Origin of the sequence: Streptomyces cucumeris (genome assembly GCF_024295805.1) — a bacterium.
GTDB classification, from domain to species: Bacteria; Actinomycetota; Actinomycetes; order Streptomycetales; family Streptomycetaceae; genus Streptomyces; species Streptomyces cucumeris.
The window spans coordinates 12,849-128,191 of record NZ_JANCLX010000006.1 but is presented as its reverse complement, the minus strand read 5'-3'; the positions used below and the strand labels follow the sequence as shown (position 1 = coordinate 128,191).

Genomic DNA, 115,343 nt, shown 5'->3' with positions numbered 1-115,343 from the left:
AAGGCGAACCGCGCCGCCGCCTCGTCCGCGCCGCCCTCGACCCCGACCAGCACCCGGCCGTGGCCCTCGGGCCCGTACGCAGCGGGTACGTCGCCGCGGACCACCAGCAGCGGGCGGTCGGTGTGGGCGGCCAGCCGGAGGCCGACCGAGCCCAGCAGCAGACCGGTGAAGCCGCCCAGGCCGCGCGTACCGATGACGATGAGCGAGGCGCCGCGTCCGATGCGCAGCAGCTCCGGCACCGCGTCCTGCGCGGTGAGCGTGGGCACGATGCGCAGGCCGGGGTCCTTCTCGGAGGCCCGTGCCACCGCCAGCCGCAGCACCGTGCGGGCCACCTCGACGGGCGGCCGCTGGGGTTCGCTGTCCCGGTCGAAGGCGAGCGGATCGGTACGGGCCCACGGCCAGGCGTGCACGATCTCCAGCGTGGCACCGCGCCGCTGGGCCTCGGCCACGGCCCGGTCCAGCGCGCTCCAGGCGCTGTCGGAGCCGTCGAGGCCCACCACGACCCGTCCGTCCTGGGCCCGCCTGCCGCGTTCCGTCATGACGCGGCACCCCCCTGGCTGCGGGAGCCCTGGCCGCGGGAGTCGTCCACGCGGTAGGTGAGCCGGTCGACCACCGCCACCACCCCGTCCACCTGTCCGGCCATCCGCACCGCGATGGGGATCTCGCTGTGCCGGTCGAGCCGTCCCTCCAGCCGCACCACCCCGTCGGTCACGGTGACCGTGACGGTGTGCGGCAGCAGCCACAGCGAGCGCACCAGCACCTCGTCGATCACCTCGGCGCGGATCTCGTCGTCCGGGCGGAGGAAGACCCGCAGCAGGTCACGGCGGGTGACGATACCGATCAGCCGGTCCTCCTCGTCCACGACGGGCAGCCGTTCCACCCGGTGGCGGGCCATGGAGCGCGCGGCGTCCACGATGGTGTCCTGGGGGCGTACGGTGACCGCGGGCCGTGACATGAGCTGCCGGGCGGTGCGGCCGTCGGCGGACTGCCGCGGCACCCGGTCGGTCCGTCCGCCGCCGGGGTGGCCGTTCCCCTGCCGGGCCGTCAGTTCACCCAGATCGGTACCGGTGATCACACCGACCACCTTGTCGTCCTCGTCCACCACCGGCAGACCGTTGATGCGGTGCCGTGCCAGCAGTTGGCTGACCTCCTCGTACGAGGCCCCGTGGCCGACCCGGACGACATCGTCGGTCATCACGTTGCCGATCTTGCGGTGCTTCATCCCTGCCTCATCCCTGCCTGCCCGGATCCTGTCTCCAGCCTCCGCCGTCGCCCCGTGCCGCTTCTTGGGCTGCCCGGGGTGCGCTCGGGGCCGACCGGCCCGCCCCGGGGATGTGGGCCGAACGACCCCCGGCGGGGCCGAATCGCCCCTCGCGCCCGGGGCCGGACGGCGGGAGGGTGGGGACGACGGCGAAGGCCACCACTGCGAAGGGCGGTGGACACGGTGGCGCTCCCCCTGGTCGTGGGTGTCGACGGCTCACAGTCCAGCCTCAACGCCGTGGACTGGGCGGCGGACGCGGCGGCCCGGCACCGGGTGCCGCTGCGGCTGGTGCACGGTTCCCTGTGGGAGCGCTACGAGGGGATGAAGCCCGCCACCGACCCCGAGCGGCCCTGGGACCGGGTGTTGGCCGAGCAGATCACCGATGCCGCGGCCGACCGGGCGCGGCGGCGCGGCCCCGAGGTGAAGGTCTTCACCGAAGTGGTGCCGGAGGACCCGGTGTCCCTGCTGCTGCGCGCGGGTCAGGAGGCGTTCGGCGTGGTCACCGGGGCGCGCGGACGAGGTGAACTGTCCGCGCTGCTCCTGGGGTCGGTGGCCCTGATGGTGGCCGCCCGCGCCCCCTGCCCGGTCACCGTCGTACGGGGCGGGACCCCCAACCGCCGTGGCTCGTTCGGCCGGATCGTGCTCGGGGTGGACGAACCCGCCGGTGAGCCGGCCCCCGCCCTGCGGTACGCCTTCCTGGAGGCCGAGGCGGGCGGCCGCGAACTGGCCGCCGTACGCGCCTGGCGCTGCCCGGCCGGTGAGGTCACGGACGACCTGATGATCTACGGGGATCCGGTGCGCGCCCACTGGGCCCGTGCCGAGCGCGCGCTCGACGACGCCCTGCGGATCCCGGAGCGGGACCACCCCAAGGTGGTGGTCCGCCGCGAGACCGTCGAGGGCCCGGCCCGCAAGGCACTGCTGCACGCGGCGGCCACCGCCGACCTGCTGGTCGTCGGCGCCCACCGGCGCCACGGCCACCTCGCGGGGCTCCAGCTCGGCCGGGTGGCCCATACGGCGCTGCACCACGCCCCGTGTCCGGTGGCGATCGTCCCCGAGCGGATATGACGCCTCGTACGCGTGGGACGCCCCGTACCCACGGGGGACGCCCCGTACGCGGGGAAGAGAACGGAACGGACACTGCACGAGCCGGACATCCCACGAGGGAGAGAGGTCCATGCCCGACGACGCACCGACCACGGCGACGAGCGGACTCGCCGACGACGAACTCCGCGCCCTGGACGCCCACTGGCGGGCCGCGAACTACCTGGCGGCCGGTCAGATCTACCTGCTGGCGAATCCGCTGCTGACCGAGCCGCTGCGCCCCGAGCACATCAAACCCCGGCTGCTGGGGCACTGGGGGACCTCTCCCGGGCTCAACCTCGTCCACACCCATCTCAACCGGGTCATCAAGGCCCGTGACCTGGACGCCATCTGTGTCTGGGGCCCCGGCCACGGCGGCCCGGCGGTGCTCGCGGGGTCCTGGCTGGACGGCAGCTACGCGGAGGTCTACCCCGACGTCGGCCGGGACGCGGCGGGGATGGCCCGGCTGTTCCGCCAGTTCTCCTTCCCCGGCGGGGTGCCCAGCCATGTCGCCCCCGAGACCCCCGGCTCCATCCACGAGGGCGGTGAGCTCGGCTACTCGCTCGCCCACGCCTACGGCGCGGCCCTGGACAACCCCGGCCTCCTCGTCGCCTGCGTCATCGGGGACGGCGAGGCGGAGACCGGACCGCTGGCCGCCTCCTGGCACGCCAACAAGTTCCTCGACCCGGTCCACGACGGCGCCGTGCTGCCCGTCCTCCACCTCAACGGCTACAAGATCGCCAACCCCACACTGCTCGCCCGCCTCCCCGCGCCCGAACTCGAGGAGCTGCTGCGCGGATACGGCCATGAGCCGATCCAGGTGTCCGGCGACGACCCCGAACAGGTCCACCGGGACCTGGCCCGGGCGATGGACGAGGCGCTCGACCGGATCGCCCTGCTCCAGCGCACCGCCCGCGAGGAAGGCGTCGCCGAACGCCCGCGCTGGCCGGTGATCGTCCTGCGCACCCCCAAGGGCTGGACCGGTCCCGACCGGGTCGACGGCCTCCCGGTCGCGGACACCTGGCGTTCCCACCAGGTCCCGCTGCCGGGCGTCCGGGAGAACCCGGAGCATCTGCGGCAGCTCGAGCGGTGGCTGCGGTCCTACCGGCCGGAGGAGCTCTTCGACGAGGACGGACGGCCCCGCCCGGAGGTACTGGCGTGTGTACCCCAGGGGCCGCGGCGGCTGGGTGCCAATCCGCACGCCAACGGCGGCCTGCTGGTGCGCGATCTGCCGGTGCCCGCCCTGGAGCGGTACGCGGTGCCCGTCGAGAAGCCGGGGGTGACCCTGCACGAGCCCACCCGGGTGCTCGGCGATCTGCTGGAGCGGATCATGGAGGACACCGCCCACAGCCGTGACTTCCGTGTCGTGGGCCCCGACGAGACCGCCTCCAACCGGCTCCAGGCCCTGTTCCGGGCCACCGGCAAGGCGTGGCAGGAGCGGACCCTGACCACCGATGAGCACCTGGACCGGCACGGCCGGGTGATGGAGATCCTCTCCGAACATATGTGCCAGGGCTGGCTGGAGGGCTATCTGCTCACCGGACGGCACGGACTGTTCTCCTGCTACGAGGCGTTCGTGCACATCGTGGACTCCATGGTCAACCAGCACATCAAGTGGCTGAAGGTGTCCCGGGCGCTGCCATGGCGCCGCCCGGTGGCCTCCCTCAACTACCTGCTGACCTCCCACGTCTGGCGGCAGGACCACAATGGTTTCTCCCACCAGGACCCCGGTTTCGTGGACCACGTGCTCAACAAGAGCCCCGAGGTGGTGCGGGTCTATCTGCCGCCGGACGCCAACACCCTGCTCTGCGTGGCCGACCACGTGCTGCGCAGCCGTGACTACGTCAATGTGGTGGTCGCGGGCAAACAGCCGTGCTTCGACTGGCTCGACCTCGAACAGGCCCGCGCCCACTGCGCCCGCGGCGCCGGGAGCTGGGACTGGGCGGGCACCGAGAACGGCATGGGGGAACCCGATGTGGTGCTGGCGGCCGCCGGCGACGTCCCCACCCAGGAGGTCCTGGCGGCCGCCGCGATCCTCCGCCGCCATCTGCCCGATGTGGCGGTACGGGTGGTCAACGTCGTCGACATGACCCGGCTGCTGCCGCAGAAGGAACATCCGCACGGGATGCCGGACGCCGAGTTCGACGCCCTGTTCACCCGTGACCGGCCGGTCATCTTCGCCTACCACGGCTATCCGTGGCTGGTGCACCGGCTGGCCTACCGCCGGACCGTCCACCCGCAGCTCCACGTCCGCGGCTATCTGGAGTCGGGCACCACCACCACACCCTTCGACATGGTGGTCCGCAACGACCTGGACCGCTACCGGCTGGTGATGGACGTCATCGACCGCACCCCGGGCCTGGCGGTGCGTGCCGCCGCCGTACGCCAGCGGATGCAGGACGCGCGCAGCCGCCACCACGCCTGGATCCGCGAACACGGCACCGATATGCCCGAAGTGGCGGAGTGGTCCTGGAGCGGCTGAACCACCGTGCGGGGGCGCCGGGCGCCGTACCGGCCCCGGCGTCCCGTGACCCGTACGGCGCAGCAGGACAGGCCGATCCGCCCGCGGCGCGCACACCATGGGCGCATGACGGAGGAGAAGCGGCAAGGCGGGCGCTCGGGACTGATCGGTGAACTCTCCGCGGAGTTCGCCGGGACGATGGTGCTCATCCTCTTCGGATGCGGTGTCGTCGCCCAGGTGGTGGCCGCCGGTGCGCTGACCAAACCGCCGGGCGCGCTCGGTGACCACGACTCCATCGCCTGGGCCTGGGGGCTCGGTGTGACCCTGGGCGTGTATGTCGCCGCACGGCTCAGCGGCGCGCACATCAACCCGGCGGTCACCCTGTCCCTGGCGGCCTTCAAGGGCTTCCCGTGGAGCAAGGTGCTGCCCTACACCCTGGCCCAGACGCTCGGCGCGTTCGTCGCCGCCCTGCTGGTGCGCTGGAACTACACCGAAGTGCTGGCGGCCGCCGACCCCAAGCACACCTTCAAGACCCAGTTCGTGTTCTCCACCCTCCCGGGCAACGGCGGGCTGCCGGTGAGCGAATGGGGCGCGCTGCGCGACCAGATCATCGGCACCGCCATCCTGGTGCTGCTCATCTTCGCCGTCACCGATCTGCTGAACTCGCCGCCGGGGGCCAATCTGGGCCCGTTCATCATCGGCCTCATCGTGGTGGCGATCGGCATGGCCTGGGGTGCGGACGCGGGGTACGCCATCAACCCCGCCCGTGACTTCGGCCCCCGGCTGGCCAGCTTCCTCACCGGCTACGACACCGCGTGGCGAGATCAGTACGGGAACCTCTACTTCTGGGTGCCCATCGTCGGACCGCTGATCGGCGGACTGGTCGGCGCGGCCCTGTACAAGCTCCTGATCAGCCGCTTCCTCCCGGTCGCCGGACAGCAGGAAGTGGGCCGCACCCCCGCCCCCGAGAGCTGATCCGGGCCGGACCCATCCAGGAGAGGCGGCGGAAGGATGCCGGAATTCGTCGGAGCGGTGGACCAGGGGACCACCAGCACCCGCTTCATGATCTTCGATCATGACGGCGGCGAAGTGGCGAAGTACCAGCTGGAGCACCGGCAGATCCTGCCGCGCTCGGGATGGGTCGAACACGACCCGGTGGAGATCTGGGAGCGCACCAACTCCGTGATGCAGAACGCCATCCGCACCGGTGGGCTCTCACCCGCCGACCTGGCCGCCATCGGCATCACCAACCAGCGCGAGACCACCGTGATCTGGGATCCGCGCAACGGCCAGCCGTACCACAACGCGATCGTCTGGCAGGACACCCGCACCGACACCATCGCCGCCGCCCTCGAACGGGACGGCCACGGCGAGGTCATCCGCCGCAAGGCCGGACTGCCGCCCGCCACCTACTTCTCCGGCGGCAAGATCAAGTGGATCCTGGACAACGTCGAGGGTGTCCGCGAGGCAGCCGAACGCGGCCACGCGCTCTTCGGCAACACCGACGCCTGGGTGCTGTGGAACCTCACCGGCGGGCCCGGCGGCGGTATCCACGCCACCGACGTCACCAACGCCAGCCGCACCATGCTGATGAACCTGGAGACGCTGGACTGGGACGACGAACTGCTGGAGATCTTCGGCATTCCGCGGGCCATGCTGCCGACGATCAACCCCTCGTCCCACGCCGAGGCGTTCGGCCAGGCCCGCACCAGCCGTCCGCTGCGCACCGCGACCCCGATCACCGGTGTCCTCGGTGACCAGCAGGCGGCCACCGTCGGCCAGGTGTGCTTCAACCCCGGCGAGGCCAAGAACACCTACGGCACCGGCAACTTCCTGGTCCTCAACACCGGTGCGGAACTGGTCCGTTCGACCAGCGGACTGCTCACCACGGTGGCGTACCAGTTCGACGGCAGCCCCGCCGTCTACGCCCTGGAGGGCTCCATCGCGGTGACCGGCTCGGCCGTGCAGTGGCTGCGCGACCAGATGAAGATCATCGAGGATGCCCCGGCCAGTGAGCGGCTGGCGCGGACCGTCGAGGACCACGGCGGGGTCTACTTCGTCCCCGCGTTCTCCGGTCTTTTCGCACCGTACTGGCGCTCCGACGCCCGTGGCGCGATCGTCGGCCTCACCCGCTACAACACCAATGGCCACCTCGCCCGCGCCACCCTGGAGGCGATCTGCTACCAGAGCCGGGACGTGGTGGAGGCCATGGAGAAGGACGCCGGGATCCACCTCGGTGTGCTCCGGGTGGACGGCGGTGTCACCGAGAACGACCTGTGTATGCAGATCCAGGCCGATGTGCTGGGCGTACCGGTCAGCCGCCCGGTGGTGGCCGAGACCACCGCGCTCGGCGCCGCCTACGCCGCCGGTCTCGCCACCGGCTTCTGGCGGGACACCGATGAGCTGCGCTCCCACTGGAGCGAGTCCCGGCGCTGGGAGCCGGAGTGGAGCGCCGAGCGCCGCGAGGAGGGCTACGCGGGCTGGAAGAAGGCCGTGCAGCGCACCCTGGACTGGGTGCAGGTCTCCTAGCCCGGAGCGGCCCCACCCCTTGCCTGATCACCTCCGCCCGGGAATACCCGAATGGGGCAAATGAGACATACTCGAAAGTGAGGCCCGGGTTACGGGCTCTCCGAGTGTGGCCGTGGTGTGGCGGCGGTGAGGAGGACCGATCATGAAGAGCGAGGCGGCACTGGCCTTCGCCAGTGGTTACCTCTTCGGGCGCCGCCGCAGGATGCGGTGGGCGATGGCGCTCGCCGGTATGGCGGCGGGCAAACGCCTCGCGTCGGGCCGCGTTCCGGTGAACACCGACGCCCTGCCCACCGCCGAGATCGGCAAGGTGGGCCGCGATGTCCGCGGCACCTTGGTGTCCGCGGGGCGTTCGGCCGTGGTGTCGGCCGCCAGTAACCGCATGGAAGCCCTGAGTGACCGCATGGAGCGGCGGGCGGGCACCCTGCGCAACGGCCGGGACACCTCCGGGACATCGGAGGAGTCCGAGGAGCGGGAGCCCTCCGGCAAGCGGCAGACGAAGGGCAAGGAGAGCAGGGGCGAGGAGGGCAAAGGCCAGGCGGGCAAGGGCAAGCGGAGCAAGGGCGCGGCGCGCGAGCGCAAGGACACGTCCGGTTCGCGGCCCGGCGGACGCGGCCGGAACGGGAGCGGACAGCGGAAATCCGCCGACCGCCCGGCGAAGGCCCGCAAACAGAGCGAGTCGAGCGGGTCCGGACGACGGAGCCAGGGGTGAGGGGACATGGCGCAGAAGGCGGATGAACGAGGTTCGGGAGGAGCGCTCGGCGCCCTCGCCAAGGAACTGCCCACCGACCGGCTGAAGCAGGAGGCGCGCAACCTTGCCGGCGCCCTGGGGCAGAAGGCCCTCTCCTCGGTGACGCAGCTCGGCAAGAAGGGTCTCGGCAAGGGTGGGGACGGTCTGGACGTCCCGATGAAGCCGCTGGTGAAGGCGGGTCTTGAGACCGTCAAGGACAAGGCCGTGGACAAGGCCGAGGAAGTGATCCCGGGCCTGGGCGGCGGCAAGGACGGCGACCGTGACAAGAAGCTCAAGGTCACCAATATCGTGGAGCAGATCGACATCGGCGCGCCCCTGTCGCTCACCTATGACCTGTGGACCCAGTTCGAGGACTTCCCCAGCTATATGAAGAAGGTCGAGGACGTCTCGCAGGAGTCCGAGACCGAACTGGACTGGAAGGCCCAGGTCTTCTGGTCGCACCGCAAATGGCATTCCGAGATCGTCGAGCAGGTGCCGGACAAGCGCATCATCTGGACCTCACGGGCCGAGAAGGGCCATGTGAACGGCGCGGTCACCTTCCATGAGATCGCCCCCGAGCTCACCCGGATCCTCGTGGTCCTCCAGTACTACCCGCAGGGCTTCTTCGAACGCACCGGAAACATCTGGCGGGCCCAGGGCCGTCGGGTGCGCCTGGAGCTGAAGCACTTCCGCCGCCACCTGATGGCCGAAGTGCTGCTCAACCCCGACGACATCGAGGGCTGGCGCGGTGAGATCCGCGAGGGCGAGGTCGTCGACGAGGAAGAGGAAGAAGACGAGGACGAGTACGACGAGGACGAGGAATACGAGGACGACGACGAGTACGACGAGGATGACGCATACGAGGACGAAGAGGAAGAGGAGGAGGAAGAGGAGGAGGCGCCACGGCGGCGCTCACGCCGCCGCTGACCGTCCTCGCCCTCGTGTCACCGGCCAGGGGGGAAGAGGAACTTCTCGAACGGCAATGGGCCGATGGTCTCCGGATCGGCCGTGACGTCGAACAGCGCGGAGTACCCGGTGGCGAGGTAGAGTCCGCGCGCCTCGGGCTGACGCGGCCCCGTCGTCAAGTAGAGGCGGTGATAGCCGCGTTCGGCGGCGGCCCGTTCCAGCTCGGTCAGCACCCTGCGGGCGAGACCGCGCCTGCGGTGCGCGGAATGGGTCCAGATCCGCTTGAGTTCGGCGGTCCGCGCGTCGTAGCGGCGGAACGCGCCCCCGGCCACCGGCTCACCGTCCTCCAGCAGCAGGAGCAGCACTCCGTGCGGCGGTGTGAACTCCTCGGCCGGATAGCGGCTCAGCTCGCCGTGCGCGTCCTTGCCGTACCGGCGGGAGTACTCGTCCCCCAGTTCCCGCAGCAGCGGTTCCACCAGCGGATCGTCCGCGGTGACATGGGCCACCGACAGCCGCGCCCCAGGGGCGGCGACGGATGCGGACATGAACTCCACAGCCATGGAAGGGCCTTTCGCGAGGGAGACCTGCGCGACGGATCACGCGCGACAGGACGAACGGGACACGGGGAAGTGCGCCCGGCACGGGAAGGCACATGGCCGGGCGGTGCCGTCAGACGCGGGGGAAGGGGCGGCGGAGCCGCGATGGGGGACCGGCCACCGGCACGGTCCGCTGCCGGATCAGAACGGACACAACGCCGACCACACCCGACCGAAGTCGATGTGGTCGCGGGTGACCAGGGGCAGCGCACTCCTCACGCACATCATTGAGCACCGCGCGGACACCGTCCGTCAACCGCGGTCCATATGGTGGTCAGATATCGCCCAAGTGCGCCCAAGAGGTGCGGAGTTGACGCTTGAGGATCTTGCCGCTGGGGTTCTTCGGCAGGGACTCGACGAGCGCCACGTACTTGGGCACCTTGTACCCCGCGAGCCGGGAGCGGCAATGGTCCAGGATGTCCTGGACATCCAGCGTCTCACCCGGCCGGGGCACCACCACCGCCGTCACCGCTTCGATCCAGTACGGATGCGGCACCCCGAACACTGCGGCCTCGGTGACCGCCGGATGGGCGTGGATGACCTCCTCCACCTCGCGCCCGGACACGTTCTCACCGCCGCTGTTCACCATGTCCTTCTTGCGGTCGACGACGGTCAGATACCCCTCGTCGTCCAGCACCCCCAGATCGCCGCTGTGGAACCAGCCCCCGCGGAACGCCTCCGCGGTGCGCTCGGGGTCGCGCCAGTAGCCGAGCATGGTGTGCGGGCCCCGGTGCACGATCTCGCCGATGGTGCCCGGCGGCACCGGGCGGTCGTCCTCGTCCACCACCAGTGTCTCGACGTTGAGCGCGGCCCGCCCCGCGGACCCGGCCTTGCGCTCCTGGTCGGCCGGGCCCAGCACGGTGGCGATCGGGGACATCTCGGTCTGCCCGTAGAGGTTGTACAGCGCCAGTCCGGGCAGCCGGTGGCGCAGTTCGGCGAGGACGGCCACCGGCATCGACGCCGCGCCGTAGTACCCCTTGCGCAGCGACGACAGATCGCGGGTGCCGAACTCCGGATGGCGCAGCAGCGCGATCCACACCGTCGGCGGCGCGAACAGCTTGGTCACCCGTTCCGCCTCGATGGCGGCCAGCAGGGTGGCCGGATCCGGGCCGGGCAGCACCAGGCAGGTGGCGCCCAGATAGATGTCCGGTGTGAGACAGGCGTGCAGCTGGGCGCAGTGGTACAGCGGCATCGCGTGGATCTCGACGTCATCGACGGACATGTCACCGACCACGATCGCCGTCAGGTACTGGGAGATCAGATTGCGGCTGGTCATGATGGCGCCCTTGGGCCGGGACTCGGTTCCCGAGGTGTACATCAGCTGCACCGGATCGTCGTCGGAGAGGACCGGGTCGGGGATCCGGTGCCCGGCCTCCTCGCCCAGCTCGGCCAGGTCCTCCCAGTCCCCGCGCCCCCCGCCGATCGCCGCGCGCACCACCAGCCGCGGCGGCGCCGCCTCCGCCAGCGCGACATCGGCGGCGTCGAGCAGATCGGCACCCGCGACGATGCCCACGGACCCCGAGTGGTCCAGGACGTAGGCGACTTCGGGCGGGGTCAGCATGAAGTTCACCGGGACCGACACCGCGCCCAGCCGGGCCAGTGCGAAGTAGGCGACCACGAAGCCGTGGGAGTTGCGCGCGTACAGCACCACCCGGTCGCCAGGGGTCACCCCGCGCGCGGCCAGCGCGCCCGCGGTCCGGTCCACCACCGCGTCCAGTTCGGCGAACGTCTGTCGCAGCGGGCCGTCGACCACGGCGGTCTTGTGCGGCAGCCGCAGCGCGGTGCGGGACAGCAGATCGGCGATGCCGTGGCGGCGGGCGCGCACGATGTCCACGGGCAGGGAGGATGCGGTCACCGGTGTCTCCCGGGGTGGGGGGCGGACGGACGGATCGCCACGCTGGCACGGCCCGGGACGGGCTTCAAGAGTGACGGCGCCACAGGACCGCCGTGGCGGGACGTTTGCTTCGCCCGCCGACCGGCGTGACGGGGTGTTGCGTCCCCCGCGCCGACCGGCCCGCCACCGCCCATGCCGCCCCCCCGGCGACTAGGGCCGGACGGCCCTGGATCAAGGGCCGCGCAGCCCTGCCGCCGGGACCCGCTCCACGCCACGCTGGTGCTCCACACAAAGTGGGGGGAAGACGGACGGGCGGCCGCACCGAAGGAGTCATCTCACCGACTCCAACCATCTTCGGGCGCGGCCGCCCGTCCGTCCTGTGCCATCACGCTCATCACGCACCACATGCAAGGGGGAGACGTATGTCCCGAACCGCCGCCCGCACCGGTGTCCTGCTCGCCGTCGGCTGCGCCGCCGCACTGCTGTACCCCGCGGCACCCGCCGGAGCCGCCGGCTCGGTCCACCTGTCCAAGATCTATTACGACTCTCCCGGCAGCGACAACCGCAGCAACTCCAGCCTCAACGCGGAGTACGTCCAGATCAAGAACTCCACCTCGCGCGCGGTCAGCCTCACGGGCTGGGTGCTGGCCGACGCCAGTAACCACCGGTACACCTTCCCGGGCTACACCCTCGGCGCGGGCAAGACGGTGACCGTGCGCACCGGCACCGGCTCGGACACCTCCGCCACCAAGTACCAGGACCGCCGGGCCTACGTCTGGAACAACACCAGCGACAAGGCCACGCTGCGCAAGAGCAGCGGATCCGCCGTCGACACCTGCTCGTACAACAGCAGCCGCGCGGACTACAAGATCTGCTGACGACGGGGCCGCCGGCCACCCCGGTGGCCCGGCCGACCGGTGAACCTCGACACCCCCGGGGAGAATGGGGGTGTCGAGGAGCGAGAGCCGGTGAGCGGCCGTGTCGGACTGGGTGTGGGAGTACGAGGGCTACGCGCCCGCGGAGGAGCGGCTGCGGGAGTCGCTGTGCGCCCTGGGCAACGGCTACCTCGCCACCCGGGGGGCGGCCTCCGAGACCGGGGCCGATGAGACGCACTACCCGGGCACCTATGCCGCGGGCTGCTACAACCGGCTGGTCTCGGAGGTGTCCGGACGCCAGGTCGAGAACGAGGACCTGGTCAACCTGCCGAACTGGCTCCCGCTGCGCTACCGGCTCACCGGGCCCGACCCCGCGGACCCCGCGGACCCCGGCCCCTGGCTCACGCCCGACGGCGCGGAGCTGACCGAGTACCGGCAGGTCCTCGATCTGCGGCACGGCACGCTCACCCGGCGGCTGCGGTTCACCGACCGCCACCGCCGGGTGCTCGTCGTGGAGCAGTGGCGGCTGGTCCATATGCGTGACCCCCATCTCGCGGCGCAGCGGACCACCTTCACCGCCGTGGGCTGGTCGGGCACGCTCGAGATCGAGTCCGCCCTCGACGGTGCTGTGGCGAACCGGGGAGTGGCCCGCTACCGCGATCTGTCCGGACACCATCTGACCGAGCTGCGCACCGGGGCCGCCGCGCCCGACACGGTGTGGCTGAGCTGCCGCACCTCCACCTCCGACGTACGGGTGGCGATGGCCGCGCGCACCCGGATGACCGAGGGCGCGTCCACCACCGCGGGAGCGCGTCTCACCGCGACCGGGGCCGTCCGCGCGCTCACCGTGCCGATCACCGACGGGGCGCCCGTCACGGTGGAGAAGACCGTGGCGGTGCACACCTCCCGGGACGCGGCCATCGCCGATCCGCTGTGCGCCGCCGTCGACCGGGTGGAACGCGCCCCGGACTTCGCCGGACTGCTGGCGTCCCACCACACCGCCTGGGAACACCTCTGGCGCGAGGGCGCGTTGGAGGTGCCCGGCGAGGCGGGCCGCATCCTGCGGCTGCACCTGTTCCACGTCCTGCAGACGCTCTCCCCGCACACCGCCGAGCGGGACGTGGGCGTACCGGCGCGGGGACTCCACGGTGAGGCGTACCGCGGTCATGTGTTCTGGGACGAGCTGTTCGTCCTGCCGTATCTGAACCTGCACTTCCCCGAGGTGTCCCGGGCGCTGCTGCACTACCGCCACCGCCGGCTGCCCCAGGCGTGCCGCGCCGCGGCGGACGCCGGGCGGGCCGGGGCGATGTACCCGTGGCAGAGCGGCAGCGACGGCCGCGAGGAGACCCAGACCCTCCATCTGAACCCGCGTTCGGGCCGCTGGCTGCCCGACCACTCGCGGTTGCAGCACCATGTGGGCTCGGCCGTGGCGTACAACGTGTGGCAGTACTGCCAGGCCACCGGGGACACCGAGTTCCTGCACGCCAAGGGCGCGGAGATGCTGGTGCAGATCGCCCGGTTCTGGGCGGACGCCGCCGTGCTCGACCCGGCCCTGGGGCGCTACCGCATCCGCGGGGTGGTGGGCCCCGACGAGTACCACGACGGCTACCCCGGCGCCGAGCAGCCGGGCCTCGACGACAACGCCTACACCAATGTGATGGCCGCCTGGGTGCTCACCCGCGCCCTGGAGCTGGCCCGCGCCCTGCCCGAACCGCGGCGCCGGGAGCTGTTCGAGCGCATCGGCCTGGACCGCGCCGAACCGGAGCGCTGGGAGGATGTCTCCCGGCGGCTGCGGATCCCCTTCCACCAGGGTGTCATCAGCCAGTTCGACGGCTACCAGGACCTGGCGGAGCTGGACTGGGAGGGCTATCGCGCGCGCTACGGCGACATCCGGCGGCTGGACCGGATCCTGGAGTCCGAGGGCGATACGGTCAACCGCTACCAGGCGTCCAAGCAGGCCGACGCGCTGATGCTCGGCTACCTCTTCTCGCCCGCCGAACTGTCCGAGCTCTTCCTGCGGCTCGGCTACGGCCTGGACGACGACACCTGGCACGCCACCGTGGCGTACTACCTGCACCGCACCAGCCATGGCTCGACGCTCAGCGGACTGGTGCACGGCTGGGTGCTGGCACGGGCCCGGCGGGCCGAGGCATGGGGGTACTGCCAGGAGGCGCTGACCGGCGATGTCGCGGACATCCAGGGCGGCACCACCGGGGAGGGCATCCATCTCGGTGCCATGGGCGGCACGCTCGATCTGGTGCAGCGTGGCCTGACCGGTCTGGAGACCCGTGAGGACGCCCTGTGGCTGGACCCGGTGCCGCTGCCGGAGCTCTCGGAGTACGCGGTGTCCGTGCGCTACCGCGGCCACTGGGGGATCGTGCTGAGGCTGCGCTCCGGACGGCTGTGGATCAGGGTGCCGGACTCGGAGGAGTCGCCCATCGAGGTTCGGATGGCCGACCGCACCCTGACCCTCGCGCCGGGGGAGTCCGTTTGGCTGCCGCTGCCATCCGACTGACGGCAGCGGCGAACGGCTTCCGCTACCCGGCCAGTGTGTCCAGGATCTGCTGTCCGTACTTCTCCAGCTTGCTCTCGCCCACCCCGCTGACCGTGGCGAGGGCCTCCAGCGACGCGGGGTGCTCGGTGGCGATCTGCCGCAGCGTGGCGTCGTGGAAGATCACATACGCCGGGACGCCCTGCTCCTTCGCCGAGGCGGCGCGCCAGGCGCGCAGCCGCTCGAAGACCGGCACGGCCTCGGCGGGCAGTTCGGCGGCCGCCTCCGCGCCCTTGGGCCGGGACCCCTTCGCGGGCTTCGCCGCGCGGGCGGCCTTCTCCGGCTCCCGCCGCAGCCTGACCTCGCGCTGCCGGTTCAGCACCTCGGCACTGGCCTCGGTGAGCACCAGGGTGCCGTAGTCGCCCTCGACGCCGAGCAGCCCCTGGGAGAGCAACTGCCGCACCACACCGCGCCATTCGGCCTCGCGCAGCTCGGTGCCGATGCCGAACACCGACAGCGCGTCATGGTCGAACTGGATGACCTTCGCCGTCTTCTTGCCGAGCAGGATGTCGATGATCTGGCCTGCGCCGAACTTCTGATTGCGCTCCCGCTTCAGCCGGACCACCGTGGACAGCAGCTTCTGCGCGGGGACGGTGCCGTCCCAGGACTCCGGCGGGGTCAGACAGGAGTCGCAGTTGCCGCACGGACCGCTCTGCTGGCCGAAGTAGGCCAGCAGCCGGACCCGGCGGCACTCGACCGTCTCGCACAGTGCAAGCATGGCGTCCAGATGGGCGCCCAGCCGCCGCCGGTGGGCGTCGTCCCCCTCCGAGGTGTCGATCATCTTGCGCTGCTGGATCACGTCCTGGAGCCCGTACGCCAGCCACGCGGTGGACGGCAGCCCGTCCCGCCCGGCCCGGCCCGTCTCCTGGTAGTAGCCCTCGACGGACTTGGGCAGGTCCAGATGGGCCACGAACCGCACATCCGGTTTGTCGATGCCCATGCCGAAGGCGATGGTGGCGACCACCACCAGACCGTCCTCGCGCAGGAAGCGCCCCTGGTGTTCGGCGCGGACGCGCGCGTCCAGCCCCGCGTGGTACGGCACCGCCTCGATCCCGTTCGCCACCAGGAAGTCGGCGGTCTTCTCCACCGAGGCGCGGGACAGGCAGTAGACGATGCCCGCATCGCCCGCGTGCTCGGTGCGCAGCAGCTCCAGCAGCTGCCGCTTGGGGTCGTTCTTGGGGGCGATCCGGTACTGGATGTTCGGGCGGTCGAAGCTGGCCACGTAGTGGTGGGCGTCCTGGAGCTTCAGCCGCGAGGCGATCTCGGAGTGGGTGGCCTCGGTGGCGGTCGCCGTGAGCGCGATCCGGGGCACGGTGGGCCAGCGCTCGTGCAGCTCGGACAGGGCCAGGTAGTCGGGGCGGAAGTCGTGTCCCCACTGCGCCACGCAGTGGGCCTCGTCGATGGCGAACAGGGACACCGTGCCCCGGTCCAGCAGCCGCAGTGTGGACTCCACGCGCAGCCGCTCCGGCGCCAGGTACAGCAGGTCCAGCTCGCCCGCGAGGAACTCGGCCTCGACCAGCCGCCGCTCGTCGAGGTCCTGGGTGGAGTTGAGGAACCCGGCCCGCACCCCGAGGTTGCGCAGCGCGTCCACCTGGTCCTGCATCAGCGCGATGAGCGGGGAGACGACCACGCCCACGCCCTTCCGGACCAGCGCGGGGATCTGGTAGCAGAGCGACTTTCCGCCGCCGGTCGGCATCAGGACCAGCGCGTCGCCACCGGCCACCACATGTTCGATGATCTCCTGCTGACCTCCCCGGAACGCGTCGTAGCCGAAGACGCGGTGCAGTACCCGCTCCGCCTCGCTGCCGTCGGGACCGTTGCCGGGTTCGGGACCGTTTTCCGGGAGAGCCATCCGGCGATTCTAGGGGTCCGGGCGGGGGTCCGTGTCACCCGAGCGGCCCCGCCCGCGGGCCGGGCCCGGCGGGCGGGGTGAACCTCGGCCGGCGCGCCTCTAGCGGCGGGTGAACCGGGCGGTGACCGAGACGGTGGCCGCGCCGGTCATCATGGCGCCGGGGTTCGCCGTCATCCCGAAGTCCGTACGGTCGACCACGACGTCCGCGGTGAGGGTGACGGCGTCCGCGGACATCTCGTCGATCCGCGCGATGAAGGTGACCGGCTGACTGCGGCCGACGACGGTCAGCTCGCCGTTGATCCGTGCCTCATCCTCGCGCCGTGCCTCGCCGGTGCCCTCGGGCGCCGCGTCCACCACGGTGAAGACCATCCGCGGATGCGTGGCCACGTCGAAGAAGTCCGGACCGCGCAGATGGGTGTCGCGCTTGCGGTTGCCGGTGTCCAGCGAGGCGGCGTCGATGGTCAGGGTGCCGTGGCCGGAGCCGTCGGGCCGTACCTCGCCCTCTCCCTCCACCCGGGTGAAGGTGCCCTTGACGTTGACCAGCCCCCACATGGTCCGGTGCCGGATCCGGACCGATGACCGGTCGGCGTCCAGCTCCCAGTGGCCCGCGGCGGGGGAGCCGGAGGAGACGGCAGCGGCGGGGGAGACGGGGTTGGTGTCGGCGGTGTCCGCCATGGCGCTCACGTCCTTCGCAGACGGCATATGTCCCTGCAGGCTAAGCAGCGCGCCCGGGCCTGTCGCGGCGGCGTTCCCCCGCCCGGCGGCACCGGCGGGCCGGTGAGCCCATGGTGTGGGCGGGGCAGCTCGCCCGGCACCCCGGGGCCGAACGGGTGGGCGCCCGGCCGCCGGGCGAGGGGCCGGGCTTCCGGTTGGACCGTCGCCGCGGTGGGCATGGTGGCCGGAGAACATGGCGGCTCGTCATGTTCACACCGAATACACCAAAAGGTTCCTTTCCCCCACAAGGAGGCCGATCGTGACATCCAGCAGGCTTGTGCGCGCCTTGCCAGCCGCCGTGGTGGCGGTACTCGCCCTGGCGGGCGGACAGGCCGTGGCCGCCCCCGCCGCCCCTGCCGCCACCGCGTCCGCCGCCGCCCGGGTGGTGACCTACGACGCGTCCGGGGCCGCCGAGTTCAAGGACGCGGTCGCCAAGGGCGCGGCCGTGTGGAACGAGCACGTGACCGGCGTCCAGCTCAAGCCCGCCACCTCGGGGCAGCGGGCGGACGTCCGCGTCGTCGCCGACGACGGCTGGCCCCGCGCCCAGGTCAGCGGACTGGGCAGCGGCACGGTCTACTTCGGCCGCGAAGCGGTGAACGAGGGCTACAACACGGTGCGGATCGCCTCCCACGAGCTCGGCCACATCCTGGGACTGCCGGACAAGAAGCCGGGCCCGTGCTCCAGCCTGATGTCCGGCGCCTCGGCCGGGACGTCCTGCACCAACCCGAACCCGGACGCGTCCGAGAAGTCCGAGGTCGAGGACAACTTCGGTGGCGCGGGGGCCACTTCGGCCAAGGCCCGGACCACCACGGTGTACGCGGACTGACCCCGCGCGCCGGAACCACCTGAACGAGCGACCCGACGGGGCGAGCCGCACCCCGGCCCGCCCCGTCACCGGGCCGCCGTTGTCGGACCCTCCCTCTACGCTTCGGCACACCATCAACACGGGTCACCACGTGACCCGTTGGAAGGAGTGCCCACCCATGCGCGTTCTGCCGAAGACCGATGAGGACTACCCGCCCATGCTGCTCGTCCGCACCCACTACGGGGACGATGCCGCCTGGCAGCGGCTGCGAACCGCCCTCGACCAGCCCTGGGTCTTCGACGCGCGCGATCAGGAGGAGGGCTCGGTCAAGGAGAAGATCCTCTGTGTGGACGCCCCGGAGTGGGCGGACGCCACCCCCGCCGACGTCCTCGCCGCCCTCACCGCTTCCGAGGACGGCGAGGAACCGGAGGAGTGCGGCTGGGACGTGGTCTTCCTCGCCGACCGCGTCGGCATGGAGGGGGCCGAAGCGTCGCTGCTCGCGGTGAGCACCGACCCGGAGGAGACCGAGCCGTGCCGTATACCGGCCGTGGAGACTCCGCACGAGATGCACTGCAACCTGGCTCTCGGCAACATGGACTTCTCCGACTTCGCCGAATTCTGACCCCACGGGCGCCACGCACGGGAATGGGCGGGCTCTGGAGGACACCGGCGGCGATGGCGGAGCGCGAACGGGGTACGGTGTTTCATGCCTGCCACGTTCAGTTCCGCAAGAACCCGCGCCGCGCTCCGCGCGTCGGCGCGTATCTCCGTCGAGTTGCTCCTGGTCCTCGGGATGACCGCAGTGGTCCTGTGGCTCCTCGGGCAGATGTGGTCGATCGTCTGGCCGCTCGTACTCGGCTTGCTCCTCACCACGCTGACCTGGCCCCTGACCCGGTTCCTGCGCCGGCGCGGGTGGCGGCCCGCCCTGGCCGCGTCCGTGGTGACCGTGTTGTTCCTCCTGGTGGTCACCGGCATCGTGGCGCTGATCGCGGTCCCCGTGGCCTCCCAGTCCGGGGAGCTGGCCGACGGCGTGACCAAAGGTATTCACCAGGTGCGCGAGTGGGCCGCCGGGCCGCCGCTGAACATCGGGGAGGACCAGATCGCGGAGGCGTCCGACAGCGCCGCCGCCCGTCTGCAGAGCAGCGCCGGATCCATGGTCACCACGGTCATCACGGGCGTGAACACCGTGGTCGACGGTGTGGTCACCGCGGTCCTGGCCCTCTTCCTGATGTTCTTCTTCCTCAAGGACGGCCCGCGCTTCCTGCCGTGGCTGGCTCGTCAGCTTCCCGGCCGGCTCGCCACCGACATCCCCGTGGTGGCCGCGCGCAGTTGGGACACGCTCGGCGCGTTCGTACGTTCCCAGGCCCTGGTGGGCCTGCTGGACGCCGTCTTCATCGGCCTCGGCCTGTGGATCCTGGGGGTGCCGCTGGTGCTTCCGCTGGCGGTGCTGACCTTCGTCTCCGCGTTCGTGCCGATCGTGGGTGCGCTGTTCGCGGGTCTGGTCGCGGTGCTGATCACACTGGTGTCCAACGGGGTGACGGACGCGCTGATCGCGCTCGCGATCATCATCGTGGTGCAGCAGCTCGAGGGCAATGTGTTCCAGCCCATGATCCAGAGCCGCGGGCTGGGCCTGCATGCGGCCGTGATCCTGCTGGCGGTGACGCTGGGCGGCAGTCTGGCCGGTGTCGTGGGCAGTCTGCTCGCGGTACCGGTCGCCGCGCTGATCGCGGTGTTCTGGAACTATCTGCGCGAACAGCTCAGCGATCCGGCGCAGGAGCCGGACACCGATGAGCAGGAGACCGGCGTGGGCATGGCCACTCCGTCATGAGCACGCGCACCGGTGGGGAGGGCATCATGCCCTCCCCACCGGTGCGCGTCGGGTACGTCGCCGGAACGTTAGGGGACCACCACGATCTTGCGGCCCTGACCGGACGCGAACCGCTCCAGGGCCGCGGGGTACTCCTCCAGCGGCAGCCGGTGGCTGATGAAGACCTTCGGGTCCAGGACGCCCGAGGCGAACAGTCCGGCGGCCCGCTCGTAGCTGTGCAGCACGGCCATCGAACCGGTGATGGTGATCTCCTGGTTGTAGATCTTGTACGGCTCGATGGTGGCCCGGGTCGCGTAGTCGGAGACACCGAACTGGAGAAACGTTCCGGCCTTGGCGACGCGGGTCAGTCCGTCCTGAATGGCGGCCTGGTTGCCGGTCGCGTCGATGACCACGTCCCAGCCGCGCGGCTGCTCCAGCTTGTCCGGTGAGGCGGCGGACCGGGAGCAGCCCAGGGTGCTCGCGGTGGCCAGCCGCTCGGCGTTGATGTCCACCATGTCCACACTGGTGGCGCCGGTCCGCTTGGCCAGCTCCAGCATCATCAGGCCCATCGTGCCCGAGCCGTAGATCAGCACCTCCGCGCCCAGATTGCCGTGCAGCACGTCATAGCCGCGCACCGCGCAGGACAGCGGTTCGATCAGGGCCGCGTCGGCCGTCTCCACATGCTCCGGCAGCTTGACGCAGTTGGCCACCGGCGCGACGGCGAACTCGGCGGCGCCGCCGGGGACACTGACCCCGATGGCGTTCCAGTTGTCGCACAGGTTGCCCCGGCCGATCCGGCAGTAGCGGCACTCGTGACAGTGCAGCGACGGATCCACCGCGACCCGGTCGCCCACCGACAGCTCGGTGACATCGCTGCCGACGCCCACCAGCCGTCCGGCGAACTCATGCCCGGGGACGATCGGCAGCGTGGGGGCGAACTCGCCCTGGAGGATGTGCAGATCCGTGCCGCACAGCCCGCACGCCGACACCTCGACCACCACCTCGCGGCGGCCGGGTGTGGGGTCCGGAACGGTCTCGACGGTGACCTTCCCGGGAGCTTCGATGACGGCGGCCCTCATTTGACGGCTCCTAGAGACAGGCCCTGGACCAGCTTGTCCTGGGCGGCGAAACCGGCGGCGAGCACCGGCAGGGAAATGACGACCGAGGCGGCGCACACCTGGGCGAGGAACAGCCCCTGGCTGGTGACGAAACCGGTCAGGAACGCCGGAGCGGTCTGGGCGACCACACCGGTGAGCACCTGCGCGAAGAGCATCTCGTTCCAGCTGAAGATGAAGCAGATCAGGGAGGTGGCCGCGATCCCCGGACCGGCGATCGGGGCGATCACCCGGACCAGGACGGTGGGCAGCCGCGCCCCGTCCATCTGCGCCGCCTCGATCACGGACACCGGGATGTCGGCGAGGAAGGACTGCATCATCCAGACCGCGATCGGCAGGTTCATCGAGGTGTAGAGGATGACGAGCAGCCAGATGTTGTCCAGGAAGTGGGTGTCCTTGGCGAACAGGAACACCGGGAGCAGACCGGCGACGACCGGCAGCATCTTCGTGGACAGGAAGAAGAACATCACATCCGTCCACTTGCGCACCCGCCGGATGGACAGCGCGTACGCGGCCGGAAGGGCCAGGACCAGCACGAAGAGCGTGGAGAACACGCTCGCGCCGAGTGAGTTGAGCAGCGGCGGCCACGGGCTGGCGCCGCCGTCCGCCCCGAAGAACTCGCGGTAGCCGTCCAGGGTCAGCGGCGCGGCCACCGAGGGCGGATTGGTGGCGGCGTCCGACTCCGCGTGGAAGGAGGTCAGCACCATCCACAGCACGGGGAGGACGAACACGATGCCGATGAACCAGGCCAGCAGTCCGAGCGCGGCGCCGCGGCGCCTGGCCCGGCGGGCGTACGGGGGAACGGCGGTGGTGGCCGCCGGGGCGGTCGACGCGGTCATGCGCGGGACACCTCCTCACGGAACAGGGACGACACCACGCGCAGCGCGAAGGTGGCGATGACGATCGTGCCGATCACCACCAGCACACCGGCCGCGGATGCCAGTCCGTACTCATGGGCGTTGTAGAAGGTCTCGTAGATGGTGTACGGGAGGTTGGCGGTGTCCAGACCGCCACGGGTCAGGGTGAACACCGCGTCGAAGTTCTGCACGATGTAGACCGACCCCAGCAGGGTGCCCAGCTCCAGATAGCGGCGCAGATGCGGCAGGGTGAGGTAGCGGAAGATCTGCCAGTTGCCCGCGCCGTCCAGCCGGGCCGCCTCGATCATGTCCAGCGGCCGGCTCTGCAGCCCGGCCAGCAGGATCAGCATCATGAACGGTGTCCACTGCCACACCAGGGACATCTCCACGGCCAGCAGCGGCATGTCCGAGATCCAATCCGGCTGGGGTCCGCCCAGCCAGTGGAGTACCCCGTTGAACAGCCCGTACTCAGGGTTGTACAGCGCATGCTTCCACAGCAGTGCGGAGGCCACCGGGACCAGCAGGAACGGCGCGATGAGCATGGTGCGCACCAGTCCCCGGCCCCGGAACTTCCGGTCCAGCAGCAGGGCGAGCAGCAGGCCCAGCACCACACTGACGACCACCACGGTGGCGGTCAGCAGCACGGTGGTCAGGATGGACTCGCGCAGACCCTCGTCACTGGCCACCGTGCGGAAGTTCTCCAGGCCGACGAACTCGCGCCGCTCCGGCCGGAAGGCGTTCCAGTCGAAGAACGAGATCACCAGGGTGGCCACGAACGGCAACTGGGTGACCACGATCAGGAAGATCAGCGCGGGCATCAGCGGAGCTCGGGTGGCCCATTCGCGGGCCCGGTTGCGGGGTGCCTTGGCGGTGCGCCGCGGGGCGCCGGCCACGGCGGGCGGGCGCGGGCCGCGGGCGGGCGCGGTGGTCGTGGGATTACTCATCTCGGTACTCCTCGCCGACCTTCTCGGCCAGCTTCTGCGACTTCCGCAATGCCTCGTCGACGGACTGCTTTCCGGCGATCGCGGCGCTGATCTCGTGTGCGACCTTGGTGCCGAGGTCGGAGAACTCGGGGATGTCGACGAACTGGATGCCGATCGTCGGCCTGGGCTGCACACCCGGGTCGCGCGGCCGGGCACTGGTGATGGCCTCGCGGGTGACCTCCGAGAAGGTTCCGGCGGCCTTGCGGTAGTCGGGGTTGGCGTAGGTGGAGGCCCGTTTGCCCGCCGGGACGTTGGCCCAGCCGAAGGTCTTTCCCACCAGGGATTCGTACTGCTTGCTGGAGGCCCAGCGGACGAACTTCCAGGCGTTGTCGGGGGTGCGGGACGCACTCTGGATGCCCCAGGCCCAGGTGTAGAGCCAGCCGGAGCTCTCGGTCTTCTCCACCGGCGCCTGCACATAGCCGATCTTTCCCTTGACCGGGGAGTCGGCGGCTTCCAGCGATCCGGCGGCCGAGGTGGCGTCGTACCACATCGCGCTCTTGCCCTGGGTGAGGTTGTTGAGGCATTCGGCGAAGCCGGACTGGGCGGCGCCCGCCTCACCGTGGTCGCGCACCAGGTCGACGTAGAACTTGGTGGCCTTGGTGAACTCGGGGGAGGTCAGCCGCGCCTTCCAGTCCTTGGTGAACCAGGTGCCGCCGAAGGTGTTGACCACCGTGGTCAGCGGTGCCATCAGCTCGCCCCAGCCGGGCAGTCCGCGCAGACAGATGCCCTTCATCCCGTCGCGGGCGCCGTCGGCCTTGGCCGCCAGATCGGCCACCTGCTGCCAGGTGGGCCGTTTGGGCATGGTCAGGTTCTTCTCCGCGAACACGTCCTTGCGGTACATCAGGAAGGACGACTCACCGTAGAACGGCTGGGCGTAGAGATGTCCGTCGTCGGCCGTCAGCGACTGGCGCATCGAGGGCAGGATGTCCTTCTGGTCGAAGGCCCGGTCGTGCGCCACCCGTTTGTCCAGCGGCAGCAGCCAGTCGTTCCTGGCGTAGAACGGGACCTCGAAGTTGCTGATGGTCGCCACGTCGTACTGGCCGGCCTGGTTGGCGAAGTCCTGACTGATCTTGTCGCGGACATCGTTCTCCGGCAGCACCGTGAAGTTCACCTTGATGCCGGTTTCCTTGGTGAAGTGCTTCTCGGTGAGCTTCCGCAACTCCATCATCTGGGGGTTGTTGACCATCAGCACATTGATGGTCTTGCCGCCGGATCCACCGCCCCCCATACCGGCGCACCCGGCGAGGAGCGCTCCCGCGGTCAGGGCCACCAGCGGTATCCGGGCAGCACGAAGAGTCAGGACGGGCATGACGGGTCCAATCGAAGGGACGTGTGGGGACGGGAGCGATCGAGGAACAGCGGTGCGCAGCGGGGCGCGTGACGTCACGTCAGACGCGGATGATCTGCGGACCCAGCAGAGAGTAGCGATGTGCTTCGGTGAGCGGCAGCCCGGTGTCGGTGACGATCGCCTCGAAGTCGGACACCTCCGCGAACCGGCAGAAGCTCACGGCGCCGAACTTGGTGTGCACCCCGGAGAACACCTTCCGCCGGGAGACCCGGACCACCTGCGCCTTGACCTCGCTGACCGCGGGATCGGGGGTGGTCAGACCGTACTGCCGGGAGATGCCGTTGGCACCGATGAAGGCGAGGTCGATCACGAAGCCGGAGAGCATATGGGTCGCCCAGTGGTCGACCGTGGCCATGGTGCCGCCACGGACCCGGCCGCCGAGCAGCAGCACCGTGGTGTTCTCCCGTCCGGCGAGCCCCCCGGCGGTGGCGAGGGACGCGGTGATCACGGTGAGCGGACGGTCCCGGGGCAGGGCCTCCGCGATCAGCTGCGGGGTGAACCCCTCGTCCACGAAGACCGTCTCGGCGTCGCCCAGCAGTGAGGCCGCCGCCTCCGCGATCCGCTGCTTCTCCGGGACATGCATGGTGGTGCGGAAGGCCAGGGTGGTCTCGAACCCCGCGCTCTCCACGGGGTAGGCGCCACCGTGGGTGCGGCGCACCAGACCGTGTTCCTCCAGCACCCTCAGGTCGCGCCGCACGGTCTCCTTGGAGACACCGAGGTCCGCGGCGAGTTTGCCGACGTCCACCACACCGGCGCGGCGCGCCGTGTCGAGGATCTCCCGACGGCGTTCCTCCGCGTCCATACCGCACCTCCCTGCGTCGCTCTCCTGGCTTGCGTGGAAGTTTTACAAGCCCGTCATCACGTGGCCAGCCTTGACGCCGAAGAGATCGTGACCGTATGTGCCCGTTTCACGAACGTTATCTCAGCAGGTCACCCGGTGTGAAGTGGCAAATGGTGCGGATCCGGACTGCCTGGTCGGCGCTGTAGCGGGCCCGTTTGCCGCCCGTTTCATCGCAGGAGCCACGGCCGGAGGGCCCGACCGGGCGTGACCGGCGACGGACGGCTGCCCGTTCGGACAGCCAGGGGGCAGGGAGCTCAGGCGCGGGGCACGTCGTGGGTGAGTGCTCCCGAGGCGTCGAGGATCCGGGCCGCCACGGTCACCGAGTCCACCAGCGGATGGAGGGCGAGGGCCCGCAGGGCCGCGCCGCGGGCGCTGCCCGCGCGGGCGCCCGCTCCGGTCGCCGCCTCGATGGTCGACCGCTCCACGGCCTTCAGCGAGAGCATCAGCCCGAGCTGGTCCGGGGCCACCGCCCCGGCCGCCAGCGGACGCGCGCCGCCCGCGTCCACCAGACACGGCACCTCCACCACGGCGTCGGCGTCCAGGCCGGGGACCGCGGTGCGGTTGCGGACGTTGAGGATCAGCGTGGTGCGCTCGTCGCGGGCGATGGCCCGCATGATGGCCAGCGCGATCCGGTCGTAGCCGCCGCCGTCCAGGTCGCAGCTGTCGCGCTGCCAGCCACCGGTGGCCTCACGGCTCTCCGCCATGTACGTGGCCTCGCGCTCCAGCCGGGTCCGCTCCCACACCTCCAGCGCCCCGGTGGTCCCGGCGGCCGCCGACGTGTAGAAGCGAGCCTGCTGCTCCCTGAGGAACTCCCCGCGGGTGGCCGGGGCCTGCCGGATCGAGGCCACCGCCTCACGGTTGAAGTAGTAGTAGTGCAGGTACTCGTTGGGCAGGGCGCCCAGGGCCCGCAGCCATTCGGCCCCGAACAGCTTCCCCTCCTCGAAGGACTCCAGCAGTGCGGTGTCCGCGAGGAGTTCGGGCATCCGGTCCCGGCCGTCCACCACCACCCGGCGCAGCCAGCCGAGGTGATTGAGTCCGACGTAGTCGTAGGAGGCCCGGTCCGGGTCGGCACCCAGCGCCCGCGCGGCCCGGCGGCACAGCCCCACCGGTGAGTCGCAGATGCCGATCACCCGGTCGCCCAGCACCCGCTGCATGGCCTCGGTGACCATGCCCGCGGGGTTGGTGAAGTTGATGACCCAGGCGTCCGGGGCCACGGCCGCGATGCGCTCGGCGATCCGGACCGCCACCGGAAGGGTGCGCAGTCCGTAGAGCACCCCGCCCGCACCGACGGTCTCCTGGCCGAGCACTCCTTCGGCCAGGGGTACCCGCTCGTCGTGCGCACGCCCCTCCAGACCGCCGACGCGGATCGCGGAGAAGACGAAGTCGGCGCCGCGCAGCGCCTCGTCGAGATCGGTGGTGGCCCGTACGGCGGGGGCGGTGGCGTGGCCGGCCGCCTGCTCGGCCAGGACCGCGCCGATGGCGTCGAGCCGGGTGCGGTCGGTGTCGTACAGCACCAGTTCGGTGCAGCGCCCGGCCGCGTCGCCGGTGTCGTCCAGCAGGGCCCGGTACACCAGGGGCATCCGGAAACCGCCGCCACCCAGCACAGTCAGCCTCATACCGTCAGTACCTCCACATCGGCCTCGCGGAACACATCGAGCGTCGCCGGATCGGATCTCGTATTGGTGATCAGGGTGTCGATCTGCCGGGGCCCGCAGATCCGGGCGAGGCCGGTCTCGCCGGGGAACTTGCCCGTGGTGACCAGCAGCACCACCTCACGGGTGGCCTCGAGCATGGCCCGTTTCACCGGCACTTCCACATGGGTGCTGTCCAGCACGCTGCCGTCCGGCAGCACCCCGCTCGCGCCGAGGAAGAGACGGCCCACGTGCAGCTGCCGGATGTTGGACTCGGTGAGGAAGCCCACCACCGACCGGTAGTTGGCGCGGACCTGCCCGCCGAGCAGGATCAGTGTGACCCGCGGGTCGTCGCGCAGTTCGTCGTAGACGGCGAGATTGCTGGTCACGATGGTGACCGGCCGTCCCCGTAGCTGCTTGGCGAGCTGGAGGGTGGTGGTGCCGATGTCCAGCAGCACCACATCGCCGTCCGCCACCAGCTCCGCCGCCCGGTGGGCCACGGCCTGCTTCTCGGCCAGGTCGTCGACCGCCACCTCGCTGAACGGGCGCTCCTCGTCCGGGCTGGGGGCGGCCACCGCGCCGCCGTAGACCCGGGTGAGCCGCCCGGCGCGGCCCAGCTCGGTGATGTCCCGGCGGGCGGTGGCCTCGCTGATGCCCAGACGCGATGCGATCTCCCCGATGGGCAGCACGCCCTCCTCGCCGAGGATGCTCAGCAGCTTCTCGTGGCGGGTCTCTCGCAGCATGGGGGAAACCTACTCCACATGAGCGACTCTGCGCGAGTGTGACCGACCTCTTGCATTAGTCGTCAGGCGGGTGCAAGGTGTCGCTCACATCTGGAACACCTTCCCCCGACTCAGAGAAAGGCGCGTTGGTGAGCTCCACGGCCGGAACACCCGATCCGATCCACTCGATCCACCCGATCGATCCGCTCGCGGCGCTGCGCGCCCCCGATGACCCGGTGCACGACGTCTATCTGACCGGCACGGTGTTCCTGGACATCATCTTCACCGGGCTCGACCACGCTCCGGTGCGCGGCACCGAGAGCTGGGCGCGCGGGATGGGCTCCAGCCCCGGTGGCATCGCCAACATGGCCACCGCACTGGCCCGGCTCGGGCTGCACACCACCCTGGCCGCGGCGTTCGGCGCCGATGTCTACGGCGACTACTGCTGGGAGAGCCTGGAGAACGGCGAAGGCGTCGATCTCGCCCCCTCCCGCCGGGTCCCCGGCTGGCACTCCCCGGTCACCGTCTCCATGGCGTACGAGGGCGAGCGGACCATGGTCACCCATGAGCACCCGGCGCCCCCGCCCGCCGTGCCGGGCACCCCGCCCCGCACCCGCGCCTGTGTGGCCTCCTTCGAACCGGGACGGCCACAGGAGTGGGTGGGCCTGGCGCACGCCCAGGGCAGCAAGGTCTTCGCCGACGTCGGCTGGGACGACAGCGGCCGCTGGGACCTCGCCGCCCTCCCCGACCTGCCCCACGCCCATGCCTTCCTGCCCAACGCGGCCGAGGCCCAGCGCTACACCGGCACCGACAGCCCCGGGCGGGCGGTGCGGGCCCTGGCCGAACGGGTGCCCATCGCCGTCGTCACCAAGGGCCCCGAGGGCGCGGTGGCCATCGACTCGGTCACCGGGGAGAGCGCCGAGGTGCCGGGGCTCGCCGTGGAGGCGCTCGACCCCACCGGCGCCGGTGATGTGTTCGTGGCCGGGTTCATGACCGGAACGCTCGCCGGGTGGCCGCTCACCGACCGGCTCGCCTTCGCCAACCTCACCGCCGCCCTGTCCGTCCAGCACTTCGGCGGGTCGCTCGCCGCGCCCGGCTGGCCGGAGGTGGCGGTGTGGTGGAACCGCGCCGAACGCTCGGCGCGCGGCGGCGCCGCGGACGCCCGCGAACTGGCGCGCCGCTACGGATTCCTCTCCGCCCTGATCCCGGCCGGAGTGCGCGACTGGCCACGGCTGAGGGCCCTGCCCACCATCGGTTTCCGGGGCGCCTGACACCGCCCGCCGGTCCTGCTCACCGCCTGAAGGAGATCTCCATGGGAATCCCCGGTACCGGGGCGCGCCGACGGCACACCAGAGCCGCGCCCACCGTGCTCACCGCCGCCCTCGTCCTGCTCGCCGCGGGCTGTGTACCCGGAACCGACGGCTCGGGGGCCGCCGGTTCCGGCGCCGGGGCGGGCACCGCCGTACCGGATCCGGCGAAGGCCGGGAAGGTCACGCTGACCGTGTGGGACCAGGAGATCCGCGGCGGTACCGACGGTGAACTGACGGAGCTCAACGAGGAGTTCGAGCAGAAGTATCCCAATGTGCGGATCAAGCGGGTGGCGCGCAGCTTCACCGATCTGAAGACCACGCTGAAACTGGCGGTGTCCGGCAACAACCCGCCGGACGTCATCCAGGCCAACCAGGGCTACCCCGATATGGTCTCCTTCGTCCGGGCCGGACTGCTGGCCCCGCTGGACAACTACGCCGGGATCTACGACTGGAACACCCGCTACCCGAACACCCTGCTCAATCTGAACCGGGTCTCCGCCGACGGCACCGACTTCGGCACCGGTCGGCTGTACGGGATATCCCAGACCGGTGAGTACATCGGGCTCTACTACAACAAGGACCTGCTGAAGAAGTCCGGTCTCGAACCACCGGAGACCTGGCGGGACCTCACCGACGGCCTGGCGGAGCTGAAGGACCGCGGTGAGCTGCCGGTGCAGTTCGGCAACCTGGACAAGTACCCGGCCATCCACACCTTCGGGGTGCTCCAGGACCAGCTCGACGCCGCCGGTACCCGGGACACCGTCCTCGGCCGCGGCGACGGCTTCGACAACGCCGCCACCAAGGGCGCCGCGGCCACCCTCACCGACTGGATGGAACGCGGCTACCTGCCCAAGGGCGCCAACGGCCTCGGCTACGACGACGCGGCCAAGAAGTTCGCCTCCGGCGAGGGCGCCTATCTGCTGACCGGCACCTGGCAGCTGGCCGATCTGAAGAAGACCATGGGCGACAAGCTGGGGCTGATGCCACCGCCGCCCGCGAAGGCCGGTGGTGACCCCGTCACCACCGGCGGACAGGGCCTGGCCTGGTCGGTCACCTCCCGCTCCCGCCATCCCGAAGTGGCCGCCGCCTACCTGGACTTCATCACCGACGAGCACGCGGCCGACGTCATGACCCGCCACGGGGTGCTGCCCGCCGTCCCCGGCAAGGCCGCCGCCGCGGTGGCCCCGGACACCGTGGACGGCCAGATGATCGACGGCTGGAAGCGGCTCAGCGCCGCCGACGGCCTCGTGCCGTACCTGGACTACTCCACACCCACCTTCTACGACACCCTCTCGGCCGCCCTCCAGGGCGTCGTCAGCGGCAGGACCTCACCGGCGAAGCTGGCCACCACCCTCCAACAGGACTACGGCCCCTTCATGACGGAACAGCGTGAACGCCACGCGGCGAAGCCGGGCCCGGCGAGCACCGGATGAAGCGCCGACTCGCCGCGCTGAGGAGCGGCCACCGGCGGCAGGCACCCGGTGAGCCCCGCGCCGTCGGCTACCTCTACGTCCTGCCCGCCCTCGCGGTGTACGCCGTGTTCCTGCTCTACCCCTTCGGCCAGTCGGTGTGGCTGTCCTTCGTGCACTGGGACGGTCTCGGCGTCGCCACCCCGGCCGGGTTCGACAACTACCGGGACCTGTTCAGGGACCCCTCGCTGCGCGCCCCGTTCGCCCACGCCCTGCTGCTGCTCCTGTTCTACTCGGCGCTGCCGGTGGCCATCGGACTGCTGCTGGCCGCGGTGATGTCCCGGGTCCGGGTGCGCGGGATGACCTTCTTCCGCACCGTCCTGTTCCTGCCCCAGGTGCTGGCCCTGATCGTGGTCGGCGTGGCCTGGCGCTCCATCCTCGCCCCGGACGGACTGCTCAACGACACCCTCCGGGCCGTGGGCCTCGGCTCACTGGCCCGCCCCTGGCTCGGCGACTACACCTGGGCGCTGCCCGCCGTCGGTGTGGTCGGCACCTGGGTCGGCACCGGACTGTGCATGATCCTCTTCCTCGCCGGGGCCCAGCGGATCCCCCGGGAGCTCTACGAGGCGGCGCGGATGGACGGTGCCGGGCCGGTGCGGGAGTTCCTCACCGTCACCCTGCCCGGCCTGCGGCCGCAGATCGCGGTGGCACTGACCCTGACCATCATCGCGGGGCTGCGCAACTTCGACCTGATCTACATCACCACCAGCGGCGGCCCCGGAAACGCCACCTCCGTCCCCGCCTACGAGGTCTACCACCGGGCCTTCGAGACCAACCAGGTCGGCTCGGCCGCCGCCGTCGGTGTGGCCCTCACCGTGCTGATCTTCGTCCTGACCGTCACGGTCTCCCGGCTCGTCGAAGGGCGGCGGTCATGACCACACGTCTGGAACGCGGTGTCACCTACGGCATCCTGACCCTGTTCGCGGTCATCGCGCTCACCCCCGTGGCCGGCATCCTCTCCACGGCCTTCGGCTCACCGGACTCCCTGGACACCGGGTTCTCGCTGCCCGAGGGCGGACTGCACTGGAGCAACTTCACCGACGCCTGGAGCCGCGGCCACTTCGGCACCTACCTCGGCAACTCGGTCCTGGTCACCGCGGTCGTCGTGGCGGCCACCACGGTGCTGGCCGTACTGGCCGCGTACGCCTTCGGGGTGATGCGCTTCCCCGGCTCCACCGTGCTGTTCTACCTGTTCGTCATCGGGCTCACCCTGCCGCAGGAGGCGCTGGTCGTCCCGCTCTACTTCGATCTGCGCTGGGCCGGGCTCACCGACACCTACTGGGCGCTGATCCTGCCGCAGACCGCGCAGTCCCTGGCCTTCGGTGTGTTCTGGATGCGCACCTACTTCCGGGGCAGCGCCCGGGCGGTGATCGAGGCGGCGCGGATCGACGGCGCGAACACCTGGACCACCCTGTGGCGGGTGCTGGTGCCGATGGGCCGGCCCGCGATCTCCACCATGGTCGTCATCACCTTCATGTGGACCTGGAACGAGTTCCTGATGGCACTGGTGATGGTCAGCGACGAGGCCCATCGCACGGTGCCGCTGGGGCTCGCCTTCTTCCAGGGGCAGCACAGTTCCGACGCGTCCCTGCTCGCGGCGGCCTCGGTGCTCATCGCGCTGCCGGTGGTCGTCGTCTATGTGGCGCTCCAGCGCCGTTTCATCGAGGGGATGCTGGGCGGCGCCGTCAAGGAGTGAGCCGCGGCGGGGAGTGAGCCGCTGCGCGGCAGCGGGCCGGGTCAGGCCGCCGGCAGCCGGGAGGGCGTACGGCTGACCTCCCGGCCCAGCCGGGACAGCGACCGGGCGAAGGTGACGGCGTCGTGCACCGCCGCGCCGCCGGTGTCGTTGTTGAAGTAGGCGTACACCTCGGCACCCTCCGGCCAGGTCTCGGCCACCCGGTGCGCCCAGGTGGTCAGCGCCTGGGCGCCGTAGTGCGGGGCCGGGTGGGCGCGGCCACCGTGGAAGCGCAGATAGCCCCATCCGGCCGTGCGCCACAGCGGGGCGGCCGGGCGTGAGCCGCTGTCCGCCCAGCACAGGGCGGCGCCGTGCCGCTCCAGCACCGCGCGCACCTCATCGGTCCACCAGGAGGTGTGGCGCGGTTCGACCGCCACCCGGGTGCCGCCGGGGAACCGGCCCAGACAGGTGTCCAGCAGCGTGGGGTCGGCGCGCAGGGTGGGCGGCAGCTGGAGCAGGACGGGGCCGAGCCGGTCGCCGAGGCCCCGTGCGTGCTCCATCAGCCGCGCCACCGGCTCCTGGGGGTCGCGCAGCCGCTTGATGTGGGTGAGGTAGCGGCTGGCCTTGAGCGCCATCACAAAACCGTCGGGGGTGCGCTCCCGCCAGGTGGCGAACTGGTCGCGGTCGGGCAGCCGGTAGAAGGCGTTGTTGCTCTCGACCGTGGCGAAGGCATGCGCGTACTCCTCCAGCCACAGCCGCTGCGGGCGGTCGGCCGGGTAGAGATCACCCCGCCAGTCCTTGTACTGCCAGCCCGAGGTGCCGACCAGGACGGTCATGCCTCGCCCGGGTGCCAGGCCGGCCACTGTCCCGGCCGGTCGGCCCAGTGGACCTGCTGTGGATCGTCGAAGTCGATGTCCGGGAAGGCCTTGCGGACCGTGGGCTCGAACTCCTCGCGTTCGAGGGGTTCAGAGCCGAGGCCCCGCAGCCGCACCCGCCGGTAGCGGTTGTCCGCGTCGAAGGGCTCGACGAAGACGGGGTACCCGGACTCGACCGGATGCGTCGTGTTCCTCATGTCTCCAGGGTGCCTCCACGACGGCGGAGGCGCGCGGACCGGGACGCGACGGGACGCGACCGGGCGCGGGGGCGGTCCGGTCCGCGGTCCGGCCCGTTTGCGGCGCGGGGCATTGTCCGCTTGATTCGAAGGAGAGCCTTTGTGCCGGGGGTGAGCGGGGTGAGTGATGATCTTCAATGACCGGGTGGACGCCGGGCGGCGCCTGGCCGGGGCGCTGCGGCCGCTGGGCGAGGAGGAACCGGTGGTGCTGGGGCTGCCCCGGGGCGGGGTGCCGGTGGCCTTCGAGGTCGCCCGGTCCCTCGGGGCGCCGCTGGACGTGATCATCGTCCGCAAGCTGGGCGTCCCCCACCACCGTGAGCTGGGTTTCGGCGCCATCGGCGAGGGCGGGGTACGGGTGGTGCACCAGGCGATCATCCGGATGAGCCGGGCCGCCGAGGAGGACCTCGCGGAGGTCGAGCGCGCCGAGCAGGCGGAGCTGGTCCGGCAGGCGCGGCGGTTCCGCCGCGGCCGGGCGCGCGTCCCGGTCGAGGGCCGGACGGTGATCGTCGTGGACGACGGGATCGCCACCGGGGCCACCGCGCGCGCCGCCTGCCGGGTGGCACGTGCCCAGGGTGCGGCCCGGGTCGTCCTGGCCGTACCGGTGGCGCCGCCGGACGCCGTCACGGCTCTGCGCGAGGACGCGGACGAGGTGGTGTGCCTGTTCGCACCGCCGGAGTTCTCGGCGGTCGGGGAGTGGTACCAGGACTTCTCCCAGACCGGGGACGCCGAGGTGGTGGAGCTGCTGTCCGGGTCGACCGGAGAGACGGGGGAGGCGCATCCTGGAAGGTGAGGCAGGAGGTGATCGTGATGGAGACGATCGTGGGATGCGACATACAGATGGAATTCCGTGAGGTCGGCCCCCTGACCGAAGCGGTGGTCAGGCTGAGAATGCACGACGGCACGGAGATGCTGGCCCAGGGCCGCGCCAACCGCAACCCCGACGACCCGGCACAGCCGAGGGTCGGCGAGGAGATCGCGGCGGCACGGGCGCTGAGCAACCTCGCCCACCGGCTGATCGGCAAGGCGGGTGGCGACATCGAGGAACTCACGCACACCAAGGCACATCTGACGATGTAGGCGCCGGTCGCGGCGGCAGGCGTCGCGACCGATGAGGACCGCGGGGAAGCGGGGCCGTCCGCCGTGGCATGAGGGTGCCGCGCCGGACATGCTGGGCTGCCCGGACGACAGTGCCGTCCGGGCAGCCCACCGGTGTCTTCTCCCCGGGCCCGCCGGGGCCGGGGCCGCTCGGACCCCGTTCGGACCCCGCTCAGTCCTCGTTCAGACGGAGACGCCCTTGGAGCGCAGATAGCTCAGCGGATTGACGTCCGAGCCGTAGTCGGGACCGGTGCGCACCTCGAAGTGCAGATGCGGGCCGGTGCTGTTGCCGGTCGAACCGGAGCTGCCGATCTGCTGGCCGCCCTTGACCGACTGGCCGACCTGGACGGAGAGCGCCGACATATGCGCGTACTGGCTGTACATGCCGTCGGAGTGGCGCAGCACGACCTGGTAGCCGTACGACCCGCCCCAGCCCGCCGCGACCACCTCGGCCGGGCCCACCGCCCGCACCTGGGTACCCGAGGGCACGGGGAAGTCGGCACCGGTGTGGTGACCGCTGGACCAGCTGCTGCCGGACACCCCGTAGGCGGTGCCCACCTGGGTGCTGGCGACCGGGGTGGTGAAGGAGGAGGAAGAGCGGGCGGTGGAGTCCTGCCGCCCCTGGGCGGAGCCGGAGCTGCTCGCCTTCCCGGCGTCGGTGCTCGGCTTGGGCTTGGGCGTGGCCCGCGGAGCCTGCTTCTGTCCGCCCTCGGTGTCGAGGGAGAGCCGCTGGCCGGGCAGGATCAGATTGGGGTCGTCGCCGATGGTCCGGCGGTTGGCGTCGTAGAGCGCCTCCCATCCGCCGTCGACGTGCTCGGCACCGGCGATCCGGGAGAGGGTGTCACCCCCGGCGACGGTGTAGGAGCCGGACTGGGGGACGGCCTTGGTGGTGGCCTTGGGTGCGGCCTTCGGGGCCGCCTTGGGCGTGGCCTTCGGCGTCTCCTTCGGGGTCTGCGCGGTGGATCCGCCGGAGCCGGTCGAGACGTCCGGGGCGGGACCGCCGCGGGTCAGCCCGGCCTTCACCGAGCACACGGGCCAGGCGGTGGGGCCCTGGCCGGCGAGCACCTTCTCGGCCACGGTGATCTGCTCGCCCTTGGTGGCCAGGTCGGCGCGGGGCGCGTAGGAGCCGCCGCCGTACCCCTCCCAGGTGCTCTGGGAGAACTGGAGGCCGCCGTAGTAGCCGTTGCCGGTGTTGATGCTCCAGTTGTTGCCGGACTCGCACTCCGCCACCTTGTCCCAGGTGTCCACGGAGGCGGCGTTCGCCTGGCCGACGCCGATGAGCGGCAGGGCCACTCCGGCACCGCCCGCGGTGAACGCGAGTTGGGCGCGGGAGACGCGACGAGGCTTAGGCCGGCGGTGACGTCCGCGTGCAGCCATTGAGCTCTTCCTCTCCTACGCCTGCGAGGTGAGCTGTCGGGTTCGGGCTGGAGTTGCCCGGCCGCAGGCGCACGGGGCCATGGCCTCGTGCTGCGTCTTCACCCCAAGCCGTGCCGCGCGGTCCACGCGGTACGGCACCTACCTGGTTCCCCCGCTCCTGCCGTGACAGGTCGTCGTTTTACCCCTCAGCCGACGGCAGGACTCGGCGCTCCGGCGAAGGAGGCCGCCGCATGGAATGCGACGAGAGCCGCACAGTAAACACATCGTTTTGGTCACGACAAGGTCTCGGGTTCTCGATCAAGGCACCGGTTCTCCGGCATCGCGTCCGGTGTCACTCTGTGCGCCGGGTCTCCTCCGGAGAGCGAGAGCGAAAACTTCCGAATGTCCGTCAGAAACGTTACGCCACAGTGGAATCCGTTGCCGTCTGTTGATCTCCGCCTGGAAATCGATCAATTGGTGGCTTTCTTTGTGACCTGCGTCACTGCTTTCCGATTTAAACCGATAACGGTGTAGTGCGTGATATGCGGATTTGCCAGGGAAATGCGGCCAATGCATCGGGTGACATAAGGGCGCCAAAGCGGGGAAGGGTGAGCCAAGGGGGATGGACGGGAAGCATTCGGGGCACGCGCCCTCGCGGCCGCTGCCCCGGCCGACGGCTGACCTGGGGAGGTCGCTCATGGTGCAAGGGCACGGCGCGACGGGAGCACGGCACACGGCAATGGCCCGCTCCCGGCCGCTGGTCTTATCCGCGCTGCTCATCGGCGCGCTGGCCACGGCCACCGGCTGCGGCACCGACGAGGGGGAGGGGGCGTGGGAGCGTTCCGGCGGCTCCGGTGCCGCTCACGCGGCGGAATCGGCCCGCGCCGTGGAATCGGCCCGCGCTGCGGAATCGGCGGCGGCCCCGGCTCCGCGGGAGCGGCGCTCCACTCCATCCGCCGACCGGACCGCCGCGGGTCCCGCGTCGGCATCGGCCTCCGCGTCGGCATCCGGCTCCGGTGCCGCTCCCTCCGCGCGCCGCATCTGCTCCACGGAACGGCTGAAGCTGACCGTGGGCCGCAAGGACGTGGGTGCGGGCAATGTGTATCTGCCGCTGGTCCTCACCAATGCCTCGACCTCGGCCTGCACCCTCACCGGATTCCCGGGGGTGTCCCTGCTCGACGCCGACGGCGCGCTGATAGGCGAGCCCGCCGCCCGGCGGGGCGCTTCGCACTCCACCATCCCGCTGCCCCCGGGCGGCAGCGCCTCCGCGCTGCTGCACACCCTCAACGAGGGCGTCACCGACACCCCCTGCTGGAAGTCCGCCACGAGCATCCGGGTCTATCCGCCGGACTCCTTCCGCGCGATGAAGGTCGCGGCGCACTCCTTCCGTGTCTGCGGCGGGGTCTTCGATGTCGAAGCGGTGCGTTCCGGGGGCGGCGCCTGACATCTGTCAGCGGCATACCGGACCGCTGTCATCTCGGGTAGAAGTGTCCGAAAATCTTGACAAGCCAGGCGCCGACTGGCTGTGTTCACCCTTTCGCAATCAAAAGGGGTAGGTCACCATGAGGGGTGCCTCAGGTGAGCCGGTGGTGAGCGTCCGGAGGGGGACGGTGTCATGGAGCGAGTCGCGACCGGGGTCGAGACGGAGCTGCTGGACCTTTCGGGAGCGACCCTCGAGGACCTTGACCGGGGCGACGGATTCCCTTCGGTGACCCAGCGGTTGCTCGATGCCGTCCAATTTCCACCCACCCTGGTGACCGCCGCCACGTCCGGACAGAATTGCGTCAGCGAGAGAACACCGGAATAGTGCCGCATCCCTCGCTTTGTGGAACAAGGTGGCCATGACGGCTGAGCGTTCCTTTCATCGCCTTTCCGAGCGGTGCTTCACCGAGTTGGGCCGGGGTGCGGGCGGTGTGTCGTCGGTGGCCGAGCTGCGGTCCGGGCAGCGCAGCCGGACCATGCTCCTGCTGCGCGCACTGGTCGGCATCGCCTCCGGCCACCCCGCGCTGCCGGGCCCGCTCCCCGCTGTCCGCGAGCCGTGGCGCCTCCTCATCCGGGCGGAGCGCGCGGACCCGGCGGCCGTGGACCGCGTCCTGCTGCACCCCCAGACGGGCACCTGGCTCAACCGCTGTCTGCGCAGGCTGCGCGGCCGGTCACCGGGGACCGCACCGCTGTGGACCGAAACCGGCTATCTGTACGCGATGGCCGCCTCGGCCGCGCTTCTCGCGGGGATCGACTTCCGTATCACGGTGGCGGTGCGCGAGGGCGGAGTGATGCTGCCCGCCCTGGGTTTCGCGCGCCTTCCGGACCGTACGGCGGAAACCGCCGAGGTCGTCCGCGGACCGGAAGGGAAGGCCGCGCTCACCGCCGGACCCCATAGCGTGCCATTGCCATTCGACCGCGCCGGGAAGGCCACCGGGAACCGCGCCGGAAACGCGCCGGCCGAATGCGCCGGGAATGCGCCCGGCTGGTACGGTCTCCGGCGATTGCGCGGCGAACACCACGGGCATATCAGCGCCCCCTTCCTCGACGATGTCGACCCCTATCGCGATTTCCTCCGCACCACCCCGCCGGAAAGGCTCGACGAGGACGAGTGGCGGCACTGGCGGACGTGTTTCGACGGCGCCTGGCGGTTGGTCGCCGAACAGACACAGGTGGATCCGGGCGGTATTGCCGCGTGTATCGGATCCCTCGTCCCCGTGCCGTACACCGCCCACCCCGAGCTGTTCAGCGCCTCGTCCCCGGAGGCGCACGGATGCGTCCTGCTGGGCCGCCCCGCGGACCCGCTCGCCCTGGCCGCGTCGCTGGTGCACGAGGCCCAGCACATCAAGCTCAGCGCGCTGATGGACCTGGTGCCGCTGATCGAAGGGGGACTGGAGGAGGTGCACCACGCCCCCTGGCGCCCGGACCCCAGACCGCTGCGCGGACTGCTGCACGGGGTGTACGCCTTCCTGGGCGTCACCGGGTTCTGGTGGGACCGGTGGCACCGCACAGGGGCCGGACCGGTCCGGGACACCGCCGCGTTCGAGTTCGCCCTGCGCCGGGCGCAGACCGCCCGGGGGCTGCGCACACTGCTCACACACGCCCGGCTCACATCCCGCGGTGAAAGGTTCCTTCGGCTCGCCGGGGAACGGCTCGCCGACTGGCCGGCCGAGACCGTACCGGCGCTGCCGCGGCGATGGGCCGACGCTGTGCTCCTCGATGCCGAGCTCCTCTACCGGCTGCGCCATCTGCGCTGCGACCCGGAGCGGACCGCCCAGTGGGCGCGGGCCCGGCACCAGGGCGCCGCCCCGCCGCGGGACCTGCCCGGGACCGTCGTCCGGGCGGCCCCCACCGAATCCCCGACGCGCCCCGCGCTCGTACGCCGGCGGCTCGGCGATCCAGTGGCGTACGCCCGGCTCCACGCGGACGGGGGAGTCCGGCTCCCCGGCGGCGACGGCCCCGACGGCGGCACCCCCGACGCAGCCGATCTCGACTGGGCCGCCGGACGGTCCGGAGCCGCGCTCGACGGCTACCGGGCCCGGCTGGAGAAGTCGCCGGACGATCTCTCCGCATGGGCCGGGCTCGCGCTCAGCCTGCCGGACAGCACCGCGCGTCGGGCACTGCGGACCCGTCCCGAGCTGGTGCTCGCCGTCCACCGGGCGTTACGGGACGCGGCGGCGCACCCCGGCCCGGGCCCCGATCCACTGGCCCTCGCCGAGTGGATCGGCTCCCGCGCCGGATGAGCGCTCCCGGCCGGCTCAGAACGCCATGGCCTCCACGTCGCAGTCCGCGCGGATGCCCCGGGCTGCCGCCACCGTGGCCGGATGGGCGGCGGTCAGCACCCGTCGCATCCGGGTCAGCGCGTCCTGGTGGAGCTCCTCCGCCGACCGTCCCTCACCCAGCGCCCGCAGATCACCCGACAGGTTGAGCGCGCAGGCGAGCGTGGTGGGGTGGTCCTCGCCCAGCCGGGACCGGCAGGCCGCGAGGGTGCCGGTGTCCAGCCGCCGGGCCTCCTCGTAGTCCGCCAGTGTGAAGTGATCGCTGGCCAGGTTGATCGCACAGGCCAGGGAGACCGGATGGTCGGCCTCCAGCCGCTCGACCAGCAGCGGCAGCGTCTCCGTGTTCAGCCGGAGCGCCTCCTCCGTCTCGCCCAGCAGCCGCAGGGTGATGGCCAGGTCGAGCGCCGCGCTCAGGGTCACCGGATGGCGCGGCCCCAGCGCGGCCCGCATGTCCTCCAGACAGCTCCGGCCGAGTTCGCGGGCGCCGTCGAGATCGGCGGTCTGCCGCAGGTCCATCGACAGGTTGAGCGAGGTGGCGGTGATGTTGAGATTGGGCTCGGTGTAGCGCAGCCGGTAGCGCTCCAGCACCTCCTGGCTGATCTCCAGGGCACCCTCGTGGTCCCCGGCCTTGCGGCGCGCCACGGCGAGATTGCGCAGGGCGTAGACGCCGATGGGCGCGTTCTGCGGCAGCACCCTGCGGATCCGGGCGCAGGTCTGCTCCAGCATGCCGCGGGCGGTCATGTAGTCACCGCATTCGCGCACGTCGATGGTGACGTTGGTCTCCAGCAGGATGGCCAGCAGGTTGTCCTCGCCGAGGATGACCTCCGCGAGGGCGTGGGCGCTCTCGTCCACCTCGCGGGCGCGTGCGTAGTCACCGGCCGTCCGCAGCCCCAGGGCGTAGTCGTTCGCCGCGGCGATGGTGTACGGATCCTCCTCGCCGAACAGCCGCCGGGTCCGGCTCCAGCGGTCCCTCTCCAGCTCCAGCGAGCGGGCGAACTCGCCCTGGAAGCGTGCGTCACTGGCCACCGCGCCCAGCGTGACCAGCGTGTTCTCATGGTCGTCGCCCTCGGCGGCGCGCTGGAGCTCCAGGGTGCGGCTGTTCAGCTCCCGCGCCTGCTCGAAGTGGCCCAGCACGGTGAGGACATGGCCCAGGGTCCGGGAGACCGCCAGCGACTCGGGGCTGTCCTCGCCGAGGGTCTCCACCCACTTCTCGCGCACCTGGCGGCCCAGTTCGAGCGCGCCCTCGTGGTCGCCCCAGACATAGAGGAAGCGGACGAGGTTGCGCACCATCTGCCGCACCCACTTGTCGTCGCAGTCCATCGCCCGGGAGGCCCGGACGTGCGAGAGCAGATCGGCGTAGCGGCCCCAGTTGGGCGGGGCCACGTCATTGGGGTCCCCGTAGGCCAGCAGCACATGGGCGCTGTGCTTCATATCCGCCTGCTGCTGCGGGGACATCTGGCCGATCAGCACCGCCTGCACCAGCCGGTGCATCTCGATGGTGTTGCTGCGGTGATTGATCTTGATCAGGGCATAGCGGTTGATCTCGCGGATGGCATGGCCCAGTTTGATCGGGTCCTGGAGCACCTCCGACAGCTCGGGCGACAACGAGACGCCCCGCACCCCCGAGAACAGCCGCCGGGAGATCGGCTCGGGCGCGAAGAAGGAGCACATCTGGAGCAGTTGGAGCGCCCCGGGATGGGTTTCGGCCAGCCTGCGCAGCGACATGTTCCAGGCCGCGGCGACGGGTTCGGGGTAGTCGACCGGGACGCCCGCCGCGAGCAGTTCGCTGCGCCGGGTGGAGACATCGGCCCGTTCGTCCTCGAACACCTGGAGGTACTCGTCGACCGGCATCCCGGTCTCGGTCAGCCAGGCCGCCGCCTGCTCGATGGCCAGCGGAAGGTCCCCGAGCGCGTCGGCCACCCGGTCCGCCTGGTCGCGCGGGAGTTCGGGTCCCCGGCGCAGCAGCAGCTCGATGCTCTCCTCGCGCTCGAAGACATCGACCTCCACGGTGCGGGCGGCCCGTGACCACTGGGCGTTCCGCGAGGTGACGAGGATGCGGCCGGGACCGCCCGCCGGGAAGAACGGGCGGACCGTCTCCAGCTCCTCGGCATTGTCGAAGACCAGCAGCCAGTTGCGGCAGGGCCGTCCGGTGCGCAGCGCGTCCAGGACGGTCGGCACGGCCGTGTTGGCCTCCATGCCCGCCTGGAGCCCCAGCCGCTCGGCGAGCTGCACCAGCGCATGGCGGATCTGCTCGGGGCGTTCGGCGGGGATCCACCACACCGCGTCGTAGTCCGCGGCGTGCTGATGGACGTACTCCAGGGCGATCTGGGACTTGCCCACACCACCGAGCCCGTGCAGCGCCTCCGGCAGCACGGCCGCGGTGCCCTCGCTGCGCAGCCGCTCGTGGAGCATGTCGAGCAGCGTCTGCCGTCCGGTGAAGTTGTTGTTCCGGGGCGGTACGTTGCCCCAGATGGACGGGGGATCCCCGGCACGGCGCTCCTCCACGGCGGGCAGGGACCGGGCAGCGGTCACGGACACGAAACTTCCTCTCAGGTGCTCTCCCGCCGGGCCCGGCGCGCGGTGCGCCGGCGGGTCGGGTGGATCGTCGGCATGGGAACGCGCGGTGGATCGGGGAGTGATGGAGTCAGTCACGGCAACCGCCTCAGCCGCTTCGGGGACCACATTTTTTCCCCTGTCGGCCCCTTCATCAACGGGATCCGGGGGCCGTTCGCCCATAGGGGCGACCGTCTGATGGGCGAGGACAAGAGCGCGAAAGGAGCGCGCGCCTTCGAGATACGGCCCCGACAGCGCCTGGTAGACCTGCTCCTGGAGTCTGAGATACGGCAGCAGCCGCTCGGTGGTGGGCAGGTCCCGCACCGGTTCCGAGGGGTGGTTGAGCAGGTCCCGCAGCAGATGCAGCGGCTGCCAGCGCTTCCCCAGCCGGTCCAGCACACTGCGCAGGATGTACAGCGACTCGTCGCGCATCCCCGCCGACAGCAGCAGCTCCCGCACACCGCTGTGGAATTCATAGCCGATCCCCGTCTCGTCCAGCGGATCAGCCGCCCCCACCTTGCGCAGCAGCCCGCCCAGCAGGATCTCCGCCAGATCGCCGGGGCTGCCCTCCGGCTGGTGGATGCCCTGGACGAACTCCATCACCGGGATGTTCAACGGGGCCGCGGCCAGCCGGGCCGCCAGCCGGAAGGCGCTGGGGGAGGCGGTCGAGCGGAACCGGAAGACCCGGTCCAGCGCGCTCGGTTCCGGTTCCTGCTCCCAGCGCTCCGCCGGTGCCCCGGGCAGCAGGGCCAGCGTCTCCTGGCCCCGGGCCGGGGGCCGGGCCACGAGCTGGGCCCATCCGGCCATCCAGCGCGCGTCCATCTCCAGCACCGGTACGGGGGGCTCGCCCCCCGGCCAGGCGCCACCGTCGGCCGGGCGCCAGGTGGCGTTGGGGGCGCCCGGTGCGGGAACGCGCACCCGCACCCGCTCCGGTGACACCCCGGTGTGCGCCCAGCGGCCCTGGCGCAGTACATGCAGGACGGCCACCGAGGCGCACCGCGCCCAGCGGGCCAGGGCGCGCTGGGCGCTCTCATCGGCCCAGGCCGCGCCGATGCCGTCGGTGAGCACCAGCACCGCCCGCTTGTCGCGCGGCGCCATTCCGGCCACCGGCGAACCGCTGCCGGGGGGCTCCCCGGGGCCGGCCGTGCCGCGCCCGCCGTCGGGTAACGCGCGGTCGCTGTCGAACCGGTGCACCCGTACGTCCCGGAAGGCGCCGGTGCGTTGCAGCACGGTGGCCAGCCGGGCCGCGGTCCGCCGCCACACCACCATCGAACGTCCGCAGTCGAGTACCAGGACCGCGTCCATCCAGCGCTCCCGCACCGGTACGCATTCGGGCACCCACAGCCCCTCGCGTGCCGCGCGCTCGGCGGTGGCCTCCTCGTCGACCTCCAGCGCGACCGGGGACGGTGTGGTGCGCCTGAGCGGACGCAGCGCCCGGGACAGGGCGCGCTCGGCGAGCGGCGGAGCGGTGAGGGACAGCCGGGGCGCGGGGACGACCACGTCGGCGGCGGCCGGTTCCGCGGCAGGATCCGGACGCTCCGCGGCCGGGACGAGTCCGACGGGCTGGGGTGCGAGGAGGGAGTGGTCCGGTCCGGGCGCCCGTTCCTCCTCCGGTCCGCGCTCCGGCGGGGGTTCGGACGGGTCGTCACCGGGCGGCGGGGCGTCCGCCTCCGGGGTCGGGGGAAGCGGTCCCGGAGGGGCCCGGTCCGGTCCGCGGTCCGTCTCCGCCTTGCAGACGGCCAGCCATACGGCGTCGGCGACCTGCCGCCAGTCCAGGCCCTGTGGGCCGGGCCCGGGGGATCCGCGGCCTGGGTCGTGAGTCATGTCGGGCCTGCTGCGTCCAGCCGGTGCCAGACGGCGCGCAGGAGCTCCTCCCATTCGGGGCCCGGTACCTGCGACTGGGACGTCACCAGGTACACCGCGTTGAGCAACTGGTCGGCGGCGAGCCCGCCTTCGAGCTCACTGCGCTCCAGGAACATCTGGATGAGTTCCTGGGCCCGCGGATCGTCCGCCCGGCCCAGATGGGCGGCCACGATCGCGGCCAGCCGGTCGGCGTCCGGATCCGGGAGCCGAAGCTGGAGACAGCGGCGCAGGAACGCGGGCGGGAACTCCCGTTCGCCGTTGCTGGTGATGACCACGACCGGGAAGGCGTTGCAGCGCACCCGGCCCGAGGCGATGACGGTGCTGCGGTCCGGGTCGTCGGTGAGGACCGATACGGCCGGCCGGCGGCGGCGGACGCGCACCAGCTCGGGGATGGCGTACTCCCCGGCCTCGAAGATGTCGAGGAGGTCATTGGGCAGATCGATATCGCTCTTGTCGAACTCGTCGATGAGCAGCACCCGGGGGAGCCGGTAGGGCAGCATCGCGGTGCCCAGCGGCCCGAGTTGGAGGAAGTCCCCGATGTCCTCAGGACCCGGCTCCTGGGGATCGCCCTCCGCGGCCTGTCCGGCCGCGGCGGCGTGCACCCGGCCCACGGCGTCATAGCCGTACAGCCCCGACCGCAGCGTGGTGCGGGTGGTGATCGGCCAGCGCAGCACGCGGCCGAGCCCCAGCTCCCGGCTGACGCGGTAGGCCAGCGTGGACTTGCCGGTGCCGGGGCGCCCGGTGACCAGGAGCGGACGGCGCAGGATCAGCGCCGCGTTGACGACATCGGCCTCCTCGGCCCCGGCCCGCAGACCCAGGGGAGTGGCGCCCAGCCGGCGGGCCGCGTCCTGCTCTTCCTCCGGGGGTGCCGGGGGCTCGGCCGGCACACCGTCCCGGTCCGATAACGCCCCGGGGGCGTCGGCGTCCGGAGGGCAGGCCGAGACCCCGCCGAAGGTGCGCCAGGGAGGCGGCGGCGGAAGGATCTCCTCCAGGTCGACATCGTGCAGGGGGCGGCCGGTGCCCTGGTAGATCCACCAGGGACGTGGGATCCCGGACGGCGGCGCGGCGGCGGTGGACCCCGGATCGCCGTGGACCCGTCCGTTGTGCCGTCGCGCGGACTCCGCCTCGCTCATCGGCTCCCCACCCCCTCGTCCGGCCCCGTCAACCGCCCCACCGGCTCCACGGGACGGGTCGGGTCGTCCCAGACGAGCATCACGTGCTGTCCCGGGTGATGCTCCCGCTCCGCGGCGTCGATCGTATGGGCGTCCAGACGTAACTCTGTCACGGCTTCGCGGAGCCGTGCCAGGTTCCCGCTGGCCTCGGCCGGTTTTTGTCCCAGCCGGTGGACCAGGTCGGGGGCCCGGGCGTGGCGGCGGTCCCAGGTCACCACCGGGATCCCGGCCCGCCATGCCGCGAGTGCCTCGTACGTACCTTCGGGGGTGGTCCCCGGGGGCGAGTTCAGGACGAGCGCGACCACATACGGATCGGCCTTGAGCCGGGCCAGCAGCCCGCCGGGATCGCCCGAGCGCGGACTGTCCGGGTCGGGGCCGTCGATGACCAGCTGCTTGGAACGCTGGGGCTGGTCGGCGAAGATCTGCCAGCGCTGCTTCCAGGAACGGTGCCAGCGCCGGGTCTGGCAGCGCTCCAGACTGCGGATCACCACGGGGAAGTCCATGTACAGCGGTGTGGCCAGATCGCTGTCCAGCTCCTGGCGCCACAGGTGCACCGGGAGGTTCAGGTCCTCGGGGCCCAGCATGAACTCCACATGGATGCACCGGGCGTCGTCCCACTCCTCCGCCGCCGCGTACACCAGGTCCTGGACGGCCCGTTCCGCGGTGGCCGCGGTGACCTGGGTGACCGGACCGCGGACCGGATGCCAGCCGGTGGGGTCGTACTGGTGCCAGGAGGAGAGTTCGTAGCGCTCCGGCTCCGCCTGCGGCAGCAGCCGGATCACCAGATAGGCGTCCACCGGCTCCGCCGGGGCGGTATGGCCCACCTGCTGGCGCAGCGACCTCAGCTGCGAGGTCAGGGACAACTCCCGGGCCCGCTCATCGGCCCACGCCCGCAGCGCGTCCGCCGTCGTCAACGGCTGTGCGGAGGCGGCCAGATACTCCACCAGGGCCAGACCCGGCGGCAGACTGCCCGGCTGGGCGTTCATCCGGCTCAGCACCTCGAAGGCGTGCCAGGGGCCGGTGACCGGGGGGACGTCCTGGAGCGGGCCCGCCGCCGCCCGGCAGAGCTGCCCCAGATGCCCGATCTCCAGCTCCTCCAGCAGCGAGCGCAGCTGAGAGGTGGCGGGCACCGGCAGCGCCGGACGGGCCGTCATCTGCTCCATGACCGCGTCGAGCTGCTTCATCGCGGCCGTGTCGGAGACCATCACCGCGAGGGAGGCGCGCAGCGCCCGCATCACCCGTACGTTGTCCAGACATTCCCGGGCCAGTTCGACCAGGAAGTAGTCGGTCACCCGGTGGCTGCGGACCGGTACGGCCGACTCCAGCTCCATGGCGACCAGTTCCAGACACAGCGCACGGGAGTCCGGGTCCGTCAGACAGCGGAACTCCTTGAGCGCCGTGACCAGGTTGGTGACCGATGCCAGGCCGCCTTCCGCCATGGCCGCCATGCCATGCCCTCCCCCGAACCCGTATCACCGGTCCCCGCCGCCGGTGATCCCCCGCCGGAGACCCTGCCACACACGGGCGCCGCCCGCCCGGACTCCGGACAACTGGTATGCCCCGCACGCCTCCGGTGACACACCCTCCCGCCCCGGCGGCCGCCGGGGCGCCGGTGGGCGCCCCGCTCACCCCCGGCCCAGTTCCCCGACCCGCCGGGCCAGTTCGGCCGCCGCCGGGGTGTCCGGCGCGAGGACGGACACCACCTCCACCAGTTCGGTCAGCGCGCCGTGCGCCTCACAGGTGCGCAGCAGGGCCAGTGCCTCGGCCCGGCCTGCCGACTGACGGCTCACGGCGGTGCCGACGGTGGGCAGCTCGTCGAGCAGCTGCTGCCAGCGGGCGGGCGCGGTCATCCCGGGGATGTCCAGCAGTACATCGGCCAGCGCACCGAGTTGATGGATCGTCAGCTTCACCCGGCCGCGGCGCGGGGACGGCACGACCGTGTGCGCCGTCAGCGAGGGCGCGGCGGGCGCGGGCGGCGCCGGGTGCGAGGCCCCGGGAAGCCGCCCGATCAGCTCGAACGCGAAGGCGGCCGCATGCCGGGACGCCACCGGCTGCCAGCGCTCGTCATGTGCCTCGCCCTTGTCGCCCAGCAGATCGGAGATCCCCCGGATCACCAGGGCGTCCAGATGCTGGTTGAGATACGCCCCGGCCAGGAACCCAAAGCCCTCCATGTCCACCGCGACGGCGTCCCCCGCGACCGCCGCCAGTCTGCGGCCGGTGTCCGAGCCGTGGTGCGCCACCACACGCCCGCCCGCCGCGACCGGTTTGACATGGGCGCGGGGGAGTGGTGAGCCGTCCGCCGGGCGGATCCGCCGCTGCCAGGCGTCCCCGGCGGTGACGATCCGGGCCAACTGCACCAGTCCGTAAGCCGATTGGTGGGTCTTCTGCCGGGGCAGGAAGCCCTGTTCGGTGTCCTTGCCGGTCTCGTAGTCGTAGACCGCGTCGGCGGCCACCACATCGCCCAGCGCCACATCCTTGCGTCCGCCCGCCACTCCGACGAACAGCAGCGCGCGCGGTGCGAACAGCGCCGCGGCCCGCTCGACCGCGGCGGCCGCACCCGGATTGCCGGGGCCGGTCATATGGATCGCCACCCGCCGCCCGGCAGGCCCCTCGGCGAAGGTGCCCACCTCGAACAGCGCGCCCCGCTCGGCTCCCGCCGGGCGGACCTCCTCCAGATGGGCGCGCACCGCCCGGTACTCCACCTCCAGCGCGGTGAGCACCACCACGTCCGCCCGTACGGATCCCCCGTTGTCGCCAGCCGTCACCGTTTCCCCCTCGGCACCGTTCCGACCCGGACCCACCATGCTGCGCCACCGTGGGCCCGGCGTCGATGTACGTGGTCACATCACGGACGGCGCAGATCCGCGTAGAGCACGATCTGCACACCGACCACGGCGACCAGTGCCACCTCGGCCACCGACAGCGCCAGCAGCCAGGGCCGCAGCGGCTCGGCGGACCAGCAGACGATCAGCGCGGCCAGCGGTGCCGCCGAGAACAGCAGCAGGTCCGCGGCGAGTTGCAGCCGTTTGCGGGAGATCCGGCGGTGGTCGTCGCGATGGGCCGTCTCCCATCCGAACACCCGCGTGGACCCCGGGGCCAGCGCCGCCAGCCGTGGCCCCAGGTCCCCGCGCACATAACGGCCGATGGCCGAGATCTTCTCGTCATTGACCAGATACGCCCAGCCCAGCACCACCGACGCGGGCGGCAGCAGCAGAAGCAGCTCCGGCTGGCCGCCGTTCTGGAAGGAGAAGGTGATGATGGCCACCATCGAGGCGAGCGTGGCGTACAGCAGGTTGTCCCGGAATCCGATCCGCGCCCGCTGCTCCTCCTTCACCTGCTCGTACTCCACGATGAGCAGCCTGTTGGCCAGTGTCTCCGCTTCGCCGTTCCCGTCCCGCGCCACCGGCGCCCCCCTCCGCGCTCCTCAGAGACGATAGCGCGTGACGGAGCCTCAGATCCGGCTGCCCGTCGCGGTGTCCGAGGACAGCCGCTGGGCGAGATAGATGGGGATGACCGACAGCAGCACCAGGACGGCGGCGACCACATTGACCACCGGGGCCTGCTGGGGGCGGGCCATATTGGAGAAGATCCAGATCGGCAGGGTCTGGACACCCGGGCCCGCGGTGAAGGTCGTCACCACGATCTCGTCGAAGGAAAGCGCGAAGGCGAGCAGTCCGCCCGCCACCAGGGCCGAGCGCACCAGCGGGAAGGTGACGTCGACGAAGGCACGGAAGGAGGTCGCGCCCAGGTCCATGGCCGCCTGTTCATAGGACCCGGCCATCCGGCGCAGCCGGGCGACCACGTTGTTGAAGACGACCACGATGCAGAAGGTGGCGTGGCCGACGACGACGGTGAACATGCCCAGACCCACCCCGAGCGGTTCGAGCACCGTGCGGAAGGCGGTGTTGAGTGCGACACCGGTGACGATGCCGGGCAGCGCGATCGGCAGGACGACCAGGAAGGAGAGGGTCTCCCGGCCGAAGAAGCGGAAGCGCTGGACGGCGAAGGCGATCAGGGTGCCCAGGACCAGGGCGATCGCGGTGGCGCCGAGGCCCGCCTTGACCGAGGTCCACAGCGCGTCACGAGCGCCGGTGCTGTGCCAGGCGTCGGCCCACCAGTGGAACGTGAGTCCCGGCGGCGGCCAGCCGGAACTGCGGTCGGGATTGAGCGAGTTGACCAGGACCAGCAGCAGCGGCACATAGATGACCGCGAAGCCGAGCCCGGCCGCGATGCGCAGCGTGATACGCGCGGGGCGGGAGAGATTCATCGAAGCGCCTTCGGTGTGCGGGCCGTCAGAGGCTGCTGAGAGCTCCGGTACGGCGCACCGCGAGCAGATAGCCCACGATGATCACCACCGGAACGGTGCCCAGCGCCGCGGCGAGCGGCAGATCGAGGGTGATGTTGGAGTAGATCAGATTGCCGATCAGCTGGGTCTTGCCGCCGACGATCTGCACCGCGATGTAGTCGCCGAGACTGAGCGAGAAGGTGAAGACCGACCCGGCCGCGATGGACGGCAGCAGCATCGGCAGCACCACCGAACGGAACGTCCGGCCGGTGCGGGCGCCGAGGTCGGCGGAGGCGTCCAGCAGGTTGTCCGGCAGCTGCTCGAGACCGGCGTGGATGGGCAGGATCATGTACGGCAGCCACAGATACGTCAGCACCAGCACGGTGGCGGTCAGCCCGTAGCCGGGTCCTTCGAGCCCGAGCGGGCCGAGCAGCCAGTCCAGCAGTCCGCCCTCGGCGAGGATGAGGCGCCAGGCGTACGCCTTGACCAGGTAGCTCGCCCACAGCGGGGTGAGGATCGCCACCACCAGCAGGGGCCGCCAGCGCGGTTTGGCGATCCGGGCGGTGTAGAAGGCCACGGGGAAGGCGATCACGGCGCACAGCGCGGTGACCGCGAGGGCGACGCCGACACTGCGCAGGGCGACCTGGCGGTAGACGTCGCTTTCGAACAGGGTGGTGAAGTTGTCCGTGTTCCAGACCTTCACCACGCTGGAGGTGAAGCTGTCCGTCGTCCAGAACGCGGACAGGAACAGCGCGCTGAGCGAGCCCAGATAGGCCAGGACGAGCCAGGTCAGCGGTGCGGTGAGCAGCAGGGACAGCTGGAGCCGGGGGCGGCGGTGCAGAGTCCCGGCGAGCCGCCGGACGAATCCGGCGGCCGGCGCGGTCTTGGTCATATCAGGCTCAGCCCTTGATCTCGGTCCATGCCTGGACCCACTTGGCGTACGGCACGCACTTGGTGTCCTTGCGGCCGTCGAGGCACTGGGCGACCGGGGTGGTCCAGAAGTGGACCTTCTTCCAGTACGGCTCGTCGGCCGCGTGGAAGGTGTCGCAGTGGTTCTTCGCCGCCGTCAGGGCACAGGACTTCTGGTTGGCCGGGGCCTCGCCGAAGTACTCGGCCACCTGGGCGTTGACCTTCGGGGAGATGATCCAGTCCATCCACTTGTAGGCGCAGTTGGGGTGCTCGGCCTTGGGGGAGACCATCCAGGTGTCGGACCACCCGGTGGAGCCTTCCTTCGGCAGCACCGCCTTGACCGGGGCCTTCTCGGCCTGGGCGGCGTTGACGATCACCTGCCAGGAGGTGCCGACCACCGAGTTGCCGCTCTTGAAGGCGGAGATCTCCTTGAGGTAGTCGCTCCAGTACTCGCCGATGTTTGCGTTCTGGTCCTTGAGCAGGTCCACGGCGGCGTCGAACTGCTTCTGGTCCAGCGCGTAGGGGTTCTTGATGCCCAGCGAGGGCTTGCTCTTCATCAGGTAGAGCGCGGCGTCGGCGATGTAGATCGGCGAGTCGTACGCGGTGACCTTGCCCTTGTGGGCGGACGCCTTGTCGAAGACGGCCGACCAGGAGTCGGGGGCGGGCGAGACCTTCTGGGTGTTGTACATCAGGAGGTTGGCGCCGCGGCCGTGCGGGATGCCGTAGGGCACCCCGTCGACCGAGTTCCACTCCTTCTTCTTGAGGCCCTCGAAGACGTCCTTGTAGTGGGGGACCAGCTTGGTGTTGACGGGTTCGGCGTCCCCGGAGGCGATCAGCCGCAGCGAGGCGTCACCGGAGGCGGAGACCGCGTCGTACTGACCGGTCTTCATCAGGCTGACCATCTCGTCGGAGCTGGCCGCGGTCTTGGTGCTGACCTGGCAGCCGGTCTGCTTCTCGAAGTCGCTGACCCAGTCGACCTTCGGGTCGTTGCTGCCGTCCTCGACGTACCCGGCCCAGGCGATCAGGTTCACCTTGCCCTCGGTCTTGCCGAGTTGCTTGCGCGGCTTGAGGTCCGGCGGGTCGAAGCCGCCGGCGGACGAGGACGTACCGGACGAGCCGCAGGCGGTGGCGAGGAGCAGGACTCCGGCCGCCGCGGCGGCCTTCCATGCATGGGACATACGCACGACGAATCTCCACAGGGAAGGAGGGCGGGACACACAGAGGTGAGGGACGGGCGAGGAGTGACCGGACGGACGCGGTGGGGGCCTTACGGTGCGTCGGGCACCCGGACGGTGTGGCGCGGCTGCCACTGGAGCCTGACCCGGGAGCCGCGGTAGGCCGCGACGTCCTCGGAGGAGGTCTCCAGGTTCTGCTGGAGGGCGGTGAGCCGCCCTCCGGCGTCGAGGTCGACGAGGAAACGGGTCGCGTCCCCGAGGTAGACGACCTCCGCGACGGTGCCGACGGCGCCGGAGGCGTCGGGCGTACCGCCGTCCCGGTCCTCCTTCAGCACCCGGATCTTCTCCGGGCGGATGCTGAAGGTGCCGGTCTCACCCACCACCTGCTCCGCGGCCGGGCCGGTGAGCAGGTTGGAGGTGCCGACGAAGCCGGCGACGAAGGGGGTGGCGGGCCGTTCGTAGATCTCGGCGGGGGTGCCCACCTGTTCCACCCGGCCCCGGTTGAAGACCGCGATGCGGTCGCTCATGGTCAGCGCCTCGTCCTGGTCGTGGGTGACGAAGACGAAGGTGATGCCGACCTCGCGCTGGAGCTCCTTGAGCTCGATCTGCATCTGCTCGCGCAGTTTGAGGTCGAGGGCGCCCAGCGGTTCGTCGAGCAGCAGTACGCGCGGGCGGCTGACCAGGGCCCGGGCCAGGGCGACCCGCTGCCGCTGGCCTCCGGAGAGCTGGGAGGGCCTGCGGTCGCCCAGTCCGTCGAGCCGGACGTCGGCCAGGGCCTCGCGGGCGCGGCGCAGCCGATCGGCCTTCGAGACCTTCTGGATCTTCAGGCCGTAGGCGACGTTCTGCTCGATCGTCATATGCGGGAAGAGCGCGTAGTCCTGGAAGACGGTGTGGACATCGCGCTCGAACGGGGCGAGCCGGGTGACGTCGCGCCCCGCCAGCTCGATGGTGCCGCCGGTGGGCGGCTCGAAGCCCGCGATCATCCGGAGCACCGTGGTCTTGCCGGATCCGGACGGTCCCAGCATGGAGAAGAACTCGCCGTCCGATATCTCCAGGTCGACTCCGGCGACCGCCTCCGTCTTGCCGAAGGACTTGCGCAGGCTCTGCAGGCGGATGGCTTTCCCCTCCATGGGCGGGAACCTTTCTGATGCCGCTGGTCGTTGGTCCGTAAAACTATGAAGTCATAGGTCTAATTACAAGACCCCGTTAAGGTAAAGCCTGAGTCAATGACGAGGGGGTGAGTGCCGTGACGCGAGACTTCGGCGGTGCTCGGCAGGGTGTCTTCGCACCTGTCGACAGCCAGGCCAGAGTGGACGCCGTCGTGCGGCGGCTGGGGGATGCCATAGAGCTCGGGCTGCTGGCGGACGGGGAGCAGCTGCCCGGTGAGTCCGACCTCGCGACGCGGCTCGGGGTCTCGACCGTGACCCTGCGTGAGGCTCTGATGGCCCTGCGTCAGCAGGGGTTGGTCACCACCCGCAGGGGGCGGGGCGGCGGCAGCTTCGTCACCGTTCCCGAGGGCCCCGCCGAGGAGCGGCTGCGCGGTCTGCTCATCGGCTGGAGCACCGAGGAGCTGCGGGACCTCGGCGATCACTGGGCCGCCGTCTCCGGTGCCACCGCCCGGCTGGCCGCCCATCGCACCGAACCGGATGACCTGGTCCAACTCGGCCGCTCCGTCGAGCAGTTGGCCGCCGCCGTGGAGCCCCCGGCGCGCAGCCGGGTGCACGGCCGCTTCCATGTGGAGCTGGCCGCCGCCGCCCAGTCCGCGCGGCTGACCCGCGAGGCCATCGCCCTCCAGACCGAAGTGGGCGCGCTGCTCTCGCTGGTGCTCGCGGACGACGAGTGTCTGAAGGACGTGTGCGATCGTCACCGCGCTGTGATCTGCGCCCTGCAAGATGGTGCGGACGATCGGGCCAGGACGCTGGCCGAGGCGTGCGTCCGGCTGTGCGTGGGGCGCTTGGTCGAACTCCGCCTCGCCACCCCCGGCTCCGCCGACGGATCCCCTCCCTAGGAGACCACCGATGGGTAGCAGCCCCCGTCCCGCGGGTGCCGGGCCGGACCTCTTCGGTGAGGTGACGGCCGCCGATGTGGCGGCCCGCGTCCGCGACACCCTGGAGGGCGTCTTCGACGCCGTCCGCGAGATCCGTGACGATGCGGCGGCGCTGCTGACCTCCGTCACCGCGGCCGGGAGACAGCCCGAGACCACCGATCTCGCCGAGCTCCGCCCCGGCCTCCAGAGCCGGCTCACCCGCCTCGGACTGGTTTCCGGCGCCGGGTTCGTGGCCGCGCCGAAACTGCTCGCTGACGTCCCCGCCTGGCTGGAGTGGTGGCAGATCGGATCGGGCGGTGAGGTGCGCCCGCTCCTGCTCGACCTGGACCCGGAGCACTCGGCGTACTCCGACTACACCCACTGGGACTGGTTCGCACTGGCCCGTGACACCGGCCGCCGGGCGGTGGCCGGACCGTATGTGGACTACCTCTGCTCCGACGAGTACAGCCTCACCCTCTCCGTGCCCGTGACGGTCGACGGCCGCTTCATGGGTGTGGCGGCGGCGGATGTGTACCTCTCGCACTTCGAGGCCGCGGTGATGCCGGTGATGCAGCGGCTGCCCGCCCCCGCCTTCCTGGTCAACGCACGCGGCCGGGTCGCCGCCTCGACCTGCGCCGACTACCTCACCGGCGCCCTCTTCAAGGGCCCGGACTTCGCGGCGGTCCCCGACGGTCCTGCCGACGGTGTCGCGCACGGCGGACGGCGGCTGCGGCCCTGTGGTGGCATCCCGCTCATCCTGGTCACATAGATTGTGCGTACCGGAGGAACGACGAAGGCGGTTGACCCGATGAGCCTGTACGACATTCCGCTGCGCACGCTGGCCGGCGAGCCCACCACGCTCGGCGCGCACCAGGACACCGCGGTGCTGCTGGTCAATGTGGCGTCCAAGTGCGGTCTGACCCCGCAGTACGAGGGCCTGGAGCGGCTCCAGCAGCGGTATGCCGGGCGCGGCTTCACCGTACTGGGCGTGCCCTGCAACCAGTTCGCGGGCCAGGAGCCGGGTACGAGCGAGGAGATCCAGACCTTCTGCTCCACGAGCTACGGCGTCACCTTCCCGCTGCTGGAGAAGGCCGATGTCAACGGCGAGGGGCGGCACCCGCTCTACACCGAGCTGACCAAGGCGGCGGACGCCGCCGGGGAGGCCGGGGATGTGCAGTGGAACTTCGAGAAGTTCCTGATCTCGCCGAGCGGTGAGGTGGTCGGCCGCTTCCGGCCGCGCACCGAGCCGGAGGCGCCGGAGCTGGTGGCCGCGATCGAGACCCAGCTGCCTGGCTGACGCACCCGGAGCGCCGGGACGGGGCGGGGGCCGGGCAGCCGGTCCCCGCCCCGTCCGTGGATCGGCCCCGCCCTGGCTCATACGGGCACGGCCACCGCCGGTGTCCCGGCGTCCCTGGTGGTCCGGCCCTTGCGGTACAGGACCGCCGTGAGCAGCACCCCCGCGATGAAGATGCCCGCCGACCACCAGTAGGCGACCGCGTAGCTGTGCAACTGGGCCCGCGCCGCGGTGACCGGACCCGGCCGGTGTTCGGTGAGGTAGTCCGCCGCGGCGTCCGCGGCCAGGGTGTTGAGCAGCGCGGTGCCGATGGAACCGCCGATCTGCTGCATCGTGTTGACGGCGGCGGAGGCGACCCCGGCGTCGTCCGCGGCGATCCGGTCGGTGGCCATGGCCATCGCCGGTGGCATCACCAGACCGAGGCCGATCCCCGACAGCAGCAGCGGCGGCAGTACGGCCGCGGCATAGCCGCTGTCCAGGCCGAGACCGGTCAGCCACACCATCGAGACGGCGGTCAGCCCCATGCCCAGCGGCACCACCGCCTTGGGGCCCATCCGGGGGACCAGGACCATGGTGGAGAGCTGTGCGCTGACCATCAGTCCGCCGATCATCGGGAGGAACGCCAGACCGGTCTGGACGGGGCTGAACCGCAGACTGCCCTGGAGGTAGTAGGTCAGGAAGAGGAAGACGCCGAACATGCCCGCGCCGGAGAGCCCGATGGCCAGGAAGGAGGCGCCGCGGTCACGGTCCAGCAGCACCCGGGGCGGCAGCAGCGGATGGGCGGTGCGGGTCTGCCAGCGCGCGAAGAGCAGCAGCAGTACGGTCCCGGCGGCCAGGAACCCCCAGGTGTGCACGGAGGACCAGGAGTGGCTCTCGGCGTTGGAGAAGCCGTAGACCAGCCCGAACAGGCCCGCCGAGACCAGCACGGTGCCCGGGAGGTCCAGCCGGGGCCGGTCGGCGGGTGCCCCGCGGCGGAGGAACGCCACACCGCCGGCCAGCGCCAGGGCGGCGAAGGCGAGATTGACGTAGAGGGTCCACCGCCAGCTCAGGTGCTCGGTGAGCAGTCCGCCGAGCAGCAGCCCGATACCGCCGCCGGAGACGGCGATCGCACCGTACGCGCCGAACGCCTTCGCCCGCTCCCTGGGATCGGTGAAGGTGGTGTTGAGCAGGGACAGCGCGGCCGGGGCGAGCAGCGCGGCGAAGAGCCCCTGCAGGGCGCGGCCGGTGACCAGCAGTCCGAAGCCGCTCGCCGCTCCCGCGAGCGCGGAGGCGGCGGCGAACCCGGTCACACCGATGAGGAAGACCGCCCGGCGCCCGAACAGGTCGGCCAGCCGCCCGCCGAGGAGCAGCAGACTGCCGAAGGTGAGGGAGTAGGCGGTCACGATCCACTGGCGGTTGCCGTCGGAGAAGCCGAGGTCCCGCTGGGCCGAGGGCAGTGCGATGTTCACGACGGTGGCGTCGAGGACCACCATGAGCTGGGCGATGCCGATGGCGACGAGGATCCACCAGCGGTGCCGCACCGGATCGGTGGGCGGGGAGGTCGGAGTGGTCGGGCCGGTCGGGGTGCCGGTGGTGGTCTGGCGCATGGCGGTGCCCTCCGGACGGGAGGCTGAACGGTTACGCAGGGGAACGAAACCGTTTCGTACTCCGTGAACGTAGCTCGCACCTCATCGCACCGCAAAAGTTCCCGTTGCGCGTGTCGGGTGGAGTCATCCGGCCCAGCGCGGCCGCCCCGGCCCGGTCCCGCCGCGCCGCCTCAGCGCCTCCGGGGCGGACGGCCCGGTTCGATGACGGTGACCCCGCCCTTGGCGCCCGCCGCCATCGTCGACAGCGCGTCGGGCACCTCGTCCAGTCCGATGACATCGGTGACCAGCAGATCGGGCCGCAGCGACCCGGCCTCGACCATCTCCATCATCGGCCGGTAGGCGTGGGCGGCCATACCGTGGCTGCCCAGCAGCTGCAGTTCGAGCGCGATCACCCGGTCCATGGGCAGCATCGGCGTCCCGGCGGCCGGGGGCAGCAGCCCCACCTGGACATGACGGCCGTGGCGGCGCAGGGACTTGATGGAGGCCGCGCAGGTCCGCGGGGAGCCCAGCGCGTCCAGGGAGACATGCGCCCCGCCGCCCGTCGCGTCCGCGACCGCCTCCGCCACCGATCCCAGGGTGGACGCAGCGTCCACGCACACCTCCGCCCCGAACCGCGCGGCCAGCGCGAGCGCCCGCGGGGAGATGTCCACCGCCACCACCCGTGCCCCGGCCGCCGCAGCGATCATGACCGCGGACAGCCCCACCCCGCCGCAGCCGTGCACCGCCACCCAGTCGCCCGGGGCGACCCGGCCCTGGGTCACCACGGCGCGGAAGGCGGTGGCGAACCGGCAGCCGAGACCGGCGGCCGTGGTGAACGACAGCTCGTTGCGGATGCCGACCAGGTTCACATCGGCGTTCTCGATCGCCACGAACTCCGCGAACGACCCCCAGTGGGTGAAGCCGGGCTGCGTCTGCCGCTCGCACACCTGCTGGGCACCCTCCGCACAGGCCGCGCAGCGCCCGCACGCGCAGACGAAGGGCACGGTGACCCGGTGCCCGGGGCTCCAGTTGAGGACGTCCGCGCCCACCTCCTCGACCACGCCCGCCAGTTCATGGCCCGGGACGTGCGGCAGCCGGATCTCCGGGTCGTGCCCCATCCAGCCGTGCCAGTCGCTGCGGCACAGTCCGGTCGCCTCGACGCGGATCACCACACCGCTCCGGGAGGGGGCGGGGTCGTCGACGACCCGGACCTCGGGCCTGTGCCCGAAGTCGTCGAACACCACAGCACGCATCGACCCGCTCCTTGCTCGAACTCCCGGTGGGGGCGCTCGAACCTACACCACAACCGGCCGGTATCGGCCCGCTCGTACCGGGCCCGGCGACGGCGGAGTACGCGCCGGGTGCGCGGAAGGCGGTCGCCGGCCCTCCGCGCACCGGTGGCTCAGCGCTTGTCGCGCTGCCCGTCGGCGAGTTGGCGGGCGGTCCTGTCGGCACCCGCCCGCCGCTGCGCCCGCTCGGACAGGCTCGGGAAGAGGCCGCCGAGGGCGCTGCCGAAACGCAGCTCCACCGGGGCCACGTTCACCTCGGCGCGGTTGCGCTCGATGGCGCGGAGGGTCGCCACGGCCACCTGGCGGGTGGAGACGGTCCGCACCCCGGCGGGGGGAGTGGCGCCGGAATCGGCGAACATGCCCGCGTCACCGACGAATCCGGGCTGGACCAGCGACACCCCGACCCCGGTGCCGTGCAGATCCTGGCGCAGTCCCAGGGTGAAGCCCCGCAGTCCGAACTTGGACGCGTTGTAGAGGGCGGCGCCGGGGGAGGCGGCCCGGCCCGACAACGAGCCGATCATCACCAGGTGTCCGGAGCCCTCGGCCACCATCTTCGGGGCCATCAGCCGCGACAGCAGCAGCGGGGCGCGCAGATTGACGTCGAGGGCGCGATCGAGCTGGTCGGTCTCGTAGTCCAGGACCGGACCGCTGGAGGGCAGCGCCGCGTTGGCGATGAGGATCCGGGCGTCCGACGCCTCCTCCGCCAGCCGCTCGAGGTCCTTGCGATCGGACAGATCGGCCACCAGCGCCCGTCCGCCGAGCCGGTCGGCCAGCGGCCGCAGTACCTCCTCGCGCCGCCCGGTGAGCAGGAGCTTGGCGCCCTTGGCCGCGAGCGCGCGGGCCAGAGTCTGGCCGATGCCTCCGGTCGCCCCGGTGAGCAGGACGGTCGTACCGCTGATCCGCATGCGATCTCCTCCGGTTACTGACGGGTTCGTTCGGGCACCGTACTGCGCGCACCCGGTGTCCGCGCCACCCGGGGGGAGGCCAGGGGTCCTCAGCGGTCCCGGGCGGAGGCGCTGCCCAGCCCGTACACCCGGCGGGCGTTGTCCGCGGCGAGCAGCGCCGCCACCCGGTGGGCGTCCCGCCGTGACCAGGCCCCCTCCGCCACCCATCCGTCCACCAGCGCCGTCAGCGCCTCCCGGAACAGCCGCGCCCCCACCACGTACAGCTCCGGCAGTCCGTAGGCGTCGGTGGAGAACAGCACCTTGCCGAAGGGGGCGAGCTCCAGCATCTCGGCGAGCACCGCCCCGGCCCGCGCCCCGGTGTGCGACAGGGCCAGCCCCACATCGGCGTAGACATGGGGGAAGACGGCGGCCAGATAGCCCGCCCCGCGGTGGTAGGGATAGCCGTGCAGCAGTATCAGCGTGCAGCCGGTGGGCCGTACGGCGCGGACGAAGTCGGTGAGCGCGAGCGGATCACAGCGGTCCAGCCGCAGGTCCGGATCGCCGAACCCGGTGTGCAACTGGAGCGGCAGCCCGGTGTACGCGGCCGACCACAGCAGATGGCGCAGCAGTACGGGGTCGGTGACCCGGGCCGCGGCCGCGCCGCCGTCCGTGCCCTGCTCGGCCCGGCGGGCCAGCCAGCGCTCGGCCGCGGTGTGCACGGCGGCCGGCGCCGGGGGTTCGGGCGCGAAGTCCAGTCCGTAGCGGTACGCGGCCACCGATTTGAACCCCGCCGCCGTACGGGCCGCCTCGTGCACCCCGTCCGCCAGCCCGGTGAGGAAGTCGTCCGCGGTCAGCGCGGTGTCCGCGGTCCGTTCCGCCAGGTGTTCCAGCCGGACGATCTCATGGGCCGTACCGCCCGAGGCCGCGGCCAGCTCCCGTGGTGAGGTGAGGTCTCCGGGCAGCCCGGTGTCCACCAGGAACTCACCGATCCCGGACGCCGCCAGCAGCCGCCGGGTCACCTCCCGCACCCCCAGCTCGCGCCGCCGGGCGAGGTAGTGGGTGGGCGGACAGTGCGGTTCCAGCCCGAGCAGCGGCGGACACCAGCGGCGCACCGCGAAGCCCAGCTGGCTGTCGAAGAACGTGGTGCCGAGCGCGGCGGGTGCGTCGGACTCGGTCAGGAACGCCTCGAACGCGGCCGGATCCAGCTCGGAGCGGACCACCCCGTGGCAGTGGTGGTCCACCAGGGGCGGCAGCGGGAGCTCGGCCGGGTCCGGCCTCTCGGCGGCCACCGTTCAGTACCGCCCGCGGGTCGCGTTCGCGATCTCCTGCGGGCTCGCCTTCGCGAACAGCTCGGACTCCGCCCGGCGCACCGCCGCGATCGACTCGAAGAGCGGATCGCCCATCGCCTCCCGGAGCACGGTGGAGTCCTCGAACTCCGCCACCGCCTCCGGCAGCGAGGTGGGCAGCCGCCGCTGCCGGCCCTGGCCCACCGGATCACCGCTGACCGGGGCGGGCAGGGTCAGCCCGGCATCCAGCCCGGCCAGTCCGGCGGCGATGACCGAACCCGTCACCAGATAGGGATTGGCCGCCGGATCGAAGCATTTGACCTCGGCATTGGCCGCCCCCGGATCGTCCGGCGCGCCGGTGATGAACCGCAGCGCCGCCTCCCGGTTCTCCAGCCCCCAGCACTGGTACGCCCCGGCCCAGCGGGACGGCTCCAGCCGCAAATAGCTCGCCGGGGAGGGGGCGCCGACCGCGAGCAGGGCGGGCAGCGCCCGCAGCACACCGGCGAGGAACGCCTCGCTCGTCGCCGTCATACCGAGCGGGCCGTCGCCGTCCCGGCACAGATTGCGGTCGTCCTGCCACAGGCTCAGGTGAAGGTGGCCGCCGTTGCCCACCCCGCCCGCCCGTACCACCGGACCGAACAGCGGATGCAGTCCGGCCCGGCCCGACACCGCCCGGATCGTCTCCCGCACGAGCACGGCCAGATCGGCCGCGCCGACCGGGTCCGAGGGGGCCACGGACACCTCGAACTGACCCGGGGAGTACTCCGGGTGGAGCTGGAGCACCTCGACCCCCTGGGCGTGGCAGGCGCCGAGCAGTTCGCCGAGGTAGCCGGAGAGATCGACCACCCGCGCCATCCCGTACGCCGGACCCGCGCTGGGATAGCGCGGCTCGTCCTCCGACGGCTCGTCGGAGGTGACCACCCACTCCGTCTCGAACCCCATCCGCAGGGTGAGCCCCCGCTCCCGGGCCCGCTCGGTCATCCGCTGTGCGAACAGCCGCTGGCAGGCGGGGTGCGCCACCCCGGCCTGGTCGTACCGGTCGGCCGGTGCCCACGCCCAGCCGGGCTGCGCGGCCAGCGGGGTGAGCCGGTCGAGGTCGGGGAAGAGCCGGAGATCGCCGTCGGGGCCGCCGATATGGGGGCTGGTGGTCATGGAGTCGTCCACCAGATAGACGTCGAAGACCGGGGACATGCCGACACCGCGGCGGACGGCGTGCGGGAGCCGTGCGGTCGGCACGGTCTTGACCCGGGTCAGGCCCGCGTTGTCCACCCAGGTCAGCGCGACCCCGCCGACCCCGTCCGCGGCCAGCCGCTCGGCCTCCTGCCGAGCCCGCGCGTACGCCCGCTCGCGATCGCCCGTCGCCATGCACGTCCTCCTCTGTCGCCGCTGTCGTCGCCTCTGTCCCGAGGGTATGGCCTTGAACCGGCTGTGTGGTGACGGAACGTCCCGATCAGGGAGGGAGAGTGACGGTCAGTCACCTTTTCGAGACGGCGTAGCGATACCGCCCCCGGGAGGTACGCCGCACCGCGCGCCCGGCCCGGCGAGCCCGCGCCGGACGGCCCGCGAGCCTGCGCCGGAGGTCCCGGGATTGGCGCATCCGGCGCCGCTTTCGTACAGTTCCGCCGTTACCCAGGGAAAACGGCGATACCAGAAAGCGGCAGCGGCGATGACGGTGACTGACGACGGCCGGGCCGGGACGACGGACGTCGATCCCATGACAGCGGAGGCAGCGGCGACGGCGGAGACGGGACAGGTGGCCGGGGCCGCCGGGGCGCCCGGTATCGCCCCCGAACGGCTGGCCACCTGCCTGAGCGTGCTGGCGGAGCTCGACCGGCTGCCGGTCGACCACCCGGACGCCATCAGCGTGCGGCGTGCCACCGCAGGGATCTACCGCACGGTGAAGCAGCGCCGCCGCCAGGAGCGGCGGGCCGCCAAGACCGCCAATGACAAGGCCGTGACCGAGGCCACCGCCACCGGCGCCGCCGACCGGATCGACGACGAGACACTCGGCCGGGCCCTCACCAGCTCGGTGTCCTCGGAGATCGCGGGCATTCTGGAGCGCCCCCGCTCCTGCTACGTCTGCAAGACCCGCTATGTCGAGGTCGACGCCTTCTACCACCAGCTCTGCCGTGCGTGCGCCGCGGAGAACCGGTCCCGGCGCGACGCCCGTACCGATCTCACCGGCCGGCGCGCGCTGCTCACCGGCGGCCGCGCGAAGATCGGGATGTATATCGCGCTGCGGCTGCTGCGCGACGGTGCGCACACCACTGTCACCACCCGTTTCCCCAACGACGCCATCCGCCGTTTCAAGGCCATGCCGGACAGCGGTGAATGGCTGCACCGGCTGAAGATCGTCGGGATGGATCTGCGGGACCCCGCCCAGGTCATCGGGCTGGCCGACGCGGTGAGCGCCGCGGGTCCGCTGGACATCCTGATCAACAATGCCGCGCAGACGGTCCGCCGTACGCCCCAGGCGTACGCGGAGCTGATCACCGGGGAGTCGGCGCCGCTGCCCGCCGGGGAGCTGCCCGAGGCCACCGTCCTCGGCGCGTTCGGCAGCGGGTCCCAGACGGCCCTGCCGGGTCCGCGCCGGCCGCGGGACGGTGCGCTGACCGCACAGGACCTCACCGCCCTCGCCCTCACCAGCGGCTCCGCCTCACCCGCCCGGATCGAGGCCGGTACCGCGATCGACGCGGGCGGGCTCATACCGGACCTGGACCCGACCAACACCTGGATCCAGCGGGTCCACGAGGTCGACCCGGTCGAGATGCTCGAAGTGCAGCTCTGCAATGAGACGGCGCCGTTCATCCTGGTGAGCCGGTTGCGCCCGGCGATGGCCGCCTCGTCCGCCCGGCGCAAGTACGTGGTGAACGTCTCCGCGATGGAGGGCAAGTTCGGCCGTGGCTACAAGGGCGCCGGACATCCGCACACCAACATGGCCAAGGCCGCGCTCAACATGCTCACCCGCACCAGCGCACGGGAGATGTTCGAGTCCGACGCCATCCTGATGACCAGCGTCGACACCGGCTGGATCACCGACGAGCGGCCGCACCCGGACAAGATGCGGCTGGCCGCCGAGGGCTTCCACGCCCCGCTCGACCTCGTCGACGGCGCGGCCCGGGTCTACGACCCGATCGTCCGCGGTGAGCAGGGCGAGGACCTCTTCGGCTGCTTCCTGAAGGACTACGCGCCGACGACCTGGTAGCCGGTCGCCGGTCGCCGGGCGGCCGGTCGCCGGGCGCGGCGGCGCGCCCCTCAGCCGCCCGCCGCCGCCTTCGGGCGGCGGCGGAACACCGCCGTGCAGCGGCGCAGCAGCCGTCCGGCGCGGGACCGCAGCGCGGCCCGGATGCGCGCCCGCGCACGGGCGCCGCGGCTGTCGGCCAGCTCCTCGAAGAGCCGCTCGTAGCGCCGGGCGATCGGCGCCGGGTCATAGGTCCGCGCGGACTCCAGCGCCGCGACCCCCATGGCCTGCCGGGCCGGGGCGTCATCGATCAGCTCCAGCAGCGCACCGGCGAGCGCGTGCTTGTCCCCGGTGGGCACCAGCCGCCCGGTGGCCCCGTCCTGGATGATCTCGGAGGGGCCGAGCGGGCAGTCGGTGCTCACCACCGGCACACCGCAGCGCATCGCCTCCACGATCGTCATGCCGAACGACTCGGCGTCCGAGGCCACCGCCACCAGCGATGCCTTGGCGAACTCCGCCTCGATCGGGGAGCGCGGCCCCATCAGCTCGGCGCTGCCCACCAGCCCGCGGTCGGTGATGCGCTCGCTCAGCCGGTCCTTCTCCGCACCGCCGCCGTAGATCCGCAGCCGCCATTCCGGATGCTTGTCCACGACCTCGGCGAAGGCGTCGATCAGCAGGTCGAAGCGTTTGCCGCGGACCAGCCGGCCGGCCGCCGCGATCACCGGTTCGGTGCCCTCGGAGGGCGGGACGTCCGGTTCCGGGACGCTGTTGGGTATCGCCAGGATCCGCGCCCCCGGCAGCGGCATCCGCTCCTGGTAGACGGCGGCATCGGCCTCGGTCGTCGTGACCACGGCATCGAGCCTGCGGTAGTGCGGTGCCAGCTCCGCCCGCAGCCGCTTGCTGTGCGCCTCGTACCGCAGATGCTCCTGGGCGATACGCAGCGCGCCGCGCGGGCCGAAGCGGGCCAGATAGACATTGACACCCGGCCGGGTGCCCACGATCACATCGGCCCCGCAGCCGCGCAGATACTCCGCCGCCCGCTCGTCGGTCAGCCTGCTGTACTGCTCATAGCGCTTCTCGTGGACCGGGAAGTCCCGGGCCGGCTCCCCGGCCCGCGGGTCCCGCGCGTCGGCGCTCTCCGGGCGCGTGTCCACCAGCGGAACCAGCCGCACCCGGGGGTCCACGGTGAACCGCGGCGCCTCGCGGTGCCGCCGCATCGAAGCGATCTCCACCTCATGGTGGTCGGCCAGCGCCGCGGCGAGATTCAGCGTGGTCCGGATCGTTCCGCCGATCCCGTAGGCGTTGTGCAGCAGGAATACGATCTTCATACGGTGATTTTCTCCGGCAGATGGCATCGCTGGGGCGGGTTTCCCCCGGAACGTGTTCGACACCATCTCCGGGCCCGGTAAGCCGGGCGCGAGAACCAGGTGAGAGCGGGGTAAGAAGCGCGGCCGGGGGAGGGCCGGTCCGGCGTCCGGGGCTGCTTGGCAGACTCGGGGCGTGATGAACACCGTGCTGCTCGCCGAGGACGACCGCGCCATCCGCCATGCCCTGGAACGTGCCCTGACCCTGGAGGGATACCGGGTCACCGCGGTCTCCGACGGCATCGAGGCGCTGGCCGCCGCGCACCGCGAGCATCCGGACGTGGTGGTGCTCGACGTGATGATGCCGGGTGTGGACGGGCTCCAGGTGTGCCGGGTGCTGCGCGCCGAAGGGGACCGTACACCCATCCTCATGCTCACCGCGAGGGTCGGGACCGCCGACCGGATCGAGGGTCTGGACGCGGGTGCCGACGACTACGTGGCCAAGCCCTTCGAGGTCGAGGAGGTCTTCGCACGGCTGCGGGCCCTGCTGCGCCGCGCGGCCCCCGGGCCCGCTCCCGCCGGCCCCGGTGAACCGGCCGCCGACGGGGTGGTCGAGGTCGCGGACCTGCGGCTGGACCCCTCGGCGCGGCGGGTCTGGCGCGCCGGTACCGAACTGGAGCTGACCCGCACCGAGTTCGACCTGCTGGAACTGCTCGTGCGCAACGCGGACATCGTGCTGGACCACCCCACCATCTACGCCCGCATCTGGGGCTATGAGTTCGACCCCGGCTCGAAGAACCTCGCCGTCTACATCGGCTATCTGCGCCGGAAGGTCGACCTGGAGGGCGCCGTACCGCTCATCCACACCGTGCGCGGTGTCGGCTACACCCTGCGGGAGGGCTGAGGAGATGCGCCGTCCCCCACGGCTCCGGAACCCGCGGCCCAGTCTGCGGACCACCTTCGCGCTGTCCTTCGCGGCCGTGGCCTCCGTGGTCACCCTGCTGGTGGGCGGGCTCAGCTACGACACCGCGGCCGGACTGGTCCGGGTGGACCAGCAGTCGGCCTTCGACGATGTGGTCCGCGATCTGCGGACCGAGGTGCGCGGTGAGAAGGTGGTGCTCAGCGACTACCCCTCGGACGGGCCGGTCCGCTACGGACTGCGGGGCGATCTGCGCCGGATCAGCCGGATGGACGTCCAGGTGATCAACGGCCGGGGCGCCGTCCACGACGCGGGCAAACCCCCGCTGCCGGTGGGCGCCGAGGACCGGGCCACCGCCGCGTCCGGTACGGCCGGTGCCGTGGTGCGGCGCAACATCGGCATCGGCGACGAGCGGTACCGGATGGCCACCGTGGCCGTGGGCGACGGCACCGGGGCGATCCAGGTGGCCCAGCAGCTCAGCGACACCGAGGATCTGCTGCGGGAACTCCAGAAGCGCACCGCGCTGTTCATCGCCGCCGTCATCGCGGCCGCCGGACTCGTCGGCTGGTGGCTGGCCGGGCGGATCACCCGGCGGCTGGTGCGGCTGACCCGGGTCGCCGAGAGCGTCGCCGCCACGGGCCGGATGGAGGTGGGCGTACCGGTCGCCGGACAGGACGAAGTGGGCCGGCTGGGCCGGGCGTTCGACGGCATGCTGGGACAGCTCGCCCGTTCCAAGGACGACCAGCGGCGGCTGGTCCAGGACGCCGGACATGAGCTGCGCACCCCGCTCACCTCACTGCGCACCAATGTCTCGCTGCTGCGCCGCTTCGAGGAACTGCCGCCGTCCGCGCGCGAGGACCTGCTCGCCGATCTGGCGGGGGAGACCCGTGAACTGACCGATCTGGTCAATGAGCTGGTGGAGCTGGCGGCGGGGCAGAAGGACGACGAACCGCGTACACCGGTGTCGCTGGAGGCGGTGGCCACCACCGCCGCGACCCTCGCCCAGCGCCGCACCGGCCGCGAGATCACCGTACGGGCGTCGGGCGACACCCGGGTCGAGGGCGGCCCGTCCGCCCTGCAGCGGGCGGTCTCCAACCTGGTGGAGAACGCCGCCAAGTTCGACCGGGAGGGCACCGGACCGGTCGAGGTGGTGATAACCGGCCGCCGGGTGGAGGTCCATGACCGCGGCCCCGGGATCGCCGAGGAGGACCGCGAGCGGGTCTTCGACCGCTTCTACCGGGCACCCGGCGCCCGCAGTCTGCCCGGCTCCGGACTCGGCCTCGCCATCGTGCGCGAGATCGCCCTCGCGCACGGCGGCACCGTCTTCGCCCGGCCGCGGTCGGGCGGCGGCGCGGTGCTGGGCTTCACGGTGGGCGACCGCCCCGTACCGCCCGTGCGGCCCTGACCCCCGTCCAGGGCGCGCGAGGGGTTCACGGCTTGCGGGCGACCCCCACCCAGAGCGAGACGTCCGTGCTGCTGAGTGCGGGCACCTCACCGTCCGGCTTCCAGAGGTGGGGTTCGGAGACTCCCGGCTCGATGAGCTCCAGCCCTTCGAAGAACCGCTCCACCTCGTCCTTGGACCGCACCTGCGACGGTATTCCGCCCTGGCGGTAGATCTCGACGACCTTGCCCCAGGTGTCCGGGTCGAAGTCCGAGGTGCAGTGCGAGAGCACCAGGAAGCTGCCCGACGGCAGGGCGTCCACGAACTGCCGGACCAGGTCGTACGGACCGTACTCGTCCGGGACGAAGTGGAACAGCGCGTTGAACGACAGCGCCACCGGCTGGTTCATGTCGAGCGTCTCGTGCAGCTCGGGAGCCTTCAGGATCCGCTCGGGTTCACGCACATCGGCCTGGAGGTAGGCGGTGCGCCCCTGCGACGTCCCGTGCAGCAGCGCCTGGGCGTAGGCCAGCACGATCGGGTCGTTGTCCGCGTACACGATCCGGGCGTCCGGGGCCACGCCCTGCGCCACCTGGTGGAGGTTGGGCTCGGTGGGTATACCGGTGCCGATGTCGAGGAACTGGCGGACCCCGGCCTCGCCCGCGAGCCAGCGCGTGGCGCGGTGCATGAAGGCGCGGTTGGTGCGGGCGCAGGTCTTGATCCCCGGATAGACCGTGAGCACATGGCCCGCGGCCTCCTCGTCGACCTGGTAGTGGTCCTTGCCCCCGAGGTAGTAGTCGTACATCCGCGCCGAGTGCGGCTTGGTCGTGTCGATGTTCATGATGTGTGTGCCACTCCTGCCCCCGTGGAAAGGTCCGCGGAAGAGTCCGCCGGAAGGTCTGCTGAAAGGTCCGCGCCACGGATGTGCTCCGGGCGCCCGGTCATGCGGCGCGCCGCTCCGCGCCGGTCCCCTTCGGCGAGGTCAGATGGGGATCCCGCCCCAGCAGGAAGTCCGCGGCACCCGCCTTGGCTCCCCGGATGAACGTCTCGATCTCATGGTGGGTGTAGATCAGGGCGGGCCCGTCGGGGTCGGTCGACTGGCGCAGCGCCACCCGTCCGTCCGTCAGCTTCAGCACTTCGACACAGGCTCCCCCGTTGGGGCCGCTCCAGGGCTTGCGCCAGCCCTCGGCCCCCAGGTGCTTGGCAGGCATGCCGTTGTACACGTTGTCCACGTGGTCCACAGTCAGAGCTCCTTGCGCATCTCACGGAGGAACGACTCCGTGCGCCGCGCCGGTGTGGCCTGGGTGCCCATGCGGTCAAGAGCTTCCAGGTAGGTGGCCACATCCGCGCGTTGGTCGAGATAGCCGGCGCCGGTCAGGGCCTCGGCGTAGACGATGTCCGGCAGTTCCGCGATCCGGAACCGGAAGAGCTGGAACGGTCCGCCCATGCCCGGATGCGGTCCCGAGGAGAACGGCACCACCTGAAGGGTGACGTTCGGCAGTCGGGTGGCCTCGATCAGCCGGTCGATCTGGCCCCGCATCACCTCGGGTCCGCCGATGCCGAGACGGAGCACCGTCTCGTCCATCACGGCCCACAGATGCGGTCCGTCCGGGCGGGTGAGCAGCTCCTGGCGCTCCATCCGCAGCGCGACCCGGCGGTCGACCTCGCGCTCACTGCCGTTCGGGAAGCCGATGCGCAGCAGCGCGCGGGCGTACGCCTCGGTCTGGAGCAGACCGGGCACGAAGTGCGGCTCGTATGCGCGGATACGGCTGGCCGCGCCCTCCAGACTCACATAGAGGCTGAACCAGTCCGGCAGTACATCGCGGAACCGGTGCCACCAGCCGGGTCTGTTGGCGTCCTCGGCGAGCGCGAGGAAGGCGTCGATCTCCTCCTGCTCGGCCCCGTAAGTCTGCAGCAGCTTCTCGACATACGGGAGTTTCAGGCCGACCTCGGCCTTCTCCATCCTGCGGACCGTGGTCTGGTTGACGTGCAGGGCCCTGGCGGCTGCCTCGTAGCTGACGCCGGCCTTCTCGCGGAGGTCCCGCAGTCGCATACCGAGGACCATCTGCCCGACGGTCGGGGCAGACCGCGCTTCACCCACGTCGTACCTCCTCGGACGGTCATTGTCGAGAGTCAGTGTGCCACGTGCGGGATGGGTGGAACAGAGTGCTCTGGCTATTCTGCATTTTGCAGAACGCCTCTTGCCAACTGATGCTCACAGACTGAATAGTGGCGTAGTGTCCGGGCCAACAGGATGGCCGGTAAGCGGACTTGTGCTCCTCTGAGCCCCCCACAGCGAGACGGAAGGCAAATGGCCGTGGCATTGCGTCAACGCCCGACGATGGCCCCCCTCGTGAGCGCCGAGTGCTACGACGCCGCCCTCCGTCAGGAGATCTTCCGACTGCCCGCCCGTGGCGCCTCGGTCGCCGCCGCCCGCCGCCGGGTCCGCTCCCAACTTCCCGTCTGGGGCTTCTGCGAGGACGTCTGCGACGCCGCGGAGCTGGTGATGTCCGAGCTGTTCACCAACGCGCTCGTGCACACCGGGAGCGAGCAGATCCTGTGTGTGCTGCGCGCCCATGAGCGCCGCTCGCTCTACGTCGAGGTCACCGACCAGGGCGGCGGCCCCCTCGGCCCCACCCCGCGGGACGCGGGTGTGGAGGACGAGAGCGGCCGCGGCCTCGCCCTGGTCCGCGCGCTCACCGACGCCTGGGGCGACCGCCCCGCCGCCAACGGCGGCCGCGTGGTCTGGGCCCAGCTGAGCGCCCTCACGACCTGACCGGCTCTGCGGCGGACCGGTGCGGTCCGAGCCGCGTCCGTAGAGCAACATGCCCACGCGGCCCCTCCGGCGCCCGCCCGCGATGAACCCCACGGCACCGGCCCGGCCGACCGCCCGGCGGGGCCGGCGGCGGACGCCCCCCCGGCACCGACCCGGGCGCCGCCTGGCACGACGCGCCGCCGAGCCCAGGGAGCCAGAGGCAGGGTAGCGGGGCGCAGCCCATGGCCGCCCTGCGGCGCATGCGCTGCCGTCCAGGTCGCGGCCATGTGGCCGGCTCCCGGTGGTGGCGGTCATGGGTGGCTGCCTGGGGCCCGCGCACGGGTCGTCTTGGGCCATGGGGTCTGGTTCCGTCGGGCGCCTGGGCCCGGCCTCTGTGACCCGTGCCGGGGGGCGGGATACGGCGCCTTCCGGTCCGGTCGGCGCGATACGGGCCCGGGTTGCCGCCGTGGCCCCGTGCAAGGGGCGGGATACGGCGCGGTCCTAGGGGGCACGGGGGCGACCCCTGTGATGCCCGTGCGGCGCGTCGCGCCGTGCGGGTTAGCATCGGCGGGTGCTGCGCGTTTCCCGTCGCGTGTTCGTGGCGCTTGCGGCGGTCGGGCTGGCCGGGTGCGAGGAGGCCGAGCCGCCCGGCCGGGTCAGGCTGGCCACCGGCCCGCGGGGCGGGCCGTACGCGATCTTCGGCAGTCGGCTGGCGGACGAGGTCCACCGGACCCATCCGCAGATCGACGTCCGGGTGCTCACCACCGCGGCGAGCGTGGAGAACCTCCGGATGCTCGGCGACGGCCGCGCCGATGTGGCGCTCTCGCTGGCCGACAGCGCGGCCGACGCCGCGAAGGGGCGGGGTCCCTTCCGGCGGCCGGTGCCGGTCGCCGCCCTCGCCCGGCTGTACCTCAACTATCTGCATCTGGTGGTGCCCGCCGACTCCTCGATCCGGCGCCCCTCCGACCTCAGCGGGCGGACCGTCTCGCTCGGCGCCGCCGAGTCCGGTACGTCGGTGACCGCGGGGCGGGTGCTCGAGGTGGCCGGGGTGCGCGATGAGCGGGCGGTCCGGCTCGGGCTCGGGGAGTCCGCCGACGCGCTCGCGGCGGCCGAGGTGGACGCGTTCTTCTGGTCCGGCGGCGCACCGACCCGGACCATCGCCCAGCTCGCCCGGCGCCGGCCCGTGCGGCTGATACCGCTCGACGGCCTGGCCGCCGCGCTGCGCCGCCGCCACGGGTCCGTCTACGAGAACGCGTCCATCCCCGCGGGGATCTACGGGCTGCGCGGGCCGACCGCCACTGTGGGCACGCCCAGCTACCTGGTCTGCCGGGCCGGTCTGGCCACCGCCACCGCCCGCGCTCTCACCGCCGTGCTGTTCGACCGGCGGGACCGGCTGCCGGTGCCGGACGCGCCCGGCAGCCGGCTCGACGAGCGGTACGCCATCGGCACCGGCACCGTGCCGCTGCACCCGGGCGCGGCGGCCCACTACCGCGAGGTCTACGGCTGAGAGCGGGAGGCCGGGAGCGGGACCGGCCCGTGCGGCAGCCGTACCTCGACGACCAGCCCGTGCGGTTCCGCGGCGCGCAGCGCCAGCGTGCAGCCCGCCGCGCGGGCCAGCTCCGCGGCGATGGCGAGCCCCAGCCCGCTGCCGGGGATGTTCCCGTGGCCGGGGGAGCGCCAGAAGCGGCCGGGGGCGGCCGCCAGGTGCTCGGGGTCGAGCCCGGGGCCGTCGTCGGCGATCCGGAGTGCCCCGTCGTCCAGCGAGACGGTCACGGTGCCGCCGGGCGGTACGAACTTCGCCGCGTTGTCCAGGGCGATGTCGGCGATCCGCCCGGCCGCCGCGGGCAGCGCGGTCTCCTCGTCCGCCGTGCCGCCGCCGTCCAGGGTCACCGTCAGCGTCAGCTCACGCGCCGCGTACACCTCGCGCCAGATGGCCAGCCGGGCGGCGAGCGCCGCGGGCGCGATCGGTTCGGGCGCCGCCGCGCCCGCCTCGACCCGGGCCAGTTCCAGCAGGTCCTCCAGTAGCTGGGCCAGCCGGTCGACCTCGGCGAGGGCCTCGGCGAACTCGCCGTCGCCGGTCTTCCTCAGATGCGGTTCCAGGTTCTCCAGCCGCAGTGACAGCACGGTCAGCGGGGTGCGCAGCTCATGCGAGGCGTCCGCGACGAACGCGCGCTGCCGCTCGAGGGCGGCCGAGACCGCGTCGGCCATGGCGTTGAACCGGCGCTCCAGCAGCCGCAGCTCGGCCGGGCCCCGGCCGCCCGCCGCGACCCGGGCGTCCATCCGGCCCTCGGCGATCGCACGGGTGGTGACGTCCAGTTCGGTCACCGGGCGCAGGATCCAGCGGGCCAGCCGCCGTGCCGCGATCAGGGCGATGAGCACCGCGACCACCGAGCCCGCCGCGACCGCGGACCAGACCAGCGCCACGTCCCGCCGGGCCGCGGCCGTGGGCGCCCGCATCACCACCACCCCGAAGACCTGGGCGTCCCGGCCGACCGGTTCGGCCACCACCGCCGACTCCGGGCCGAACGGGGTGATCAGCGGCAGGCTGCCGGTGGTGCGGCCGGACAGAGCGCGGTCGGCCTGGTCGCGGTCCCAGGCGCCGCCGCCCGCGACCCGCGCCCCGTCCCGGTCGCGGATCTCCACGGCGGTGCCGTACAGCGTGTGGTAGCGGGATACCTCCTGGGCCAGTCCGGCGGTGTCGCCCTCGCGGATCGCCTGGTCGGCGAGCTCGGCGAAGCGGGTGGCGTCCGCCCGCCGCTCCAGCAGCAGTTTCCCGGTGCGGTGCGAGGAGTACGCGAGCGAGAACGGCACCGCGAGCGCCGTCACCAGGCAGGCGATCAGGACGGTGTAGACGGTCAGGATCCGGAGGTGCATTCGCCGGTCCCCAGCCGGTATCCCGTGCCGCGCAATGTCTCCACCAGCCCCGGGCAGCCGGTCTTGGCGCGGATCCCGGCGATGTGCACATCCAGGGAGCGGGACGCGGACAGCAGCAGATCGCCCCACACCTCGTCGAGGATCTCCTCGCGGCTGCGGACCACCCCGGGCTCCCGGGCCAGCAGGGCCAGTACGTCGAACTCCCGGCGGGTGAGGGTGACGGGCCTGCCGTCCACCTCCAGACGCCGCGTGGCGAGGTCGATCCGGACGCCGCCCGCCGCCACCACCACCGGGCCCGGGGCGGTGAGCGGCCGGGTGCCGCGCCGCAGCACGGCCTCCATACGGGCGATCAGCTCGGCGGTGCGGAAGGGTTTGACCAGGTAGTCGTCGGCCCCGCCGCGCAGCCCCCGCAGTACGTCCCGCTCCTCGGAGCGGGCGGTGACCACGATGACCGGGACGGCGGAGGCGCGGCGCAGCCTGCGCAGCGCCTCCAGACCGTCCATATCCGGCAGCCCCAGGTCCAGCAGGACGAAGTCGGCTCCGTCCTTGAGCCGCAGCGCGTCGTCCGCGCGCCCGGCGCGGACGACCTGGTGGCCCAGACGGGCCAGCGCGGCGGTCAGCGCGGCCGCCAGCCGGTTGTCGTCTTCGACCAGGAGAACGTGCATGGGCGTAAGGGTAAGCGGCGGGCCGACCGGTCACACAGAGGTCGTCTGCGGCTTCCCGGAGGCCGCCCGGTCCGCGGCCCCGCCCCGGGTGAGCAGAGTGTCCCGGGTCTCCCGCATGGTCAGGTAGACGATGAGCGAGACCGCGGCACAAGCCGAGACGTACCAGTAGAAACCGGACTCCACTCCGCTCTTCTTGAACCACAGCGCCACATACTCCGCGGTGCCTCCGAACAGCGCGTTCGCCAGGGCGTACGGCAGGGCCACGCCGAGCGCCCGGACGTGGGTGGGGAACAGCTCGGCCTTCACCACGGCGTTGATGGAGGTGTAGCCCGTGATGATGACCAGCGCCGTGAGCGACAGCAGCAGCGCACCGGCGAAGGTGTCGGTGTGCGACAGCGCGGTCATCAGCGGAACGGTGCCCAGCATCGAGCCGATCCCGAAGCTGATCAGCAGCGGCCGCCGGCCGATCCGGTCCGAGAGCGCCCCGGCCACCGGCTGGAGCAGCATGAAGAGGAACAGGGCGCAGAAGCTCACCATCGAGGCGTCGGACTTGCTGAGCCCGGCCGTGTTCGACAGGTACTTGGTGAGGTAGGTCGTGTAGGTGTAGTACGCGACCGTGCCGCCCATGGTCAGCGCGATCACCAGCGCCGCCTCCTTGCGGTGGCGCAGCAGCTCGGCGATGGTCCCGCGGTGCTCGCCGGAGTGGCCGTCCTCCTCGGCGTACGCCTCGGTCTCCAGCAGGTTGCGCCGCAGCCAGAAGACCACGGCCGCGGCCACGGCGCCGACGATGAACGGGATGCGCCAGCCCCAGGAGTGCAGCGCGTCCTCGGACATGGTGCGCTGGAGCACGATCTGCAGGCCGAGGCCGATCAGCTGTCCCGCCGTCATCGACACGTACTGGAAGCTGGAGACGAAGCCGCGGCGGCCGGGCTGGGACGCCTCGGTCAGATAGGTGGCGCTGGCCGCGTACTCACCGCCGACCGACAGCCCCTGGAGCAGCCGGGCCACCAGCAGGACCGCCGCGCCGAAGTACCCGACCTGGTCGTAGGTGGGCGCGATGGCGATGAGCAGCGCGCTGGCCGACATCAGGGTCACGGTGAGGGTCAGCGCGGCCTTGCGGCCCCGCCGGTCGGCGAACCGGCCGAGCAGCCAGCCGCCCACCGGGCGCATGAAGAACCCGACGGCGAAGATACCGGCGGTGTTGAGCAGTTGGGCGGTCTCATTGCCTTTGGGGAAGAAGGCACTGGCGAAGTAGGTGGCGAAGCTGGCGTAGACGAACCAGTCGAACCACTCGACGAGATTCCCGATCGAACCGCCGATTACGGCTCGCCAGGGGGTGCGGGCATGCTGCCGGGGAGCGCTGTCGGTCACGTGGCCTCCTCATGAACGGTGTCCGGCGGGCCCCGGGGAGGGCAACGCCGCCGCTCGTAGCGTCGGCAGTGGAGGCCGCGGCGTACAGCTCCGGCACCGAGAGCTAACGTCCGGTTAACAGAGCGGGCCACCTAGCCGGTGCGCCAGCGCTGGGAGGTGTCGGTGGTCAGTGGGGCGAAGGAGAGGAAACCGGCCGCCTTGTCATCGGGGACGACGGCGCGGTCGGAGGCGAGCTGCGGGCGTAGCCGACCCCGGTCGTCGAAGAAGAACAGCAGATCGAGGGTGCGCTCGCAGTTCGAGATGGCGACGCCCTTGCTGATCCGGCCCCGGGTGTCCAGGCAGTAGCCGGGGTTGGCGCGGTTGCGCACCAGGCCGTCCGGGTCGAGCCGCCACTTCTGGGTGTCGGCGCCGGAGCGGCAGTCCCCGGTGATCACGTCGGCACCGTTGAAGAACGCCCCCTGGACGTCGAGGCACTGCCCCGTGGCGGCGTTGATCACCGTCATATAGGGACCGGTGGGGGTGGGCGAGGGCGGTTCCTCCGGGGCTTCGGACGAGGGAGACGCCGACGGTGTCCGGCTGGGGCCCGGCGACCCGGTGGCGGACGGGGAGGTGGCCGAGGGGCCCGGGAGCCGAGTGGCGCCCGCGGCGCTCCCGGGCCGTCCCCGCTCGGAGTCGCCACCGGTCTGCGCGGTGGCGGAGATACCGGTGATCACCGCCGCCACGACCACACCGCTGCACACCACCAGCGGGGCGGCACGGGTGAACGGCCGCTGGAACACCCGCCGGACCGCCACGGGCGACCGACCCGGTTCCGCGGCCCCGGCGGCCACCGGCACCAGCGCGGTGGCCGCGGGCACCGGGACGTCCGGGAGGTAGCGCTCGCCCGCCCAGCCCAGCAGGGCGGCGGCCACCAGCGGGCGGGGCCGCCGGGCCAGCTCACCCAGGCCCGAGAGCACCGCGGCGCAGCCGGGACAGTCGGTGAGGTGGCCGGGGAGGTCCGAGCCCCGTCCGGTGTCCTCGCGCCCGGCGGCCACCTCCAGGATCCGTCCGAAGGCCCAGCACTCCTCGTCGGCGTCGCGTTCCAGATAGACACGCAGACACTGGTCGCGATAGGTCTCCCGGGCCCGGGCGGCCAGCCGGGGGACATCCGCGGCCCGGCGGCCGGTGCAGCGCGCCACCTCGCTGTCCGGCTCACCCTCGACCAGGGTGTGCCACAGCAGGGTCCGGGTGGCAGGCGGGAGCGCGGCGAAGCCCCGCACCAGGGGGAGGCCGGAGGGTTCACCGCCGTGCCCCTCATCGAGGTGGGCCGCGTAGGCGGGGTCGAGGCGTTCGCGGGAGCGGTTGGTGATCCAGTCGGCGGCCGCCTCGTGGACCAGGCTGAGCATGCGGTGGCGCCACGGGGCGGCCGGTTCATCGGTCTGGAAGATCTGGGCTAACGCCAGGGTGAAGGCCCGCGCGGCCAGTCGGTCGGCGGACCACTCGTCACGGCAGCAGAGCCGGGCGTAGTCCAGCACCCGGGGCAGATGGCGGCGGCGCAGCTCCTGCGCCGCCGGATGCGGTGAGGGCGCACCGGCCCTGATGAACTCGACGAGCCGTGCGTCGGACAACTCGGCGTAGGTGGGGGGTTGTTCCGCAGGGGGCAAGAAGGACCACCGGATACTTCGATCACGGACGGGGTGGGGGCGCCCCCATGGTGATCGAAGATCGCCAGGACCGACAGTGTGTCCGCAGGTAACGTAGGGAAATTGCGCGGGATGCAACAGGGCCGGCCCAGACCATCGCGGTCGGACCGGCCCCTGTCGGGCTCAACTCAGCCGTGCGGCTGGAGCATTGCCTCACCGCAGTCCGGCAGGACCGGCGGCTCATCCCGTGCGGCCGGGGACCGACGGGGTATCTGTCGTGCGATCCGCAGCGGTACATCGGATGCCCCCGCGGCACCGATGGCCCTGACCGCCCCGCCCTTCCCGGCCGTATCGGCGGTTTCGGCGGTTCCCACGCTCCCGGTGGCCCCCGCCGTGTCCAGCCGCTCGCTCTCCTCCAACTCCCCTGCGACCTCGGCGGCTTCGGTCCGTTCGACCCGCTCCCGCTCCGCCGCGTCCGCCGCCCCGGCCTTCGCGGTCCGCCGCGCCTCCGCCTCCGCGCCGTGCACCGTCAGCATCACCAGACCGGTGCTCGCGATCAGTGCCGCCACCAGGGCCAGCAGGGCGCCGGGGGCGCCGAACCGGAAGTGCTCGCCCAGCGCGGCGATGCCCACGACCGCGGCGACCACCGGATTGACCACGGTGGCCGTCGCCAGCGGTGAGGCCAGCCCGGCACCACGGTAGGACGCCTGGGACAGCAGCACCCCGCTGGACGCCAGCAGGCCGATCATGGCGAGACTCGGCAGGGCGTCACCCAGCGCGCCCCAATTCCACTCCACCGCAACGTTCTTGGTGAACACCGACGAGATGCCGAAGGCCGTGCCCGCCGCCGCGGCCAGCAGCACGCTGCGCACACCCGGCACTGCGACCCAGCGCGCGGCCCCGGCGAGCACCGCGATGACGCAGACCGTCACCACGGTCACCACGATCCGCTCCCGGTCCGCCAGCGCCTGTGCGTGCGAGGAACCGGTCAGCGAGAGCAGTCCGGCCAGTCCGGCGGTGGCCAGCACCGCGCCCCGCCAGCCCGCCGCGCCCACCCGGCGGCGTACGAAGAGCGCCGCCATCGGCAGCGCGAACACGATGGTGAGGGCGCCCAGCGGCTGCACCACGCTCAGCGGCCCGTAGGCCAGGGCGATCACATGGAGGACCGCGCCCGTCCCGTTCAGGGTCACCGCGGCCCACCAACTCCCGCGCCGCAGGGGCGCGGACGGGAAACGCGGCGTCGTGGCCGCGACATGCTCCTGGAGGATGGCTCCGGCGGCGTAGCAGACCGCGGAGGCCAGGGCCAGCAGCACAGACAGCGCGAAGGAGGTCACGTCGTGACCCCCTGGGCCGTTCGGTCGTCGTCCATACCTCCACCCTGGGGGGTGGAGGGGGCTCTCGTCGTCGTCCTTGAGCACAGACTTCCATGTACTACCTGCGTAGTACGGACCGCCACCAATGGGGGGCCTTGGCGGCGGCCGAACGGGCCCGCTGGAGGAGTTCGTTCTGCGGTTCCGCGGGCCGGTAGACGGTCAGCGCGCCCGGCAGCTTGTCGAGCCGCAGCGCCCCGGCGCGGGTGCCGGAGACCTCGCCGTCGTAGGCGAGGGAGCGCACATCGTCCAGACCCGACAACCGCAGTGTGCGCATCCGGGCCGTCGAATAGATGTGGGAGCGGCCCAGCGTTCCGGTGAGCGCGGCGAACAGCAGCCGGGTACGGGCCAGCCGCTGGTCCCCGTCGATCGCCCGGACGTCCAGCAGCCCGTCGTCGAGCTGGTCCCGGTACGCGGGCGCGAAACCGTCGGGGGAGTAGCCGCCGTTGCCGACGAACAGCACCCACAGCCGCCGCTTGTGCCCGTTGACCTCGATCTCCATCGGCTCCGCGGTGCGCAGGACCCGGGTGAGCGCGACGGCCGCCGCGGGCCACTTGCCGAGCCGGTCCTGGAGGCTCTCCCGGATCCGCACCAGCTCGGGGTAGAAGCCGATGCTGAAGGTGTTGACGAAGTGCTTGGTGTCGTCGTCCCCGTCCGAGACCGGGGCGGCGCGGGCGAGGTCGACGGCCACGGCGTCGCCCTCGGTCACCGCGTGCGCGGTGTCCTCGAAGGCCGGTACGCCCACGTCCAGGGCGAAGTGGTCCAGGGTGCCGCCCGCGAACACCGCGAGCGGCAGTCCGCGCTCGGCGGCGAGGGTGGCGGCCGCGTTCACACTGCCGTCGCCGCCGCAGATGCCCAGCGCCCCGGCCCGCTCGGAGGCCCGTCGCCCGGCCGCCTGGAGCAGGGTCATGAAGTCGTCGTCGGGGCCGCATTCGAGGATCTCGGCGGCGGGCAGCAGCACCCTTAGCTGATCGGCGGTGCTGAGTCCGCCCACGGCAGCGGCGCCGGCCCGCTGGTTGACCAGCAGGACCAGCCCCTCCCCCTTGGGCAGCGCGGGGGCGGAGACCCGGGGCCGGGCCTGCGCCGGGACCTCGGGGCGCGGCGGCCAGTAGCGGCAGGTGAACACCGCGGCGCCTACCCCGATCGCGATGCCCGCCAGCACATCGCTGGGGTAGTGCACCCCGACGTAGACCCGGGAGGCGGCGACGGCGGCGGCCAGCGGGGCCACCAGCAGGCCGTACCGGGAGGACTCGAGGGCCACTCCGGTGGCGAACGCGGCGGCGGAGGCCGAGTGGCCGGAGGGGAACGAACTCGTCCAGGGCTGCTCGCGCAGCCGCCGCATCAGGGGTACACCGTCCAGCACCGGACGCCGCCGGTCCACGGTCCACTTGACGACCATGTTCGAGGCGAGGGACGCAGCGGCGAGGGAGCCGACCCCGCGCAGCGCGGCCCGTCGCGCGGTCCGTCCGCCGACCGCGCCCAGCACACCAGCGGCACCCAACCACAGCCGTCCGTGGTCGGCGGCCCGGCTGAGCCGGGGCAGCGTGGGGTGCGCGCCGCGCAGCCGTCCGGCCGCGACCCGGGCGAACAGCCGGCGGTCGAATTCACTGATGCGTCTCATGCGTCAATGGGTATCCCGGATCCGCCGTCGGCACGCGTCATCGGAATCCGAGTGTGATCAAACCCGCCGGCGGGCGGGCTCCCGGGTACGGCCGCCGACGATGAGTCCGACACCGTGTACGAAGCGGTCCTCGAAGCCGCCGAAGTGCGGAACGGCCGCCGCGAGCGAGGGGTAGCGCTCGGCGGTGACCGCCCGCCGCAGCGCCTGAGGGCCGCCGCCGGTGCCGTCCGCGGCCTGTTCCTCCTGGACCAGGCCGAGGGTGAAGTAGACCAGGGCCCAGGTCCGCCACGCCGCCTCCGCCGGATCGTGCTCCCCGGCCAGGAACGCGCCCGTCAGCGCGTCGGCGAAGCGCAGGGTGTTGTCCTCGGTCACATCGGTACCGGCCACCACCCGCGCCCCGTCCCGGTGGGCCAGCAGCGCCGAGCGATAGCGCCCGGCCAGGGTGCGGGCCCGCTCCTCCCACGGCTCCGGCAGGGGTTCGGCCGCGCAGCCGTCGAGCATCGCGTCGGCCATGAGCTCCAGCAGCCGCGGCTTGCTGGAGGCGTGCCAGTAGACGGTGTTGAGCTGAACGCCGAGCCGCTCGGCCACCTTGCGCATCGTGAGCTTCTCCAGCCCCGACTCGTCGAGCAGCTCCAGCGCCGCCGTCACCACGGCCGTGCGGTCCAGGCCCATGCGCACTGTCTCCCTCTGTCCCGCGCGTCCCTGCGCGTCGCGATCCGCGCTTGCGTCTTGACCCGGGATCAAGTGTACTGGGACAAGGCTCTTGATCCAGGATCAAGAGCAGGAGACCGAACCGGAGGAGACGCTGTGGTGGATGACGTCGTCGTGGTGGGGGCCGGGCCGACCGGACTGCTGCTCGCCGCCGAATTGCAGCTGGCGGGAGTGCCGGTCACCGTCGTGGAGCGCGCGGCCGGACGCAGTCCGCACTCCAAGGCGCTCACGCTCCATCCGCGCACCCTGGAAGTGCTGGCGCTGCGCGGTATCGCGGGGCGGTTCACCGCCGAGGGCGTCCCGCTGCCCGTCGGCCACTACGGGGGGCTGCCCACCCGGCTGGAGTTCTCCGCGCTCGACACCCGCTTCCCGTACACCCTGGTCCTTCCCCAGCGGCGCACCGAACAGCTTCTGGAGCGACGGCTGGAGGAACTCGGCGGCGAGGTCCGGTGGGGGCACCAGGTCCTCGCGGTGCGCCAGGACGCGGACGGCGCCGAGGTGGAGGTGGCGGGACCGGACGGGACCGATGTCCTGCGGGCGGCCTGGGTGGTGGGCTGTGACGGTGCCGGGAGCGCGGTGCGCTCCTCGGTGGGGATCGACTTCCCCGGCACCCCGACCACCACCACCGGCTTCCTCGGCGACGTCCTGCTCGACGCGCCGCCGCCCGCGGGCGCCCCGTCGTACGACAACGCCCGGGGCGGCATTCTGATCGTCGAGCTGGCGGACGGGTACCACCGCATCGTCGGCTCCACCCAGGAGTCCTCCGCCGTCCCCACTGCCCAGCCCCTCACTCTGGAGGAGCTGCGCACCGCCGTGCGCGCCGTGGCGGGCACCGACTTCGGGATGCGCGCGCCCCGGTGGCTGTCCCGCTTCGGCAACGCCGCGCGCCAGGCAGCCCGTTACCGCGCCGGGCGGGTGCTGCTCGCCGGGGACGCGGCGCATATGCATATGCCCTTCGGCGGCCAGGGGCTCAACGTGGGCGTCCAGGACGCCTTCAACCTCGGATGGAAACTGGCCTCCGTCTGCCACGGACGCGCTCCCGCCGCGCTGCTGGACACCTATCACGCGGAACGGCATCCGGTCGGTACCGCGCTGCTGGAGAACACCCGGGCCCAGACGGCCATCGGCGCCGCCCACACCGCGGACGCCCAGGCGCTGCGCGATGTCCTCAGCGGGATCCTGGCCGACCACCCCGATGTCAACCGGCGGCTGGCCGGGCAGGTCTCGGCGCTGGACGTCGCCTACCCGGCCCCGGACGGCGGGCCGCTGGCCGGTGACCGCGCCCCCGATGTGGGACTGGACGGGGAGTGCGGACCGAGTCTGTACCCGCTGCTGGCCGACGGGCGCTTCGTGCTGCTCGGCCTCACCGCGGAGGGGCCGGGAGCGGATCTCGTGGCCGCGGCCGCTGGGCTCGCCGGTGGCGCGGACCGGGTCCGCACCGTGGCCGCCCGCCCGGTCACCGCCCACCCGGGCTGGGACGGACTGGCCACCGTGCTGGTGCGACCGGACGGCCATATCGCCTGGGCGCGCCGTGCGGTGGACGGTGCCGTGAGGCTGCCCGGGGCGGCCTGACCGGACCGTGTGCGGTGCGTACGCCCGGTCGTGGCACCGGCGTGCGGCGCCCGGCCCGGCGGTGTAGCGTCCGCCGCACTTCCGTCGCGCTCTCGCCGGAAGGGGGCGCGGGGTGCGGCCGGCGATGGAGTCGATCTTCGTGGCCGGAGCGCCGCACGGGCCGTGCGCACACTCCGGCGAGGGGCCGGCCGGCCGCCTCCGGCCCCGGGCCGCGCGCCAGGGGTCCGTCACCCGTTCGGCCGTCATGCCCACCGGCCCCCGGCATCCAGCTCAGCACGACTGGCGCCCCGCGGCCACCGGACGTAACGCCGCGACGGGCCGTTGTCCATTCCTTGTCCACTCCGTGGAAATCGACGCGCGGAGCGTTCCCTTGCTGGTTAACCTGGCGACAGATCCGGTTCAGCCGACACAGGGAGTGTGCGGTGACCCCCGAACAGACACAGAGCGAAGAGTCGCACGCAGACGACGACGGGCGGTGCGCAGAGCCCTCGGAAGTGGGCAGTCTGGAGGTGTGGGCACGCTCCGCGCCGATCCGCCTCGCCGGTTACGAGGACGACCTGGCCGAGCCGCACATCCTCCAGAGCGTGGACTGAGGGCTCCGCGGCCAATCGCTTCAATGTCGAACATTTCGGACGGCCATCATTCAGCCGAATTCGGCACGATCGAAGAGGGTGGCCCCCTGCCGGGCCACCTCGCCGAATGAAGGGCTCACGCTAGTGGTATAGACCAATGACGATACAGGTCACCGCGAGGTGTCCGATCGTCACAGGTCCCACACATCTGTGAAGCCGCGTGCCGGGTGGTGTGTTCCGGAGCGTCGATAATCGGCCATGGTCGGTCCGGCCGAAGACGGGTCATACGGTGATACGGCAGTCCATCCCCCCGGACATGCCGCACTATATGGTCTGCGCGGTTTCGGCTTCGGTCGCGCTGCTGGTGAGGACGGTGGTGTCCTCGGCCGGCGATTCGGTACGGCGGTCGGGGAGGGGAGCCCCGACAGCGGCCGGGGAGGGGAGCCCCGGCCGCGGCGAAGCCGCTTCTTGAGGATCACTCATCGTTCATTCCGCGTGAACACCTGCCACTGAGTGGCTTGTTCACGTGTGTCACACACCGGTCGGCTGCCGCGCCCTGCGCGGCTGCCCCTGGGGGGAGTTCACCATGGGTCGGATGACCCGGCCTGCCGCGGCGTGCGCCGCGGCGGTCCTGCTGTCGGCGACGGCACCGGCGATCGGCGCCGGTGCCGCACCGGCACCGAGAATCGATCTGCGTGTCCTGGTCCTGGACGACAAGGGCCCGGCCACCGCGGCGATCACCACCGAACTCAAGGGTTCGGGCACGCCCTACACCACCGTCGACCTGACCGCCTCCGGGCGGTCGCGGATCGACGCCGCCTTCCTCGGCGACACCGTCGACGGGCGCCCGCGCGCCAAGTACCAGGCAGTGGTAGTGCCCAATGACAATCCGTTCGGCGACGGCTCCGCGGAGATGGCCGCACTCGTCGCCTATGAGAAGCGCTTCGGCATCCGGCAGGTGGATGCCTACACCTACGCCCGTCCGGCCGTCGGCCTGGGTTACCCCCAGAACCCGGGCTATATCGGCTCCCTGGACGGGCGCACCGCGAAGGTCACGGCCGCCGGTGAGTCCGGCCCCTTCGGCTACCTCGGCGGCAGTGTGCCCTTCGAGGACAACGACCCCGCCGTGACCGAGAGCTACGGCTATCTGTCGGTGCCGCTGGCGAACCAGACCGAGGGCGCGACCTTCACGCCCTACGTCGACGCCCCGATCCCGGGCGGCGACGCCCGTGGTGCGCTGGTCGGTGAATACGCCCACGACGGACGCCGGGAGCTGGTCGTCACCTTCGTCTACAACCAGTACCAGAGCCAGTTCCGGCTGCTGGCGCGCGGCATCGTGGAATGGGCCACCCAGGGCATCCACCTGGGCGCCGACCGCAACTACTACGCGGTGCACGTGGACGATGTGTTCGCCGGTGACGACCGCTGGGACACCGAACTCAACTGCACCCCGGGCGACGTGGACTGCGCGGGCGCGGGCGACGACGCCGAGAACGACCCCATCCGGATGACCGCGGCGGACGCCCGGTACGCCGAGGAGTGGTCCACCGACCATGGGTTCACCCTGGACATGGCCTTCAACGGCGGCGGCAGCGAGGCGTACAAGGACGAGAACGGCGGCAGCGACCCGCTCGCCCAGCGGCTCCTGGCCGACCAGGGTTCCTACCGCTGGATCAACCACACCTACAACCACCCGTTCCTCGGCTGTGTACAGGACACCTCCGTCGTCCCGTGGAAGTGTTCGACCGGCCTCCTCGGCACCACCCGCTGGGTCGGACCGGCCGACATCACCGGCCAGATCAACGACAACCTGAGCTGGGCCGGGCGGAACAGCCTCTCCGTGGACCGTGCCGAACTGGTCACCGGTGAGCACTCGGGACTGAAGACACTGCCCCAGCAGCCCTCCGACAACCCGAACCTGGCGCCCGCCCTCACCCTCACCCGGGTGACCTCGCTGGCCGCCGACGCCTCACGGGAGAAGGAGCAGCGCACCCTCGGCCCCGCCACCACCGTGCCGCGCCATCCGATGAACATCTTCTACAACGCCGGGCACGCCGCCGAGCAGGTGGACGAGTACAACTGGATCTACGCCAGGAAGTCCGACGGCGGCAGCGGTGTGTGCGAGGGCTCCGCCAACACCACCTGTCTGAACGAGCCGTTGGACACCTCCACCGGCTATGCGTCGTACATCGTGCCGCTGGAGTCGAGGATCGCACTGGGCCATGTGCTGTCCAACGATCCCCGTCCGCACTACATCCACCAGTCCAACCTGGCCGAGGAGCGGATCGCCTACCCCGCGCTGGAGAAGGTCCTCGCTGACTACGGCCGCCTCTTCGCGGACAACACCCCGGTGGTCAACCTCCGGATGAAGGACATCGGTGAGGAGATGCGCCGCCGGGCCGCCTGGGACGCGGCCCTCGCCGCCGGACGTGTCACCGCCTACCGCATCGGTGACACCGTCACCGTCACCGCCCCCAGCGGTGTACGGGCCCCGGCGACCCTGCCGCCCGGCACCCGGCAGGCCCAGTCCGGCTCCGGCACCGTGACCTTCGGCAGCGCCTACGCCGGACTGCGCTCCGGCTGGGCCGCTCCGGGCGCGTCGCAGAGCCGGATCACCTTCACCCTGGCCGAGGGCGCGGTCCCGGCCGACCCGTCCGGTACGGCAGCCGCGGCCCGCGCCGCCAAGCCCGCCGACCGGCTGCCGGTTCCGGCCGGGGTCCGCAAGCCCGTGCCGTACGGGCCGGGAGACGCCACGCGCGCGTAACCGCGCGGGCGGCGCCCGCGCCGGATCCGTCAACCGGCGCTCCCCGGGTCCGTGATGTCCCACGGACCCGGGGAGGGTGCCCCGTGCCCGCCGGAGCCGTTCCCTCTTTTCCTGTTCCCGTTCCACCCGTCCGCCGTGCCGTCCGTGCCGTTCCGGCCGTTCTGGGAGAGACCGAATCGACATGCGAGGACCGCTTGCCGAGCCCGTGCCCGGCGCCACCACGGTGACGCTGCTGACCGAGGGCACCTACCCGCACAGCCACGGCGGGGTGAGCGTGTGGTGCGACCAACTGGTGACCGGGATGCCGGACATCACCTTCCGCGTCATCGCGGTGACCGGCACCGGGCGGGAAACACTCGCCTGGCCGATTCCGCCGCAGGTCACGGCGGTGAGCTGCGTACCGCTGTGGGGACCGCCGCGGGCGGTGCGCGCCACCCCGCCGAGGGGCCGGGCGATGCGGTGCTTCCTCACCGGGTACGAGCGGTTCCTGCTGGCCCTGCTCGACCCGGACCGGGAGCGGCTGTTCGCCACCGAGCTGTACCGGCTGGCGGAGTACGCCGAACACGGCACCCTCTCCGCCGCCATGGCCTCCGAGCCCGCGGTCCGCCTCCTGGTCCGGCTGTGGAACCGCCCGGACCTGCCCATCGCATCCGCCCGGCCCACCCTGCACGACGCACTCACCGCCACCGACCTGCTGGAACACGCCCTGCGCCCGCTGGCCGCCGTACCGCCCGCCGACGGTGTCACCCACGCCGTCAGCGGTGGACTCGCTGCGCTCCCGGGCCTGGTGGCACGGGAACGCCACGGCACCCCCTTCCTGCTCACCGAACACGGCGTCTATCTGCGCGAGCGCTATCTCGGCTTCCGCGCCGAGCCCTACGGCTGGCCGGTCAAGGCGCTGATGCTGGGCTTCTTCCGGCTGCTGGCCCAGGAGAGCTACCGCCGGGCCGCCCTGGTCACCCCCGGCAACCGCTACAACCGCCGCTGGGAGGAACACGGTGGCACCCCGCCCGAGCGCATCCGCACCGTCTACAACGGGGTGGATCCGGCCGCCTTCCCGCCCGCCGGTCCGGAGCCGGACACACCCACCCTCAGCTGGGCCGGACGGGTCGACCCGATCAAAGGCCTGGAGACCCTCATCCGTGCCTTCGCACTGGTCCGCGAAGAGATACCCACCGCCCGGCTGCGCCTGTTCGGCGGCACCCCGCGCGGCGCCGAGGACTACCGGAGCTCCTGCGAGACCCTCGCCACGGAGCTGGGCGTCGCCGGGGCCGTCACCTTCGAGGGACGCGTCGAGGACATCCGCGACGCCTACGCGGCGGGCACCGTGGTGATGCTCTCCAGCATCAGCGAGGGCTTCCCCTTCACCCTCATCGAAGCCATGTCCTGCGGACGGGCCACCGTCTCGACCGATGTGGGCGGGGTCCGCGAGGCCGTCGGCGACAGCGGGCTCGTCGTACCGCCCCGCGATCCGGAGCGGATGGCGAGGGCCGCGCTGACCCTGCTGCGGGACCCGGCGCTGCGCGCCCGGATGGGGGAGGCCGCCCGGCTGCGGGTGATCGAGCAGTTCACCCTGCGCCGGACCATCAGCGCCTTCCGCGAGATCTACCACGAACTGTCCGGACACCGCGGCGGGGTGGCGGGCCCCGCCCCCGCGGCCGCGATGGCCCTGGCCGCGGACGGTACGGCATGAGCGGTCCCCTGCGACTCGTACCGCCCGCGGAACCCGGTACGGCTGATGCCCCGGAGCTCTTACCGCTCCGGCCCGCGCACCCCCGCGGCGTTCCGTCCCGGCCGCGCTGGGCCCGGGATCCGCTGGATGAACTCCTCGTGGACTTCGGGGGGTTGGCTGCCGGTGCCGTCCATCCCGATGAGATCGCCGCTGTGCTGGAGGCGGACGGACTGACCGGGGAGCAGGTCCAGGAGCGGTTCGGCCGCCGGGACACCTTCGAGCTCGCGGCCGAACTCTACGCACGGGTGCCGCGTGTCCATCCCGCGCCACCGCCGCGCCCCGACCCATGGCGGGCGGTGCCCGGCCCGTTCCTGCTGCGCGGTCTGGTGTTCGCGTCACCCGGACTCGGCTACGCGGTGGGCGCGCCCTTCCTCACCGGCCCGCCCGGCGTTCTGGGGCTGCCCGCCGGAAGCGGTGCGCTGACCGCCTCCGCGCTCGTGGGCTGGGCCTGGAACCAGGGGCTTGCCCACCGCGCCCATATCCGGCTGGCCTCCGGTGGCCGCGCGGCCACCGGACGCTGTCTGCGGACCGGCGCGCCCCTGGGGGCGCTGCTCGCCTTCCTCGCCGCGCTGTCGTTTCCGTCGTCCGGGGGTGCCCTGGCGTTCGCGGCCGGGCAGTCGGCCTATCTCGCCGCCGCCACCGTGCTGCTGGTGCTGGGCAAGGAGCGGCTGCTGCCGCCGGCGCTGCTGCCGACCGCCGTCGGTGCCACGCTGCTGCCGGGCCCCGGACTGCCGTCCTGGGCACGGGCGGTGGCCCTGCTCACCACGGTCGCCACCGTCCTGCTGGTGGCGGTCCGGGAGACCGTGCGGGCCCATTCCCCGGACGGCGGGTCATGGCGTCGCGGTGTGACCGCCGTCCTGCGCGGGCGATGGCGGGCCACGGTGCCCCTCGGGCCGGGCGAGGACACCCGGCCCAGGGGCCGCCACCGCGCGGTGACACCACGGCCCGGCCCACGGGTACGGCCGCCGCGCCGCGCGGCCCGCCGTGGTCCGGCGAAGGAGACCACGCCCGAACCTGTGGTACCGCTGACGGTCTCGGTGCCGTACGGCCTGTTCGGCCTCGGCTGCGCCGTGCTCACCACCGTGGCCGCGTTCGGTGAGATGGTGCGCCACGGCGCGGGGGCGGCGCTGACCGGACCGGTGGTGATCGCGCTGACGCTCAGCATGGGCGCGGCCGAATGGCTGCTCCACCGCTGCCGCGGCCGCGCGCTCATGGCACTCGCCCGCAGCACCACCCTCCGCGGTCTGCGGTGGCGGACCCGCGGGGTGCTCAGCGGCTGTCTGTCCGGATATCTCATCGCCCTGACCGCACTGGTGTGGCTCACCCACACCCTCTGGCCCGCGGCGCCGCCCCTGGGCGCCGTCCGGCTGCTCGCCGTGCTCGCGCTCGGCTCCACCCTGTGGACCGGGCTGCTGCTCCAGGCGTTCGGCTCTGCGTGGACACCGGCCGTGGTGTGTGCCGCGGCCGCGGCGGCGGAAGCCGCGGCGGCGGCCGGGGAGTTCTCCCGGCCGCCGGTGGTCCAGCTCGCGGTCTGCGGCGTGGCCACGGCCGTCCTGCTCACCGCCGCCACCGCACTGCTCGGCCGGATGACCACGCACCGCTGATCCGGCGCGCTCCGCCACCGGGTCACCACCGCATCACACCACCGCATCACACCATCGCACCAGAAGGGGAGTTCCCGTATGTCCGAAACCACCTCCGCCACCTTCGCCACCACCGTCGCCGTCACCGGCGCGGAGGGCTTCATCGGTTCGCATCTCGTCGAGGCGCTGGTGGCCACCGGCCACCGGGTGCGGGCGATGGTGCAGTACAACTCCTTCTCGTCCTTCGGCTGGCTGGAGTCCCTGCCCCACGAGGTGATGGCCAACGTCGAGGTGGTCCTCGGTGACGTCCGCGACCCGGGTTCGGTGGGCGGTCTCCTCCGCGGCACCGACGCCGTCTACCACCTCGCCGCCCTCATCGCGATCCCGTACTCCTACCGGGCCCCGCACAGCTATGTCGAGACCAATGTGACCGGCACCCTCAACGTGCTGGAGGCGGTGCGCCACCTGGAGATCCCCCGGCTGGTGCACACCTCCACCAGCGAGACCTACGGCAGCGCGCGGACCGTCCCCATCACCGAGGACCACCCCATCAACACCCAGTCCCCGTACGCCGCCTCCAAGGCGGGCGGGGACCGGCTGGCCGACAGCTACCACGCCAGCTTCGGCACCCCGGTGGTCACCCTGCGTCCGTTCAACACCTTCGGCCCGCGCCAGTCCATGCGCGCCGTGATCCCCACCGTCATCGGCCAGGTGGCGGCCGGGCAGACCACCATCACCCTCGGAGACCTCCGTCCCACCCGCGACTTCACCTTCGTCAAGGACACCGCGGCGGCGTTCCTCGCCGTGGGCACCGCCCCCGCCGCGGATGTCGTCGGCCGCACCTTCAACGCGGGGACCGGCGGTGAGATCTCCGTCGGTGATCTGGTCACCCTCGTCGGCAAGCTGATGGACACCACGCTCGACGTCCGCGAGGACGCCCAGCGGGTACGGCCCGCAGACTCCGAGGTGATGCGGCTGGTGTGCGACGCCACCCGGCTGCGCACCGCCACCGGATGGAGCCCCGCGCACACCCTCGAGAAGGGCCTGGAGCACACCATCGCCTTCTTCCGCGACCCGGCGAACCTCGCCCGCTACAAGACGGACCTCTACAACGTCTGATCCGTCACCCCCGCGTCACCCCCGAGCCACTCCACCGTCACATCCGAGAGGAACCCACCATGCACGCAGTCATCCTGGCCGGCGGCAAAGGCGTCCGGCTTCGCCCCTACACCACCGCGTTGCCCAAGCCGCTCGTCCCGATCGGCGAACAGCACGCGATTCTGGAGATCGTGATGCGTCAGCTGTCCGCGGCGGGCTTCACCAGCTGCACCCTGGCCATCGGCCACCTCGGCCACATCATCCGCGCCTATGTCGGCGACGGCGCCCAGTGGGGTCTGCGCGTCGACTACACCACCGAGGACAGTCCGCTGGGCACCATGGGGCCGCTGCTGACCATGCTCGACCGGCTACCCGGACACTTCCTCGCGATGAACGGCGACATCCTCACCGATCTGGACTTCGGCGATGTGCTGCGCACCCACGAGAAGGCCGGAGCCCCGCTCACCATCGCCACCTACGCGCGCAGGGTGCACATCGACTTCGGTGTGCTGACCACCGACGCGGACCGGGTGGTGGGCTTCGCCGAGAAGCCCAGCATGGACTACCGCGTCTCGATGGGGGTCTACGGCGTGTCCCGGGATGCCCTCAGCCGCTACACCCCGGGTCTCCCGCTGGGCTTCGACGAACTGGTGCTGGACCTGCTGGCGGCGGAGACCCCGCCGCACGCCTATGAGTTCGACGGCTACTGGCTGGACATCGGGCGGCCCGACGACTACGACCGGGCCAACGCCGAGTTCGACGCCCGTCGCGGCATGCTGATCAAGGGAGCGTGAGAGCGGGTGCGCATCCTGGTCCTCGGCGCCACCGGATTCCTGGGGCGGCACACCACCCGTCATCTGCACACCCTGCCCGGGGTGCGGGTGCTGGTCGGCGGCCGGTCACCGGACACCGATCTGACCGCCGACCTCGCCACCGCCGATCCCGTCCGGCTGGCCGACGCCCTGCGCGCGCTCGCGCCGGACGCCGTGGTCAACTGCTCCGGTGCGGTGGGTGGCGGCGCGGTCCATCTGACCGGTACCAACGCGCGCGGCCCGGCGGTGCTGTGCCAGGCCCTGGCCGAGGCCGCACCCCGGGCGCGGCTGGTGCACTTCGGCTCGGCGGCCGAGTACGGCGCCACCGGTGTCGGCCACACCGTCGACGAGACCACCCCCGCCCGGCCGCTGAGCGTGTACGGCGCCAGCAAGCTGGCCGGGACCCTCGCCGTCCTCGATGCCCCGCTGGATGCCGTGGTGCTGCGGGTGTTCAACCCGCTGGGCCCCGGCGCCCCGACCGCCGGGCTGCCCGGACGGCTGGCCGCCGAACTGCGCCGCGTCACCCCTCACGGCCCGGAGGGCACGGTCCGGGTCGGCGATCTCTCCGCCCACCGCGACTTCGTCGATGTGCGTGATGTGGCGCGCGCCGCCGGGCTCGCCGCCACCACCCCCGGCGCGTATCCGCGGGTGCTCAACATCGCCAGTGGTACCGCCCGTCCGGTACGGGCGGTGGCCGAGGGACTGGTGCGCGAGAGCGGCTTCCGGGGACGGCTCGAGGAGAGCGGCGGCGGCTCGGACCGCTCGGCCGCGGTCTCCTGGCAACAAGCTGACATCGCCGCGGCCGGGCGGGTGATCGGCTGGCAGCCCCGCCACACCTTCGCCGATTCCCTGGCCGGGCTGTGGGCGGCCAGCGTCGACCAGGCCGTGGTTCCCGCGCGGTGACACCCCTTCAACGGCGGCTGCTGGTGCCGCTGTATGTCCACCCGGCGGTCGATCCGCACCCCTGGAAGGTGCTGGAACGGGCCGCCGGGCGGCTGTACGGCGTGGTCCTGAACCTGGCCGACGGACCGGGCCGCCGCCCCGACGCGGTGTTCGCCGGAGCCGCCGCGCGGCTGCGCGCGGCGGGCGCGCCGCTGCTCGGCTACGTCGACACCGCCTACGGCCACCGCCGGACCGCGCCGGTCCTGGCCGATATCGGCCGGTACCGCCGCTGGTACGGCGTGGACGGGGTGTTCCTGGACCGGGTCCCCTCCGCCGCGGCCCATCTGGCGCGATATCAACGGCAGGTGAGGGCCGCCCGGACGCTCGGCGCCCGGACGGTCGTCCTCAACCCCGGCACCCACCCCGACCCCGGTTACGCCGCCCTCGGCGATCTGCTGATCACCTTCGAAGGGTGCTGGGAGACCTACCGGCACATCCCGGTGCCCGGCTGGACGGCCGGGTATCCCCCCGAGCGCTTCTGCCACTTGGTGTACGCCGTGCCCGTCGGCCGGGGCGGCCAGGTGGCCGATTCCGCACGCCGGCGCGGCGCCGCCGTGCACTGCGCGGTGCCCGGCGACGGCGCCAACCCCTGGCAGTCCGCCCCCGACGGACTGGAATGAGGCTCCCGCCGACGGCGTGACCTGCGGAAGAGGCGTGACCACTACTGGCCAACTGCCCGTTAAGACGGTGCCTCTGGGGTGCGCGGGGCGGACTGGTGCGCCGTGCGACCGTCATGGCAGGATGCCTCACGCGGCGTTCCCGGCCTTAACCAACCGTGAGTGCGTACCGCCGTGAACAGCCACGATCAAGAGGGGGAGCGGATGGCCGTCGGGGCCAACGGGTCACCGGACGACACCGGCAGTCGGCTCGCGGACCGGCTGAACTACCTGTTCGCGACCATGCACCCGCCGGGCTCCCCCTACACCAACGCCCATGTCGCGGAGGAGATCAGCGGAAGCGAGGAGTACGGCAAGGCGGCGCTGACCGAGCAGTATCTGTCGATGCTGCGCAACGGGAAGCGCACCAACCCCAGCCCGGACCTGCTGCGCGCACTGGCCAAGTTCTTCGCCGTGCCGGTCGGTTACCTGCTCGGCGACCTGTCGCCGTCCCAGGCGGAGCGGGTGGAGGAGGAGGTGCGGTTCCTCGTCGCGATGCGCGACAAGCGGGTGCGCAGCATCGCGCTGCGCTCCGTGGGCCTCCCCCCGGAGGTCCAGGACAGCCTCACCGCCATCATCTCCCAGTTCCGGCAGCAGATGAACCTGCCACCGGAACCGGCCGGGCCCGAGGGGCCCGCGGAGCCGGACGGCCGGGCACCGCGTGGCCGAGGCTGACGCACGGCCACTGTTCTGCTCCTGGCAGCGGACCGGAATCGAGGGTGGTACAGGCATGCGAGTGGGTCGGATACGACGGCGGTGCAAGCGGCTCATCAAGGAGCTCGGGCTGCCCTCCTCGACCGATCTGCCGGGCCTGTGCGCCATCGTGGCCGAGCGCGTCGGACGCCCCGTCCATCTGGTGCCGATGAGCCTGGGCGGTGTGGTCTCGGGCATGACGGCCAGCACCGACGACGGGTACTGGGTCTTCTACGAGCTCAGGACGTCCCCCTGGCACCAGATCCACATCGTGCTGCACGAGATCGGACACCTGCTGCTCGGGCATGAGCAGGACCCGGCCGTCACCGAGGACGCGCTGCGCATGTGGACCCCGTCCATGGACGTCACCACCGCCATGCGCCGCCTGGGCATGACCCCGGGCTTCGCCCGCCACCACTGCTACGACAACCTCACCGAGCGCGAGACCGAGGTACTGGGCACCCTGCTGATGGAGCGTGTGGTGCCCACCTCGGCCGACCACGGACTGCCGCTGCGGGGCCGGGCCGCCGAACTGGCCGCCGCCCTCGGCCCGGCACTGCGCCATGTGCGCGACACCGGCGGCACCGCCGGCACCCGCCGGGCACCCCGAGCCCCCGGCAGCGGTGGCGGTGGCGGTGGGGCCCGTGTTTGACCTGGTCTACCTGTCGTTCGGGGCCGCCGCATGGGCGCTGGCCGGATACAAGGCGCGCGCCTGGTTCCGCGACCCCGGCAACGCCGACCTGGGGCTCGCCTGTGTGATGACCGCCGCCGTGGCCGATGTGTTCCTGCTCTCGGCGCCCAGTGTCTACCGCTGGTTCGACCGGCTGGTGGGCGTGGCCAATCTGGCCATGGTCCTCCTCTACTCCTCGGTCGTGGTGTTCGCCACCGGCGCGCTGGTCCTGCTGCTGCGCTGGACCGGGTCGGCGATCCGGCCCCGGACGGTGGTGGCCGCCGTGGGCCTGGTGTGGGCCGTGGCCGTCACGGGCTTCGCCCTCGGCCGCCCGGACGCCGTGGAACACCCCCGGGACTTCAGCACCGCGTACGCGAGCGAACCGGGTGTGGTGCTCTTCCTGGTGCTGTATCTGGCCATCTTCGGCACCGGACTCGCGGGTCTTGGCATCCTGTGCCCGCGCTACGCCGCCACCCTGCGTGGCTCGTGGCTCGCCCGGGGGCTGCGGGTGCTTGCCGCCGGATGCTGGCTCGGCCTGGTCTACTGCGCCTGCAAGTTGATCGGGTTCGGCTTCTCCTGGGCGGGCCGGGAGTTGTACTGGCTCTCCAACGGCGTGGCCCCGCTGACCGCTTCGGTCGCCGCACTGCTCGTCCTGGCCGGGTTCGCCCTGCCGGCCGGAGGTCCGCGCGCCTCCGCGTGGCGCCGGTTCCGGCGACTGCGGCCGCTGTGGCGGGAAGTCACCGCCCAGGCTCCCGAAGTGGCCATGGGCCAGCCGCGCTGGACCGGCTGGTGGCCGCTGGCCGATCTGGAGTGGCGGGCCAACCGCCAGATGGCGGAGATCCGTGACGTCCAGCGTGGTGTGCGACGCCATGTGGAGGCGGACGTCCTGGAGATCGCACGTGTCAAGGCCCAGGCCGCACGGTTCGACGATTGGCAACTTGCTGCCGTAGTGGAAGCAGCGGCGCTCAGACGGGGTTTGCTGAATCAAGCACACGGACACGTACCGGTGACCGCCGCGGACAGTGTGGTGGTCACCACGGGAACCGAACTGGCCGATGAGCACGAGCACTTGGCCAGGGTCGCCGATGTCTACCGGCTGCCGCTGGTGGACGAGGTGCTCGCGGAGCTGGGGGAGGGGGCCGCCGCACCGCGGCGGTGACGCAAGGGGGATCGAAGACGAGGTGGCCCTGGACGGGGGTCGGGGCCGCCCGTGGCGCAGGCGGCGCCGGGGAGATTCAGTCCCGGCGCCGCCTACCGGCCAGCGCCGCGCCGCACACCTCCCCGGTGCCTCCTCAGTGGCTCCGCACCGCCTCCCCACCGGCCGGGCCCCGGAGCCGACTTCGGCCGACCCGGACGATCTAGAGTCGGGAGCCATGACCGCGAACTCCACCCCCCGCGACACCAGCGGGCTGCTGACCGACCCCTACGCCACCTACGCCGCACTGCGGGAGGAGGGACCGGTCCACCGGATCACCGGCCCCGACGGCAATCCGGCCTGGCTGGTCACCCGCTACGAGGACGTCCGGCAGGCGTTCGCCGACCCCAGGCTCTCGCTGGACAAGGGCAACGCCCGCCCCGGCAACTTCCGGGGCTTCTCGCTCCCGCCGGCCCTCGATGCCAATCTCCTCAACATGGACCCGCCGGATCACACCCGGGTCCGCCGTCTGGTGGTGAAGGCATTCACCGCGCGCCGGGTCGAGGCGATGCGCGCGGGCGTACGGCAGCAGGCGGAGGCGCTGCTGGACGCCGTCGAGCCCCGTGGCCGTGCCGATCTGATCGCGGACTACGCCGGACCGCTGCCCATCGCGGTGATCTGCGACCTGCTCGGTGTTCCGCACCGCGACCGGCAGGACTTCCTCGCCTGGTCCGACGCCCTGCTCACCCCCGACCCCCAGCATCCGGAGCAGGCCAAGGAGGCGATCGGCAGCATGCTGCGCTTCTACACCGGACTGATCGCGGCCAAGCGGGCCGAGCCCGGTGATGATCTGCTCTCCGCCCTGATCGCCGCCCGCGACGAGGAGGGTGCGGGCGGCTCGGGCGGAGCGGACCGGCTGAGCGAGGACGAACTCACCTCACTCGCCTTTCTGCTCCTCTTCGCCGGATACGAAAATGTGGTTCATCTCATCGGCAATTCTGTATCCGGTCTGCTGGACCGCCCCGAACTGCTGAGCGCACTGCGCGGGAAACCGGAGGGGATCCCGGCCGCGGTCGAGGAATTCGCCCGCCATGACGGACCCGCGCCGCTCTCGATCCGCCGCTTCCCGCTCGAGGACATCGAGATCGGTGGGGTGACCGTTCCCGCGGGGGAGACGGTGCTGCTCTCCATCGCCTCCGCCAACCGTGACGCCCGCCACTTCGAGGATCCGGACCACTTCAATCCACATGTTGTCCGGTCCGGGCACCTTGCGTTCGGTCACGGCATCCACTACTGCCTCGGTGCTCCGCTGGCCAGGATGGAGGCCGAAGTGGCGCTGGAAGCCCTGTTGAGCCGCTTTCCGGGGATGCGGCTCGATGTTTCGAAGGAGGAGCTGCGGTGGCGGCCATCGATCCGCACGCGTGGCCTGATCTCGCTCCCCATCGCCTGGTGACGGGGAAAGCGAACACGTTTGTGATGCATAACCCGGGCCCGATGCGGTAAAAAGGTCATCGAGCCCGCCCGGTGTGCATCCCCCGTCGCACCGGGCGGGTCTCTCTTAACGGGCGTCATCCCGTGGCGAACGGCACATAGAGAGCAAGCTCACAGCCGGTTCCTCTGCTCTGGCTTTAGAAGATCGCACTAGCCTCCGCTGTCATGACGGTCCTGCCTGACGGCCTTCCCCTCGCCGACGAATTCCCGGATGTGACGCGTGACCAATGGCGCCACCTCGTCGAAGGAGTGCTGCGCAAAAGCGGCACCTCGGACGCCGTAGGGGAACAGGCCGAAGCGGTCCTCGCGACCGCACTCGAGGACGGCATCACCGTCCAGCCGCTGTACACCGCTGATGACGCCCCGCAGGACGCCGGACTCCCCGGCTTCGCGCCCTTCGTACGCGGCGGCCGGCCCGAGGGCTCCACGGTCTCCGGCTGGGATGTGCGCCAGCGACACGCCCACCCCGACCCGGCCCGCACCAACCAGGCCGTCCTGGCCGACCTGGAGAACGGTGTCAGCTCGGTGTGGCTGGCGGTCGGCGAGGCCGGAGTGCCCGTCGACGCCCTGCCCGAGGCGCTGAACGGGGTCTATCTCGACCTCGCCCCCGTGGCACTGGACGCGGGCGCCGACTTCGAGGCCGCCGCCCGCGCCCTGCTGCGGCTCTACGGCGAGCGCGAGGTGCCGCCGCACGCGGCGCTCGGCAACCTCGGCGCCGACCCGCTGGGCCTGGTGGCCCGCACCGGCCGGGACGCCGATCTGCCGGGTCACCTGGCCGCCGCCGCGGAGCTCGCGGCCCTCAGCCACCGTGACCACCCCGGGATCCGCGCTCTCGCCGTGGACGCCCTGCCGTACCACGAGGCCGGTGGCACGGCCGCCCAGGAGCTCGGCTGCTCGCTCGCCGCGGGCGTGGCCTATCTGCGGACGCTGACCGAGGCGGGGCTGAGCGCCGAAGCCGCCTGTGGCGAGCTGGAGTTCCGCTACGCGGCCACCGCCGACCAGTTCCTGACCATCGCCAAACTGCGCGCCGCCCGGCGGCTGTGGGCCCGGGTCGCGCAGGTGTGCGGCGCGGCCCCGGAAGCGGCCGCCCAGCGCCAGCACGCGGTGACCTCCCCGGTGATGATGACCCGGCGCGACCCCTGGGTGAACATGCTCCGCACCACCGTGGCGAGCATGGCCGCCGGGGTCGGCGGCGCCGACGCCGTCACCGTGCTGCCCTTCGACAGCGCCATCGGCCAGCCCGACGACTTCGCCCGCCGGGTGGCCCGCAACACCTCCACCATCCTGCTCGAGGAGTCGCACCTCGCCCGGGTGATCGACCCCGGCGGCGGCTCCTGGTACATCGAGCGGCTCACCGACGAGGTGGCCCGTGCCGCCTGGACCTGGTTCCAGGAGATCGAGGCCGCCGGCGGTCTCGCCGCCGCCCTCGCCTCCGGTCTGGTGCGCGACACACTGGCCGAGACCTGGGCCCGCCGCTCCCGCGACCTGGCCCGCCGCAAGGAGCCGATCACCGGCGTCAGCGAGTTCCCGAACCTCACCGAGCAGCTCGTGGAGCGCGAGGAGGCCTCCGCGCCGTCCGGCGGCGGACTGCCCCGGGTGCGCCGCGACGAGGCGTACGAGGCGCTGCGCGCCCGCTCCGACGCCCACCAGACCGCCGAGGGCACCCGGCCCCGGGTCTTCCTGGCCGCCCTCGGCCCCGCGGCCGCGCACACCGCGCGCGCCACCTTCGCCGCCAACCTCTTCCAGGCGGGCGGTATCGAGGCGGTCCATGAACCGGTCACCGTGACCGCCGAGACCGTGGCCGAGGCGTTCGCCGCCAGCGGCGCCCGCGTGGCATGCCTGTGCTCCAGCGACACGCTGTACGCGGAGCAGGCGGCGGATGTCGCCGGGCGGCTGAAGACCGCGGGCGCACTCCAGGTGTATCTGGCCGGGCGGCCCGGGGATCGACAGGATGAGTACGAGCAGGCCGGCGTGGACGCGTTCGTCTTCGCGGGCTGCAACGCGGTCGAGGTCCTCACCTCGGCCCTGGACACCATGGGGGTGGCGTGATGGCGGCCGGTCCGCAGGACGCCGGAAGGATTCCGGACTTCTCGGGAATCGAGCTCGAGGCGCCCGGAGAGCGGGTCACGGCCACCTCCGCCGAGTGGGCGGCCGCTCTGGGCGAGAACGTCGGCAAGAGCACCGAGGACCTGGTGTGGGACACCCCGGAGGGCATCGGGGTCAAACCGCTGTACACCGCCGAGGACCTGACGGGTCTGGACTTCCTGGGCACCTACCCCGGTGCCGCGCCCTATCTGCGCGGCCCGTACCCGACGATGTACGTCAACCAGCCCTGGACGATCCGGCAGTACGCGGGCTTCTCCACCGCCGAGGAGTCCAACGCCTTCTACCGCCGCAACCTCGCGGCCGGTCAGAAGGGCCTGTCGGTGGCGTTCGACCTGCCCACCCACCGCGGCTACGACAGCGACCACCCCCGGGTGACCGGTGACGTCGGCATGGCGGGCGTGGCCATCGACTCCATCTACGACATGCGTCAGCTCTTCGACGGCATCCCGCTGGACCGGATGAGCGTGTCGATGACGATGAACGGCGCGGTGCTCCCGGTGCTCGCGCTGTACATCGTGGCCGCCGAGGAGCAGGGGGTGGCACCGGAGAAGCTGGCGGGGACCATCCAGAACGACATCCTCAAGGAGTTCATGGTCCGCAACACCTACATCTATCCGCCGCAGCCGTCGATGCGGATCATCTCCGACATCTTCGCGTTCACCTCGCAGCGGATGCCCCGCTACAACTCCATCTCGATCTCCGGCTACCACATCCAGGAGGCCGGAGCCACGGCCGATCTGGAGCTGGCGTACACCCTGGCCGACGGGGTGGAGTATCTGCGGGCCGGTATGGACGCCGGGATGGACGTGGACGCGTTCGCGCCGCGGCTGTCGTTCTTCTGGGCCATCGGCATGAACTTCTTCATGGAGATCGCCAAGTTGCGGGCGGCCCGGTTGCTCTGGGCCAAGCTGGTCAAGCAGTTCGACCCCAAGAACCCCAAGTCGCTCAGTCTGCGCACCCATTCGCAGACCTCCGGCTGGTCGCTCACCGCCCAGGACGTGTTCAACAACGTGGCGCGCACCTGTATCGAGGCGATGGCCGCCACCCAGGGCCACACCCAGTCACTGCACACCAACGCGCTGGACGAGGCGCTGGCGCTGCCCACCGACTTCTCCGCGCGCATCGCCCGCAACACCCAGATCCTGCTCCAGCAGGAGTCGGGCACCTGCCGGGTGATCGACCCCTGGGGCGGCAGCGCCTATGTCGAGAAGCTCACCCATGACCTGGCGCGGCGGGCCTGGCAGCACATCGAGGAGGTCGAGGCGGCCGGCGGTATGGCCAAGGCCATCGACGCGGGCATCCCCAAGATGCGTGTCGAGGAGGCCGCGGCCCGCACCCAGGCGCGTATCGACTCCGGCCGCCAGCCGGTGATCGGCGTCAACAAGTACCGGGTGGACAGCGATGAGCAGATCGAGGTCCTCAAGGTCGACAACAGCTCGGTGCGCGCCCAGCAGATCGAGAAGCTGCGGCGGCTGCGCGCCGAGCGGGACGAGGCGGTCTGCCAGGACGCGCTGCGGCGGCTGACCGCGGCCGCCGAGTCGGGTCCGGGCACCGGTCTGGAGGGCAATCTGCTGGCCCTCGCGGTCGACGCGGCCCGTGCCAAGGCCACCGTGGGCGAGATCTCCGACGCACTCGAGAAGGTGTACGGGCGCCACTCCGGCCAGATCCGTACGATCTCCGGTGTGTACCGAGAAGAGGCCGGACCGTCGTCCGGCGTGGACCGCACCCGCGCCCTGGTGGAGAAGTTCGAGGAGGCCGAGGGCCGCCGCCCGCGCATCCTGGTCGCCAAGATGGGCCAGGACGGGCATGACCGCGGCCAGAAGGTGATCGCCACCGCCTTCGCCGACCTGGGCTTCGATGTGGACGTCGGCCCGCTGTTCCAGACCCCGGAGGAGGTCGCCCGGCAGGCGGTGGAGGCCGATGTGCACATCGTCGGCGTCTCCTCGCTCGCCGCCGGCCACCTCACCCTGGTGCCCGCGCTGCGCGAGCAGCTGGCACTGGCCGGGCGCGAGGACATCACCATCGTGGTGGGCGGGGTCATCCCGCCGCAGGACGTCCAGACCCTGCACGAGGCCGGCGCCGCCGCCGTCTTCCTGCCGGGCACGGTCATCCCCGACGCCGCCCACGACTTGGTCAGGTCGCTCGCCGCCGACCTCGGCCACGAGCTGTAGGCCCATGCGGTCAGCCAGGCGACCGGCCATCGACATCGACACCTACGCCAAGGGTGTGCTCGACGGATCGCGTGCGTACATCGCCCGCGCGATCACCCTCGTGGAGTCCACCCGGCCCGACCACCGCGACCTCGCCCAGCGGCTGCTGATCGAGCTGCTGCCGCACACCGGCGGGGCGCGGCGGGTGGGCATCAGCGGTGTGCCCGGCGTGGGCAAGTCCACCTTCATCGACGCCCTGGGCACCATGCTCACCGGGCTGGGCCACCGGGTCGCGGTGCTCGCCGTCGATCCGTCCTCCACCCGCACCGGCGGTTCCATCCTGGGCGACAAGACCCGGATGGAGCGGCTGTCGGTGGATCCGAACGCCTTCGTCCGCCCCTCGCCGAGCGCCGGAACGCTCGGCGGGGTCGCCCGCGCCACCCGCGAGTCCATGGTCGTCATGGAGGCGGCGGGCTATGACGTGGTGCTGGTGGAGACGGTCGGGGTCGGCCAGTCCGAGACCGCCGTGGCCAATATGGTCGACTCCTTCCTGCTGCTCTCTCTGGCCCGTACCGGTGACCAGCTCCAGGGCATCAAGAAGGGCGTCCTGGAGCTGGCGGACGTCGTCACCATCAACAAGGCCGACGGACCGCACGCCCGCGACGCCAAGTCCGCGGCCCGTGAACTGGCGGGCGCCCTGCGGCTGTTGCAGCCCCACGACGCCCCCTGGAACCCGCCCGTGCTCACCTGCAGCGCGCGCGAGAACACCGGCCTGGACGTGGTGTGGGAGCGGCTGGAGCAGCACCGCCGGGTGCTGGACGCCACCGGCGCGCTGGACACCAAGCGCCGCGACCAGCAGGTCGACTGGACCTGGTCGATGGTGCGCGACCAGCTGCTGGCCCGGCTGCACGCCCACCCCGAGGTGCGCCGCCTCGGACCGGGGCTGGAGCAGGAGGTCCGGGACGGCACGCTGACGGCGACGCTGGCCGCGGACCGGTTGCTGGAGGCGTTCCGGGCGCCGGACGATCATTGAGCCGTGGATCACCAGAACCCTTCCGCGGACGGCCGCGGTCCGGCGGCCGAACCGTGTGAGAGCGCGGCGGTGGGCCCGTTCTTCGCCCTGCGGACCGGAGCGCCGGCCGGCGACAGTGGACCGGGCGCCGAGGGGTACGTCCCCCTCGGCGCGGTCTACCGGACCGAGGGGGGCCGGGCCGCGCCCGCGCTGCTCACCCGGATCGACACCGTCGGCACGACGCTGCGCACCGATGAGCGCCGGGTCGCCGCCTCCCTGGTCTTCCAGGGGCTCGCGGCCCGGCTCTGGTCGCTCACGCTGGCCCCGGCTGCCCTGCACGGCAGGGTGCCGGATCTGCGCCCCGACGCCCTGTGGTGGAACCCGGCGCGGATGGCGCCCGACGATCTGTGGCATCCGGGGCCGTGGCGGACCCACGGTGAACCCGCCGGGGTGGCCGGGCAACTGGCCCACACCGCCCATGTCCACCTGCTGCCGCTGCACCATGCGGTGCGCACCGCATGTCCGGTCTCCGGACGGCTGCTGTGGGGCAACGCCGCCTCGGCGCTCGCCGGTTCCCTGCGGGTGTTCCACGACTGGTGCCGGGCACGGGGCAGGGACGACGCGGCGGACCGCGCCACCGCCCTGGTCCGCACCCTGCTCCGGACCCCGCCGCTGACCGGCACCGGCACCCTGGCCACCGCGCCGCTCGCGTTCCGGCGCCGCACCTGCTGTCTCTACTACCGGGTGCCCGGCGGTGGGTTGTGCGGGGACTGCGGACTCAGCCGGGCCCCTCGCACCGAACGCGGCGCAGGTCACAGCGGTGAGGGCTGATCCCGTGACCGCCCGCTCGGTACGGTGGGCGGGTGCCGATGAACGAGAACGTGTTCTCATCCTGGGCGGCCTGGCGCCGCCGCACCGCATCCCGACTGGTGCACGCCGGATCGCGCTGGGTGCGGCGGGTCGGCGCGGTGACCCGGGACCGCCCCGGGCCGTACCGGTTCGGGTCCATCGGCGTGGGCACCCGGCTGGCCTTCCCCCAGGGCACCGTCTTCGGGGAACCGTGGATCCACCTCGGCGACCACTGCGTCATCGGTGAACAGGTGACCCTGACCGCGGGCATGTTGCCCGGACTCGACCTCGGCCCCGATCCCGTACTGCGGCTGGGCAACGGTGTGGTGCTCGGCCGGGGCAGCCATGTGATCGCCTCCCGGACCGTGGAGTTCGGCGACGATGTGTACTGCGGTCCGTACGTCTACGTGACCAGCGACAACCACTCCTATGACGACCCCGAGCAGCCCATCGGCCACCAGTGGCCACGCTCGGAGCCGGTGTCCATCGGCTCCGGGAGCTGGCTGGGCTCCGGGGCGGTGATCCTGCCGGGGGCCCGGCTGGGCCGCAATGTGGTGGTGGCCGCGGGGGCGATCGTCCGCGGTGAGGTGCCCGATCACACGGTGGTCGCCGGGGCGCCCGCCCGGATCATCCGGCGCTGGGCTCCCGACGAGGGCTGGCAGCCGCCGTTGCGCACCCCCGCGCCGAAGCCGGTCCCGGCGGGGATGACGGCCGAGCAGCTCAGGGCGGTCGCCGAACTGGCACCGGACGACGAGCCCCCGCGCCCGGAACAGGTGCCCGGCCCCCGGGTGGCCGACGGCTGACCGGACCCGGGGGCGGACTGCGTCGTAGCAGGTCAGTAGAGTTCCGCTGGGCGCCGTCCCGGCGCTCCTCGCCCGACCGACGCCAGGGAGCGCCGTGAGCCCCGCCCGACCCCCCGTGACCGTCGTCGGCATCGGCGCCGACGGCTGGGACGGGCTCACCATGACGGCGCGGGACGCGCTGTGCTCGGCCGAGGTGATCATCGGTGGCCCCCGTCAGCTCGCGCTGCTGCCCGCGGAGTGCCGTGCCGAGCGGCTGCCCTGGCCCTCGCCCCTGCGCCCCGCCGTGCCCGGGCTGTTCGCCGAGCACAGCGGCCGCCGGATCTCTGTGCTGGCCAGCGGCGACCCGATGTTCTTCGGGATCGGCCGCACCCTGGCCGGGGAACTGGGCGCCGCACGGCTGCGGGTGCTGCCCCATCCGTCCTCCGTCTCCTACGCGTGCGCCCGGCTCGGCCGTCCGCTGGAGGAGACCGAGGTGATCAGCCTCGTGGGCCGTCCGCTCGCGTCCCTCGCCCGGGTGCTGCACACCGGAGCGCGGCTGCTGGTGCTCAGCGCGGGCGCGGACACCCCGGCCGAGGTCGCCGGACTGCTGCGGGACCGTGGTTTCGGCCCGAGCCCGATGCGGGTGCTGGAGCAGCTCGGCGGTGAACGCGAACGCACCGTGGAGGGCACGGCCGACACCTGGGCGCATCCACCGGGCGACCCCCTCAATGTCATCGCCGTCGACTGCGTCGCCGCGGAGGGGACACCACGGCTCGCGGTGACCCCGGGTCTGCCGGACACCGCGTATGAACACGACGGCCAGCTGACGAAGCGTCATGTGCGGGCGGCCACCCTCGCCGCGCTCGCCCCCGCCCCCGGTGAACTGCTCTGGGACATCGGCGGCGGCTCCGGCTCCATCGCCGTGGAGTGGATGCGCGCCCATCACCGCTGCCGGGCGTACTCCGTCGAACGCGACCCGGCGCGGGCCGAGCGCATCGTCCGCAACGCCGCCGCGCTCGGGGTGCCCGGCCTCGGTGTCGTCACCGGCGCCGCGCCGGAAGCCCTGGCCGGACTGCCCGTCCCCGACGCGGTGTTCATCGGCGGCGGCGCCACCGCGCCCGGACTGCTGGAGGCGTGCTGGTCGGCACTGCCACCGGGCGGACGGCTCGTCGCCAACACCGTGACGCTGGAATCCGAGGCGCTGCTCGCCGACTGGTACCGCCGCCACGGCGGTGAACTGGTCCGCCTCGCCGTCGCCCACGCCACCCCCGTCGGTGGCTTCACCGGATGGCGGCAGGCCATGCCGGTCACCCAGTGGTCCGTGGTCAAACCGGCCGGCAGCCCGGCCGGACCCGCTCTAGGAGAGACACGATGACGGTGTACTTCATCGGCGCGGGCCCCGGCGCCGCCGACCTGATCACGGTGCGCGGCGCCCGTACCCTCGCCCGCTGCCGGGTGTGTCTGTACGCGGGCAGCCTCGTACCGCGCGAACTGCTCGGCGAATGCCCGCCGGACGCCCGCCTGGTGGACACTTCCCGGCTCGACCTGGACCAGATCACCGCCGAGCTGGTGGCCGCCCACGAGGCGGGGGAGGACGTGGCCCGGCTGCACTCCGGTGATCCGTCGGTCTTCAGCGCTGTCGCCGAGCAGATGCGCCGTCTCGACGCGGCCGGTGTGCCGTACGAGGTGGTGCCCGGTGTCCCCGCCTTCGCGGCGGCGGCCGCCGCGCTCAAGCGCGAGCTGACCGTGCCGACCGTCGGCCAGACCGTCATCCTCACCCGGATCGCCCAGCAGGCCACGCCCATGCCCGACGGGGAGGACCTCGCCACGCTCGGCCGCAGCCGCGCCCTGCTGGTGCTGCACCTCGCCGCCCGCTACGTGGACCGCGTGGTGGCCGAGCTCCTTCCGCACTACGGCGCCGACTGCCCGGCCGCCGTGGTCGCCATGGCGAGCCGCCCGGACGAGCTGGTGCTGCGCGGCTCGCTCGGTGAGATCGCCGGCGCGGTGAAGGCAGCGGGGGTGGTCCGCACGGCCGTCATCATGGTGGGGCGCACCCTGGGGGCCGAGCAGTTCCGCGACAGCCACCTGTACTCCCCGGAGCGGGAACGCCCGCACGGGCCCTGTGACACCGGCGCCGGATGAGGGACTTCCGGCGGACTTCGCCGGGAAACGATGAGTTCCGGGCGGCCGGGCGGTCTTCCCTTCCGTAGCCTCATGGCGAGGCGAGGAAGAGGAGCCAGTCCTGTGCGTATCGTGATCACCGCTTTCATGAGTCTCGACGGCGTCGTCCAGGCGCCTGGCGGCCCCGACGAGGACACCGACGGCGGCTTCGCCCACGGTGGCTGGAGCCACCGGTACTTCGACGAGAAGGTGGTCGGCGGAGCCTTCGACGAGGCGCTGTCCGGGGCCGGGGCACTGCTGTTCGGCCGCCGCACCTGGCAGGTGATGGCCGCCGCGTGGCCCGGTCGGGCCGGTGACCCGTTTGCCGACCGGATGAACGCCATCCCCAAGTACGTGGTGTCCGGCACCCTCGGCGGCGACGAGCTGACCTGGCAGAACACCACCGCCATCCCCGGGGACGAGGCGGTGGCGCGCCTGCGTGAACTGCGCGCGGCCGAGGGGGGTGACCTGCTGGTGATGGGAAGTGCCACGCTCGCCCGAGCGCTGCTGCACGAGGACATGGTCGACGAGCTCCGGCTCATCCTCATGCCGGTGATCCTCGGCGGCGGCAAGACGATTTTCCCGGGTGACGGTGGTCTGCGCGGGTTCGAGCTGGTCTCCGCGACCACCAGCCCCAAAGGCGCACAGGTGTGCACCTTCCGGCCCGCGGCCGCTGAACATTAGGGGATTCGCCGGTACATGGGTGGTTAACGTGGCGGACCGGTGATCGCCGTCGCGTCTCCTGCAGACGCGGCGCGCCTTCACCCACCCCCCCATGCGTCAACCCGAAAGTGATCGCCATGCGCTCCCGGCCCCTGGCCACCGTCTCCGCAGCCCTGCTGACCTCCGCGACGCTCGCCCTCTGCCTGACGGCCTGTGGTCCGGACTCGGATGAGTCCGGGTCGTCGAAGGCCACCACCTCCGCGGACACGCACGCGCCCAGCGACCGCGAACGGTCGGAGGAAGCCGCGGACTCCTCCGGTTCGTCCAGTGGCACCACGGGCGGCAGCAACACCAACGCCGGTGCCGGTGGCGACGCGTCGGACGGCTCGGGCGCAACCGCCGACAACACCCGGCACGTGGCCCTCCCGCTGCCCGACGCCGCACGCCCGAAGACGGCGTCGGGCCAGGACGACAGCACCCTGCTGCTCCAGTACGGGGTGAACGGACCGGCCGCGAGCGCGGAGAGCGCGCTCGCCGAACGCTTCATGAAGAACGGCTATGAGGAGAACGACGGCGCGCTCACCCGGGGCCACCAGCGGCTGTTCCTGGACACCGAAGGCGGCACCCTCAACCTGATGATCGACCTGCCCAAGGCCGAGGGGTATCTCCCGCTGCCGCCGCAGGCACAGCTCACCTCCCTGCGGAGCCGCGCCGATGACACGCTGGTGTTCTCCTACCGCCGTGCCGGGGACGAGAACAGCTCCCTGTCCACCCTGAAGACCTTCATCCCCAAGCTCCAGAACGACGGCTGGAAGGTGCCCACCGACGGCGGCACCCGCTTCACCAAGGGGCAGCAGGCCATCGACGCGGACATGACCGACCAGAACACCCTCAAGCTGGCGGTGCACCTGCCCAGTTCGGTGGACTGACCTCGGCTCAGCCGTCACGCGGGCCGCGTTCGGCGGCGCGGCCCACGACGGTGCCCGCGCGGTCGACGCAGATGACGTCCACGGCGACCGGCGCACCGCGCAGCACACCGAGCGCGGTCCCACGGGCCGCCGCGGCCACCAGATCGCCGAGTGGCACACCGCGCGCGGCACACAACTGGAGCGCCTCCAGGCCGGTGTTGGCGGTGGCCACGGCCGCCGTCAGCTCCTCGTCCGCGCCGCCCTGCCGGGCCAGCCGCGCCAGGAAGTCCTTGTCCACCTGGGAGCGCGAGGAGTGCAGATCCAGGTGGCCGGCCGCCAGTTTGGAGAGCTTGGCGAAACCACCCGCGACCGTCAGCCGGTCCACCGGGTGGCGGCGCAGGTACTTCAGCACCGCCCCGGCGAAGTCGCCCATGTCCAGCAGCGCGTCCTCCGACAGCCCGTGCACGGCCACCGCCACCTTCTCCGACGTCGATCCGGTGCACCCGGCCACATGGCGGCGCCCGGCGGCCCGTGCCACATCCACCCCGCGTCGGATGCTGTCGATCCACGCCGAGCAGGAGTACGGCACCACGATGCCCGTCGTGCCGAGGACCGACAGCCCGCCGAGGATGCCCAGCCGCGGATTCCACGTACTGCGTGCTATCTCCTCGCCGTGGTCCACCGAGATCTCCACCTCGACGTCACCGGTCCCGCCGCACCGGGCCGCCACCGCCGCGACATGGTCCCGCATCATCTGGCGCGGCACCGGGTTGATGGCCGGTTCGCCGACCTCGAGCGGCAGTCCGGGGCGGGTGACGGTGCCCACTCCCGGACCGGCCCGGAAGGCCACCCCGGTGCCCGCCGGCAGCACCCGCACCGTGGCCCGGACCAGCGCGCCGTGAGTCACATCGGGATCGTCCCCGGCGTCCTTGACCACCGCGGCCATCGCCCGGCCCCCGGTGAGATCCTCGGCCGCCAGCGCGAACGCGGGGCACTGCCCCTTCGGCAGCTCGATCGTCACCGGGTCCGGGAAGTCGCCGGTGAGCAGGGCGGTGTACGCGGCCGTGGTGGCCGCGGTGGCACACGCGCCGGTGGTCCAGCCGTGGCGGAGTCCGGTCCGCTCCAGCTGGGCGCCGCGTCCACTGGCCTGCCGGGTCTCAGCCACGCCGCACCCGCCGCGCATACGATGACGGGCGCACCGACGAGGGGACGTATCCGCACGGCCCCGCGCACGACCCCGCACAGGACGGAAGGCATCCGATGACCAGCGCTCCGGCGCGCCACGTACTCATCCTCGGCGGCACCACCGAGGCCCGCCACCTCGCCGCCGTCCTCGACGGCGACCCCGCGCTGCGCGTCACCAGTTCGCTGGCGGGACGGGTCGCCGAGCCGCGGCTGCCCGAAGGCCGGGTGCGGATCGGCGGGTTCGGGGGCGCCGAGGGCATGGCCCGCTGGCTCCGTGAACACCAGGTGGACGCGCTCATCGACGCCACCCATCCTTTCGCCGACACCATCAGTCTCCACGCGGCCCGGGCCGCCGCGTCCGTCCATGTTCCCCTGCTCGCGCTGCGCCGTCCCGGCTGGGTCGCGGGCCCCGGGGACCGCTGGCACCCGGCCGCGTCCCTGACCGAGGCCGCGGAGCTGCTGCCGGCACTGGGGGAGCGGATCTTCCTCACCACCGGGAGGATGGGGCTCGCCGCCTTCGCCCAGCTGTCCCGGCAGTGGTTCCTGATCCGCTCGGTCGACGCACCACAGGCGCCGGTCCCGCCGCGCGCGGAGGTGATCCTCGACCGGGGGCCGTTCACCCTCGAGGGCGAGGCGGAACTGCTGCGCCGCCACCGTATCGACGTCGTGGTGACCAAGGACAGCGGGGGCCGGGCCACCGCCGCCAAGCTCACGGCGGCGCGCGAGGCCGGACTTCCGGTGGTCGTGGTCCGCCGCCCGCCCGCCCCGGAGGGGATCACCGTGGCCGGGACCCCGGACGAGGCCGTCGGCTGGCTGCGCACGACCCTGGCGGGGTGGGCCGGGGCGCGGCCCCGGCCCGTCACCGGTCAGTCCTCCGGGTAGCGCCGCGGGGTCCAGACGATCTCGGTGCCGTCGCCGCGGCGCACCGTACGGGTCTGGGACGAGCCGATCAGCAGGATGGTGCGCATATCCACCTGGGCCGGGTCCAGATCGGCCAGCCGCACGACGCGGACCCGCTCCTCGGGGCCGCCCACGTCCCGGCCCAGTACCACCGGTGTGTCGGGCGCACGGTGCTCCAGGAGCAGTTCCCGTGCCTTGCCGACCTGCCACACCCGGCTGCGCGAACCGGGGTTGTACAGGGCGAGCACCAGGTCGGCCGCGGCCGCGGCGCGCAGCCGCTCGGCGATGACCTCCCACGGCTTGAGCCGGTCGGACAGCGAGACCACCGCGTAGTCGTGGCCCAGCGGGGCGCCCGCGCGGGCGGCGGCCGCATGGGCGGCCGTCATCCCGGGCAGCACCCGTACCGGCACCTCGCGGTAGGGGTCCTCGGACGCCGCCTCCAGGACGGCGGTGGCCATGGCGAACACCCCGGGGTCGCCCGAGGACACCACGGCGACCCGCCGCCCGCGCCGGGCCAGCTCCAGGGCGAACTCGGCGCGCTCGGCCTCCACCTTGTTGTCGGAGGCGTGCCGCCGCTGGCCCGGCCGGACCGGCACCCGGTCCAGATAGGTGGTGTAGCCCACCAGTTCCTCCGCGGCGGCCAGTTCACCGCGCGCCTCGGGGGTGAGCCACAGCGGACCGGCCGGGCCGAGGCCGATGACCACGACCTCACCCGGTCCCGCCGCCTCCGGGATGTCCGCCCCGGCCGTCCCGTCCGTGCTCTCGTCCCTGGCCACCGGGTCCGCCGCGCCCGCCGTGGTGACCGCGCCGACCCGGCTCGGCAGCACCGCCACCGAGAAGTAGGGCACCGTCCCGGGATCCACCTCGGCCAGCGGCGCGGTGCGCTCCGCGCCCATCGTGGCGCGCTCGACGTACCGCGCGTCCGCCAGCCGTCCCGAGCGTTCCAGGGCCCTGCGCACGGTCGGGAAGGTGCGGCCGAGCTTCATCACGGCCGCGGCGTCCGCCGAGGCCAGCCGTGCCGTCAACTCCTCCTCGGGCAGGGTGCCGGGAAGGACCGTCAGCACCTCCTCACCCTCGACCAGCGGGGTGCCGAGCCGCGCGGCCGCCGCGCTCACCGAGGTGACCCCGGGGATCACCTCGGTGGGGTAGCGGTCGGCCAGCCGCTTGTGCATATGCATATAGGAGCCGTAGAAGAGCGGATCGCCCTCGGCGAGCACCGCGACCGTGCGCCCGGCGTCCAGATGGGCCGCGAGCCGCGCCGATGCCTCGGCGTAGAACTCCTCCATCGCGCCGCGATAGCCACCGGGGTGGTCGGTGGTCTCCGTGGTGACCGGGTAGACCAGCCGCTCCTCGATGTGGTCGGGCCGCAGATACCGCTCGGCGATGGAACGCGCGATGCTCCGGCCGTGCCGTGCGCTGTGGTAGGCGATGACATCGGCCTCGGCGATGACCTCCACGGCCCGCACCGTCATCAGGGACGGGTCGCCGGGGCCGAGCCCCACACCGTAGAGCCGGCCCTGCTGCTGCTCGCTCACTCTGCCTCGCTCGCTATCGCGTTGACCGCGGCCGCGGCCATGGCGCTGCCACCGCGTCGGCCGCGCACCACCAGATGGTCAAGCGCCGCCGGATGTCCGGCCAGCGCCTCCTTGGACTCGGCCGCGCCGATGAAGCCGACCGGCACACCGATGACGGCGGCCGGGCGCGGCGCGCCCTCCTCGATCATCTCCAGCAGCCGGAAGAGCGCGGTGGGGGCATTGCCGACGGCCACCACCGCACCCTCCAGCCGGTCCCGCCACAGCTCCAGCGCGGCGGCGCTGCGCGTGGTGCCCATCCGGCGGGCCAGCTCCGGCACCCCGGGATCGGACAGGGTGCACACCACGTCGTTGTCGGCGGGCAGTCGCTTGCGGGTGACACCGCTGGCGACCATCTGTGCGTCGCACAGGATGGGCGCGCCGGAGCGCAGCGCGGCACGGGCGCGGGAGACCACCTCGGGCGAGTACCCGAGGTCCTGGACCAGGTCGACCATGCCGCAGGCGTGGATCATCCGCACCGCGACCTGGCTCACATCGGCGGGGAGCCCGCCGAGATCCGCCTCGGCGCGGATGGTGGCAAAGGACGCGCGGTAGATGGCCGCCCCGTCCTTCTCGTAGTCGAACACTGTGCCCTCGATCATCTCGTTCCGCGGGCCGCCGCCACGGCGTCGGCCACCTGCTCTGCTGTCACGTCCGTGCCGTCCGGGTCACCAGGGGTCCCGGACGTCCCGGAGGTGCCCCGTACGGTGATCCGGTAGCCCGCGCCGGTCGCCAGCGCGTCCACCCAGCGGCCGCCGGGGTGACCGCAGCGCCGCTCACAGCCGGAGAAGTACACCGGCAGCGGCACGGTACGCCGTTCGTCGCTCGCGGTGGTCCGCGCCGCCGTCCGCCCGGCGTCGGCGCGCACATCGGCCAGCGATTTCGCACAGCCGGGCAGCCCGGTGCAGGCACCGATCCCGAGCCACGGTGAGCCGGGATCGGTCACCAGCCCGGCTCCGGCCAGTTCGTCCGCCGCGGAGCGGGCGGCCTCCGGGGTGAACCCGGGGAGCACCACGCCGCGCCAGGGTGTCACACGCAGTTCATCGGCCCCGTCCCGGGAGGCGAGCGCGGCGAGCAGCCGCCACTGGGCGGCGGTCATCCGGCCGAGCGGTACGGCCGCGGACACCGCGTGGCGGCCGTGCGGGCCGGGCACCGGACCGGGGGAGGGGAGACGGGGTTCCGTCCGCGGGCCGGGCGCCGTGTCCCGTCCGGCTCCGGCACCGCCGGTGCCGGTGTCCGGTTCCTGGCCGATACCCGCCCCGGCGAGTCGCGCCGCCAACCCCGCGGCCGTCACGGCGTGTTGCGCGGGTAGCTCCCGCACCCGCCAGGCCCGGATGCCGCTTTCCTCCGCTCTCGTCAGGAATTCCACGGCCGCCAGCGCGGCGGCCCGCGGGGCGTCCTCCGCCGCGATGCGCAGCCCCCCGGATCCGGCGGCACCCACGCTCAGGAGGGCCCCGCCGCCCGGCGTTGCGATCAATGTCACATCGGCGCCCAGGGCGGCGACATCGCCCCGTCCGTCGTCCAGCGCGAACAGGAACCGGCCCGACAACCCCGACAAAGCCCTCAACTCGCCGGACCCCGCCGTGCACAGGAGCGTGTCCAACTCCCGTGCCCACACGGAGGTGTCGGTGTGCCCGGCGCCGTCCAGGCCGCTCAGCGGTGACGCCACGATGTTGCGCACCCGGTCGTGCGCGTCCGACGGCAGCAGCCCGGCCGACCGCAACCGCTCCGCCAGGGGTGCCCCGCACCCCTCGGCAAGCCCCCGTAGCTGGACGTTTCCCCGGGAGGTGAGGTCGAGCCGGCCGTCGCCCAGCTCCTCCGCCACCGCCGCCAGCGTCCGTGCCTGACGCCCCGTCAACAGGCCGCCGGGTAGCCGTACACGGGCCAGTGCGCCGTCGTGCGCCGGGTGGAGCCGCAGTGCGCCGGGGCATGCGTCATCACGCCCGCCACGGTCCGCGGAGACCGTCCGGTCCGTGGCGGAGCGGGCCCGGACACCGGTGGCGGGCGTTTGATCCCCAGGTGGGACGGTTGTCGGGGGGAGGGGCATGGCGGCGAGCATACCGACGATCGCCCGGCCCTCACCGTCCCGTGGCAGGTCAGCAACGCTTACTATGCTGAGCGGCGGGTCGTCCTGACCCGCCGGACGCAACTGACGGCGTCAGGGGAGGAAGCCGGTGAGATTCCGGCGCGGTCCCGCCACTGTGAGCACGGCAGCAGCCGCGCGAGCCAGGAACTCCCGCCGTCTTCAACCCGCCCGGGGCGCGGACCCCGAGGAAGGCGCCCAGTCATGATCCTGCTGCTGTCGACGTCCGACACCGACCTGCTCAGCGCCCGTGCCGCCACGGGCCCGGTGCCGTACCGCCTGGCCAACCCGGCCCGGCTCGCACTCGACGACCTGCCCGGCCTGCTCGAGGGCGCCGACCTCGTCGTCGTACGGCTGCTCGGCGGGATCCGCGCCTGGCAGGAGGGCCTGGACACCCTGCTCGCGGGTGATCGCCCCGTCGTGGTCCTCACCGGTGAACAGGCCCCGGACGCCCAGCTCATGGAGGCGTCCACGGTCCCGGTCGGCATCGCCGCGGAGGCCCACGCCTACCTCGCCCACGGCGGCCCCGGAAACCTGGAGCAGCTGGCCCGCTTCCTCTCCGACACCGTGCTGCTCACCGGCCACGGCTTCGAACCGCCCGCCCCGGCCCCCACCTGGGGCCCGCTGGAGCGGACCGCGCGCACCACCACCGGCCCCACCATCGCGGTGCTCTACTACCGCGCCCACCACATGAGCGGCAACACGGCCTTCGTCGAGGCCCTGTGCCGGGCCGTGGAGGACGCCGGGGGCCGTCCGCTCCCGCTGTTCGTCGCCTCGCTGCGGGCCCCCGAGCCCGAGCTGATCGAGGCCCTCGGTGCGGCCGACGCGGTCGTCACCACCGTGCTCGCCGCCGGTGGGACCCGGCCCGCCGACGCCTCCGCGGGCGGCGACGACGAGTCGTGGGACGCGGGCGCGCTCGCCCGGCTCGACGTCCCCGTGCTCCAGGCGCTGTGCCTGACCGGCTCGCGCACCGCCTGGGAGGAGAACGACGAGGGGCTCTCCCCGCTGGACGCCGCGACCCAGGTCGCCGTCCCCGAGTTCGACGGCCGCCTCATCACCGTGCCGTTCTCCTTCAAGGAGGTCGACGAGGACGGACTGCCCGTCTACGTCGCCGACCCCGAGCGCGCCGCACGGGTCGCCGGGATCGCGGTGCGGCACGCCCGGCTGCGCCACATACCCGCGGCCGACAAGCGGCTGGCGCTGGTCCTCTCCGCCTACCCGACCAAGCACTCCCGCATCGGCAACGCGGTCGGCCTCGACACCCCCGCCAGCGCCGTCGCCCTGCTGCGCCGCCTGCGGGCCGAAGGCTATGACCTCGGCCCCGAGGACGGGCCGGACGCCCTTCCGGGCCTGGTCTCCGGCGACGGCGACGAACTGATCCGCGCCCTCATCGACGCCGGCGGCCACGACCAGGAGTGGCTCACCGAGGAGCAGCTCGCTGCCAACCCGGTCCGCGTCCCCGCCGCCGACTACCGCCGCTGGTACGCCACCCTGCCCGCGGAGTTGCGCGACGCGGTCGAGGAGCACTGGGGCCCGCCGCCCGGCGAGATGTTCGTCGACACCAGCCGCAACCCGGACGGCGACATCGTCCTGGCCGCACTGCGCCACGGCAATCTGCTGGTGGTCATCCAGCCGCCGCGCGGCTTCGGCGAGAACCCCATCGCCATCTACCACGACCCCGATCTGCCGCCCTCCCACCACTACCTGGCCGCCTACCGCTGGATGGCCACCCCGCAGGCGGACGGCGGCTTCGGTGCCGACGCCATGGTGCACCTGGGCAAGCACGGCAACCTGGAGTGGCTGCCCGGCAAGAACGCCGGACTGTCCGCCGCCTGCGGCCCCGACGCCGCGCTCGGCGATCTGCCGCTGATCTACCCGTTCCTGGTCAACGACCCGGGCGAGGGCACCCAGGCCAAGCGCCGCGTCCACGCCACCCTGATCGACCACCTGGTGCCCCCGATGGCCCGCGCCGACTCCTACGGCGACATCGCGCGGCTGGAGCAGCTCCTCGACGAGTACGCCGCCATCTCCTCGATGGACCCGGCGAAGCTGCCCGCCATCCGCGCCCAGATCTGGACCCTGATCCAGGCCGCCAGGCTGGACCACGACCTCGGACTCGAAGACCGTCCCGACGACGACGGCTTCGACGACTTCCTGCTCCATGTCGACGGCTGGCTGTGCGAGGTCAAGGACGCCCAGATCCGTGACGGTCTGCACGTCCTCGGTGCCGCCCCCGGCGGCCCCGGGCGCGTCAACCTGGTGCTCGCGATCCTGCGCGCCCGCCAGATCTGGGGCGGCACCACCGCGCTGCCCGGTCTGCGCGAGGCCCTCGGCCTGGACGAGTCGGCCGCCACCCGCACCGGCGCCGACGACGCCGAGGAGCGCGCCCGCGCGCTGGTCCAGGCGATGGAGGACGCGGACTGGGCCCCCGACGCGGTCGAGAAGGCCGTCCTCGTCCTGCCCGACGAGCAGCGCGCCGCGGTCACCGCCATCCTCGACTTCGCCGCCCGCGAGGTGGTGCCGCGCCTGGCCGCCACCACCGACGAGATCGACCACGCCGTGCACGCGCTGGGCGGCGGCTTCGTCCCGGCGGGCCCCTCCGGCTCCCCGCTGCGCGGTCTGGTCAACGTGCTGCCGACCGGCCGCAACTTCTACTCCGTCGACCCCAAGGCCGTGCCCAGCCGGCTGGCCTGGGAGACCGGCCAGGCGCTCGCCGACTCGCTCCTGGAGCGCTACCGCGCCGACAACGACGGCCAGTGGCCGACCTCCGTCGGTCTCTCGCTGTGGGGCACCAGCGCGATGCGCACCTCCGGCGACGACGTGGCCGAGGCGCTGGCGCTGCTGGGCATCCGCCCGGTGTGGGACGACGCCTCCCGCCGGGTGACCGGGCTGGAGCCGGTCGAACCCGCCCAGCTCGGCCGTCCGCGCATCGACGTCACCCTGCGCATCAGCGGTTTCTTCCGGGACGCCTTCCCGCATGTCGTCGGGCTCCTGGACGACGCCGTACGGCTGGCCGCCTCCCTCGACGAGGCCGACGAGGACAACTACGTACGCGCGCACACCCGGGCCGACCTCGCCGCCCACGGCGACGAGCGCCGCGCCACCACCCGGATCTTCGGCTCCCGCCCCGGCACCTACGGCGCCGGGCTGCTCCAGCTGATCGACAGCCGTGACTGGCGCACCGACGCCGACCTCGCCGAGGTGTACACGGTCTGGGGCGGCTACGCCTACGGACGCGGTCTGGAGGGCCGCCCGGCGCGGGAGGAGATGGAGAGCGCCTACCGGCGGATCGCGGTCGCGGCGAAGAACACCGACACCCGCGAGCACGACATCGCCGACTCGGACGACTACTTCCAGTACCACGGCGGCATGGTGGCCACCGTGCGCGCGCTCAAGGGCGCCGCGCCCGCCGCGTACATCGGCGACTCCACCCGCCCCGAGACGGTCCGCACCCGCACCCTCCACGAGGAGACCTCCCGGGTCTTCCGCGCCCGGGTGGTCAACCCCCGCTGGATCGAGGCGATGCGCCGCCACGGTTACAAGGGCGCGTTCGAGCTGGCCGCCACGGTGGACTATCTCTTCGGCTACGACGCCACCACCGGGGTGGTCGCCGACTGGATGTACGACAAGCTGGCCCAGAGCTATCTGCTCGACCCGGAGAACCGTGCGTTCCTGGAGGAGGCGAACCCCTGGGCGCTGCACGGCATGGCCGAGCGGCTGCTGGAGGCCGAGAGCCGCGGCCTGTGGGCGGAGCCCGACCCCGAGGTGCTGGAGCGGGTGCGCGAGCTCTACCTGGAGACCGAGGGCGGTCTCGAGGGCGACGGCTGAGCCGTCCGCGCCCGGCGGGGAACCGCGGGCGCGGATGCGGGTGCGCGGCTTTGCCGGGCTGTTGCCTGGTGGTGTCTGCGGCTGT

General features: G+C 72.3%; 95 protein-coding genes, 1 pseudogene and 2 riboswitches (1 of these 98 only partly in view). Of the genes and pseudogenes, 51 read left to right on the top strand and 45 right to left on the bottom strand.

The window, feature by feature from the left end; translation table 11 throughout:
* Together NMK44_RS11245 and NMK44_RS11240 are read right to left on the bottom strand one after the other, a co-directional pair.
* Window positions 1-539, bottom strand: the 5' portion of a protein-coding gene (locus NMK44_RS11245) for a universal stress protein (protein ID WP_254741125.1). 364 nt of this gene lie to the left of the window's left edge; the window shows 539 of its 903 coding nt (coding positions 1-539); its start codon is at window positions 537-539; its stop codon lies off the left edge, out of view.
* Window positions 536-1,222: a CBS domain-containing protein gene (locus NMK44_RS11240; RefSeq protein ID WP_254741123.1), complete on the bottom strand. Its 687-nt coding sequence runs from the start codon at window positions 1,220-1,222 to the stop codon at window positions 536-538. The genes NMK44_RS11245 and NMK44_RS11240 overlap by 4 nt, the downstream gene beginning before the upstream one ends.
* A 222-nt stretch (window positions 1,223-1,444) precedes the next feature.
* Between NMK44_RS11240 and NMK44_RS11235 the strand changes: the two genes are divergently transcribed.
* From NMK44_RS11235 to NMK44_RS11210, 6 genes are all read left to right on the top strand, one after another.
* Window positions 1,445-2,326, top strand: coding sequence for a universal stress protein (locus NMK44_RS11235; protein ID WP_254741121.1), 882 nt, complete (start codon window positions 1,445-1,447; stop codon window positions 2,324-2,326).
* A 109-nt stretch (window positions 2,327-2,435) separates the two neighbouring features.
* Window positions 2,436-4,823 (top strand): phosphoketolase family protein, encoded by a 2,388-nt coding sequence (locus NMK44_RS11230; protein ID WP_254741118.1) that lies wholly within the window; start codon window positions 2,436-2,438, stop codon window positions 4,821-4,823.
* Window positions 4,824-4,928: 105 nt separating this feature from the next.
* Window positions 4,929-5,777, top strand: coding sequence for an MIP/aquaporin family protein (locus NMK44_RS11225; RefSeq protein ID WP_254741115.1), 849 nt, complete (start codon window positions 4,929-4,931; stop codon window positions 5,775-5,777).
* A gap of 36 nt (window positions 5,778-5,813) precedes the next feature.
* On the top strand, window positions 5,814-7,331 hold the full coding sequence (glpK, locus tag NMK44_RS11220) for a glycerol kinase GlpK (protein ID WP_254741112.1): 1,518 nt from the start codon (window positions 5,814-5,816) through the stop codon (window positions 7,329-7,331).
* A 142-nt stretch (window positions 7,332-7,473) separates the two neighbouring features.
* Window positions 7,474-8,040 (top strand): hypothetical protein, encoded by a 567-nt coding sequence (locus NMK44_RS11215; protein ID WP_254741109.1) that lies wholly within the window; start codon window positions 7,474-7,476, stop codon window positions 8,038-8,040.
* A 6-nt stretch (window positions 8,041-8,046) separates the two neighbouring features.
* Window positions 8,047-8,985 carry an SRPBCC family protein gene (locus NMK44_RS11210; protein ID WP_254741106.1) on the top strand — a complete coding sequence of 313 codons (939 nt, stop codon included), beginning with the start codon at window positions 8,047-8,049 and terminating at the stop codon, window positions 8,983-8,985.
* Window positions 8,986-9,002: 17 nt separating this feature from the next.
* Here the strand turns inward: NMK44_RS11210 and NMK44_RS11205 are convergent, their stop codons facing one another.
* Window positions 9,003-9,509 carry a GNAT family N-acetyltransferase gene (locus NMK44_RS11205; RefSeq protein WP_254741103.1) on the bottom strand — a complete coding sequence of 169 codons (507 nt, stop codon included), beginning with the start codon at window positions 9,507-9,509 and terminating at the stop codon, window positions 9,003-9,005.
* Window positions 9,510-9,834: 325 nt separating this feature from the next.
* The gene (locus NMK44_RS11200; RefSeq protein WP_254741101.1) at window positions 9,835-11,415 is read right to left on the bottom strand and encodes a fatty acyl-CoA synthetase; all 1,581 of its coding nucleotides are present in this window, start codon (window positions 11,413-11,415) and stop codon (window positions 9,835-9,837) included.
* Window positions 11,416-11,816: 401 nt separating this feature from the next.
* Here NMK44_RS11200 and NMK44_RS11195 point away from each other — a divergent pair, with 401 nt between their 5' ends.
* Window positions 11,817-12,272, top strand: a complete 456-nt coding sequence (locus NMK44_RS11195; protein ID WP_254741099.1) for a lamin tail domain-containing protein — start codon at window positions 11,817-11,819, stop codon at window positions 12,270-12,272.
* A 100-nt stretch (window positions 12,273-12,372) separates the two neighbouring features.
* Complete coding sequence (locus NMK44_RS11190) at window positions 12,373-14,784, top strand: glycoside hydrolase family 65 protein (protein ID WP_254741097.1); 2,412 nt, start codon at window positions 12,373-12,375, stop codon at window positions 14,782-14,784.
* A gap of 22 nt (window positions 14,785-14,806) precedes the next feature.
* On the opposite strand, the gene recQ is transcribed toward NMK44_RS11190, so the two are convergent.
* On the bottom strand, window positions 14,807-16,672 hold the full coding sequence (gene recQ, locus NMK44_RS11185) for a DNA helicase RecQ (RefSeq protein ID WP_254741095.1): 1,866 nt from the start codon (window positions 16,670-16,672) through the stop codon (window positions 14,807-14,809).
* A 99-nt stretch (window positions 16,673-16,771) separates the two neighbouring features.
* Window positions 16,772-17,374, bottom strand: coding sequence for a YceI family protein (locus NMK44_RS11180; protein ID WP_254741093.1), 603 nt, complete (start codon window positions 17,372-17,374; stop codon window positions 16,772-16,774).
* Between the two features lie 271 nt (window positions 17,375-17,645).
* On the opposite strand from NMK44_RS11180, the gene NMK44_RS11175 reads away from it, so the two are divergent.
* From NMK44_RS11175 to NMK44_RS11165, 3 genes are all read left to right on the top strand, one after another.
* Complete coding sequence (locus tag NMK44_RS11175) at window positions 17,646-18,212, top strand: snapalysin family zinc-dependent metalloprotease (protein WP_254741090.1); 567 nt, start codon at window positions 17,646-17,648, stop codon at window positions 18,210-18,212.
* Between the two features lie 157 nt (window positions 18,213-18,369).
* A complete protein-coding gene (locus NMK44_RS11170; RefSeq protein WP_254741087.1) occupies window positions 18,370-18,813 on the top strand; it encodes a DUF6924 domain-containing protein in 444 nt (147 codons plus the stop codon).
* An 84-nt stretch (window positions 18,814-18,897) separates the two neighbouring features.
* Window positions 18,898-20,019, top strand: coding sequence for an AI-2E family transporter (locus NMK44_RS11165; RefSeq protein WP_254741084.1), 1,122 nt, complete (start codon window positions 18,898-18,900; stop codon window positions 20,017-20,019).
* Window positions 20,020-20,087: 68 nt separating this feature from the next.
* Here the strand turns inward: NMK44_RS11165 and NMK44_RS11160 are convergent, their stop codons facing one another.
* The 7 genes from NMK44_RS11160 to NMK44_RS11130 all read right to left on the bottom strand — a co-directional run bounded on the left by NMK44_RS11160 (window position 20,088) and on the right by NMK44_RS11130 (window position 27,516).
* On the bottom strand, window positions 20,088-21,077 hold the full coding sequence (locus NMK44_RS11160; protein ID WP_254741081.1) for a zinc-dependent alcohol dehydrogenase family protein: 990 nt from the start codon (window positions 21,075-21,077) through the stop codon (window positions 20,088-20,090).
* On the bottom strand, window positions 21,074-21,952 hold the full coding sequence (locus NMK44_RS11155; RefSeq protein ID WP_254741078.1) for a carbohydrate ABC transporter permease: 879 nt from the start codon (window positions 21,950-21,952) through the stop codon (window positions 21,074-21,076). Before NMK44_RS11155 ends, NMK44_RS11160 begins: the two co-directional genes overlap by 4 nt.
* Complete coding sequence (locus NMK44_RS11150; RefSeq protein WP_254741075.1) at window positions 21,949-22,914, bottom strand: carbohydrate ABC transporter permease; 966 nt, start codon at window positions 22,912-22,914, stop codon at window positions 21,949-21,951. Before NMK44_RS11150 ends, NMK44_RS11155 begins: the two co-directional genes overlap by 4 nt.
* Window positions 22,907-24,262 (bottom strand): ABC transporter substrate-binding protein, encoded by a 1,356-nt coding sequence (locus NMK44_RS11145; RefSeq protein WP_254741072.1) that lies wholly within the window; start codon window positions 24,260-24,262, stop codon window positions 22,907-22,909. The genes NMK44_RS11150 and NMK44_RS11145 overlap by 8 nt, the downstream gene beginning before the upstream one ends.
* Before the next feature lie 79 nt (window positions 24,263-24,341).
* Window positions 24,342-25,103 (bottom strand): DeoR/GlpR family DNA-binding transcription regulator, encoded by a 762-nt coding sequence (locus tag NMK44_RS11140; protein WP_254741069.1) that lies wholly within the window; start codon window positions 25,101-25,103, stop codon window positions 24,342-24,344.
* A gap of 293 nt (window positions 25,104-25,396) precedes the next feature.
* On the bottom strand, window positions 25,397-26,758 hold the full coding sequence (locus tag NMK44_RS11135; protein WP_254741066.1) for a 6-phospho-beta-glucosidase: 1,362 nt from the start codon (window positions 26,756-26,758) through the stop codon (window positions 25,397-25,399).
* The gene (locus tag NMK44_RS11130; protein WP_254741063.1) at window positions 26,755-27,516 is read right to left on the bottom strand and encodes a DeoR/GlpR family DNA-binding transcription regulator; all 762 of its coding nucleotides are present in this window, start codon (window positions 27,514-27,516) and stop codon (window positions 26,755-26,757) included. Before NMK44_RS11130 ends, NMK44_RS11135 begins: the two co-directional genes overlap by 4 nt.
* Window positions 27,517-27,644: 128 nt before the next feature.
* Here NMK44_RS11130 and NMK44_RS11125 point away from each other — a divergent pair, with 128 nt between their 5' ends.
* Genes NMK44_RS11125 through NMK44_RS11110 form a run of 4 tightly spaced genes read left to right on the top strand, consistent with a single transcriptional unit; the run spans window position 27,645 to window position 31,970 of the window.
* Window positions 27,645-28,766, top strand: coding sequence for a carbohydrate kinase family protein (locus NMK44_RS11125; protein ID WP_254741060.1), 1,122 nt, complete (start codon window positions 27,645-27,647; stop codon window positions 28,764-28,766).
* 41 nt (window positions 28,767-28,807) lie between these two features.
* Window positions 28,808-30,238 (top strand): extracellular solute-binding protein, encoded by a 1,431-nt coding sequence (locus NMK44_RS11120; protein ID WP_254741057.1) that lies wholly within the window; start codon window positions 28,808-28,810, stop codon window positions 30,236-30,238.
* Window positions 30,235-31,149: a carbohydrate ABC transporter permease gene (locus NMK44_RS11115; protein ID WP_254741054.1), complete on the top strand. Its 915-nt coding sequence runs from the start codon at window positions 30,235-30,237 to the stop codon at window positions 31,147-31,149. The genes NMK44_RS11120 and NMK44_RS11115 overlap by 4 nt, the downstream gene beginning before the upstream one ends.
* Window positions 31,146-31,970: a carbohydrate ABC transporter permease gene (locus tag NMK44_RS11110; protein WP_254741051.1), complete on the top strand. Its 825-nt coding sequence runs from the start codon at window positions 31,146-31,148 to the stop codon at window positions 31,968-31,970. The genes NMK44_RS11115 and NMK44_RS11110 overlap by 4 nt, the downstream gene beginning before the upstream one ends.
* A 41-nt stretch (window positions 31,971-32,011) precedes the next feature.
* On the opposite strand, the gene NMK44_RS11105 is transcribed toward NMK44_RS11110, so the two are convergent.
* Both NMK44_RS11105 and NMK44_RS11100 read right to left on the bottom strand, forming a co-directional pair.
* A complete protein-coding gene (locus NMK44_RS11105) occupies window positions 32,012-32,782 on the bottom strand; it encodes a DUF72 domain-containing protein (protein WP_254741045.1) in 771 nt (256 codons plus the stop codon).
* Complete coding sequence (locus NMK44_RS11100) at window positions 32,779-33,018, bottom strand: hypothetical protein (protein ID WP_254741042.1); 240 nt, start codon at window positions 33,016-33,018, stop codon at window positions 32,779-32,781. Before NMK44_RS11100 ends, NMK44_RS11105 begins: the two co-directional genes overlap by 4 nt.
* 166 nt (window positions 33,019-33,184) lie before the next feature.
* Here NMK44_RS11100 and NMK44_RS11095 point away from each other — a divergent pair.
* Window positions 33,185-33,826 (top strand): annotated as a pseudogene (locus NMK44_RS11095) (phosphoribosyltransferase); the annotation flags it as partial.
* A 38-nt stretch (window positions 33,827-33,864) separates the two neighbouring features.
* Entirely contained in the window at window positions 33,865-34,134 is a 270-nt protein-coding gene (locus NMK44_RS11090) for a DUF1876 domain-containing protein (protein ID WP_254741731.1), read from the top strand.
* Between the two features lie 201 nt (window positions 34,135-34,335).
* Here NMK44_RS11090 and NMK44_RS11085 read toward each other — a convergent pair whose 3' ends face one another.
* Window positions 34,336-35,529: a transglycosylase family protein gene (locus NMK44_RS11085; protein ID WP_254741036.1), complete on the bottom strand. Its 1,194-nt coding sequence runs from the start codon at window positions 35,527-35,529 to the stop codon at window positions 34,336-34,338.
* A gap of 5 nt (window positions 35,530-35,534) precedes the next feature.
* Window positions 35,535-35,712, bottom strand: a riboswitch (cyclic di-AMP (ydaO/yuaA leader).
* 493 nt (window positions 35,713-36,205) lie between these two features.
* Here NMK44_RS11085 and NMK44_RS11080 point away from each other — a divergent pair.
* Window positions 36,206-36,952 carry a DUF4232 domain-containing protein gene (locus tag NMK44_RS11080; RefSeq protein ID WP_254741033.1) on the top strand — a complete coding sequence of 249 codons (747 nt, stop codon included), beginning with the start codon at window positions 36,206-36,208 and terminating at the stop codon, window positions 36,950-36,952.
* Window positions 36,953-37,349: 397 nt separating this feature from the next.
* Window positions 37,350-39,233 (top strand): HEXXH motif domain-containing protein, encoded by a 1,884-nt coding sequence (locus NMK44_RS11075; protein WP_254741030.1) that lies wholly within the window; start codon window positions 37,350-37,352, stop codon window positions 39,231-39,233.
* 15 nt (window positions 39,234-39,248) lie between these two features.
* Here NMK44_RS11075 and fxsT read toward each other — a convergent pair whose 3' ends face one another.
* From fxsT to NMK44_RS11030, 9 genes are all read right to left on the bottom strand, one after another.
* Window positions 39,249-43,646 (bottom strand): FxSxx-COOH system tetratricopeptide repeat protein, encoded by a 4,398-nt coding sequence (gene fxsT, locus NMK44_RS11070; protein ID WP_254741027.1) that lies wholly within the window; start codon window positions 43,644-43,646, stop codon window positions 39,249-39,251.
* Window positions 43,643-44,818, bottom strand: a complete 1,176-nt coding sequence (locus NMK44_RS11065) for an AAA family ATPase (protein WP_254741024.1) — start codon at window positions 44,816-44,818, stop codon at window positions 43,643-43,645. Before NMK44_RS11065 ends, fxsT begins: the two co-directional genes overlap by 4 nt.
* Window positions 44,815-46,305: a VMAP-C domain-containing protein gene (locus NMK44_RS11060; RefSeq protein WP_254741021.1), complete on the bottom strand. Its 1,491-nt coding sequence runs from the start codon at window positions 46,303-46,305 to the stop codon at window positions 44,815-44,817. Before NMK44_RS11060 ends, NMK44_RS11065 begins: the two co-directional genes overlap by 4 nt.
* Window positions 46,306-46,482: 177 nt before the next feature.
* A complete protein-coding gene (locus NMK44_RS11055; RefSeq protein ID WP_254741018.1) occupies window positions 46,483-47,622 on the bottom strand; it encodes a phosphorylase family protein in 1,140 nt (379 codons plus the stop codon).
* 80 nt (window positions 47,623-47,702) lie between these two features.
* Window positions 47,703-48,260, bottom strand: a complete 558-nt coding sequence (locus NMK44_RS11050; protein ID WP_254741015.1) for a hypothetical protein — start codon at window positions 48,258-48,260, stop codon at window positions 47,703-47,705.
* Window positions 48,261-48,308: 48 nt separating this feature from the next.
* On the bottom strand, window positions 48,309-49,124 hold the full coding sequence (locus NMK44_RS11045; RefSeq protein ID WP_254741012.1) for an ABC transporter permease: 816 nt from the start codon (window positions 49,122-49,124) through the stop codon (window positions 48,309-48,311).
* A 25-nt stretch (window positions 49,125-49,149) separates the two neighbouring features.
* The gene (locus tag NMK44_RS11040; protein WP_254741009.1) at window positions 49,150-50,034 is read right to left on the bottom strand and encodes an ABC transporter permease; all 885 of its coding nucleotides are present in this window, start codon (window positions 50,032-50,034) and stop codon (window positions 49,150-49,152) included.
* Window positions 50,035-50,041: 7 nt separating this feature from the next.
* On the bottom strand, window positions 50,042-51,229 hold the full coding sequence (locus NMK44_RS11035) for an ABC transporter substrate-binding protein (protein ID WP_254741006.1): 1,188 nt from the start codon (window positions 51,227-51,229) through the stop codon (window positions 50,042-50,044).
* Window positions 51,230-51,318: 89 nt separating this feature from the next.
* On the bottom strand, window positions 51,319-52,356 hold the full coding sequence (locus NMK44_RS11030) for an ABC transporter ATP-binding protein (protein ID WP_254741004.1): 1,038 nt from the start codon (window positions 52,354-52,356) through the stop codon (window positions 51,319-51,321).
* Window positions 52,357-52,472: 116 nt separating this feature from the next.
* On the opposite strand from NMK44_RS11030, the gene NMK44_RS11025 reads away from it, so the two are divergent.
* Genes NMK44_RS11025 through NMK44_RS11015 form a run of 3 tightly spaced genes read left to right on the top strand, consistent with a single transcriptional unit; the run spans window position 52,473 to window position 54,549 of the window.
* Window positions 52,473-53,234: a FadR/GntR family transcriptional regulator gene (locus NMK44_RS11025; protein WP_254741002.1), complete on the top strand. Its 762-nt coding sequence runs from the start codon at window positions 52,473-52,475 to the stop codon at window positions 53,232-53,234.
* A gap of 10 nt (window positions 53,235-53,244) precedes the next feature.
* Window positions 53,245-54,021, top strand: a complete 777-nt coding sequence (locus NMK44_RS11020; protein ID WP_254741001.1) for a PDC sensor domain-containing protein — start codon at window positions 53,245-53,247, stop codon at window positions 54,019-54,021.
* Between the two features lie 39 nt (window positions 54,022-54,060).
* Complete coding sequence (locus tag NMK44_RS11015) at window positions 54,061-54,549, top strand: glutathione peroxidase (RefSeq protein WP_254740999.1); 489 nt, start codon at window positions 54,061-54,063, stop codon at window positions 54,547-54,549.
* A gap of 77 nt (window positions 54,550-54,626) precedes the next feature.
* On the opposite strand, the gene NMK44_RS11010 is transcribed toward NMK44_RS11015, so the two are convergent.
* From NMK44_RS11010 to NMK44_RS10990, 5 genes are all read right to left on the bottom strand, one after another.
* Window positions 54,627-56,132, bottom strand: a complete 1,506-nt coding sequence (locus NMK44_RS11010; RefSeq protein WP_254740997.1) for an MFS transporter — start codon at window positions 56,130-56,132, stop codon at window positions 54,627-54,629.
* A gap of 170 nt (window positions 56,133-56,302) precedes the next feature.
* Window positions 56,303-57,364: a zinc-dependent alcohol dehydrogenase family protein gene (locus NMK44_RS11005; RefSeq protein WP_254740995.1), complete on the bottom strand. Its 1,062-nt coding sequence runs from the start codon at window positions 57,362-57,364 to the stop codon at window positions 56,303-56,305.
* A 149-nt stretch (window positions 57,365-57,513) separates the two neighbouring features.
* The gene (locus NMK44_RS11000) at window positions 57,514-58,305 is read right to left on the bottom strand and encodes an SDR family NAD(P)-dependent oxidoreductase (protein ID WP_254740993.1); all 792 of its coding nucleotides are present in this window, start codon (window positions 58,303-58,305) and stop codon (window positions 57,514-57,516) included.
* Window positions 58,306-58,394: 89 nt separating this feature from the next.
* On the bottom strand, window positions 58,395-59,573 hold the full coding sequence (locus tag NMK44_RS10995; protein WP_254740991.1) for an amidohydrolase family protein: 1,179 nt from the start codon (window positions 59,571-59,573) through the stop codon (window positions 58,395-58,397).
* Window positions 59,574-59,576: 3 nt separating this feature from the next.
* Window positions 59,577-60,935 (bottom strand): type I glutamate--ammonia ligase, encoded by a 1,359-nt coding sequence (locus tag NMK44_RS10990; RefSeq protein ID WP_254740970.1) that lies wholly within the window; start codon window positions 60,933-60,935, stop codon window positions 59,577-59,579.
* A gap of 301 nt (window positions 60,936-61,236) precedes the next feature.
* On the opposite strand from NMK44_RS10990, the gene NMK44_RS10985 reads away from it, so the two are divergent.
* Window positions 61,237-62,775, top strand: coding sequence for an SDR family NAD(P)-dependent oxidoreductase (locus NMK44_RS10985; protein ID WP_374215256.1), 1,539 nt, complete (start codon window positions 61,237-61,239; stop codon window positions 62,773-62,775).
* 50 nt (window positions 62,776-62,825) lie between these two features.
* Here NMK44_RS10985 and NMK44_RS10980 read toward each other — a convergent pair whose 3' ends face one another.
* Window positions 62,826-64,079: a glycosyltransferase family 4 protein gene (locus NMK44_RS10980; protein ID WP_254740968.1), complete on the bottom strand. Its 1,254-nt coding sequence runs from the start codon at window positions 64,077-64,079 to the stop codon at window positions 62,826-62,828.
* A gap of 172 nt (window positions 64,080-64,251) precedes the next feature.
* Here NMK44_RS10980 and NMK44_RS10975 point away from each other — a divergent pair, with 172 nt between their 5' ends.
* The gene (locus NMK44_RS10975; protein ID WP_254740966.1) at window positions 64,252-64,959 is read left to right on the top strand and encodes a response regulator transcription factor; all 708 of its coding nucleotides are present in this window, start codon (window positions 64,252-64,254) and stop codon (window positions 64,957-64,959) included.
* A 4-nt stretch (window positions 64,960-64,963) separates the two neighbouring features.
* Window positions 64,964-66,379: a sensor histidine kinase gene (locus NMK44_RS10970; RefSeq protein ID WP_254740964.1), complete on the top strand. Its 1,416-nt coding sequence runs from the start codon at window positions 64,964-64,966 to the stop codon at window positions 66,377-66,379.
* A gap of 25 nt (window positions 66,380-66,404) precedes the next feature.
* Here NMK44_RS10970 and NMK44_RS10965 read toward each other — a convergent pair whose 3' ends face one another.
* From NMK44_RS10965 to NMK44_RS10955, 3 genes are all read right to left on the bottom strand, one after another.
* Entirely contained in the window at window positions 66,405-67,193 is a 789-nt protein-coding gene (locus NMK44_RS10965) for an SAM-dependent methyltransferase (protein WP_254740962.1), read from the bottom strand.
* A gap of 100 nt (window positions 67,194-67,293) precedes the next feature.
* Window positions 67,294-67,563 (bottom strand): DUF397 domain-containing protein, encoded by a 270-nt coding sequence (locus NMK44_RS10960; protein ID WP_302888088.1) that lies wholly within the window; start codon window positions 67,561-67,563, stop codon window positions 67,294-67,296.
* Between the two features lie 32 nt (window positions 67,564-67,595).
* The gene (locus tag NMK44_RS10955) at window positions 67,596-68,453 is read right to left on the bottom strand and encodes a Sco1979 family transcriptional regulator (protein ID WP_254740958.1); all 858 of its coding nucleotides are present in this window, start codon (window positions 68,451-68,453) and stop codon (window positions 67,596-67,598) included.
* 240 nt (window positions 68,454-68,693) lie between these two features.
* Between NMK44_RS10955 and NMK44_RS10950 the strand changes: the two genes are divergently transcribed.
* Both NMK44_RS10950 and NMK44_RS10945 read left to right on the top strand, forming a co-directional pair.
* Window positions 68,694-69,128, top strand: a complete 435-nt coding sequence (locus NMK44_RS10950; RefSeq protein ID WP_254740956.1) for an ATP-binding protein — start codon at window positions 68,694-68,696, stop codon at window positions 69,126-69,128.
* Between the two features lie 550 nt (window positions 69,129-69,678).
* Window positions 69,679-70,614 (top strand): TAXI family TRAP transporter solute-binding subunit, encoded by a 936-nt coding sequence (locus NMK44_RS10945; RefSeq protein ID WP_254740954.1) that lies wholly within the window; start codon window positions 69,679-69,681, stop codon window positions 70,612-70,614.
* Here the strand turns inward: NMK44_RS10945 and NMK44_RS10940 are convergent.
* From NMK44_RS10940 to NMK44_RS10910, 7 genes are all read right to left on the bottom strand, one after another.
* Entirely contained in the window at window positions 70,605-71,981 is a 1,377-nt protein-coding gene (locus NMK44_RS10940; RefSeq protein ID WP_254740952.1) for a sensor histidine kinase, read from the bottom strand. The genes NMK44_RS10945 and NMK44_RS10940 overlap by 10 nt on opposite strands.
* Window positions 71,963-72,646 carry a response regulator transcription factor gene (locus NMK44_RS10935; protein WP_254740950.1) on the bottom strand — a complete coding sequence of 228 codons (684 nt, stop codon included), beginning with the start codon at window positions 72,644-72,646 and terminating at the stop codon, window positions 71,963-71,965. The genes NMK44_RS10940 and NMK44_RS10935 overlap by 19 nt, the downstream gene beginning before the upstream one ends.
* 30 nt (window positions 72,647-72,676) lie before the next feature.
* Window positions 72,677-74,017: an MFS transporter gene (locus tag NMK44_RS10930; protein ID WP_254740948.1), complete on the bottom strand. Its 1,341-nt coding sequence runs from the start codon at window positions 74,015-74,017 to the stop codon at window positions 72,677-72,679.
* A gap of 131 nt (window positions 74,018-74,148) precedes the next feature.
* Window positions 74,149-75,624, bottom strand: a complete 1,476-nt coding sequence (locus NMK44_RS10925; protein ID WP_254740946.1) for a ricin-type beta-trefoil lectin domain protein — start codon at window positions 75,622-75,624, stop codon at window positions 74,149-74,151.
* Window positions 75,625-75,827: 203 nt separating this feature from the next.
* Window positions 75,828-76,973: a DMT family transporter gene (locus tag NMK44_RS10920; protein WP_254740944.1), complete on the bottom strand. Its 1,146-nt coding sequence runs from the start codon at window positions 76,971-76,973 to the stop codon at window positions 75,828-75,830.
* Window positions 76,974-77,070: 97 nt separating this feature from the next.
* Window positions 77,071-78,630, bottom strand: coding sequence for a bifunctional phosphatase PAP2/diacylglycerol kinase family protein (locus NMK44_RS10915; RefSeq protein WP_254740942.1), 1,560 nt, complete (start codon window positions 78,628-78,630; stop codon window positions 77,071-77,073).
* Window positions 78,631-78,687: 57 nt separating this feature from the next.
* Window positions 78,688-79,302 (bottom strand): TetR/AcrR family transcriptional regulator C-terminal domain-containing protein, encoded by a 615-nt coding sequence (locus tag NMK44_RS10910; RefSeq protein WP_254740940.1) that lies wholly within the window; start codon window positions 79,300-79,302, stop codon window positions 78,688-78,690.
* Window positions 79,303-79,440: 138 nt separating this feature from the next.
* Here NMK44_RS10910 and NMK44_RS10905 point away from each other — a divergent pair, with 138 nt between their 5' ends.
* The 22 genes from NMK44_RS10905 (at window position 79,441) to NMK44_RS10800 (ending at window position 105,712) form a co-directional block, all read left to right on the top strand.
* On the top strand, window positions 79,441-80,913 hold the full coding sequence (locus tag NMK44_RS10905; RefSeq protein WP_254740938.1) for an FAD-dependent monooxygenase: 1,473 nt from the start codon (window positions 79,441-79,443) through the stop codon (window positions 80,911-80,913).
* Between the two features lie 422 nt (window positions 80,914-81,335).
* Entirely contained in the window at window positions 81,336-81,506 is a 171-nt protein-coding gene (locus NMK44_RS10900; protein WP_254740936.1) for a hypothetical protein, read from the top strand.
* A gap of 565 nt (window positions 81,507-82,071) precedes the next feature.
* Window positions 82,072-84,249: a hypothetical protein gene (locus NMK44_RS10895; RefSeq protein ID WP_254740934.1), complete on the top strand. Its 2,178-nt coding sequence runs from the start codon at window positions 82,072-82,074 to the stop codon at window positions 84,247-84,249.
* Between the two features lie 181 nt (window positions 84,250-84,430).
* Window positions 84,431-85,942, top strand: a complete 1,512-nt coding sequence (gene pelF / locus NMK44_RS10890) for a GT4 family glycosyltransferase PelF (protein ID WP_254740932.1) — start codon at window positions 84,431-84,433, stop codon at window positions 85,940-85,942.
* A complete protein-coding gene (locus NMK44_RS10885; protein WP_254740930.1) occupies window positions 85,939-87,585 on the top strand; it encodes a hypothetical protein in 1,647 nt (548 codons plus the stop codon). Before pelF ends, NMK44_RS10885 begins: the two co-directional genes overlap by 4 nt.
* Before the next feature lie 78 nt (window positions 87,586-87,663).
* Complete coding sequence (locus tag NMK44_RS10880) at window positions 87,664-88,683, top strand: GDP-mannose 4,6-dehydratase (RefSeq protein ID WP_254740928.1); 1,020 nt, start codon at window positions 87,664-87,666, stop codon at window positions 88,681-88,683.
* Between the two features lie 59 nt (window positions 88,684-88,742).
* The gene (locus NMK44_RS10875) at window positions 88,743-89,456 is read left to right on the top strand and encodes a nucleotidyltransferase family protein (protein WP_254740926.1); all 714 of its coding nucleotides are present in this window, start codon (window positions 88,743-88,745) and stop codon (window positions 89,454-89,456) included.
* Window positions 89,457-89,462: 6 nt separating this feature from the next.
* A complete protein-coding gene (locus NMK44_RS10870) occupies window positions 89,463-90,377 on the top strand; it encodes an NAD-dependent epimerase/dehydratase family protein (protein WP_254740924.1) in 915 nt (304 codons plus the stop codon).
* On the top strand, window positions 90,374-91,036 hold the full coding sequence (locus NMK44_RS10865; RefSeq protein WP_254740922.1) for a spherulation-specific family 4 protein: 663 nt from the start codon (window positions 90,374-90,376) through the stop codon (window positions 91,034-91,036). Before NMK44_RS10870 ends, NMK44_RS10865 begins: the two co-directional genes overlap by 4 nt.
* Window positions 91,037-91,237: 201 nt before the next feature.
* The gene (locus tag NMK44_RS10860) at window positions 91,238-91,747 is read left to right on the top strand and encodes a helix-turn-helix domain-containing protein (protein WP_254741727.1); all 510 of its coding nucleotides are present in this window, start codon (window positions 91,238-91,240) and stop codon (window positions 91,745-91,747) included.
* A gap of 55 nt (window positions 91,748-91,802) precedes the next feature.
* Window positions 91,803-92,417, top strand: a complete 615-nt coding sequence (locus NMK44_RS10855; protein ID WP_254740920.1) for a hypothetical protein — start codon at window positions 91,803-91,805, stop codon at window positions 92,415-92,417.
* A complete protein-coding gene (locus NMK44_RS10850; protein ID WP_254740918.1) occupies window positions 92,410-93,594 on the top strand; it encodes an MAB_1171c family putative transporter in 1,185 nt (394 codons plus the stop codon). Before NMK44_RS10855 ends, NMK44_RS10850 begins: the two co-directional genes overlap by 8 nt.
* Before the next feature lie 214 nt (window positions 93,595-93,808).
* Window positions 93,809-95,023, top strand: a complete 1,215-nt coding sequence (locus tag NMK44_RS10845) for a cytochrome P450 family protein (RefSeq protein ID WP_254740916.1) — start codon at window positions 93,809-93,811, stop codon at window positions 95,021-95,023.
* Window positions 95,024-95,226: 203 nt separating this feature from the next.
* Window positions 95,227-97,110: a methylmalonyl-CoA mutase small subunit gene (gene mutA / locus NMK44_RS10840; RefSeq protein WP_254740914.1), complete on the top strand. Its 1,884-nt coding sequence runs from the start codon at window positions 95,227-95,229 to the stop codon at window positions 97,108-97,110.
* Window positions 97,110-99,338, top strand: a complete 2,229-nt coding sequence (gene scpA / locus NMK44_RS10835; protein WP_254740912.1) for a methylmalonyl-CoA mutase — start codon at window positions 97,110-97,112, stop codon at window positions 99,336-99,338. The genes mutA and scpA overlap by 1 nt, the downstream gene beginning before the upstream one ends.
* Before the next feature lie 4 nt (window positions 99,339-99,342).
* Window positions 99,343-100,350: a methylmalonyl Co-A mutase-associated GTPase MeaB gene (meaB, locus tag NMK44_RS10830; RefSeq protein WP_254740910.1), complete on the top strand. Its 1,008-nt coding sequence runs from the start codon at window positions 99,343-99,345 to the stop codon at window positions 100,348-100,350.
* A 3-nt stretch (window positions 100,351-100,353) separates the two neighbouring features.
* Window positions 100,354-101,160 carry a (2Fe-2S)-binding protein gene (locus NMK44_RS10825; RefSeq protein ID WP_254740908.1) on the top strand — a complete coding sequence of 269 codons (807 nt, stop codon included), beginning with the start codon at window positions 100,354-100,356 and terminating at the stop codon, window positions 101,158-101,160.
* Window positions 101,161-101,192: 32 nt separating this feature from the next.
* A complete protein-coding gene (locus NMK44_RS10820) occupies window positions 101,193-101,981 on the top strand; it encodes an acyltransferase (RefSeq protein WP_254740906.1) in 789 nt (262 codons plus the stop codon).
* A gap of 94 nt (window positions 101,982-102,075) precedes the next feature.
* Window positions 102,076-103,335 carry a precorrin-6y C5,15-methyltransferase (decarboxylating) subunit CbiE gene (gene cbiE / locus NMK44_RS10815; protein ID WP_254740904.1) on the top strand — a complete coding sequence of 420 codons (1,260 nt, stop codon included), beginning with the start codon at window positions 102,076-102,078 and terminating at the stop codon, window positions 103,333-103,335.
* Complete coding sequence (gene cobM / locus NMK44_RS10810; protein WP_254740902.1) at window positions 103,332-104,102, top strand: precorrin-4 C(11)-methyltransferase; 771 nt, start codon at window positions 103,332-103,334, stop codon at window positions 104,100-104,102. The genes cbiE and cobM overlap by 4 nt, the downstream gene beginning before the upstream one ends.
* A 102-nt stretch (window positions 104,103-104,204) precedes the next feature.
* On the top strand, window positions 104,205-104,804 hold the full coding sequence (locus NMK44_RS10805; RefSeq protein ID WP_254740900.1) for a dihydrofolate reductase family protein: 600 nt from the start codon (window positions 104,205-104,207) through the stop codon (window positions 104,802-104,804).
* Between the two features lie 116 nt (window positions 104,805-104,920).
* On the top strand, window positions 104,921-105,712 hold the full coding sequence (locus NMK44_RS10800) for a hypothetical protein (protein WP_254740898.1): 792 nt from the start codon (window positions 104,921-104,923) through the stop codon (window positions 105,710-105,712).
* Between the two features lie 7 nt (window positions 105,713-105,719).
* Here the strand turns inward: NMK44_RS10800 and NMK44_RS10795 are convergent, their stop codons facing one another.
* The gene (locus NMK44_RS10795) at window positions 105,720-106,856 is read right to left on the bottom strand and encodes a cobalt-precorrin-5B (C(1))-methyltransferase (RefSeq protein ID WP_254740896.1); all 1,137 of its coding nucleotides are present in this window, start codon (window positions 106,854-106,856) and stop codon (window positions 105,720-105,722) included.
* Between the two features lie 95 nt (window positions 106,857-106,951).
* Between NMK44_RS10795 and NMK44_RS10790 the strand changes: the two genes are divergently transcribed.
* On the top strand, window positions 106,952-107,758 hold the full coding sequence (locus NMK44_RS10790) for a cobalt-precorrin-6A reductase (protein ID WP_254740894.1): 807 nt from the start codon (window positions 106,952-106,954) through the stop codon (window positions 107,756-107,758).
* Here NMK44_RS10790 and NMK44_RS10785 read toward each other — a convergent pair.
* Genes NMK44_RS10785 through cobG form a run of 3 tightly spaced genes read right to left on the bottom strand, consistent with a single transcriptional unit; the run spans window position 107,743 to window position 111,394 of the window.
* Window positions 107,743-109,311 carry a precorrin-2 C(20)-methyltransferase gene (locus NMK44_RS10785; protein ID WP_254740892.1) on the bottom strand — a complete coding sequence of 523 codons (1,569 nt, stop codon included), beginning with the start codon at window positions 109,309-109,311 and terminating at the stop codon, window positions 107,743-107,745. The genes NMK44_RS10790 and NMK44_RS10785 overlap by 16 nt on opposite strands.
* Complete coding sequence (locus NMK44_RS10780) at window positions 109,308-109,949, bottom strand: precorrin-8X methylmutase (RefSeq protein ID WP_254740890.1); 642 nt, start codon at window positions 109,947-109,949, stop codon at window positions 109,308-109,310. Before NMK44_RS10780 ends, NMK44_RS10785 begins: the two co-directional genes overlap by 4 nt.
* On the bottom strand, window positions 109,946-111,394 hold the full coding sequence (gene cobG, locus NMK44_RS10775; protein WP_254740888.1) for a precorrin-3B synthase: 1,449 nt from the start codon (window positions 111,392-111,394) through the stop codon (window positions 109,946-109,948). Before cobG ends, NMK44_RS10780 begins: the two co-directional genes overlap by 4 nt.
* Window positions 111,395-111,452: 58 nt before the next feature.
* Window positions 111,453-111,602: riboswitch (cobalamin riboswitch) on the top strand.
* Window positions 111,603-111,634: 32 nt separating this feature from the next.
* Between cobG and cobN the strand changes: the two genes are divergently transcribed.
* A complete protein-coding gene (cobN, locus tag NMK44_RS10770; protein ID WP_254740886.1) occupies window positions 111,635-115,258 on the top strand; it encodes a cobaltochelatase subunit CobN in 3,624 nt (1,207 codons plus the stop codon).
* Window positions 115,259-115,343: the final 85 nt, after the last annotated feature.

Bases quoted from the DNA above. Each gene is read 5' to 3' on its own strand.
- NMK44_RS11240 (WP_254741123.1), bottom strand. From the start codon at position 1,222: ATGAAGCACCGCAAGATCGGCAACGTGATGACCGACGATGTCGTCCGG.
- NMK44_RS11040 (WP_254741009.1), bottom strand. From the start codon at position 50,034: ATGACCAAGACCGCGCCGGCCGCCGGATTCGTCCGGCGGCTCGCCGGG.
- NMK44_RS10970 (WP_254740964.1), top strand. From the start codon at position 64,964: ATGCGCCGTCCCCCACGGCTCCGGAACCCGCGGCCCAGTCTGCGGACC.
- pelF (WP_254740932.1), top strand. From the start codon at position 84,431: ATGCGAGGACCGCTTGCCGAGCCCGTGCCCGGCGCCACCACGGTGACG.
- NMK44_RS11065 (WP_254741024.1), bottom strand. From the start codon at position 44,818: ATGAGCGAGGCGGAGTCCGCGCGACGGCACAACGGACGGGTCCACGGC.
- NMK44_RS11115 (WP_254741054.1), top strand. From the start codon at position 30,235: ATGAAGCGCCGACTCGCCGCGCTGAGGAGCGGCCACCGGCGGCAGGCA.
- NMK44_RS11165 (WP_254741084.1), top strand. From the start codon at position 18,898: ATGCCTGCCACGTTCAGTTCCGCAAGAACCCGCGCCGCGCTCCGCGCG.
- NMK44_RS11000 (WP_254740993.1), bottom strand. From the start codon at position 58,305: ATGCGGATCAGCGGTACGACCGTCCTGCTCACCGGGGCGACCGGAGGC.
- NMK44_RS11120 (WP_254741057.1), top strand. From the start codon at position 28,808: ATGGGAATCCCCGGTACCGGGGCGCGCCGACGGCACACCAGAGCCGCG.
- fxsT (WP_254741027.1), bottom strand. From the start codon at position 43,646: ATGACTCACGACCCAGGCCGCGGATCCCCCGGGCCCGGCCCACAGGGC.
- NMK44_RS11150 (WP_254741075.1), bottom strand. From the start codon at position 22,914: ATGAGTAATCCCACGACCACCGCGCCCGCCCGCGGCCCGCGCCCGCCC.
- NMK44_RS11075 (WP_254741030.1), top strand. From the start codon at position 37,350: ATGACGGCTGAGCGTTCCTTTCATCGCCTTTCCGAGCGGTGCTTCACC.
- NMK44_RS11155 (WP_254741078.1), bottom strand. From the start codon at position 21,952: ATGACCGCGTCGACCGCCCCGGCGGCCACCACCGCCGTTCCCCCGTAC.
- NMK44_RS11135 (WP_254741066.1), bottom strand. From the start codon at position 26,758: ATGAGGCTGACTGTGCTGGGTGGCGGCGGTTTCCGGATGCCCCTGGTG.
- NMK44_RS10845 (WP_254740916.1), top strand. From the start codon at position 93,809: ATGACCGCGAACTCCACCCCCCGCGACACCAGCGGGCTGCTGACCGAC.
- NMK44_RS11170 (WP_254741087.1), top strand. From the start codon at position 18,370: ATGCGCGTTCTGCCGAAGACCGATGAGGACTACCCGCCCATGCTGCTC.
- NMK44_RS11105 (WP_254741045.1), bottom strand. From the start codon at position 32,782: ATGACCGTCCTGGTCGGCACCTCGGGCTGGCAGTACAAGGACTGGCGG.
- NMK44_RS10875 (WP_254740926.1), top strand. From the start codon at position 88,743: ATGCACGCAGTCATCCTGGCCGGCGGCAAAGGCGTCCGGCTTCGCCCC.
- NMK44_RS11080 (WP_254741033.1), top strand. From the start codon at position 36,206: ATGGTGCAAGGGCACGGCGCGACGGGAGCACGGCACACGGCAATGGCC.
- NMK44_RS10885 (WP_254740930.1), top strand. From the start codon at position 85,939: ATGAGCGGTCCCCTGCGACTCGTACCGCCCGCGGAACCCGGTACGGCT.
- NMK44_RS10990 (WP_254740970.1), bottom strand. From the start codon at position 60,935: ATGGCGACGGGCGATCGCGAGCGGGCGTACGCGCGGGCTCGGCAGGAG.
- NMK44_RS11060 (WP_254741021.1), bottom strand. From the start codon at position 46,305: ATGGCGGCCATGGCGGAAGGCGGCCTGGCATCGGTCACCAACCTGGTC.
- NMK44_RS11140 (WP_254741069.1), bottom strand. From the start codon at position 25,103: ATGGACGCGGAGGAACGCCGTCGGGAGATCCTCGACACGGCGCGCCGC.
- NMK44_RS11160 (WP_254741081.1), bottom strand. From the start codon at position 21,077: ATGAGGGCCGCCGTCATCGAAGCTCCCGGGAAGGTCACCGTCGAGACC.
- NMK44_RS11145 (WP_254741072.1), bottom strand. From the start codon at position 24,262: ATGCCCGTCCTGACTCTTCGTGCTGCCCGGATACCGCTGGTGGCCCTG.
- NMK44_RS11035 (WP_254741006.1), bottom strand. From the start codon at position 51,229: ATGTCCCATGCATGGAAGGCCGCCGCGGCGGCCGGAGTCCTGCTCCTC.
- NMK44_RS11215 (WP_254741109.1), top strand. From the start codon at position 7,474: ATGAAGAGCGAGGCGGCACTGGCCTTCGCCAGTGGTTACCTCTTCGGG.
- NMK44_RS10950 (WP_254740956.1), top strand. From the start codon at position 68,694: ATGGCCCCCCTCGTGAGCGCCGAGTGCTACGACGCCGCCCTCCGTCAG.
- NMK44_RS10980 (WP_254740968.1), bottom strand. From the start codon at position 64,079: ATGAAGATCGTATTCCTGCTGCACAACGCCTACGGGATCGGCGGAACG.
- scpA (WP_254740912.1), top strand. From the start codon at position 97,110: ATGGCGGCCGGTCCGCAGGACGCCGGAAGGATTCCGGACTTCTCGGGA.
- NMK44_RS11005 (WP_254740995.1), bottom strand. From the start codon at position 57,364: ATGCGTGCTGTGGTGTTCGACGACTTCGGGCACAGGCCCGAGGTCCGG.
- glpK (WP_254741112.1), top strand. From the start codon at position 5,814: ATGCCGGAATTCGTCGGAGCGGTGGACCAGGGGACCACCAGCACCCGC.
- NMK44_RS11090 (WP_254741731.1), top strand. From the start codon at position 33,865: ATGGAGACGATCGTGGGATGCGACATACAGATGGAATTCCGTGAGGTC.
- NMK44_RS10880 (WP_254740928.1), top strand. From the start codon at position 87,664: ATGTCCGAAACCACCTCCGCCACCTTCGCCACCACCGTCGCCGTCACC.
- NMK44_RS10965 (WP_254740962.1), bottom strand. From the start codon at position 67,193: ATGAACATCGACACGACCAAGCCGCACTCGGCGCGGATGTACGACTAC.
- cobN (WP_254740886.1), top strand. From the start codon at position 111,635: ATGATCCTGCTGCTGTCGACGTCCGACACCGACCTGCTCAGCGCCCGT.
- NMK44_RS10790 (WP_254740894.1), top strand. From the start codon at position 106,952: ATGACCAGCGCTCCGGCGCGCCACGTACTCATCCTCGGCGGCACCACC.
- NMK44_RS10780 (WP_254740890.1), bottom strand. From the start codon at position 109,949: ATGATCGAGGGCACAGTGTTCGACTACGAGAAGGACGGGGCGGCCATC.
- NMK44_RS11205 (WP_254741103.1), bottom strand. From the start codon at position 9,509: ATGTCCGCATCCGTCGCCGCCCCTGGGGCGCGGCTGTCGGTGGCCCAT.
- NMK44_RS10855 (WP_254740920.1), top strand. From the start codon at position 91,803: ATGCGAGTGGGTCGGATACGACGGCGGTGCAAGCGGCTCATCAAGGAG.
- NMK44_RS11015 (WP_254740999.1), top strand. From the start codon at position 54,061: ATGAGCCTGTACGACATTCCGCTGCGCACGCTGGCCGGCGAGCCCACC.
- NMK44_RS10895 (WP_254740934.1), top strand. From the start codon at position 82,072: ATGGGTCGGATGACCCGGCCTGCCGCGGCGTGCGCCGCGGCGGTCCTG.
- NMK44_RS11045 (WP_254741012.1), bottom strand. From the start codon at position 49,124: ATGAATCTCTCCCGCCCCGCGCGTATCACGCTGCGCATCGCGGCCGGG.
- meaB (WP_254740910.1), top strand. From the start codon at position 99,343: ATGCGGTCAGCCAGGCGACCGGCCATCGACATCGACACCTACGCCAAG.
- NMK44_RS11100 (WP_254741042.1), bottom strand. From the start codon at position 33,018: ATGAGGAACACGACGCATCCGGTCGAGTCCGGGTACCCCGTCTTCGTC.
- cobM (WP_254740902.1), top strand. From the start codon at position 103,332: ATGACGGTGTACTTCATCGGCGCGGGCCCCGGCGCCGCCGACCTGATC.
- NMK44_RS10910 (WP_254740940.1), bottom strand. From the start codon at position 79,302: ATGGGCCTGGACCGCACGGCCGTGGTGACGGCGGCGCTGGAGCTGCTC.
- NMK44_RS11010 (WP_254740997.1), bottom strand. From the start codon at position 56,132: ATGCGCCAGACCACCACCGGCACCCCGACCGGCCCGACCACTCCGACC.
- NMK44_RS11085 (WP_254741036.1), bottom strand. From the start codon at position 35,529: ATGGCTGCACGCGGACGTCACCGCCGGCCTAAGCCTCGTCGCGTCTCC.
- NMK44_RS10985 (WP_374215256.1), top strand. From the start codon at position 61,237: ATGACGGTGACTGACGACGGCCGGGCCGGGACGACGGACGTCGATCCC.
- recQ (WP_254741095.1), bottom strand. From the start codon at position 16,672: ATGGCTCTCCCGGAAAACGGTCCCGAACCCGGCAACGGTCCCGACGGC.
- NMK44_RS11180 (WP_254741093.1), bottom strand. From the start codon at position 17,374: ATGCCGTCTGCGAAGGACGTGAGCGCCATGGCGGACACCGCCGACACC.
- NMK44_RS11230 (WP_254741118.1), top strand. From the start codon at position 2,436: ATGCCCGACGACGCACCGACCACGGCGACGAGCGGACTCGCCGACGAC.
- NMK44_RS11030 (WP_254741004.1), bottom strand. From the start codon at position 52,356: ATGGAGGGGAAAGCCATCCGCCTGCAGAGCCTGCGCAAGTCCTTCGGC.
- NMK44_RS10800 (WP_254740898.1), top strand. From the start codon at position 104,921: ATGCGCTCCCGGCCCCTGGCCACCGTCTCCGCAGCCCTGCTGACCTCC.
- NMK44_RS10860 (WP_254741727.1), top strand. From the start codon at position 91,238: ATGGCCGTCGGGGCCAACGGGTCACCGGACGACACCGGCAGTCGGCTC.
- NMK44_RS10915 (WP_254740942.1), bottom strand. From the start codon at position 78,630: ATGAGACGCATCAGTGAATTCGACCGCCGGCTGTTCGCCCGGGTCGCG.
- NMK44_RS11130 (WP_254741063.1), bottom strand. From the start codon at position 27,516: ATGCTGCGAGAGACCCGCCACGAGAAGCTGCTGAGCATCCTCGGCGAG.
- NMK44_RS11210 (WP_254741106.1), top strand. From the start codon at position 8,047: ATGGCGCAGAAGGCGGATGAACGAGGTTCGGGAGGAGCGCTCGGCGCC.
- NMK44_RS11225 (WP_254741115.1), top strand. From the start codon at position 4,929: ATGACGGAGGAGAAGCGGCAAGGCGGGCGCTCGGGACTGATCGGTGAA.
- NMK44_RS10935 (WP_254740950.1), bottom strand. From the start codon at position 72,646: ATGCACGTTCTCCTGGTCGAAGACGACAACCGGCTGGCGGCCGCGCTG.
- NMK44_RS10940 (WP_254740952.1), bottom strand. From the start codon at position 71,981: ATGCACCTCCGGATCCTGACCGTCTACACCGTCCTGATCGCCTGCCTG.
- cobG (WP_254740888.1), bottom strand. From the start codon at position 111,394: ATGCCCCTCCCCCCGACAACCGTCCCACCTGGGGATCAAACGCCCGCC.
- NMK44_RS11020 (WP_254741001.1), top strand. From the start codon at position 53,245: ATGGGTAGCAGCCCCCGTCCCGCGGGTGCCGGGCCGGACCTCTTCGGT.
- NMK44_RS10960 (WP_302888088.1), bottom strand. From the start codon at position 67,563: ATGCCTGCCAAGCACCTGGGGGCCGAGGGCTGGCGCAAGCCCTGGAGC.
- NMK44_RS11110 (WP_254741051.1), top strand. From the start codon at position 31,146: ATGACCACACGTCTGGAACGCGGTGTCACCTACGGCATCCTGACCCTG.
- mutA (WP_254740914.1), top strand. From the start codon at position 95,227: ATGACGGTCCTGCCTGACGGCCTTCCCCTCGCCGACGAATTCCCGGAT.
- NMK44_RS11195 (WP_254741099.1), top strand. From the start codon at position 11,817: ATGTCCCGAACCGCCGCCCGCACCGGTGTCCTGCTCGCCGTCGGCTGC.